This window comes from Streptomyces sp. NPDC029526 (assembly GCF_040637405.1).
Taxonomy (GTDB): Bacteria; Actinomycetota; Actinomycetes; order Streptomycetales; family Streptomycetaceae; genus Streptomyces.
The window spans coordinates 1-114,872 of sequence record NZ_JBEZWE010000016.1 but is presented as its reverse complement, the minus strand read 5'-3'; the positions used below and the strand labels follow the sequence as shown (position 1 = coordinate 114,872).

Annotated in this window: 97 protein-coding genes, 3 pseudogenes and 1 riboswitch (1 of these 101 running past the window's edge); of the genes and pseudogenes, 46 read left to right on the top strand and 54 right to left on the bottom strand. The window is 72.8% G+C overall.

Features of this window, described 5'->3' with window-relative positions; genetic code table 11:
• The 3 genes from AB0F01_RS25990 to AB0F01_RS25980 form a co-directional block, all read left to right on the top strand.
• Window positions 1-515, top strand: partial view of an endonuclease/exonuclease/phosphatase family protein gene (locus AB0F01_RS25990; RefSeq protein ID WP_362100354.1) — the 3' portion only. The gene continues 406 nt to the left of window position 1, outside the view; 515 of the gene's 921 nt are visible here — the last part of the coding sequence; its start codon lies off the left edge, out of view; its stop codon occupies window positions 513-515.
• Window positions 516-816: 301 nt separating this feature from the next.
• Complete coding sequence (locus tag AB0F01_RS25985) at window positions 817-1,044, top strand: DUF2945 domain-containing protein (RefSeq protein WP_362100352.1); 228 nt, start codon at window positions 817-819, stop codon at window positions 1,042-1,044.
• A gap of 5 nt (window positions 1,045-1,049) precedes the next feature.
• Window positions 1,050-1,382, top strand: a complete 333-nt coding sequence (locus AB0F01_RS25980; protein WP_362100349.1) for a DUF3140 domain-containing protein — start codon at window positions 1,050-1,052, stop codon at window positions 1,380-1,382.
• 445 nt (window positions 1,383-1,827) lie between these two features.
• Here the strand turns inward: AB0F01_RS25980 and AB0F01_RS25975 are convergent, their stop codons facing one another.
• The 4 genes from AB0F01_RS25975 to AB0F01_RS25960 all read right to left on the bottom strand — a co-directional run bounded on the left by AB0F01_RS25975 (window position 1,828) and on the right by AB0F01_RS25960 (window position 4,696).
• Window positions 1,828-2,316: a hypothetical protein gene (locus AB0F01_RS25975; RefSeq protein WP_362100346.1), complete on the bottom strand. Its 489-nt coding sequence runs from the start codon at window positions 2,314-2,316 to the stop codon at window positions 1,828-1,830.
• An 82-nt stretch (window positions 2,317-2,398) separates the two neighbouring features.
• Complete coding sequence (locus tag AB0F01_RS25970) at window positions 2,399-3,043, bottom strand: class F sortase (RefSeq protein WP_362100343.1); 645 nt, start codon at window positions 3,041-3,043, stop codon at window positions 2,399-2,401.
• A complete protein-coding gene (locus tag AB0F01_RS25965) occupies window positions 3,036-3,869 on the bottom strand; it encodes a DUF4397 domain-containing protein (RefSeq protein WP_362100341.1) in 834 nt (277 codons plus the stop codon). Before AB0F01_RS25965 ends, AB0F01_RS25970 begins: the two co-directional genes overlap by 8 nt.
• A gap of 212 nt (window positions 3,870-4,081) precedes the next feature.
• On the bottom strand, window positions 4,082-4,696 hold the full coding sequence (locus AB0F01_RS25960) for a sigma-70 family RNA polymerase sigma factor (protein WP_362100338.1): 615 nt from the start codon (window positions 4,694-4,696) through the stop codon (window positions 4,082-4,084).
• Between the two features lie 160 nt (window positions 4,697-4,856).
• On the opposite strand from AB0F01_RS25960, the gene AB0F01_RS25955 reads away from it, so the two are divergent.
• The 5 genes from AB0F01_RS25955 (at window position 4,857) to AB0F01_RS25935 (ending at window position 10,157) form a co-directional block, all read left to right on the top strand.
• The gene (locus tag AB0F01_RS25955) at window positions 4,857-5,894 is read left to right on the top strand and encodes a MerR family transcriptional regulator (protein ID WP_362100335.1); all 1,038 of its coding nucleotides are present in this window, start codon (window positions 4,857-4,859) and stop codon (window positions 5,892-5,894) included.
• Window positions 5,895-6,422: 528 nt separating this feature from the next.
• Window positions 6,423-6,593: a hypothetical protein gene (locus AB0F01_RS25950; protein WP_362100332.1), complete on the top strand. Its 171-nt coding sequence runs from the start codon at window positions 6,423-6,425 to the stop codon at window positions 6,591-6,593.
• A complete protein-coding gene (locus AB0F01_RS25945) occupies window positions 6,590-7,819 on the top strand; it encodes a lycopene cyclase family protein (RefSeq protein WP_362100329.1) in 1,230 nt (409 codons plus the stop codon). Before AB0F01_RS25950 ends, AB0F01_RS25945 begins: the two co-directional genes overlap by 4 nt.
• Window positions 7,816-8,586: a class I SAM-dependent methyltransferase gene (locus AB0F01_RS25940; RefSeq protein WP_362100326.1), complete on the top strand. Its 771-nt coding sequence runs from the start codon at window positions 7,816-7,818 to the stop codon at window positions 8,584-8,586. The genes AB0F01_RS25945 and AB0F01_RS25940 overlap by 4 nt, the downstream gene beginning before the upstream one ends.
• 56 nt (window positions 8,587-8,642) lie before the next feature.
• Entirely contained in the window at window positions 8,643-10,157 is a 1,515-nt protein-coding gene (locus tag AB0F01_RS25935) for an FAD-dependent oxidoreductase (protein WP_362100409.1), read from the top strand.
• Window positions 10,158-10,256: 99 nt separating this feature from the next.
• Here AB0F01_RS25935 and AB0F01_RS25930 read toward each other — a convergent pair whose 3' ends face one another.
• The 14 genes from AB0F01_RS25930 to AB0F01_RS25865 form a co-directional block, all read right to left on the bottom strand.
• Window positions 10,257-10,649, bottom strand: coding sequence for a monovalent cation/H(+) antiporter subunit G (locus AB0F01_RS25930; RefSeq protein WP_362100324.1), 393 nt, complete (start codon window positions 10,647-10,649; stop codon window positions 10,257-10,259).
• Window positions 10,646-10,912, bottom strand: a complete 267-nt coding sequence (locus tag AB0F01_RS25925) for a monovalent cation/H+ antiporter complex subunit F (RefSeq protein ID WP_362100322.1) — start codon at window positions 10,910-10,912, stop codon at window positions 10,646-10,648. The genes AB0F01_RS25930 and AB0F01_RS25925 overlap by 4 nt, the downstream gene beginning before the upstream one ends.
• The gene (locus AB0F01_RS25920; protein WP_362100319.1) at window positions 10,909-11,514 is read right to left on the bottom strand and encodes a Na+/H+ antiporter subunit E; all 606 of its coding nucleotides are present in this window, start codon (window positions 11,512-11,514) and stop codon (window positions 10,909-10,911) included. Before AB0F01_RS25920 ends, AB0F01_RS25925 begins: the two co-directional genes overlap by 4 nt.
• Window positions 11,511-13,043: a Na+/H+ antiporter subunit D gene (locus AB0F01_RS25915; RefSeq protein WP_362100316.1), complete on the bottom strand. Its 1,533-nt coding sequence runs from the start codon at window positions 13,041-13,043 to the stop codon at window positions 11,511-11,513. The genes AB0F01_RS25920 and AB0F01_RS25915 overlap by 4 nt, the downstream gene beginning before the upstream one ends.
• Entirely contained in the window at window positions 13,040-13,471 is a 432-nt protein-coding gene (locus AB0F01_RS25910) for a Na(+)/H(+) antiporter subunit C (protein WP_362100314.1), read from the bottom strand. Before AB0F01_RS25910 ends, AB0F01_RS25915 begins: the two co-directional genes overlap by 4 nt.
• Window positions 13,468-16,320: a Na+/H+ antiporter subunit A gene (locus AB0F01_RS25905; protein ID WP_362100312.1), complete on the bottom strand. Its 2,853-nt coding sequence runs from the start codon at window positions 16,318-16,320 to the stop codon at window positions 13,468-13,470. The genes AB0F01_RS25910 and AB0F01_RS25905 overlap by 4 nt, the downstream gene beginning before the upstream one ends.
• Window positions 16,321-16,558: 238 nt before the next feature.
• Window positions 16,559-17,074 (bottom strand): TspO/MBR family protein, encoded by a 516-nt coding sequence (locus AB0F01_RS25900; RefSeq protein WP_362100310.1) that lies wholly within the window; start codon window positions 17,072-17,074, stop codon window positions 16,559-16,561.
• Between the two features lie 248 nt (window positions 17,075-17,322).
• Entirely contained in the window at window positions 17,323-18,330 is a 1,008-nt protein-coding gene (locus AB0F01_RS25895) for a DUF5914 domain-containing protein (protein ID WP_362100307.1), read from the bottom strand.
• Window positions 18,327-19,379 (bottom strand): phytoene/squalene synthase family protein, encoded by a 1,053-nt coding sequence (locus tag AB0F01_RS25890; protein ID WP_362100304.1) that lies wholly within the window; start codon window positions 19,377-19,379, stop codon window positions 18,327-18,329. Before AB0F01_RS25890 ends, AB0F01_RS25895 begins: the two co-directional genes overlap by 4 nt.
• On the bottom strand, window positions 19,366-20,970 hold the full coding sequence (locus AB0F01_RS25885; protein ID WP_362100302.1) for a phytoene desaturase: 1,605 nt from the start codon (window positions 20,968-20,970) through the stop codon (window positions 19,366-19,368). Before AB0F01_RS25885 ends, AB0F01_RS25890 begins: the two co-directional genes overlap by 14 nt.
• Window positions 20,967-22,109, bottom strand: coding sequence for a polyprenyl synthetase family protein (locus AB0F01_RS25880; protein WP_362100407.1), 1,143 nt, complete (start codon window positions 22,107-22,109; stop codon window positions 20,967-20,969). Before AB0F01_RS25880 ends, AB0F01_RS25885 begins: the two co-directional genes overlap by 4 nt.
• A gap of 185 nt (window positions 22,110-22,294) precedes the next feature.
• Window positions 22,295-23,671 (bottom strand): deoxyribodipyrimidine photo-lyase, encoded by a 1,377-nt coding sequence (locus tag AB0F01_RS25875; RefSeq protein ID WP_362100300.1) that lies wholly within the window; start codon window positions 23,669-23,671, stop codon window positions 22,295-22,297.
• A gap of 122 nt (window positions 23,672-23,793) precedes the next feature.
• Window positions 23,794-25,374 carry an SDR family oxidoreductase gene (locus AB0F01_RS25870; protein ID WP_362100297.1) on the bottom strand — a complete coding sequence of 527 codons (1,581 nt, stop codon included), beginning with the start codon at window positions 25,372-25,374 and terminating at the stop codon, window positions 23,794-23,796.
• A 513-nt stretch (window positions 25,375-25,887) separates the two neighbouring features.
• The gene (locus AB0F01_RS25865) at window positions 25,888-26,328 is read right to left on the bottom strand and encodes a hypothetical protein (protein WP_362100294.1); all 441 of its coding nucleotides are present in this window, start codon (window positions 26,326-26,328) and stop codon (window positions 25,888-25,890) included.
• A gap of 265 nt (window positions 26,329-26,593) precedes the next feature.
• On the opposite strand from AB0F01_RS25865, the gene AB0F01_RS25860 reads away from it, so the two are divergent.
• Together AB0F01_RS25860 and AB0F01_RS25855 are read left to right on the top strand one after the other, a co-directional pair.
• Complete coding sequence (locus AB0F01_RS25860; protein WP_362100291.1) at window positions 26,594-27,151, top strand: helix-turn-helix transcriptional regulator; 558 nt, start codon at window positions 26,594-26,596, stop codon at window positions 27,149-27,151.
• A 107-nt stretch (window positions 27,152-27,258) separates the two neighbouring features.
• On the top strand, window positions 27,259-28,983 hold the full coding sequence (locus AB0F01_RS25855) for an acyl-CoA dehydrogenase family protein (RefSeq protein ID WP_362100288.1): 1,725 nt from the start codon (window positions 27,259-27,261) through the stop codon (window positions 28,981-28,983).
• 172 nt (window positions 28,984-29,155) lie between these two features.
• On the opposite strand, the gene AB0F01_RS25850 is transcribed toward AB0F01_RS25855, so the two are convergent.
• Window positions 29,156-30,070, bottom strand: coding sequence for an SDR family oxidoreductase (locus AB0F01_RS25850; RefSeq protein ID WP_362100285.1), 915 nt, complete (start codon window positions 30,068-30,070; stop codon window positions 29,156-29,158).
• 208 nt (window positions 30,071-30,278) lie between these two features.
• Between AB0F01_RS25850 and bla the strand changes: the two genes are divergently transcribed.
• Entirely contained in the window at window positions 30,279-31,178 is a 900-nt protein-coding gene (gene bla / locus AB0F01_RS25845; protein ID WP_362100282.1) for a class A beta-lactamase, read from the top strand.
• A gap of 339 nt (window positions 31,179-31,517) precedes the next feature.
• Here the strand turns inward: bla and AB0F01_RS25840 are convergent, their stop codons facing one another.
• The gene (locus AB0F01_RS25840) at window positions 31,518-31,934 is read right to left on the bottom strand and encodes a universal stress protein (protein WP_362100279.1); all 417 of its coding nucleotides are present in this window, start codon (window positions 31,932-31,934) and stop codon (window positions 31,518-31,520) included.
• Window position 31,935: 1 nt separating this feature from the next.
• Window positions 31,936-33,432 (bottom strand): APC family permease, encoded by a 1,497-nt coding sequence (locus AB0F01_RS25835; protein WP_362100276.1) that lies wholly within the window; start codon window positions 33,430-33,432, stop codon window positions 31,936-31,938.
• A gap of 344 nt (window positions 33,433-33,776) precedes the next feature.
• On the opposite strand from AB0F01_RS25835, the gene AB0F01_RS25830 reads away from it, so the two are divergent.
• Window positions 33,777-36,554 (top strand): glycosyl hydrolase, encoded by a 2,778-nt coding sequence (locus AB0F01_RS25830; RefSeq protein ID WP_362100274.1) that lies wholly within the window; start codon window positions 33,777-33,779, stop codon window positions 36,552-36,554.
• Between the two features lie 332 nt (window positions 36,555-36,886).
• Here the strand turns inward: AB0F01_RS25830 and AB0F01_RS25825 are convergent, their stop codons facing one another.
• Complete coding sequence (locus AB0F01_RS25825) at window positions 36,887-37,888, bottom strand: methyltransferase (RefSeq protein WP_362100271.1); 1,002 nt, start codon at window positions 37,886-37,888, stop codon at window positions 36,887-36,889.
• Between the two features lie 132 nt (window positions 37,889-38,020).
• The gene (locus AB0F01_RS25820) at window positions 38,021-38,659 is read right to left on the bottom strand and encodes an XRE family transcriptional regulator (RefSeq protein WP_362100269.1); all 639 of its coding nucleotides are present in this window, start codon (window positions 38,657-38,659) and stop codon (window positions 38,021-38,023) included.
• A gap of 199 nt (window positions 38,660-38,858) precedes the next feature.
• Between AB0F01_RS25820 and AB0F01_RS25815 the strand changes: the two genes are divergently transcribed.
• The 5 genes and pseudogenes from AB0F01_RS25815 to AB0F01_RS25795 all read left to right on the top strand — a co-directional run bounded on the left by AB0F01_RS25815 (window position 38,859) and on the right by AB0F01_RS25795 (window position 41,919).
• Window positions 38,859-39,194, top strand: a complete 336-nt coding sequence (locus AB0F01_RS25815) for a hypothetical protein (protein ID WP_362100266.1) — start codon at window positions 38,859-38,861, stop codon at window positions 39,192-39,194.
• A gap of 49 nt (window positions 39,195-39,243) precedes the next feature.
• Window positions 39,244-39,426, top strand: a pseudogene (locus tag AB0F01_RS25810) (MFS transporter); the annotation flags it as partial.
• A gap of 298 nt (window positions 39,427-39,724) precedes the next feature.
• Window positions 39,725-39,943: pseudogene (locus AB0F01_RS25805) on the top strand (pyridine nucleotide-disulfide oxidoreductase); the annotation flags it as partial.
• A 162-nt stretch (window positions 39,944-40,105) separates the two neighbouring features.
• A complete protein-coding gene (locus AB0F01_RS25800) occupies window positions 40,106-41,257 on the top strand; it encodes a sensor histidine kinase (RefSeq protein WP_362100263.1) in 1,152 nt (383 codons plus the stop codon).
• On the top strand, window positions 41,254-41,919 hold the full coding sequence (locus AB0F01_RS25795) for a response regulator transcription factor (RefSeq protein WP_362100260.1): 666 nt from the start codon (window positions 41,254-41,256) through the stop codon (window positions 41,917-41,919). The genes AB0F01_RS25800 and AB0F01_RS25795 overlap by 4 nt, the downstream gene beginning before the upstream one ends.
• Before the next feature lie 358 nt (window positions 41,920-42,277).
• Here AB0F01_RS25795 and AB0F01_RS25790 read toward each other — a convergent pair whose 3' ends face one another.
• Window positions 42,278-43,108 carry an aminoglycoside phosphotransferase family protein gene (locus AB0F01_RS25790; protein WP_362100258.1) on the bottom strand — a complete coding sequence of 277 codons (831 nt, stop codon included), beginning with the start codon at window positions 43,106-43,108 and terminating at the stop codon, window positions 42,278-42,280.
• Between the two features lie 428 nt (window positions 43,109-43,536).
• On the opposite strand from AB0F01_RS25790, the gene AB0F01_RS25785 reads away from it, so the two are divergent.
• From AB0F01_RS25785 to AB0F01_RS25775, 3 genes are all read left to right on the top strand, one after another.
• On the top strand, window positions 43,537-43,692 hold the full coding sequence (locus AB0F01_RS25785) for a hypothetical protein (protein ID WP_362100255.1): 156 nt from the start codon (window positions 43,537-43,539) through the stop codon (window positions 43,690-43,692).
• Between the two features lie 138 nt (window positions 43,693-43,830).
• Window positions 43,831-45,360 carry an FAD-dependent monooxygenase gene (locus AB0F01_RS25780; protein ID WP_362100253.1) on the top strand — a complete coding sequence of 510 codons (1,530 nt, stop codon included), beginning with the start codon at window positions 43,831-43,833 and terminating at the stop codon, window positions 45,358-45,360.
• Window positions 45,361-45,704: 344 nt separating this feature from the next.
• Entirely contained in the window at window positions 45,705-46,310 is a 606-nt protein-coding gene (locus tag AB0F01_RS25775) for a dihydrofolate reductase family protein (protein ID WP_362100250.1), read from the top strand.
• Between the two features lie 127 nt (window positions 46,311-46,437).
• On the opposite strand, the gene AB0F01_RS25770 is transcribed toward AB0F01_RS25775, so the two are convergent.
• Both AB0F01_RS25770 and AB0F01_RS25765 read right to left on the bottom strand, forming a co-directional pair.
• A complete protein-coding gene (locus tag AB0F01_RS25770; protein ID WP_362100248.1) occupies window positions 46,438-47,184 on the bottom strand; it encodes a VWA domain-containing protein in 747 nt (248 codons plus the stop codon).
• 458 nt (window positions 47,185-47,642) lie between these two features.
• Window positions 47,643-48,641, bottom strand: coding sequence for a WYL domain-containing protein (locus tag AB0F01_RS25765; protein WP_362100245.1), 999 nt, complete (start codon window positions 48,639-48,641; stop codon window positions 47,643-47,645).
• Between the two features lie 133 nt (window positions 48,642-48,774).
• Between AB0F01_RS25765 and AB0F01_RS25760 the strand changes: the two genes are divergently transcribed.
• Window positions 48,775-49,170: a RidA family protein gene (locus AB0F01_RS25760; protein ID WP_362100243.1), complete on the top strand. Its 396-nt coding sequence runs from the start codon at window positions 48,775-48,777 to the stop codon at window positions 49,168-49,170.
• A gap of 305 nt (window positions 49,171-49,475) precedes the next feature.
• On the top strand, window positions 49,476-49,856 hold the full coding sequence (locus AB0F01_RS25755) for a VOC family protein (RefSeq protein ID WP_362100240.1): 381 nt from the start codon (window positions 49,476-49,478) through the stop codon (window positions 49,854-49,856).
• Between the two features lie 111 nt (window positions 49,857-49,967).
• Here the strand turns inward: AB0F01_RS25755 and AB0F01_RS25750 are convergent, their stop codons facing one another.
• Window positions 49,968-50,423 (bottom strand): SRPBCC family protein, encoded by a 456-nt coding sequence (locus AB0F01_RS25750; RefSeq protein WP_362100237.1) that lies wholly within the window; start codon window positions 50,421-50,423, stop codon window positions 49,968-49,970.
• A 189-nt stretch (window positions 50,424-50,612) separates the two neighbouring features.
• A complete protein-coding gene (locus tag AB0F01_RS25745; protein WP_362100234.1) occupies window positions 50,613-52,142 on the bottom strand; it encodes a potassium/proton antiporter in 1,530 nt (509 codons plus the stop codon).
• A gap of 976 nt (window positions 52,143-53,118) precedes the next feature.
• Window positions 53,119-53,245, top strand: a riboswitch (cobalamin riboswitch).
• 61 nt (window positions 53,246-53,306) lie between these two features.
• Between AB0F01_RS25745 and AB0F01_RS25740 the strand changes: the two genes are divergently transcribed.
• The 8 genes from AB0F01_RS25740 to AB0F01_RS25705 all read left to right on the top strand — a co-directional run bounded on the left by AB0F01_RS25740 (window position 53,307) and on the right by AB0F01_RS25705 (window position 62,567).
• On the top strand, window positions 53,307-53,726 hold the full coding sequence (locus tag AB0F01_RS25740; protein ID WP_362100232.1) for a (2Fe-2S) ferredoxin domain-containing protein: 420 nt from the start codon (window positions 53,307-53,309) through the stop codon (window positions 53,724-53,726).
• Window positions 53,727-54,249: 523 nt separating this feature from the next.
• The gene (locus AB0F01_RS25735; RefSeq protein WP_362100229.1) at window positions 54,250-55,032 is read left to right on the top strand and encodes a CoA transferase subunit A; all 783 of its coding nucleotides are present in this window, start codon (window positions 54,250-54,252) and stop codon (window positions 55,030-55,032) included.
• Window position 55,033: 1 nt separating this feature from the next.
• Entirely contained in the window at window positions 55,034-55,693 is a 660-nt protein-coding gene (locus AB0F01_RS25730) for a CoA transferase subunit B (protein WP_362100226.1), read from the top strand.
• A gap of 231 nt (window positions 55,694-55,924) precedes the next feature.
• Complete coding sequence (locus tag AB0F01_RS25725; protein ID WP_362100223.1) at window positions 55,925-57,460, top strand: PHB depolymerase family esterase; 1,536 nt, start codon at window positions 55,925-55,927, stop codon at window positions 57,458-57,460.
• A 303-nt stretch (window positions 57,461-57,763) separates the two neighbouring features.
• A complete protein-coding gene (locus AB0F01_RS25720; protein WP_362100220.1) occupies window positions 57,764-58,975 on the top strand; it encodes a PP2C family protein-serine/threonine phosphatase in 1,212 nt (403 codons plus the stop codon).
• Between the two features lie 446 nt (window positions 58,976-59,421).
• Window positions 59,422-60,957, top strand: coding sequence for a fused MFS/spermidine synthase (locus AB0F01_RS25715; protein WP_362100219.1), 1,536 nt, complete (start codon window positions 59,422-59,424; stop codon window positions 60,955-60,957).
• A gap of 330 nt (window positions 60,958-61,287) precedes the next feature.
• The gene (locus AB0F01_RS25710) at window positions 61,288-61,764 is read left to right on the top strand and encodes an ATP-binding protein (protein ID WP_362100217.1); all 477 of its coding nucleotides are present in this window, start codon (window positions 61,288-61,290) and stop codon (window positions 61,762-61,764) included.
• A gap of 212 nt (window positions 61,765-61,976) precedes the next feature.
• On the top strand, window positions 61,977-62,567 hold the full coding sequence (locus AB0F01_RS25705; RefSeq protein WP_362100214.1) for a helix-turn-helix domain-containing protein: 591 nt from the start codon (window positions 61,977-61,979) through the stop codon (window positions 62,565-62,567).
• Between the two features lie 121 nt (window positions 62,568-62,688).
• Here AB0F01_RS25705 and AB0F01_RS25700 read toward each other — a convergent pair whose 3' ends face one another.
• The 4 genes from AB0F01_RS25700 to AB0F01_RS25685 form a co-directional block, all read right to left on the bottom strand.
• Window positions 62,689-64,941, bottom strand: a complete 2,253-nt coding sequence (locus AB0F01_RS25700) for a cytochrome P450 (protein ID WP_362100212.1) — start codon at window positions 64,939-64,941, stop codon at window positions 62,689-62,691.
• An 18-nt stretch (window positions 64,942-64,959) separates the two neighbouring features.
• Window positions 64,960-66,174: a serine hydrolase domain-containing protein gene (locus tag AB0F01_RS25695; protein WP_362100210.1), complete on the bottom strand. Its 1,215-nt coding sequence runs from the start codon at window positions 66,172-66,174 to the stop codon at window positions 64,960-64,962.
• A gap of 32 nt (window positions 66,175-66,206) precedes the next feature.
• Window positions 66,207-67,019 (bottom strand): SDR family NAD(P)-dependent oxidoreductase, encoded by an 813-nt coding sequence (locus AB0F01_RS25690; RefSeq protein ID WP_362100208.1) that lies wholly within the window; start codon window positions 67,017-67,019, stop codon window positions 66,207-66,209.
• Window positions 67,020-67,722: 703 nt separating this feature from the next.
• Window positions 67,723-68,949, bottom strand: coding sequence for an MFS transporter (locus AB0F01_RS25685; protein WP_362100205.1), 1,227 nt, complete (start codon window positions 68,947-68,949; stop codon window positions 67,723-67,725).
• Window positions 68,950-69,179: 230 nt separating this feature from the next.
• On the opposite strand from AB0F01_RS25685, the gene AB0F01_RS25680 reads away from it, so the two are divergent.
• Both AB0F01_RS25680 and AB0F01_RS25675 read left to right on the top strand, forming a co-directional pair.
• Window positions 69,180-69,503 carry an FAD-dependent oxidoreductase gene (locus AB0F01_RS25680; protein ID WP_362100202.1) on the top strand — a complete coding sequence of 108 codons (324 nt, stop codon included), beginning with the start codon at window positions 69,180-69,182 and terminating at the stop codon, window positions 69,501-69,503.
• Window positions 69,504-69,792: 289 nt separating this feature from the next.
• Window positions 69,793-70,302: a hypothetical protein gene (locus AB0F01_RS25675; RefSeq protein ID WP_362100199.1), complete on the top strand. Its 510-nt coding sequence runs from the start codon at window positions 69,793-69,795 to the stop codon at window positions 70,300-70,302.
• A 295-nt stretch (window positions 70,303-70,597) separates the two neighbouring features.
• On the opposite strand, the gene AB0F01_RS25670 is transcribed toward AB0F01_RS25675, so the two are convergent.
• Window positions 70,598-71,017 (bottom strand): DUF4259 domain-containing protein, encoded by a 420-nt coding sequence (locus AB0F01_RS25670; RefSeq protein ID WP_362100197.1) that lies wholly within the window; start codon window positions 71,015-71,017, stop codon window positions 70,598-70,600.
• A gap of 183 nt (window positions 71,018-71,200) precedes the next feature.
• A complete protein-coding gene (locus tag AB0F01_RS25665) occupies window positions 71,201-72,202 on the bottom strand; it encodes a LacI family DNA-binding transcriptional regulator (RefSeq protein WP_362100404.1) in 1,002 nt (333 codons plus the stop codon).
• A 391-nt stretch (window positions 72,203-72,593) separates the two neighbouring features.
• On the opposite strand from AB0F01_RS25665, the gene AB0F01_RS25660 reads away from it, so the two are divergent.
• Window positions 72,594-74,426 (top strand): beta-galactosidase family protein, encoded by a 1,833-nt coding sequence (locus AB0F01_RS25660; RefSeq protein ID WP_362100194.1) that lies wholly within the window; start codon window positions 72,594-72,596, stop codon window positions 74,424-74,426.
• A 256-nt stretch (window positions 74,427-74,682) separates the two neighbouring features.
• Here the strand turns inward: AB0F01_RS25660 and AB0F01_RS25655 are convergent, their stop codons facing one another.
• The 3 genes from AB0F01_RS25655 to AB0F01_RS25645 all read right to left on the bottom strand — a co-directional run bounded on the left by AB0F01_RS25655 (window position 74,683) and on the right by AB0F01_RS25645 (window position 76,938).
• Window positions 74,683-74,922 (bottom strand): hypothetical protein, encoded by a 240-nt coding sequence (locus AB0F01_RS25655; protein WP_362100191.1) that lies wholly within the window; start codon window positions 74,920-74,922, stop codon window positions 74,683-74,685.
• Window positions 74,923-75,084: 162 nt separating this feature from the next.
• Window positions 75,085-76,155: a TerC family protein gene (locus AB0F01_RS25650; RefSeq protein WP_362100188.1), complete on the bottom strand. Its 1,071-nt coding sequence runs from the start codon at window positions 76,153-76,155 to the stop codon at window positions 75,085-75,087.
• Window positions 76,156-76,719: 564 nt separating this feature from the next.
• Window positions 76,720-76,938: a hypothetical protein gene (locus tag AB0F01_RS25645; RefSeq protein ID WP_362100402.1), complete on the bottom strand. Its 219-nt coding sequence runs from the start codon at window positions 76,936-76,938 to the stop codon at window positions 76,720-76,722.
• Between the two features lie 1,029 nt (window positions 76,939-77,967).
• Here AB0F01_RS25645 and AB0F01_RS25640 point away from each other — a divergent pair.
• Both AB0F01_RS25640 and AB0F01_RS25635 read left to right on the top strand, forming a co-directional pair.
• Entirely contained in the window at window positions 77,968-79,056 is a 1,089-nt protein-coding gene (locus tag AB0F01_RS25640; RefSeq protein ID WP_362100186.1) for a GNAT family N-acetyltransferase, read from the top strand.
• A gap of 324 nt (window positions 79,057-79,380) precedes the next feature.
• Entirely contained in the window at window positions 79,381-80,004 is a 624-nt protein-coding gene (locus AB0F01_RS25635; protein WP_362100183.1) for a DoxX family protein, read from the top strand.
• 282 nt (window positions 80,005-80,286) lie between these two features.
• Here the strand turns inward: AB0F01_RS25635 and AB0F01_RS25630 are convergent, their stop codons facing one another.
• The 7 genes from AB0F01_RS25630 to AB0F01_RS25600 all read right to left on the bottom strand — a co-directional run bounded on the left by AB0F01_RS25630 (window position 80,287) and on the right by AB0F01_RS25600 (window position 87,943).
• Window positions 80,287-81,393 carry an acyltransferase gene (locus tag AB0F01_RS25630; protein WP_362100181.1) on the bottom strand — a complete coding sequence of 369 codons (1,107 nt, stop codon included), beginning with the start codon at window positions 81,391-81,393 and terminating at the stop codon, window positions 80,287-80,289.
• A 513-nt stretch (window positions 81,394-81,906) separates the two neighbouring features.
• On the bottom strand, window positions 81,907-83,025 hold the full coding sequence (locus AB0F01_RS25625; protein ID WP_362100179.1) for an alpha/beta hydrolase: 1,119 nt from the start codon (window positions 83,023-83,025) through the stop codon (window positions 81,907-81,909).
• The gene (locus tag AB0F01_RS25620; protein WP_362100177.1) at window positions 83,022-84,122 is read right to left on the bottom strand and encodes a branched-chain amino acid ABC transporter permease; all 1,101 of its coding nucleotides are present in this window, start codon (window positions 84,120-84,122) and stop codon (window positions 83,022-83,024) included. The genes AB0F01_RS25625 and AB0F01_RS25620 overlap by 4 nt, the downstream gene beginning before the upstream one ends.
• Entirely contained in the window at window positions 84,119-85,210 is a 1,092-nt protein-coding gene (locus AB0F01_RS25615; RefSeq protein ID WP_362100174.1) for a branched-chain amino acid ABC transporter permease, read from the bottom strand. The genes AB0F01_RS25620 and AB0F01_RS25615 overlap by 4 nt, the downstream gene beginning before the upstream one ends.
• Complete coding sequence (locus AB0F01_RS25610; RefSeq protein ID WP_362100399.1) at window positions 85,210-85,938, bottom strand: ABC transporter ATP-binding protein; 729 nt, start codon at window positions 85,936-85,938, stop codon at window positions 85,210-85,212. The genes AB0F01_RS25615 and AB0F01_RS25610 overlap by 1 nt, the downstream gene beginning before the upstream one ends.
• A 74-nt stretch (window positions 85,939-86,012) precedes the next feature.
• Entirely contained in the window at window positions 86,013-86,753 is a 741-nt protein-coding gene (locus tag AB0F01_RS25605) for an ATP-binding cassette domain-containing protein (RefSeq protein WP_362100171.1), read from the bottom strand.
• Between the two features lie 2 nt (window positions 86,754-86,755).
• Window positions 86,756-87,943 carry a substrate-binding domain-containing protein gene (locus AB0F01_RS25600; RefSeq protein WP_362100168.1) on the bottom strand — a complete coding sequence of 396 codons (1,188 nt, stop codon included), beginning with the start codon at window positions 87,941-87,943 and terminating at the stop codon, window positions 86,756-86,758.
• A gap of 460 nt (window positions 87,944-88,403) precedes the next feature.
• Between AB0F01_RS25600 and AB0F01_RS25595 the strand changes: the two genes are divergently transcribed.
• From AB0F01_RS25595 to AB0F01_RS25585, 3 genes are all read left to right on the top strand, one after another.
• Window positions 88,404-90,725 (top strand): helix-turn-helix transcriptional regulator, encoded by a 2,322-nt coding sequence (locus AB0F01_RS25595; RefSeq protein ID WP_362100165.1) that lies wholly within the window; start codon window positions 88,404-88,406, stop codon window positions 90,723-90,725.
• Between the two features lie 12 nt (window positions 90,726-90,737).
• Window positions 90,738-91,295, top strand: a complete 558-nt coding sequence (locus AB0F01_RS25590; RefSeq protein WP_362100162.1) for an XRE family transcriptional regulator — start codon at window positions 90,738-90,740, stop codon at window positions 91,293-91,295.
• Window positions 91,296-91,644: 349 nt separating this feature from the next.
• A complete protein-coding gene (locus AB0F01_RS25585; protein WP_362100159.1) occupies window positions 91,645-91,866 on the top strand; it encodes a hypothetical protein in 222 nt (73 codons plus the stop codon).
• Window positions 91,867-92,098: 232 nt separating this feature from the next.
• On the opposite strand, the gene AB0F01_RS25580 is transcribed toward AB0F01_RS25585, so the two are convergent.
• Complete coding sequence (locus tag AB0F01_RS25580; protein ID WP_362100156.1) at window positions 92,099-93,070, bottom strand: LLM class flavin-dependent oxidoreductase; 972 nt, start codon at window positions 93,068-93,070, stop codon at window positions 92,099-92,101.
• Window positions 93,071-94,309: 1,239 nt separating this feature from the next.
• Here AB0F01_RS25580 and AB0F01_RS25575 point away from each other — a divergent pair.
• Window positions 94,310-95,017 (top strand): restriction endonuclease, encoded by a 708-nt coding sequence (locus AB0F01_RS25575; protein ID WP_362100153.1) that lies wholly within the window; start codon window positions 94,310-94,312, stop codon window positions 95,015-95,017.
• Between the two features lie 267 nt (window positions 95,018-95,284).
• Here AB0F01_RS25575 and AB0F01_RS25570 read toward each other — a convergent pair whose 3' ends face one another.
• The 3 genes from AB0F01_RS25570 to AB0F01_RS25560 form a co-directional block, all read right to left on the bottom strand.
• Window positions 95,285-97,726, bottom strand: coding sequence for an ATP-binding protein (locus tag AB0F01_RS25570; RefSeq protein WP_362100151.1), 2,442 nt, complete (start codon window positions 97,724-97,726; stop codon window positions 95,285-95,287).
• Window positions 97,727-98,030: 304 nt separating this feature from the next.
• Entirely contained in the window at window positions 98,031-98,927 is an 897-nt protein-coding gene (locus AB0F01_RS25565; RefSeq protein WP_362100149.1) for a hypothetical protein, read from the bottom strand.
• A complete protein-coding gene (locus tag AB0F01_RS25560) occupies window positions 98,924-99,988 on the bottom strand; it encodes an SPFH domain-containing protein (protein ID WP_362100146.1) in 1,065 nt (354 codons plus the stop codon). The genes AB0F01_RS25565 and AB0F01_RS25560 overlap by 4 nt, the downstream gene beginning before the upstream one ends.
• 615 nt (window positions 99,989-100,603) lie before the next feature.
• Between AB0F01_RS25560 and AB0F01_RS25555 the strand changes: the two genes are divergently transcribed.
• Entirely contained in the window at window positions 100,604-101,050 is a 447-nt protein-coding gene (locus AB0F01_RS25555) for an SRPBCC family protein (protein ID WP_362100144.1), read from the top strand.
• Window positions 101,051-101,072: 22 nt separating this feature from the next.
• Here the strand turns inward: AB0F01_RS25555 and AB0F01_RS25550 are convergent, their stop codons facing one another.
• The 4 genes from AB0F01_RS25550 to AB0F01_RS25535 all read right to left on the bottom strand — a co-directional run bounded on the left by AB0F01_RS25550 (window position 101,073) and on the right by AB0F01_RS25535 (window position 106,315).
• Complete coding sequence (locus AB0F01_RS25550; protein ID WP_362100141.1) at window positions 101,073-101,774, bottom strand: response regulator transcription factor; 702 nt, start codon at window positions 101,772-101,774, stop codon at window positions 101,073-101,075.
• A complete protein-coding gene (locus AB0F01_RS25545; RefSeq protein ID WP_362100138.1) occupies window positions 101,771-102,907 on the bottom strand; it encodes a histidine kinase in 1,137 nt (378 codons plus the stop codon). Before AB0F01_RS25545 ends, AB0F01_RS25550 begins: the two co-directional genes overlap by 4 nt.
• Window positions 102,908-103,043: 136 nt before the next feature.
• Complete coding sequence (locus AB0F01_RS25540) at window positions 103,044-105,578, bottom strand: ABC transporter permease (RefSeq protein ID WP_362100135.1); 2,535 nt, start codon at window positions 105,576-105,578, stop codon at window positions 103,044-103,046.
• A complete protein-coding gene (locus tag AB0F01_RS25535) occupies window positions 105,575-106,315 on the bottom strand; it encodes an ABC transporter ATP-binding protein (RefSeq protein WP_362100396.1) in 741 nt (246 codons plus the stop codon). Before AB0F01_RS25535 ends, AB0F01_RS25540 begins: the two co-directional genes overlap by 4 nt.
• 740 nt (window positions 106,316-107,055) lie before the next feature.
• On the opposite strand from AB0F01_RS25535, the gene AB0F01_RS25530 reads away from it, so the two are divergent.
• Complete coding sequence (locus AB0F01_RS25530) at window positions 107,056-107,385, top strand: hypothetical protein (protein ID WP_362100133.1); 330 nt, start codon at window positions 107,056-107,058, stop codon at window positions 107,383-107,385.
• 11 nt (window positions 107,386-107,396) lie between these two features.
• Window positions 107,397-108,527 carry an NAD(P)-dependent alcohol dehydrogenase gene (locus AB0F01_RS25525; protein ID WP_362100130.1) on the top strand — a complete coding sequence of 377 codons (1,131 nt, stop codon included), beginning with the start codon at window positions 107,397-107,399 and terminating at the stop codon, window positions 108,525-108,527.
• An 805-nt stretch (window positions 108,528-109,332) separates the two neighbouring features.
• Here the strand turns inward: AB0F01_RS25525 and AB0F01_RS25520 are convergent.
• Window positions 109,333-109,866, bottom strand: a complete 534-nt coding sequence (locus AB0F01_RS25520; protein WP_362100127.1) for a hypothetical protein — start codon at window positions 109,864-109,866, stop codon at window positions 109,333-109,335.
• An 825-nt stretch (window positions 109,867-110,691) separates the two neighbouring features.
• On the bottom strand, window positions 110,692-111,288 hold the full coding sequence (locus AB0F01_RS25515; protein ID WP_362100124.1) for an SMI1/KNR4 family protein: 597 nt from the start codon (window positions 111,286-111,288) through the stop codon (window positions 110,692-110,694).
• A gap of 272 nt (window positions 111,289-111,560) precedes the next feature.
• On the opposite strand from AB0F01_RS25515, the pseudogene AB0F01_RS25510 reads away from it, so the two are divergent.
• The 4 genes and pseudogenes from AB0F01_RS25510 (at window position 111,561) to AB0F01_RS25495 (ending at window position 114,715) form a co-directional block, all read left to right on the top strand.
• Window positions 111,561-112,310 (top strand): annotated as a pseudogene (locus AB0F01_RS25510) (IS5 family transposase).
• 680 nt (window positions 112,311-112,990) lie between these two features.
• Complete coding sequence (locus tag AB0F01_RS25505; RefSeq protein WP_362100121.1) at window positions 112,991-113,443, top strand: hypothetical protein; 453 nt, start codon at window positions 112,991-112,993, stop codon at window positions 113,441-113,443.
• Between the two features lie 7 nt (window positions 113,444-113,450).
• Window positions 113,451-114,077: a hypothetical protein gene (locus AB0F01_RS25500; RefSeq protein ID WP_362100118.1), complete on the top strand. Its 627-nt coding sequence runs from the start codon at window positions 113,451-113,453 to the stop codon at window positions 114,075-114,077.
• Complete coding sequence (locus AB0F01_RS25495) at window positions 113,975-114,715, top strand: hypothetical protein (protein ID WP_362100115.1); 741 nt, start codon at window positions 113,975-113,977, stop codon at window positions 114,713-114,715. Before AB0F01_RS25500 ends, AB0F01_RS25495 begins: the two co-directional genes overlap by 103 nt.
• The last annotated feature ends 157 nt before the right edge of the window (window positions 114,716-114,872 follow it).

Below are 114,872 nucleotides of genomic sequence, written 5' to 3'. Positions count from 1 at the left end.
GGCAGTACGGGCAGGCGATCCTCTCGGCGGCGCCGATCACGGACGCCGTCACGGTGGAGTATCCCGACGGCGGCTCCGAGGACCGCGGCTACACCGCCGTGACCACCACGGTGGGCGGCCGGTCCGTCCGCGTCTTCAACACCCACCTCGCCGAACGCCGTCAGGAGGAGGTTCGGGCCGAGCAGGCGGGCGTGCTCGCCTCCGTCGTCGCCCGCCACGACCGGGCGATCGTCCTCGGTGACCTCAACGCGGTGCCGGACGCGCCCGAGCTGGCCGGGATCTGGGACCTGGCCGAGGACGTGGATCTCCACTGCCGTCCCCTGCCGGCGGGCACCTGCAAGCCGACCACCGACTGGCACAGCAAGTTCGACTACGTCTTCCTGCGGGGCCTCGCCCCGCTCGGCCACCGGGTCCAGGGGACCCCGCACTCCGACCACCACCTGCTGTACGCGGACGTCGAGGCGGCGGGCTCGGCTGACCGGGCCGACTCGGCCGGGTCCTCCCGGCCCGGCTGACCGGGCCGAGGAGCGCCGGCGCCGCCCCGTGAGCCGTCAGCGGGCGGCGGAGACCGGCCCGCAGCACCTCCACCCGCCCCGCCGAGCCCCGCCCGGCCGCCCTTCGCCGCGGAGCAAGCCCGCCTGCCCGGCGTGCGCGAGCGGTGCGCGGTGCAGCTCAGGGCCGACTCGCCGCACGTCCGCCCGGGCGGGACGGCGGACGCGCGGGGGCGGCAGCCCGCCGAGCTGCGGAGGGGGCACGCGCCCCCCACTGTGGGAGGGAGACGCAGATCGGACCCCGCACCCGGAGGGAGAGGCCGTCATGGCGAAGGGCCGCAGCAAGGGGAAGAACCTCAAGAAGGGCGACAAGGTCGCCTGGAGCAGTCACGGCAGTGAGGCCGAGGGAGAGGTCGAGAAGAAGATCACCGAGCGCACTGAGGCCGCCGGGCGGACGGTGGACGCCTCGCCCGACGATCCGCAGTACCAGGTGCGCAGCGAGAAGTCCGGCCGGTCGGCCGTGCACAAGCCGTCCGCGTTGCGGGAGAAGTGACTCCGGTGGACGAGGACGAGCGTGGCGAGACGTGGGACGCGTTCCGCGAGGCGGTCAACATGAAGCCGGCCGAGCTGGAGACGTGGCTGGCCTCGGACGAGTCCCGGGACGCCGGCCAGCACCGGGACGGCGGGGAGTCGACCGGCCACGCCTCCGGCCGCCGGATCGTGGAGATCCTTCGCGCCCGCAAGGGCGACCTCACGGACGACGACTACCGGCACATGCGCAAGGTCGTCGGTTACGTGCGCCGACACCTCGCCCAGCGGCCGGAGGGAGGCGTGCGGGAGAGCCGCTGGCGGTACTCGCTGATGAACTGGGGACATGACCCGCTGAGTTGACGACCCCGGCGGCTCGGGCGGCTCCGGCGGGCCCCTCGATCCGACGGGCTCCGGAGGCTACGGCGGCTCCTTCGATCCGACGGGCTCCGGAGGCTACGGCGCCGTGACAGATCCGGCGGGGCCGGTTGGCGGCACTCCCCGGCACGGCACCCGGTCGGTCGGCACCCGGTCGGTCCGCAGGTGCCGGCCGCGCTCGTCGACGCTCCCGGGCGTCGACGAGCCACCGTGGTGCGCGGCCACCGGGGCGCCGGGCCACCGTGGCACCGGGGCGCCGGGCCACCGGTGGGACAGGCCAGGAGGTGGGACGGGCCACCGGGGCGCCGGATCGTCGGTCGCCGGATCCCCGGCTCCCGAGAACCCTGGCGCACCCGGCCCCGGCGCGGACCCGCCCCCGCGCCCTCACACCCCCGGGGCCGTCCGCCGTGCCCGGCGCCGGCTCCCGTGATCAGCGGGGCCCTCCGGTCCGCCCGCCTCCACGCATCGCAGCGGCTTCCGCCCGTCGTCGCACGGCGGCCCTGCGGGTGGCGACGCCGACGAGCGCGCACACCGCGCCGAGCACCGCACCCCACGCGACACGGCGGGTTCGTCCGCGTCCGTCGGAGCCGCCCGCCCGGGCCCGTACCGGCACCGGGCCCCGGACCGGCACCGGATCCCGGGCGGGCGGCCCGCCGTCCCCGGGGGACGGGCCCGTCGGGGGCGGGCCGCCAGGCGTGTCGTCCAGGTCCCGCATGATCCGCAGCCAGACGCGTTCCGGGGGCGCCGTCGGCAGATCCACGACGTCGGCCGCGCGAGCCGCGGCCACCACGCGGGTCATAGAGCGCAGTTCCTCCCGGCAGCGGTCGCACTCCGCGAGGTGCCGCAGGGCACTCTCGTTCCCGTCGGCCGGGTGTCCCAGCGCCAGCTCCACCAGGCGTGCCTGCTCGACATGGGTCACCGTGCCCTCCTGTCGCTCGCTCGTGTTCGATGACGCCCCCAGGAGTGCCGCTCGCGTCCGGTCCCGATCCCCCGATACGGCGTCAGGGCTCCTCGACCGGCGTCGCGGTGACGACCAGGTTGGACTGGTAGTCGCCCTGGTCGGGAAGGAACGGCGGGGCGCAGGTGATGAGCGTGAGGACCGGGCCGCCCTCCCGCCGGAAGACGGACGGGGGGAGATCGTCCTGGGGAACGGTGCTGCGCGACACCACGCGATGCACGACCGGATCGGCCCCGGCGCGCCGCACCTCGATGCGGTCGCCCCGCCGCACGTCGTACAGCGCGGCGAACTCACCGAGGTCGCCCGTCTCGTCGTCCACGTGCCCGGCCAGTACGGCCGACCCGCGGTCGGCGCCCGGCACCGGGCCGAAGCGGTACCAGCCGGCCACGGCCGGGTCCGCGGGCAGTTCCATCGAGCCGTCCGGCGCCACACCGACCGGTTCGATCCGCGCGTCGAGCCCGATCCTCGGCACGAGGATCCGCCGGGGCCGGGCCTCCTCGCGCGGGGAGCCCTGGGGCGCCGCCGGGGCCGACGGCACGGCCGACGCGGGTTCGCGCGCGGGTGCCGTCGGACCGAAATCGGGTGGCGGCGCGGCCCGCTCCGGTGCCGCGCACGCCAGGCCGACGGTGGCGGCCAGCACGGCGGACGTCACCGCCGCGCTCACGCGCCACCGGCCGCGCTCAGCCACGCCGGCCGGCGACCTGCCGGGACACCAGCACGGTCGTGACCGTCACCGCGCCGGCCACGGCGGCCCAGGCCAGCCACGCGTCGGGGGAGTTGCCGGCCACCGCCGCGCCGCTGCCGCCCGCGTGCACACCCTTCGGCGCGGACGCCATGCCGCTCAGCGTCTGGGTCTTCAGGGCCAGGTTCTCGTCCTCGGCGCTGCCCCAGGCGTACACGATGGTGCTGGTGCCCTCCGCGAGGTCGAGGTCCGCCGGGCCGATGGCCACGGTGTCGGTGCCGGCGAGCACGACGTCGGCGTTCACGGTGCCGGCGTCGACCTCGGTGGTGTCCTCCTTCGGGTTCTCCAGGCCCGTGAAGACGGGCTCGCCGCCCGCACGGACGTCGACGGCGGGCGCGGCGGCCACGTGACGCACCGTCACGCGCGACGTGCCGGCGTCGACCTTCGAGACGTCGTTGACGAACGCCGTCAGCTCCGGGTCGCCGTCGGCGTCGAGGTGGGCGGCGACCGTGGCGTTGGCGCCCTCGGGCACCTCGATCTTCTTCTCCAGCGCGGGCTTGCCGTCGGGGCCCTGGCCGGCTTCGAAGATCTTGATGTCGTAGGTTCCGGCGTCGAGCTCCTGCGGGTCGGTCACCGTGCCCGGCTCGAAGTCGCCGAGCAGCTCGTCACCGTTGGCGTAGACGTCCACGGTCAGGCCGGGGATGCCGTGGAAGACGGACACCATCGCCTTGCCGTCGTCGCCGGGAGCCGCCAGGGCGGGCGTGGCGACACCGAGCGCGAGGGCGCACGCGCCGGCCGAAGCAGCGAGGGTGAGGGAGGTACGGGAAGTCATGTCACAGGTCCTTTCCGAGGGAGTCCCCGCATCTGCGCGGAGTCTCATGGGTGTTTCGGTCGTGGGCGCCCCCGCGGATGCGCGGACGCTTCTGTTCTCCGGGCGGTCTGTTCTCCGGGGCGGTCGCCGGTCTCCGGTCTGCGGTCTCCGGTCTGCGGTCGGAGGTCGGAGGTCCGAGGTCCGGGGTCCGGGGTCCGGGGTCCGCGCGGCGCCTACGCGTCCGGGGCCGGCGAGCGCCCCTGGTCGATCGCTCCGCGCAGCCGGTGCAGACCGCGCCGGACATGGCTCTTGACGGTGCCCAGCGGCATGCCGGTGCGTTCCGCGATCTGGGCCTGGGTGAGGTCCTCGTAGAAGGCCAGGCACAACACGTCCCGCTGGTGCCGGGGCAGCCGGGACAACGCGTCCACCAGCAGCACCCGGTCCAGCACGCTCTCCGGGGCCGCCTCCGGGGGCGGGGGAGCGTCGGCAGCACCGCGGCCCGCGGAGTCCGCGAGCGCCAGCCGCCTGGTGCGCGCGGCCAACGCGTCGACGATCTTCCGCCGGGTGATGCCGACCAGCCACGCCCCCAGCGGACCCCGCTCCGGCCGGAAGCCGTCCCGGCCGCGCCAGGCGCCGAGGAACACCTGCTGGGTCACGTCCTCGGCCTCGTGGGTGTCGCCCAGCGACCGGGTGGCCATCGTGTGGACCAGGGGCCCCCAGTGCCGGTAGATCTCGGCGAACGCGGTCTCGTCGGCGGCGCGCAGGCCGCGGGCCAGCTCGTCCTCGTACCTGGTCTCCTCGACCGGCGGGACGAGGGTGCCGGTGCATCGGGTGTTCGTGGTGCTCATGGCCCGCTTCCTCCTGTCGTGCGTCAGGTGCGCGGTGGACGGCCTCCTCCCGACGGAGCCGGACGCCCTCGGGCCGCAGTGGCCGTGCGCACGGCGTCAGTCTTCGACGCGAGAAACGACGCAGACAACATGCGTCGTTTGTGCGTCGTACAGTGGACGCATGAACGTGGAGCAGAACGCGGCCGGGGACGGCCGGTCCGAGGCCGGGGGACGGGACGGCGGCGAACCGTCGCCCGGCGGGGGACTGACGACGGGCGAGGTCGCCCGGCGGCTCGGCGTGGCACCGACCACGGTCCGCACCTGGGACCGCCGCTACGGCCTCGGCCCCGACGCGCACACCGGCGGGCGGCACCGCCGCTGGACCGCCGCCGACGTGGCGCGGCTGGAACGGATGTGCGCCCTGACGGCCACCGGCGTGCCGCCGGCCGAGGCCGCGCGGATCGCGCGCGGCGACGCGACGGGCCCGCCGCCCTTCCGCCGCGGGCTCCCGTCGGCCGCGGCCCCTGGTCCGCGGCCGACGGCGGCCCGCGACCGGGCCGGCAGCGGACTGCGCCTCGGCGGCGACGTGCGTCAGGAGTGCAAGGGGATCGCCCGCGCCGCGCTGCGCCTGGACGCCGTGGCCCTCGAGGACCTGCTGCGGACCGCGATCGCCGAGCACGGCCTGGTCCCGGCCTGGACCGAGGTGATCATGCCGACGCTCCAGGCGGTGGGACGCAAGTGGGAGAGCTCGGGCGAACGCTACGTCGAGGTCGAGCACTTCCTGTCCTGGCACGTCTCCGGTGCCCTGCGCCGCAGCGCCCGGCCGGTGGCGGCCGACCGGCCCGGTGCCACCACGGTGCTCGCCTGCGTGCCGGGGGAGAACCACACCCTGCCGCTGGAGGCCCTGGCCGCCGCCCTGACCGAACACGGCCTGCCGGTCCGCATGTTCGGGGGAGCGCTGCCCGTGGAGTCCCTCGTCGCCGCGGTGCGCCGGACCGGACCCGCCGTGGTGGGACTGTGGGCGCAGTCCCGCACCACCGCGAGCCGACCGCTGGCCCAGCACGTGGCCGCGATGGAGTGGGGCGTGCGGGGCGCCCGCCGGAGGGCGACCGTCCTGACTCTGGGCCCCGGCTGGGCAGGCCAGGACGTGTCCGGCCTCCCGCGCCCGGCGGGCCTGGCGGAGGCGGTCGAGCTCGCGCGGTCCCTCACGGAGCGCTGACCGATACCCGGGTGCGGGCGCACCCGTGGTGGCTGCTGGCCTTCACCGCCCGGGCGTGATCCGCTGGGCTCGCGGTACCCGGACCCCAACCGCCGCCCCGCGACACGACCCACGGAGGAGCCATGGACGCCGTCCCCCGCGCCACGTCGTCCCCCTCGGCACGTCGTCCGCCGCGGCACGTCGTCCCCCGCGGCGTGCCGCACGGCGTCCGGCCGGCGGCGGGGCGACGCCCGTCCCCGCGCCCGCCCACCGCCCCGCGCCACTCACGCACGCCGCTCACCGTCCGCACCGCCGCCCCGCCCTGCGCGGCCACGCCCTCAACTCACCACGCGGCACCTCCGATCGCCCGCACACGGCGACTCCGCACGCCCCCACCGGCTGTCGCCGCACGTCCACCGACCCCCGCGCATCCACCGGCCCTCCGCCCGCAGAAGAGAAGCCGAACCGTTCCGTCCGCCGCCGCCCGCCCCTGACCACCCCACCGCCACCGCCTGCCGCCCGGCCCCGCCCCCTTCGACCGGAGTGATCGTGGATCCCGAGCTCGACCCCGACCCCCAGGCCACCCCCGCCCCGCCGCCCCCGCCCACCGGCGTCCCGGCCGACGGGCGCACCGCCGCCCGGGACGACCGGGCGCTCGGACCCACCGACGGCGGACGCACCGACGGCGAATGCACCGACGGCGGACGGCGGGCCCGGTGACCCCGCCGTCCGCCCCGTCCCGCACGTCCGACGTGGTGGTCATCGGGGGCGGCGCCGCCGGGCTCAGCCTCGCGCACCGGCTCACCGCGGACGGTTCCCTGTCCGTCACCGTCCTGGAGCCGCCGGACGGCCCGGTACGTCCCCCCGAGCGGACGTGGTGCTACTGGGAGGACCGGGGTGCCGGGGACTTCGACGAGGCCGTCACCGCGTCCTGGTCCCGGCTGCGCGTCCACGGTGCCGACGGTCGCGCGTTCACCGTCGACCCCGCGCCGCTCACGTACCGCATGCTGCGCTCCGCCGCCTTCGAGCGCCTGGTCCACGAGCGGCTGGCCGCGTCCCCCGGCGGACGGGTCCTGCGCGCGACGGCCGGCACGGTGCACGAGGTGCCCGGCGGAGCCGAGGTGCGGTGCACGGACCCCGACGGCCGCGCCCTGACGCTGCGCGCCCGGCACGTGTTCGACTCCCGCCCGCTGCGCTCCCTGCCGCCCGCCCGGACCCAGTTGCTGCAGCACTTCCGGGGCTGGTTCGTGCGCACGGACCGGGAGCGGTTCGACCCCGGCGTCGCCGACCTCATGGACTTCCGGGTGCCCCAGCCGCCGCACGGCCTCGCCTTCGGCTACGTCCTGCCCCTCGCACCGGACCGGGCCCTCGTGGAGTACACGGAGTTCTCCCGCGCGCCGCTGACCACCGAGGCGTACGAGACGGCCCTGGCCCACTACACCCGTGACGTCCTGGGCCTCGGCACCCACACCGTGGAGTCGGCCGAGCAGGGCGTCATCCCCATGACCGACGCGCGCTTCCCCCGCAGGGCCGGCGCCCGGCACCACCGCATCGGCACCGCGGGCGGCGCCACCCGCCCCGCCACCGGGTACACCTTCGCCGCGGTGCAGCGGCAGAGCACGGCCATCGCCGCCGCCCTGCGCGACGGACGGGTGCGCGTCCCCGCCGCCCACGGGCGCCGCTCGCTCGCCATGGACGCCATCATGCTGCGCGCCCTGGACACCGGACGCGTCGACGGCCCCGCCTTCTTCACCGGCCTGTTCCGGCACACCCCCGCGGAACGCCTGCTGCGCTTCCTCGACGGCGCCACCACCCCCTGGGAGGAGTGGACCATCGGACTGCGCACCCCCGTCGGTCCCATGCTCCGCACCGCCGTCGAACTCCCCTTCCTGCCCCGCCGTCACCGACCCGCCCCCACAGCCCCGACCGGAGTCAGCACCTCATGACACTGCTGCACGACCACGACCTGGCCCGTGCCTTCGACCACGCCGCGCGCACCTACGACCGCCTCACCGCCGTCAACCCCGGCTACCGCACCGACCTGCTGCGTTCCGCACGCCGGCTGCGGCTGCCCGACGGCGGGGCCGGACTGCACGTCCTCGACCTCGGCTGCGGCACCGGCACCTCCACGCGGGCCCTGCTGCGGGCCGCGCCGAAGGCACGCATCACCGCCGTCGACGCCTCCTCCGGCATGCTGCGGCGCGCCCTCACCAAGCCCTGGCCCGAGAACGTGCGGTTCCTGCACCTGACTGCCGAGGAGGTGGCGACCGCGGGGGAGGGGCCCTTCGACGCCGTCTTCGCCGCCTACCTGTTCCGCAACGTCACCGACCCCGACCGGGTGCTCGGCGCCGTGCGGGGGCTGCTGCGGCCCGGCGGGCGCCTCGTCGCCCACGAGTACACCCTCAGCGGAGCACCCGCGCACCGGGTCCTGTGGACGGCCGTCTGCCAGGGTGTCGTCATCCCGGCCGGCACCCTCGTCGGCGACCGCGCCCTGTACCGCCATCTCTGGCGCAGCGTCCTGGAGTTCGACACCGCGCCCGCCTTCGCCGACCGCCTCACCCGCGCCGGCTACACGGCGGTGCGCTCCGCACCCGTCGCCGGCTGGCAGACCGGCATCGTGCACACCTTCCTCGCCCGGACCCCTCCGGGCACGGAGCCCGTCACCGGCTCCACGGACACCGCCCGGCCCGTCGTCGAGGAGGCCACCCCGTGACCGTCCCCCCGCCCCCCGTCCCCCGCAGAGGCCGCGACCGCAAGGCCGACGTCCTCATGCCCGCCCCGGGCCGCGACCGGTTCACCCGCACGGACGCCCCCCGGGTCGCCGTCGCCGGCGGCGGCATCGCCGGCCTCGCCGCGGCCACCCTGCTCGCGGAGCGGGGCGCCCGCGTCACCCTCCACGAGGCCGGAGACGCCCTCGGGGGCCGCCTGTCCGGACACCCGACCCGCCTGGCCGACGGCTCCCCGGTGACCATGAGCCGCGGCTTCCACGCCTTCTTCCGCCAGTACTACAACCTGCGCGGCCTGCTGCGCCGGACCGACCCCGGTCTCACCCGGCTCACACCGCTGCCCGACTACCCCCTCCGGCACAGCGGGGGCCTCACCGACAGCTTCGCCCGCGTCCCGCGGACGCCCCCGTTCAGCGCGCTCGGCTTCGTCGCGCTCAGCCCCACCTTCGGCTGGCGCGACCTGGCCGGGCTGGACGCCCGCGCGGCCCTGCCGCTCCTCGACGTCCGCGTGCCGGACGTCTACGAGCGCTTCGACGGCATCAGCGCCACCCGGTTCCTCGAAGGCGTCCGCTTCCCCGAGGCCGCCCACCATCTCGCGTTCGAGGTGTTCTCCCGCAGCTTCTTCGCCGACCCGCGCGAACTGTCCGCCGCGGAACTGCTGTTGATGTTCCACATCTACTTCCTCGGATCCGCCGAGGGACTGCTCTTCGACGTGCCCGACGAGCCCTTCCCGCACGCCCTGTGGGACCCGCTCGGCGACTACCTCGGCCGCCTGGGCGCCGACGTGCGCACCGCGAGCGCCGTCCACGCCGTCCGGCCCCGCGACGACGGGGGAGTGGACCTGGACACGGACACCGGTGCCGAGCGCCACGACGCCGTGGTCCTCGCCCTGGACCCCGGCGCCCTGCGCGCACTCGTCGCCGCCTCGCCCGGCCTGGGCACCACCGCCTGGCGGGACGACGTGGCCGCCCTGCGCACCGCGCCGCCGTTCCTGGTCTCCCGGCTCTGGCTGGACCGCCCGGTCCGCGCCGACCGCGCCGGGTTCCTCGGCACCAGCGGCTACGACGGGCTCGACAACATCAGCGTCCTGGAACGCTACGAGGGCGAGGCCGCGCGGTGGGCCGCCGCGAAGGGCGGATCGGTGGTGGAACTGCACGCCTACGCCGTCGACCCGGCAGCCGATCGCGAGAAGACGGAACGCACGCTCCTGGACCGGCTGCACCAGGTGTACCCGGAGACGCGCGAGGCCCGCGTGGTCGACGCACGGCACGAATGGCACGCCGACTGCCCCCTGTTCCCCGTCGGCTCCCACCACCGGCGGCCCCCCGTGCGCACCCCCCACCCCCGGGTGACGCTGGCCGGCGACGCCATCCGCTGCGACCTTCCCGTCGCCCTGATGGAACGCGCCGCCACCACCGGATTCCTCGCCACCAACGCGCTGCTCGAAGCGTGGGACGTCCGCGGGCAGGTGCTGTGGACGGTCCCCCGGGCGGGCCGTTCCCCCGCCCTGCGCGCCCTCGCCGCCCTCGGGAGGGAGCCTCGCCCCCTCAGCGGCTGAGCCGCCGGCGCGCGACGGCCGTACGGCCCGGGGCCTCCACGGCTCCGGGCCCCGTCCGGGCCGGGGCATGCGTGTGGTCCAAGCCGTCCCGGGCTCCGGTCAGCGCTCCTCGTCCGTGTCCCGTTCCGGCCGGCCGGGGCCGTCCAGGGGCGTGCCGTCCCGGGCGAGCCGGTCCGCGAGCGCGTCGGCGAGCAGCCGGTCCCGCTCGATGGCATGGGTGCGGTGGGCGGTGCGGGCGATGATCTGACTTGCGATCGGTGCGGTGAACAACTGGACCACGGCGACCACCAGCAGCACCGCGGCGTGGCGCAGGGGCATCTGCGCGGCCGCCCCCACGAGCACGAGGAACAGCCCCAGGGTCTGGGAGTTGGAAGCCGTGTGCAGCCGGGTCACCACGTTCGGGAAGCGCAGCAGCCCCAGGGCACTGAGACAGCAGAAGCCCGCGCCCGCCGTGAACAGCACGACCGTCACCGCGTCGAGCAGAACGGTCACCGCATGCCCTCCCGCTTCTCGATCAGGTGGGCGACCGTCACCGAACCGATGAAGGCCAGCAGGGCGAGGACGACGAGCAGCGGGACCATCGTGGTGTCGTCACGCGCCACGGAGCCCACGGCCGTCGCGGCGATGGTCAGGGTGACCAGCACGTCGAGCGCCAGGATCCGGTCGAGGGCCAGCGGACCGCGCACCAGACGCACCAGGGTGATGACGGCGGACACCGCGATCACGGTCAGGGTGATGGCGTGGAGCAGGCTCATGATGTCCCTCCTCGGGCGTCGTCCCGGGGTTCCTCCTCGGGCGGGGCGGACGGCCCGTCGCCGGTGTCGTGCCGGTACCGGACGGCCCGCGCCACCCGGCGCTCCAGGGCCTGGATGTCCGCCCGGCGGCGGGCGATGTCGTCCTCGCTGCCGTGCGGCAGCAGCGCGTGCACGTAGAGGCACCTGCGGCGCCGGTCGATCTCGACGACCACGGAGCCGGGCGACATGGTGATGAACTCGGCGACGGCCGCGATCAGCAGGTCGCTGTCGAGGCGCAGCGGGACCTCGACGATCGCGAACGACGCCCGTCGGCCGTGACGCACGACCTGCCAGGCGACCACGCACCCGGACTTCACCAGATCGGTGAGCACGTGGACCATCAGCCGCGCGATGCGCAGCGGGTCGGGCACGGCCCCCGGCAGGACCGCGGGCAGCGGGAAGAGCAGGACCACGCCGACGGCCACGAGGAGGCCGCCGGCCACCACCACCGCGCTCGCGGTGCCCCACAGCAGCAACCACAGCAGCCAGAGCCAGATGATCATCGGCAGGTGGCGCAGGCCGGGCCGGGCCCGGCGCCCGTGACGGTCCGCGGGGGCGCTCACCGGCCCGTGCCTTCCATGACGGCGGACCGGTACGCGTGCGGGCGCAGCAGGTCTTCGGCGGCCCGTTCGCTGACCCGGGCGAGCGGGCCCGCGCACACGGCGACCACCACTCCGGCCGCCGCCATGCCGGCCGTGGCGGCGAGCATGAGCCCCTTTCCGCGCCGGAGGCCCGACGCCGGGGCCGTGGCGGGCGCCTCGTCCGTCGGCGCACGGCCCGGCGGATGTCCCATGAAGGCCGCCGTCCACACGCGGCTCATCGTGTAGAGGGTCAGCAGACTGGTGACCAGGGCGGTCCCGGCGAGGAGGTAGGCGGTCGGCCCGGCCCGGGCGACGGCCGCCTGCAGCAGTGCCAGCTTGGCGACGAAACCCGAGAACGGCGGGATGCCCGACAGGCTCAGGGCCGGTACGAGGAACAGCGCCACCACGACCGGGCCGGGACGCGGCCACCGCCTCAGAAGGTGCAGCGCCGCCGTGTCCGTGCGGAGCACGATCAGGTCGGTGACGAGGAACAACGCCGCCTGGACCACGATGTGGTGAACGATGTAGAGGATGGTGCCGGTCAGCCCCGCGGTGTCGAACAGCGCCAGACCGAACAGCATGAAACCGATGTGGCTGACGAGCGTGAAGGACAGCAGCCGGTTCAGGTCGTCCTGGGCGAGGGCGCCGAGGATCCCCAGGATCATGGTGATGATCGCGGCACACGCCAGCAGGAGCCACACCTCCGTGCGCGGGAAGAGCAGCGTCTGGGTGCGCAGCAACGCGTACACGCCGACCTTGGTCAGCAGCGCGGCGAAGACCGCGGTGATCGGCGAGGGGGCGGTGGGATAGCTGTCGGGCAGCCAGAAGTGCAGCGGCACGATCGCCGCCTTGATGCCGAGCACGGACAGCAGCAGCAGGGCGAGCGCGGAGCGCAGGCCGTCCGGCAGCTCCGCGATCCGCGGGCCGAGCTGCGCCAGGGTGACCGTGCCGGTCGACGCGTACACCAGCGCGATCAGTGCCAGGAACAGCAGCGACGACGTCAGACTGACGATCGTGTACGTCATCCCCGCGCGGGTGCGGTTCTCGTCGCCGTCCAGGGTGATCAGCACGTAGGAGGCGGCGAGCATCACCTCGAAGGCCACGAACAGGTTGAACAGGTCGCCGGTGAGGAACGCCAGGCTCAGGCCCGTCACGAGCACCAGGTAGGCCGGGTGGAAGGCCAGGGCGGCACCGCGCCGCTTCTCCGCCGTGCCCTGGCCGATGGCGAACAGCAGCACGGCCAGGGCGACCAGCGCCGAGACGGTCAGCAGCAGGGCGGACAACCGGTCGGCCACGAGGGTGATCCCGAGCGGTGCGGGCCAGTCCCCGGCGTGCAGGGTCTGCGGCCCGTCCCGGTCGGCCAGCACCAGCAGTGCCGCACCGCAGGCGGCCACCGCCGCGAGGAGGACGACGCCGGCCGTGCGCACCACCGCACGGGGGAGGCCCAGCAGGGAGGCACCCGCGCCGAGGGTCGGCAGCAGGATGGGCAGGGCCAGCAGGACCGCGGTCATCGGTCTCCCTCCGGGGCGGTTTCCTCCACGGTCCGGGCGGGGCCCGTGTCGTCCTCGTCACGGTCGCCGAAGGTGCCGATGCGCCGGTCCTCCACGTCGTCGCGCACCTCGTCGTGCCCCGTCAGGCGCCACGACCGGTAGGCCAGGGCCATCAGGAACGCCGTCAGACCGAAGGTGATCACGATCGACGTCAGCGCCATCGCCTGGGGCAGCGGGTCGGCCATGTGCCCCGGGAGGGGGGATCCGTCCTCCAGCACCGGGGGGCGGCCGGGTGTGCCCCCGGCCACCAGGAGCAGCAGGTTCGTCCCGTGGCCCAGCAGGACGAAGCCGAGGACGATCCGCATCAGCGACCGTTGCAGCATCAGGTAGAAGCCGACGGCGAACAGACCGCCGACCACGAGCGCCAGGGTCACGTCGGCCGAACTCATCGTGCCCCCTGTGCCGTCGCGCTGTCGTCCGCGGTGTCGGCCGCGTTCGCCTCGGCGATGTCCTGGCCGAGGTGGACGCCGACGGCCGACAGCAGTTTCAGGACGACACCGATCACCAGCACATAGACGCCGATGTCGAAGAACACGCTGGTCGCCAGCTTCACCGTGCCCAGGAGCGGCGGATGCAGCGTCACCACCGTGCTCTCCAGCACGGCACCGCCGAAGAGGAGCGGGACCGCCCCCGCCACGGCGGCGAGCAGCAGCCCCGAGCCGGCCACCACGCTCGCCGGCGCCCGGACCGCGGCCCGGAGGTCGGCGCGCCCGCCCGCCAGGTACCGCAGGACGAAGGCCAGACCCGCCACCAGACCGCCGGCGAACCCGCCGCCGGGGCCGTAGTGACCGGAGAACAGCAGGAACAGCGACAGGACCAGGACGGAGGGGAACAGCAGCCGGGCCGCCACCTCCAGCAGCAACGTCCGCTCGCCGCCCGGTCGTTCGACCGCGCCGGGCAGCCAGGTCCGCGCCGGCTCGTCCCAGTGCGCCGTCGGGGCCGTGCCGCCCGGCCCGCCGGACGTCCTGCCGGGGCCGCGCCCGCCCACCCGGATCAGGCTCACCGCACCGACCGCCGCCACCATGATGACCGAGATCTCCCCGAGTGTGTCGAGCGCCCGGAAGTCGACGATGATCGTATTGACGATGTTGTCGCCCCCCGTCTCCTTCATGCGGTCCGTGTACCCCGACGAGACGGCCGGAGCCGTGCGCGCGGCGGACGCCACCAGCGTGAACCAGGTGACGAGGACCCCCACCGCGCCGGCCGCCACCGCCCGCACCAGACGCACCCGGGTCGCCGTCCGGCCGGGACTGAACCGGGCCGGCATCCGGCGCAGCACCAGGACCACCACGACCAACGTCATGGTCTCCACCAGGAACTGGGTCAGCGCCAGGTCCGGCGCACCCCGCACCAGGAACACCCCGGCCACGCCGTAGCCGACCGCACCGGTCAGCAGAAGACCGGTCAGCCGGTGCCTCGAGCCCACCACCGCGGCCGCCGCCGTCAGCACCACCACGGCCAGAATCGGCTCCACGGGGGACCACCACAGCAGCGGCGAACCCGGAGAGAGCGCGCCGGCCACCAGTGCCGTGCCGGGCACCAGCAGCACGGTCGCCAGCAGCACCGTCAGGTACAGCGGGACCGAACCCACCTGGGTGTGCCGGGTCACGGTCACGGCGAGCCGGTCGGCCGCCGCGACCGTGCGGTCGTAGGCGCGCTGCACATCGGGCAGGCGCGGCGCCTCGGGCAGGGCACGCCGTCCCAGGTGCACCAGCACGCCGAGCGTCAGCGTCAGCGCCGACAGCCCCAGCACGGGCGTGAAGCCGTGCCACAGCGACAGCTCGTACGGCCCGTCCGGGCCCGGCGGGTAGGTGTCGGCGTACGCACCCGTCAGCGCCGCGGTGCCCGTGTACCCCACGCCCAGCACCAGCCCCGCCCCGGCCAGCACGGCCACCGGCGCGACGAACCCGGCCTCGGGCCGCTCCGCCTCGGCCACCGGGCCCCGGGGGCGGCCGCCGAACGCCCCCTGCACGAACCGCGCGGCGTACGCCACGGTCAGCGCCGACCCGGCCACGAGCACCGCCGTCAGCCATCCGTGCCCGGCGAGCTGCGAACCGCCGTGCAGGAACGCCTCGACGTAGGCCTCCTTGCCGAGGTAGCCGACCAGCGGCGGGAGCCCGGCCATCGACGCGGCGGCCAGCGCCGAGACCGCGAAGAGCACCGGCATGCGACGCCCCGCGCCGGACAGTTCACGGATGTCCCGGGTCCCCGCCCGCCGGTCCAGGATCCCCACGGACAGGAAGAGGGCCGCCTTGAACGCCGCGTGCGCGAGCAGCATCACCGCCCCGGCCAGCGCGGCCGTCCGCGTACCCGCCCCCAGCAGGGCGACGAGCAGGCCCAGCTCGCTGATCGTGCCGTAGGCCAGCAGCAGCTTCAGGTCGGTCGCGCGCAGCGCCCGCCACGCGGCCGCCACCATCGTGGTCAGGCCCACCGCGAGCACCATCGGCCGCCAGGGGGCGACGTCCGACAGGGCGGGAGCCAGCCGGGCGATCAGGTAGACCCCGGCCTTGACCATCGCGGCCGCGTGCAGGTAGGCGCTCACCGGGGTCGGCGCCACCATGGCCGCGGGCAGCCAGCCGTGCAGGGGCATCTGCGCGGACTTGGCGAACGCCCCGATCAGGACGAGCACCACGGCCGCGGAGACCGCGCCCCCCTGCGGCGGGTCGGCGAGGATCGCGGAGATCCGGTACGTCCCGGCCGCCCGGCCGAGCATGATCAGACCGAGCAGCATCACCAGACCGCCCGCCGTGGTCACCAGCAGTGCCTGCCGGGCGGCGCGACGCTCGTCCCGGTCGTCCCCGCTGCCGGCGATGAGCACGAAGGAGGCGACCGTCGTCAGTTCCCAGAAGACGTACAGGACGAAGACGTTGTCGGCCAGGACGAGTCCGGTCATCACCCCGGCGAAGGCGAGCAGCACGGCGGCCAGGCGGCCGGTGTCCCGTTCGACGTAGTACCGGCAGTACAGCAGGACCAGGGCTCCCACGCCGGCGACGATCCACAGCATCAGCAGGGACAGCGCGTCCAGCCGCAGGTCGACCGTCAGCCCCAGCGAGGGGGCCCACGTCAGGCTCTCGCGGTACTCGCCGCCGTCCAGGACGTGCGGGGCGCGCGTACCCGCCCAGACCACGACCGCCAGCGGCACCAGCGCCGCCACCACCCACACCGCGCGGCCGACGCGCCGCTGCCACCAGGGGATGGTCACTGCCACTGCCGCGTGCGCAGCCAGCAGGAACAGCACCGCACCAACTCCTCCGCCTCGTTCCGGTCGCCGCCGCGCGCCCGGCCGTACCGGCCGTCCCCACAAGCCCTATCCCGATCGTCGGTCGAGGGTGCCCGACACGGCGGCAATCAATCCCCCGGGTGGTGCAGATGGGTGCAGGGCGCGGGCCGGAACGCGTCCGGTCCGGGCCCCGGACCGGACGCGTCCGTCGTTCCGCCGGGCCCGCGGGGGCGCCTCCCGCCGCCGAGCGGCCGGGTCAGCTGTTGAGCTGCCAGATGGCGAAGTTGAGGGAGGCCGCGTACAGCACCCACAGCGCGTACGGCACGAGCAGCAGTGCGGCCGCCGGACTGCGGCGCCGGAACAGGACCATGGTGACGGCGAGCGCGGCCAGCAGCAGGCAGATGTCGAGGAACGCCAGGCCGTACCGGTCGGCGCCGAAGAACAGCGGTGTCCAGGCCAGGTTCAACGCGAGCTGCAGGCTCCAGAGGACGATCTCCTTCCGGGCCGCCGCCAGGGGACGGTGGCGCAGCACGAGCCAGGCGGAGAACGCGATGGTGGCGTACAGCACCGTCCACACCGGGCCGAACAGCCAGGAGGGCGGAGCCCAGGCGGGGCGGTCGAGCGAGCGGTAGGTGCTCCCCGAGTCCGACGCCGCCAGGCCGCCCAGGGCAGCCACCGCGTAACAGACCGCGAGGAGCAGGACGAGGAGCAGAACGGACCTGCGCGAGGCGGCGCGATGCCGGCGGTCCTGGTCGGGTGGGGCCTGCGTCACCTGCGGTCTCCCATCGTCGTGACAGCGGGGTGCCGGCCGGGTGCCCCGGTACCGTCGTTCGATGCGGCCGGCAGGGGACGAGCGGCCCCGGTGCCGCACGGACCTCCGACGGGGCCGGTAGGACGACGGCCCCCCGTGCCGCACCGCGCGGACGCCCGACGAGCGGCGGCGGGCGGCGCACCGGCCGGCGGAGGAGCGGAGGACGGAGCTGGGGGCGGAGCGTGCCGCCGGCGCCCCGCCCTCCGGCCTCACCCGGGGAAACGTCCCGTACTGCGCAGCGCCCAGCGTCGCTCCGCGTAGGCCAGGTCGTCGCGCCACAGACGTCCGGCCGTGCGCCGCATCAGCGGGCGCAGCGCCGGGGCGGCGGCCCGGGCGAGCCGGAAGCCCCGCCGGTCCGAGGCGGCGACGACCGCCTCGACCACCGCGGTCCGCGGCCGGGCGTGCCCCTCGCCGGTCAGCGGCGTCGCATGGGTCTCGACCACGGACGTCGCGCCCTCGCCCTCGGTGATGCGCATGACGATGGTGCGCGGTTCGGGCGTGGTGAACTCCGCCCGCACCGGCACCACCAGACGGCCCGCCACCCGGAAGGAGACGTCGACGACGAACGCGTCGTCACCGTCGCCGTCCGGCTCCGACACCACCGACAGGTCCACGAAGGAGTACGGGTGGAACCACGAGCCGTGCCACGGGTCCAGCCGGTTGGCGATCACGTCCTGGGGCTCGCAGCGCCCGACCGCCGTGAACACGGCGTCCACCCCCTCGCCCGCGACGGGCCGGGCCGGCACCACGGGCCGCTCGGTGGGCTCCTCACCGCCGACCGCGTCCAGGCGGACCCACACGAGGATGCCGTCGTCGTGTACCGGATACGGTTCCCAGCCGGCGAACGGGCCGCCCTCCAGGGCCAGTCCGTGCCAGTGGCACACCAGCGTGCCGCACACCACCCGGCTGTCGCGCAGCGGCGCCCCCAGGTGCGGGCAGACACCGGGCCCGGCCCGCAGCTCACCCGACGGCGAGCGCCACAGCACGACCTCGGTACCGCCCACCGTCCTGCCGTAGGGCTTCGCCCCGGCCCGGATCTCCCGCGACGCGCCGACGACGAACCAGTTCCCGGACGGGCGCGCCGAGGCGCGCTTGAGTGCTCCCGCGATCAGCGCCGGGCGCGCCCGGCGCCACGTCGGCTCCTGCCCGGCCCAGTCAGGACCGCTGCGCCGCCGCAGCGGCGACGTCCAGCGGGTACCGTCCGCCCGTCCCGTCACTGTCCCGCTCCTTCCGCCTCGAAGGCCGTCGCGCCCGGCGTGCGCACCGAGCCGGGCGTGCGTGTCGTACCCGGCGTGGGTGCCGTGCCGGGCACGGTACGGACCGGCCGCCGGTTCCGTGCGCGCCACCGGGCGCCGACCACCGCGACGGCGCCGCCCGCCGCCGTGGCGGCCCGGCGCCTGCGCGAGACCACCGCCCGCCGGTGCAGCACGCCGTAGTCCTGCTCCGCGATCGCGTCGAGGATTCCGCCGTACAGGGTGAACGCCGTACGGATGCAGGGCCGCACACGCGGATCGAGCAGGGCGATGCCCGGCTCCGCCGCGCGGTACACCTGCCGTGTCAGCGCCTCCGCGGCCACGAACGCCGCCCGGATCCGCGGATCACGGCGCCCCGTGCGGCGGCTCCACTCCAGCAGCGGCCGGTCCACGCCGTGGGCGGCCAGCAGGTCCGCCGGCAGGTAGACGCGGCCCCGGTCCAGGTCCTCGCCCACGTCCCGCAGGAAGTTGGTCAGCTGGAACGCCACCCCGAGGTCCGCCGCGTGCGGCTCCGCCTCCTCGCGCGGGCCGACCGTGCCCAGCACCGGGAGCATCTGCAGCCCGATGACCGCCGCCGAGCCGTGCATGTAGCCGCGCAGATCGGCGTAGGTGGGGTAGTCGGTGACCGTCAGGTCCGCGCGCATCGCGGCCATGAAGTCGACGAAGAGCGAGGGGTCGACGGCGTACCGGTCGGCGGTGTCGGCGACCGCCCGCACCACCGGCTCGTCACCGCCGCCGCTGCGCAGCCCCCGCAGCAGGTCCGCCTCCAGGGCCTCCAGCAGCCGGTCGCGTTCCGCGGGCGTGCGGCGACGGTCCAGGTCGTCCACGATGTCGTCCGCCCAGCGGGCGAAACCGTACAGGGCGTGCACGGCCGAACGCCGCTCCAGCGGCAGCAGGCGGGTGGCCAGGAAGTACGTCCGGCCGTGGCGGGCGTTGAGCCGCCGGCAGTGGGCGTAGTCGGCACGCAGCACGGGATCGGTGATCCCGGCGGCGTCCAGTTCACGACGGGTCATCGGCACCTGCCGGGGTCGGGGCGGACGGACGGGCGGCCGGCGCGGCGGCGGGGGAGGAGACGGGGACCGCGGCGGTACGGCCGCCCGGCACCCGGCGGCCCGCGCCGGACGGTCCTCCGGTGACGCGGGCGGCGGCCAGCTTGCCGCTGATCAGCACCGTCGGCACCCCCACCCCGGGCGTCGTCCCGCAGCCGGCCAGCACGACGTTGTCCAGCCCGCGCACCATGTTGCGCGGCCGGAACGGACCCGTCTGCGCGAAGGTGTGCGACACCGAGAACGGGCTGCCCGCCGCGTGGCCCTGAGCCGTCCAGTCCAGCGGGGTCACCAGTTGCTCCTCCTCGACACTGTCCGCGAAGCCCTCCAGCCCCCGGCGTTCCAGCTCGGCGACCAGACTGTCGCGGTAGCGGGGCCCCAGGTCCCGCCAGGCGGGCGCGGACGGACCGATCGTCGTGTTGGGACACGGGGCCAGCACGTAGTGCAGATGGCGGCCCGGGGGTGCCAGCGAGGCGTCGTGCGTCGTCGGCCGGGTGATCAGCAGTGACGGGTCGCTCATCAGCTCGCCCGTGCGGGTCAGTTCGTCGAAGGTGCGCTCCCAGGCGGCCCCGAAGGACAGCGTGTGGTGCGCCAGACCGGGCCAGGTGCGGTCCGTGCCCGCGTGCAGGATCACCGCGGACGGCGAGTGCCGCAGCGCGACCGGCCGCCGCGGAGCACGCCCCAACAGGCGGTGAGCGGTGGACAGTTCACAGGTGAGGACGACCGCGTCACAGGCGATGCGCTCGCCCGACGCCAGACGCACGGCCCGCACCCGCCCCGCCCGCCGCTCCAGCGACTCCACCTCGGTCGACCACCTGAGGTCGGCGCCCGCGTCGGCGGCGGCGTCGGCCATCGCCCGGGGCAGTGCGTGCATCCCGCCTCGGGGGAACCAGACCCCGGCCACCGTGTCCATGTACGCGATCACCGCGTACGCCGCCAGCGCCCGCTCGGGCGCCACCCCGGCGTACAGCGCCTGGAAGGAGAACACCCGGCGCAGTCGCGGATCGGCCAGGAACCGGCCGATGCGCGCGTCCAGCCGGCCGAAGCCGCCCAGGGCCGCCAGCCGTGCCAGGTCCGGGTGCAGCAGCTGCAGGGGCGAGTCGAAGTTCGTGTCGATGAAGCGGCGCATCTGCGCCCGGTACAGCCGCTGCAGCCACTCCCGCAGCCGCCGGTAGCCGGCTGCCTCCGCCGGTCCGGCGAACCTCCTGACCTCCGCCTCCATCGCCTCGCCGTCGGTGTGCACGTCGAGCGAGGTGCCGTCCGCGAAGGCGGCCCGGTACGCGGGGTGCAGGGCCGTCAGCTCCACACGGTCCGCAAGACTGTCCCCGACGGCCGCGAACGCCTCGTCGGCCAGCTCGGGCATCGTCAGCACCGTCGGCCCGGTGTCCACCTCGTACCCGCCCATCCGCAGCCGGCCGGACCGGCCGCCCGGCCCGGCGTCCCGCTCGACGAGCGTCACCCGGCGTCCCGCGCCCAACAGGTGCAGGGCGCAGGCGAGTCCGGACAGTCCGGCGCCCACCACGACGACGTGGTCGGTGGGTCCGCTCACCGTTCTCATCGGACTCCCTCCGCGCGGCTCGGGGAGACGCCCGACGCCCGCTCGACCAGCACGGCGAACTCCCGCCGCACGGCGAGATCCGCGCCGGACCGCTCGAACGACCGCAGGGCGGTCCGGGCCAGCCCGGCGATCCTCGACTCCACCACCGAGCGCGCCCCGGTGCGTTCCAGCGCGGCCCGCATCCGCTCCACGGTGACCCCGGGCCGGCCGGCGGCACCCGGCGAGAGCAGGCTCACGGCCTCCTCGTCACCGGCCGCGTCGGCCAGCCCCAGGCCGACGGCGAGCAGATACGTCGGCTTGCGCGTCCACAGGTCCTCACCGACCGGCTTGCCGGTCAGCGCCGGGTCGCCGAAGGCCCCCAGCAGATCGTCACGCAACTGGAAGGCCAGCCCGGCGCACCGGCCCGCCGCCCGCAGCGCGTCGACGGTGTACGCGTCGGCCCCGGCCAGCGCCGCGCCCAGGGCCATCGGCCGCTCCACGGTGTAGAGGGCGCTCTTGAGCGTGGCGATGGTCAGCGCCTCGTCGACGCCTACGGTCCCGGTGGCCTGCGCGTGCAGGTCCCGGTACTGCCCGGCGACCATCTCCCCGCGCATCGCACGCCACTCCCGCAGCAGCCGCGTCCCGTGCGGCGACGCGAGGGCCGTCTCCGTCAGCAGGTCGTCCGCCCACGCCAGCGCCAGGTCCCCGGCGAGCACCGCGGCCGACGTCGCGAACTCCTCCGCCGAACCGGACATCCGCCGCGCCCGGTGCATGGCCGCCAGGTCCACGTGCACGGCGGGCGCCCCCCGCCGCAGCGGCGATCCGTCCATCACGTCGTCGTGTATGAGGGCGCACGCCTGGAGGAGTTCCAGCGCCGCCCCGATCCGCAGCACGTCGGTGCCGTCCCCCGCGCCGCCGGCGGCACGCCAGCCGCACCACGCGAACGCGGTCCGCAGCCGCTTGCCCCCGCGCCGCACGAGCGTGGCGACCCGGCCCGCCACGTCACGGGCGTACACCGGGTCCACGTCGTGGGCCCGGGACAGGTGCACGTCGAGGACACGCTCCAGAACCGGTTCGACCGCCCGGGCGGCGTCCGGAGCGGTGAGCGGGTCGTCCACGGTCTCTGCCGGTCCGGCCGTCGTCGGCCGCAGTCCAAGCATGCACAACCCCTTCTCGCTCTCAGTCATCTGCACACCTGTGCTTCCGCCGGGTGCCCCGGTCCGGATGCGCTGATGCCTGCCCGGTGGGGGCGGCGGCACGGGCGACCCTCACCCCATCGGCCCCGCGACGGTTCGCCCGTGGGGGTGTGTCACCTGCCGGAGGAGGCCCGCCGGCCGTCGGTGCGTCAGTCGCGGCCACGGGCCCTCCTGAAACGTGCCAGGCCGTCGGCGAGGCCGATCAGCGGATCCGGGTAGCGCAGCCGGGACCGTTCCGCCTCCGGCAGGCGCCAGGGCTCGTGCACCTTCCCGCCGGGCACGTCCGCCAGTTCGGGCACCCAGCGGCGCACGTACACACCGTCCGGGTCGTGCCGCCGGCCCTGCAGCACCGGATTGAGGACGCGGTGCGGGCGGGTGTCGGTGCCCGTGCCGGCGACCCACTGCCAGTTCAGCTGGTTGTTGACGACGTCCCCGTCCACCAGCCAGTCCAGGAAGTGCCGGGCACCGATGCGCCAGTCCACGTACAGGGTCTTGGTCAGGAAACTCGCCGTCAGCAGGCGGGCCCGGTTGTGCATCCACCCCTCGTGCCGCAGTTGGCGCATCGCCGCGTCCACCACCGGGTAGCCGGTGCGGCCCTCCCGCCAGGCGGCGATGTCCTCGGCGGCCTCGTCCTCGGTGCGCCAGCGGTCGCCGCGGGTGCGGTAGTCCCGCACGGACGCCTCGGGACGGGCGGCCAGCACCTGGTGGTGGAAGTCCCGCCAGCACAGCTGCCGCACGAACGCGTCCGCGGCCGGGCCGCCGTGCGCGCGGGCCCGCTGGACGAGTTCGGCCGGCGAGAGGGCACCGAAGTGCAGGTACGGCGAGAGCCGCGAGGTCAGGTCGCCCGCCAGGTCGTCCTGCCCCTCGGCGTAGCTGCCGGGCCCGTCGAACCCCCTGCCGGACCACCGGGAGAACCGCTCCCGGCCCGCGGACTCACCGCCCGCCGCGAGACCGGGGGAGATCCCGGACGGCCGGGACGGCAGCGGCTGACCGCGCACCGCGGACGGCACCGGCACGGAACGCGGCGCCCGGTGCGCCGGCCGCAGCCGCTCGTCCGTCCAGCGCCGGAAGTACGGGGTGAACACGGAGTAGTGGTCGGAGCCGGCGGGCGCCACCGCCCCCGGGGCCACCGCGGTGACCACGGCGTCGTGCACCCGCAGCGCCACGCCCCGTTCGCCCAGTGCGCGGCGCAGCCGCTCCTCCCGGTGGTGGGCGTAGGCCGTGACGCCCGCCGCCAGGTGCACCTCGGCCGCTCCGCACTCGGCCGCCACGGCGGCCACCTCCTCGGCCACCGGACCGGACCGCACCACCAGCCGGCCGCCCCGTTCGCGCAGCGAGGCGTCCAGGTCGGCCAGGCAGTCGGCGAGGAACGCCACCCGGTTGGGGACGTCGAAGCCCGCCGCGTGGACGCCGGGGTCCCGGACGAACAGCGGCACGACCTCGTCCGCCGCGGCCAGCGCGGCGTGCAGCGGCGGATGGTCGTGCAGACGCAGGTCCGAGGTGAAGAGGACGACGGCGACGGTCATGGCGTCCCTCCTGGTGCGGCGGTACTGCGTGACGGCGGTGCGGGCCCCGGTCGGCGCGGGCGCGCCGGCGCGCGGAGGCGGGGCGGGCGTGAGGCGTTCCGGCCGGGTGACGCGGCGCCGCCCTACTGCTCGGCCCGGCGGGGACGGGCACCCCCGCGGGGTCGGCCTCCCGGCGACGCGGCCGGCCCGCCCTTCGGTGCGCTCAGCCCTTTGGCGGCGGCCTGGGTGATGTTGCGGGCCATGCCGCCGAAGACGATCGCGTGGAAGGGCGAGACGGACCACCAGTAGGCGTGCCCCGGCAGACCGCGCGGGTGGAACACCGCCCGCTGCCGGTACCGGGTCCGGCCCTGCTCGTCCGTCACCACGCGCATCTCCAGCCAGGCCGCCCCCGGCAGCCGCATCTCCGCGCGCAGCCGCAGCAGACGGCCCGGTTCGATCTCCTCCACCCGCCAGAAGTCCAGCGAGTCGCCCACCCGCAGCCGTTCGGCGTCCCGCCGCCCGCGCCGGAGCCCCACCCCGCCGACGAACCGGTCCAGCCAGCCGCGGACCGCCCACGCCAGCGGGAAGGAGTACCAGCCGTTGTCGCCCCCGATGCCCTCGATCACCTTCCACAGGGCCTGCGGGGACGCGTCGACCGGCCGTTCCCGCTCGTCCTCATACAGGCTGCCCCCGGCCCAGGCCGGGTCGGTGGGCAGTGGGTCGCTGGGCGCTCCCGGGACGGCGGCGGACGACCAGCGCGTCGAGACCTGGGCGTCCCGGACTCGGCGCAGCGCCAGCCGCAGCGCATCGTCGAACGGCAGCGGACGGCCCGGGGCGTCGGGCATGTGACGGGCGATGTCGTGCTCGTGGCAGACGACCTCGTGCCGCAGCGATTCGGTCAGCGGACGGGCGATGGCCGCCGGCACCGGGGTGACCAGGCCCACCCAGTAGCTGGACAGCCGCGGGGAGAGCACCGGCACCGGCACGATCAGCCTTCGTCGCAGCCCGCTGACGGCGGCGTAGCGGCGCATCATGTCGCGGTAGGTGAGCACGTCCGGCCCGCCGATGTCGAACGCCCGGTCGACGTCGGCCGGCATGGTCGCCGAACCGACCAGGTAGCGCAGCACGTCGCGCACCGCGATCGGCTGCGTGCGGGTGTCCACCCAGCGGGGCGTGACCATGCCCGGCAGCCGTTCGGTCAGGTAGCGCAGCATCTCGAACGAGGCCGACCCGGAGCCGATGACGACGGCGGCCCGCAGCACGGTGGCCGGCACCGGCGAGTCCAGGAAGATCCGACCGACCTCCGCCCGTGACCGCAGGTGCGGCGAAAGAGATGCCTCGGGCACCCCCATCGGAGTGAGCCCGCCGAGGTAGACGATGCGCCGGACCCCCGCCGCATGGGCCTGCTCGGCGAAGATCCGCGCCGCCCGGCGGTCGGTGTCCTCGAACCCGGAGCCCGAACCGAGGGCGTGCACCAGGTAGTACGCCACGTCCACGCCCCGCAGCGCGGCGGCGACGGACGCGGCGTCCGTGACGTCCCCGCGCACCGTCTCCACGTCACCCGCCCACGGGTGGTCCCGCAGCTTGTCCGGGGACCGGGCCAGACAGCGGACCCCGTGGCCGGCCTCCAGCAGTTCCGGAACCAGGCGACCGCCGATGTACCCGGACGCTCCGGTGACCAGGCAGAGCAGCCGCCCGGAGTCCCGCTGCGCTTGCGTGCCCACGGTCCGACCTCCCTGTGTGCGCCTCCGGGACGTTCCCGGGCCGTCGTTCCGAGCATGGCCGCAGGAGCCGCACCGCGCCCGTCGCGGACGGGGCCGGCACCCCCTCCCGTCGGGCACCCGGGCGGAGGGCACGCACGCGGGCGCCCGCCCCCGGAACGGGACGTCGGAAGCGCCACGCCGCTCCTGCACACCCCCACTTCGCCCGCAGGGGGCCCACCGGATGCAGGGACCGCCGGATCGGCGCTCGGTGGGTCCGGACGCAGGGCACGGCCGACGGGCCGACGCCGACCGCCGGACCGGCGCCTGCCGGCGCGTCCCGCCGGTCCGGCGGCCCGCGGACTCGGCAGCTCTGGCTGTCTGTCCGACCGTCCACCACGGACCTGCCGGAGGGGGCCGCCGTCGTCGCGGGGCGCCCTGGCGCGGTCCGTTCGACGGCCCCTCGCGGGATCCGCGCGGAATTCTCGCGGGCTTGGGTGCTGCGCCCGGTGCGAGCGCCCGGCGGGGACGGGGAAATCAGTCGAGGTCGGTCTCGATCCCGCGCGCGGCGAAGACCTCCGCCGCGTCCGCCACGGCCAGCACACCGTCCTCCACGAAGGTGACCTCCCGCAGGTTGGGCAGCAGGACGAGGTCGTCCAGCGAGCGGACGTCGAACAGATCGTCCTCGCCGTCCCAGGCGGGAGCACAGTGCCGGAAGATCTCGGCCCCGGCGTCGAAGCACAGCTCCTCGACGCGGGCGAGCAGTTCGGCCGGGATGTCCAGGGCCTCGAAGTGGGCGCGGGACTCCGGCAGCACCTGCGCGTGCAGACCGTGCTCCAGGACGTAGGAGGTGGGGTCACCGATGCCCCGCCCGGCCAGCCGCTCGGACAGGTCGTACACCGGAAGGAGCGGATCGGGGCCGTACATGAGCTCCTCGAGGACGAGCAGCTTGAGGTTGAAATCGCGGAACTGGATCATCCGGCATCCCTATCACGGGGCTACGACACGCCTGGAGCGGTCCGTCCGGCCGCCGTTCCGCCTGAGCCACCGTCCCCTCCGGCCGCCGTCCCGTCCGGCCGCCGTCCCGTCCGGCCGCCGTCCCGTCCGGCCGCCGTCCCGGTCGCCCCGCCTGCCTCTCCGGCGTGCTCTCCGCGCCGCGAGGGGCGGCGCCCGCACCGCGCGTGAGCGGTGTCTCACCGCCCGGACGTTGCTATGCAACAAGGTGCATAGCAGGATCGGAGGCATGGCGCTCGAGCACGCGATCCTCGTCTCCCTGCTGGAGAAGCCGGGCTCCGGCTATGAACTGGCCCGGCGGTTCGACCGTTCCATCGGGTACTTCTGGACCTCCACCCACCAGCAGATCTACCGCGTCCTCAAGCGCATGGAGAGCGACGGCTGGGTCGAGGTCCGCGACATCGCGCAGTACGGGCGTCCGGACAAGAAGGAGTACTCCGTCACGGACCCCGGACGGCTGGCGCTCACCGCGTGGCTGGACGAACCGACCGAGCCCGAGAGCGTCCGCCACGATCTGGCCGTGAAGGTCCGCGGCGCCGCCTTCGGCGATCCGGCCGCCCTGATCAGCCAGGTCGAAGGGCACCGGCAGGCGCACGAGGAGCGCCTCGCCCACTACCTCGCCGGCGAGGCCCGCGACTTCGGCGAACCCCCGCCGGACGGCCGGCTCGACGCCGAGCGGGAACTCCAGCACGCCGTGCTGCGGGGCGGCATCGCGTACGAGCGGATGATGATCGCCTGGCTCGACGACGTCCTCGCCACCCTGGCCCGGTTCGACACCGGCCGCTGACCGGCCGGGCGGACCACCCCGGCACCCGTCCCGTGTCCCGCCCCAGGGCCGGGACACCGGCCCTCTTCCCCTCCCACCCCATCCCTACCAGCCGAAAGGCGGCACCCATGGCCGATCCGCTGCTCCTCAATCCGCGCACGTACGACCCCGCGCACTTCGACCCGGAGACCCGCAGGCTGCTGCGCGCCACCGTCGACTGGTTCGAGGAGCGGGGCAAGCGCCGGCTGATCGAGGACTACCGCACGCGCGCCTGGCTCGGCGACTTCCTCGCCTTCGCCGCGAAGGAGGGCCTCTTCGCGACCTTCCTCACCCCCGCCTCGGCGGCCGGGGACGGCGAGAGCGACAAGCGGTGGGACACCGCCCGCATCGCCGCCCTCAACGAGATCCTCGGCTTCTACGGCCTCGACTACTGGTACGCCTGGCAGGTCACCATCCTGGGCCTCGGCCCCGTCTGGCAGAGCGACAACCCGGCCGCCCGTGCCCGCGCCGCTGAACTCCTCGACCAGGGCGAGGTGTTCGCCTTCGGCCTCTCCGAGAAGGCCCACGGCGCCGACATCTACTCCACCGACATGCTCCTGGAGCCCGACGGCTCCGGCGGCTTCCGCGCCACCGGCTCCAAGTACTACATCGGCAACGGCAACGCCGCCGGCCTCGTCTCCGTCTTCGGCCGCCGCACCGACGTCGAGGGCCCGGACGGTTACGTGTTCTTCGCCGCCGACAGCCGCCACCCGGCGTACCACCTGGTCAAGAACGTCGTCGACTCCTCCAAGTACGTCAGCGAGTTCCGCCTGGAGGACTACCCGGTGGCGCCCGAGGACGTCCTGCACACCGGCCGGGCCGCGTTCGACGCCGCCCTCAACACCGTCAACGTGGGCAAGTTCAACCTGTGCACCGCGTCCATCGGCATCTGCGAGCACGCGATGTACGAGGCCGTCACCCACGCCCACAACCGCATCCTCTACGGCCGTCCCGTCACCGCCTTCCCGCACGTACGGCGCGAGTTGACCGACGCCTACGTGCGCCTGGTCGGCATGAAGCTGTTCAGCGACCGAGCCGTCGACTACTTCCGCACCGCGGGCCCCGACGACCGCCGCTACCTGCTCTTCAACCCGATGACGAAGATGAAGGTCACCACGGAGGGCGAGAAGGTCATCGACCTGATGTGGGACGTCATCGCCGCCAAGGGCTTCGAGAAGGACAACTACTTCGCCCAGGCGGCCGTCGAGATCCGCGGCCTGCCGAAGCTGGAGGGCACGGTCCACGTCAACCTGGCGCTGATCCTGAAGTTCATGCGCCACCACCTGCTCGACCCGGTCGACTACGCGCCCGTCCCCACCCGCCTCGACGCGGCCGACGACGACTTCCTCTTCCGCCAGGGCCCGGCCCGCGGGCTCGGCTCGGTCCGCTTCCACGACTGGCGCCCGGCCTACGACACCTACGCCCACCTGCCCAACGTCGCGCGCTTGCGTGAACAGGCCGACGCGCTCTGCGAGTTCGTCCGCACGGCCGCTCCCGACGAGGAGCAGAGCCGCGACCTCGACCTCCTCCTCGCCGTCGGCCGGCTCTTCGCGCTCGTCGTCCACGGGCAGCTGGTCCTGGAGCAGGCGGCCCTCACGAGCCTCGACGAGGACGTGCTCGACGAGCTGTTCGCCGTCCTCGTACGGGACTTCTCCGCCGACGCCGTCGAACTGCACGGCAAGGACTCCGCGACCGAGGCGCAGCAGCAGTGGGCGCTCGGCGCGGTCCGGCGCCCGGTGGTCGACGCGGCACGTTCCGAGCGCGTCTGGCAGCGAGTCGAGGGGCTGTCGGGGGCGTACGAGATGAAGCCCTGAGGCGGCGGCGTACGCGCCCCGGGCGGGCCGCGCCGCACGCCCGCCCGGCGAGCCGCTCACGGACCGCGGGCGGCGACGGCCACCGGGCCACCCGGCCACCGGGCCACCCGGCCGGTGTGTCGCCCCGCGCCCGGCGACGGCCTAGGAGAGGAGTACGGAACCGGGCGGCGCCCTACCGGTCGCCACCCGCGTCCTGGCCGGCGTGCCCGGCCCGGCCCGCGTGGTCGGCCCGGCCGCCGGCGCCGAGCAGGCCCGTCGCCTCGAAGCTCTCCTCGGCGGCCAGGCGCGGCAGTTCACGCCGGGACAGCAGCGTCACCACCGGCGGCATCGCGGCCCGCACGGCCTGGGTGGCGCGCAGCCAGCGGGGCACGTAGACGGTCGGGCGGCGCCGCTCGACGGCCCGGACCAGCCGGCCCGCCACGTGGTCGACGGGGAACACCGTGCGGGCCGGCGGCGGCATGTGGCCGCGCAGATGCCGCAGCACGGCGTACTGGTCGGCGTCCCGGATCATGTCGGTGTCCGTCCAGTTGATGTAGGCGATGCCCACCCCGACCCGCCGGTGGGCGACCTCCGCCCGCAGCGCGTGCGCGAACGACTCGACGCCCGCCTTGGACGCGCAGTAGGCGCTCATCATCGGCGCCGCTCCGATGGACGCGAGCGAGGCGACCTGGAGGAAGTAGCCCCGGGTCTGGAACAGGGCGGGCAGGAACACACGTGCGGTGACCGCGCTGCCGATCAGGTTCACCTCCACGACCCGGCGCCAGACCGCGGGGTCGGACGTCTCGAAGGGGCCGCCCTCGGCCACACCCGCGTTGGCGACCACGACGGACGGCGGTCCGAACGTCGCACCGATCTCGGCGGCGACCCGTGCCATGCCCCGGTCGTCGGTGACGTCCACCTCCCAGCACCGGGAGTCGCCGGGCAGGGTGTCCCGCACCCGGGCGAGTGTGCTCTCCTCCCGGCCGAGCAGGGCGATCCTCGCGCCCCGCGCGGACAGGTCCCGGGCCAGCGCCTCACCCAGTCCGCGCGCCGCACCGGTCACGACGGCGGTACGCCCGCGCAGCGGGCTGTGGTGCACAGGCGGCATGGGACGGCTCCTCTCGCGCGGCACTCGGCTCACGGTAGGCGCGTCCCGGCCGGTCGGCACCCCGGGCCGCCCGGCCCGCTCGCCCACCCGTGCGGGACGGCACGACGGCGCCGCGCTGCGCGGCGTCTCCCGCCGGGCGCAACCGCGCGCCCCCCGCCCCGCGTCGATCATGCTGAAGGCAAGCCGCCCCCCGACGAAGGAGTGCCCCATGTTCCGCCGAGGCCGGCCCCACACGACCCCCCTGACCCGGCGCACCTTACTCACCGCCGGAACGGCCACCGCCACGGCCGCCCTGCTCGCCCCGCCCGCCCACGCCTCCGAAGGCCCCACCGGGCGCTTCCGCGCGCTGGAGCGGCGGTACGGGGCCCGGCTGGGCGTCTACGCCCACGACGTCCGCTCCGGGAGGACGGTGTGCCACCGGGCCGACACGCTGTTCCCCCTCTGCTCCGTGTTCAAGCCGCTCGCCGCCGCGGCCGTCCTGCGCGACCTGGACCGTCACGGCGAGGTCCTGTCCCGCCGCATCCACTACACCGCCGGCGACCTCGTCGAGGGGTCGGACCGCACCCGCGAGAACCTGGCCACGGGCATGACGGTCGCCGAGCTGTGCGACGTCACGATCCGCTTCAGTGACAACACCGCCGCGAACCTCCTCCTGCGTGAGCTGGGCGGCCCCACCGCGGTCACCCGCTTCGCCCGCTCGACCGGCGACGCGGTGACCCGCCTGGACCGTTGGGAGACCGAACTGAACTCGGCGGAGCCCTGGCGGATCACCGACACCACCAGCCCGCGGGCCATCGGCCGCACCTACGCCCGCCTCGTCCTCGGGGACGCCCTGAACCGTCCCGACCGCGACCTGCTGACGGACTGGATGCTGCGCAACGAGACCAGTCACGCCCGGCTGCGGGCCGGCCTGCCCGACGACTGGACGGTCGCGGACAAGACCGGAGCAGGTTCCTACGGCACCAACAACAACGTGGGCATCGCCTGGACGGACGACGGAACACCGCTCGTGCTCTCCCTGATGTCCCGCATGCCCGACCGGGACGCGGTGCGGAACGACCAGCTGATCGCGGAGGCGGCCGCCGTCCTGGCGGACACCCTGGGATAGGCGGACCCGACGGGCCGGGCGGGGACCGGGAGGCCGTCCGGTCCTCGCCCGGGCCGCTCCGGGGCCGGGCGTCGGCGAGAACCCGTCGACCGGGGGAGGCGGACAACCCTCGATCGGGGCCGTTGCCGTTGCCGTTGCCGTCGCCGTGGCCACGGGGAGATGCGGGCCGACCGGTCACCGCCACCGTTGGCCCGCCCCACGGCCTCCTCCGAGGCCCGGGCGCGCGGCCCCATCCCCACGGTCTCCTCCGAGGCCCGCGCCCGCGGCCTCGCCCCCTGCCACCGCGGCGGCGCGCCCGCGGCCCCGCCCCCGCCACCGCGGCGGAGCCGCCGCCGGGACTCACGGCGCGGTGGGCACGCACAGCACCGGGGTCCGGGCCAGGTGCAGCAGCTTGTGCGGCGTCGAGCCCAGCAGGGCCCCCCGCAGCGGGCTCTCGCCCCAGCTGCCGACCACGATGACCCGGGCGGCGTGCCGTTCCGCGGAGTCGAGCAGCGCCTCGGCGGGCTTGCGGTCGATGAGCTCGACGGTGGTCCGCACACCGGCCCCGTCGGCAGCCCGCACGGCGTGGTCGAGCGCCGCGCGCCCGGCCTCGTGCAGGGCGTCGATGTGCGCGCTGTACTCCTCGCCCATCGCGCCGGGCGGTGCCGCCCCGTAGACCACGACCAGCCGTTCGTCGAACGCGGCCGAGACGTCGATGGCCACCCGCAGGGCGCTCGTCGCGCCGGGCGACTCGTCGTATCCGAGGACGACCGTCATCTCAGGGCTCCTTGCGGCCGTGGACGAGTTCGGGGTCGGCCACCCCCCGGCGCTCCGACCAGAAGGCGGGCGCCAGGAAACGCCACACGACCATCAGCACGACGCCCGCGAGCGAGATGCCGATGCCGATGACCAGGGGAGGACCGAGACCGAACCAGGAGACGCCGCTGTAGGAGTTCGTCGGGTCGGACATGTCGGCGACCGACTCCACCAGCAGCCAGGTCAGCAGCCCCGCGCCGACCACCGGACCCAGGCCGATGAACAGGAAATTGCGCAGGCTCTCGGTGAGGTGGCGGCGGTAGTAGACCGCGCAGGCGATGCCCGTGAGCGCGTAGTAGAACGCGATGAGCAGGGACAGCGCGGTGAGCGAGTCGAACAGGGCGTTGCTGCTGATCTGGTTGACGACGAGGTACCACGCGATGGCGATGCCGGCGACCCACCAGGTGCTGACGTCGGGGGTGCGGAAGCGCGGGTGGATGTGTGCGAAGGAGGCGGGCAGGGCGCGGCGCCGCGCCATGGACAACGCGGTGCGGGAGGCGGGGATGATCGTGGTCTGCGTCGAGGCGATGCCGGAGGTGGAGACCGCGAGCAGCACCACCCAGTCCCAGCCGCCCATCGCCTCGTCGGCGAGCAGGGCGAAGATGAACTCCTCCTCCTCGGCGTTCTCGGCGAGGAAGGCCGGGCCGGCGTAGGCGACCACGGCATAGGCGACCGACACGTAGGTGAGCAGCAGGATGACGGTCGACCACACGGCGGCCCGGCCGGGGGCGGAGGCGGAGTGCCTGACCTCCTCGGTGAGGTTGACCGCGGATTCCCAGCCCCAGTAGATGAACACGCCCAGCAGCAGGGCGCCGGTGAGGGAGGCACCGCCCGCCCCGAAGGGGTCGAGCCACCGCACGGCCGGCCGGGTGGACTCCAGTGAGCCGGTGCCGGCGTAGACGCGGTACAGGGCGACCACCGCGAAGGCGAGGAGGCAGGCCACCTGGGCGAGGATGAGGGCGTTCTGGACGCGGGCCGACACCTCGGTGCCGATGACGCACACGGCCGTCATCAGCAGGATGAGCAGCACGGTGAGCAACTGGCGCACGAAGTCGTTCTCGACCCAGCTGTCGAGGCCGAAGGCGAGCAGGGCGAAGGTGACCGCGACGTCGGCCAGGGATCCGACCACCAGGACACCGGTCATGGCGATGGCCCATCCGCCGAGCCAGCCGGTCCAGGGTCCCATCGCCCGGGTGACCCAGGAGAAGGTCGTGCCGCAGTCCTGGTCGACCCGGTTGAGGTAGTAGAACGCCGAGGCGATCAGCAGCATCGGCACGAAGGAGGCGAACAGCACGCCGGGGGCGTAGATGCCGACCAGGGCCACGACCGGCCCGATGACCGCCGCCAGCGAGTAGGCGGGGGAGGTCGCGTTGAGTCCGATCACCAGTGCGTCGACGAACCCGATCGCGTTGGCCTTGAGGCCCTCGGCCGGGCGGGTCTCCTGGGGTGCGCCGGTCATGCTCCCTCCCTCGCGTCGGGCGTAACCCCATCAAAACGCCGCAAGCGGATTTTCGCCCGGTGTGCCCGTCCGGGGTGTGCCGTCGGACGCGGGCGCGATCGGGGGCAGGTCCGCCCGGCCCCGGCGGCGCGGCCGGCCGGACACGTGGGAAGCGGTCCGGGCGGCCTCCCCGGGCGGCGCCGTCGGCGGTGGCGTCAGGAACCGAAGGCACGACGGCTGCGGTTTCAGGTTTCAACTAGCGGTTGTGTTCATTCTATTGACACGTGCATTACATCGGCTTTACGTTCCGGCCATCTGAGAGCGCTCTCAGACTCCCCACTCTGCAATGACTAGAGGTGCCCCGCATGCCATCCCCCCGCAGCAGACCATCCGTCGTGGTCCTCCTCGCCTCAGCCGTCGCCTTCCTCGGCCTGGGACCGGCCGCCGCCCCCGCGTCGGCCGCCACCGTGCCCGTGGGCTCCGGCAGTTACTCCGACACCCGGCCCGCCGGCACGTCCGGCCCCACCACCAACACCGGCACCCCCGTCACCCCCAAGGTGACCGCGGCCGCCCGGAACCGGCCGGTGCCCACCAACGACTGGTGGTCCTCCCTCGCCTTCCAGCGCTACGGCGACAACCCGTACTCCAACCCCATGTACGGGCACCCCCTCACCTACCAGGCCACCTCCGGCGGACTCGACGTCGGCTACCCCACCTCCCCCTCGATCGTCGGGGACGGTCGCCAGTACGAGTACGCCCACAAGCGCGACCTGACCATCGGCCTGACCGGCCTCAACTCGCCCGACACCAAGGCCGACGACTGGTCGGACTGGACCGTCACCCCGCTGTGGTCCGACGGCAGCCGCACCCTGCGCACCACGATCGGCCACGGCTCCCCGTTCGTGTACGCCGAGGGGACCGGCGGCGACGCCCGGATCACCACCGCCGGCACGCCGAACGTCTTCGCCGACCAGGGCAATGTCCTCGGCATCACCGTCGCCGGACACCACTACGCCCTGTTCGCCCCGAGCGGCAGCGACTGGAACGTCTCCGGCTCCACCGTCACCGCGGGCCTCGGCTCCAAGAACTACTTCTCCGTCGCCGTGCTGCCGTCCACCGGCGCGCTCGCCACCTTCAAGAAGTACGCCTTCAGCTTCGTCACCGGCTCCAAGGCCACCTGGAACTACAGCGGCGGCACGGTCAAGGCCACCTACACCCTCACCACCGAGGCCAAGGAGGGCTCCGAGCGCGGCACGCTGCAGGCGCTCTACCGGCACCAGTGGCTCCACACCACGGACCCGCTCACCTCGTACACCTACGTCTCACCGCGCGGCACCATGAAGGTCCGCGAGTCGGCCTCCTTCTCCACCAGCCAGAAGGCGGCGGCGGTGCTGCCCGCACTGCCCAAGTCCGACGCGGTGGACACCGCCCGGCTGCGGGGCTACCTCAACGACGTCGTAGGCGCCTCCGACCCCTTCTCCGGCGCGACCGACACCTACTGGACCGGCAAGGCCCTCGGCCGGCTCGCCCAACTCGTGCCCGTCGCCGAGCAGATCGGCGAGACCGGCACCCGTGACCGGCTCCTCGGCCTGATGAAGGGCAAGCTCCAGGAGTGGTTCACCGCGGGCGGCGCCAGCGAGTTCAGCTACGACAAGGACTGGCGGACCCTGACCGGCTACCCCGCCTCCTACGGCAGCGACACCGAGCTCAACGACCACCACTTCCACTACAGTTACTTCGTCTACGCGGCGGCCATCGTCGCCCAGTACGACCCGGCGTGGGCCGCCGAGTCCGCCTGGGGCGGCATGGTCAAGACCCTGGTCCGCGACACCGCCAACCCCAGCCGCACCGACAGCGCCTTCCCCTTCCTGCGCGGCTTCGACGTCTACGCCGGCCACAGCTGGGCCTCCGGTCACCAGGGCTTCGCCGCCGGCAACAACCAGGAGTCCTCGTCGGAGTCCACCAACCTCAGCGCCGCCCTCGTCCTGTGGGGGTCCGCCACGGGTGACACCTCGCTCCGCGACCTCGGCACCTTCCTGCTGACCACCGAGTCGGAGTCCATCGCCCAGTACTGGTTCGACGCCGACGAGGAGGTCTTCCCGTCCTCCTTCCGCCACGACACGGCCGGCATGGTCTGGGGGAGCGGCGCCGCCTACGCCACCTGGTGGACCGCCAACCCGGAGGAGATCCACGGCATCAACGTGCTGCCGGTGACCGGCGGTTCGCTGCACCTGGGCCGCGAGAAGGACGCCATCCGGCGCAACATCGCCGAGATGGAACGGGAGAACGGCGGCCCGGCCGTCGAATGGCGCGACCTGCTGTGGGAGTTCGAGTCCTTCGCCGACCCGGCCAAGGCCAAGGCGAAGTGGGACGCCGGCCATGCCGGCTACACCCCGGAGGAGGGCGAGTCGAAGGCGCACACCTACCACTGGCTCACCACCCTCGACTCCCTCGGCGCACCGGACGCCACCGTCACCGGTGACATCCCCACCTCCGCCGTCTTCACCAAGGGCTCGGCCCGCACCTACGCCGCCCACAACCACTCGGCGAGCGCCCGCACGGTGACCTTCTCCGACGGCAAGACGCTCACCGTGCCCGCCCGTTCGACCGCCACCGGAACCGGCAGCGGAACCACGGACCCCGACCCCGATCCCGACCCGACCACCGGCAACACCTTCCAGCTGCGCAGCGGCGGCACCCTCACCACGGCGACCGACGGCACGGCGGGCAGCGACACCATCGCCTCCGCCGGCGGCGCCAACCACGACGGCACCCCGAACCGCCCCCTCGTCTACGAGGTCCGCGGCGTCGACGCCACCCTGGACCCGGGCGCGAAGACCGCGTTCCGCCTCCAGGTCGACGCGGGCACCTCGGTCGGACTCGGCCAGCAGGCCCGGGTCAGCTTCGACCTCACCGGCGACGGTGACTTCGAGCGGACCGAGACCTACCACTACTTCGCGACCGACCCGGTCACCGGATGGGAGGAGTACACGCAGGCCCGCGGCCTCAAGGCGGCCACGGGGAACCTGGGCGACCTGAAGGGCGGCACCGTACGCCTGGAGGTGTGGAGCGCCATCGGCAACGGCACCGCACAGCTGCGGACGGGCACGGACAAGTCCGTGCTGGTCATCCCGTACAGCTGACCCGCCGCGGGCGGCCCCGCGCGGCCGGCGCCGCGGGGGCCGTCCCGCGCGGCCGGGACCCCGCCGGGGGAACCCGGAGGGGCTCAGGACCCGTGCGGGAGCCTCCGGACCGACCCCCGGCGGGGAGTCCGTGAGGCCGGCGCCTCACGGGACCCGTACCGGCGGCCCCGTCCGTACGACCGGTCCGACGACAGCCCGGCGGCGGGCACCGGCATCCCGGCCGGTGCCCGCCGTCCGGCGTGAACGGACAGCGGCCGGCGTGGGGCGTGAACGGACGGCGGCCGGCGTGGGGCGGGCACCGGGGGTGGGGTGCCGCCCCGGTCGGCCGGGTGTCAGCCGGTGGTGCGGCGGGCGGTCCACACCGTGCGCTCGGTACGGACGGCGAGATCGTCGCGCCGCAGGACGCTGTGCGGGCCGTCGGTGTCCAGCAGCCGGTCCAGGGCGGCCACGTCCTCGGGGTCGAGCAGCGCGTCGACGCCCTGCCGCAAGCGTCGGAGGCTGCTCAGCGCGTACGCACCGACCGAGGAGTTCCCGGCCCCGTCGACGCGCACCGTGACCGTGCGCGTCCCGGCGGGCGCGAACCCGGCGTCGGCCAGCAGGCGTCCCCAGTCGGCCCCCCGGTGCGGTGCGTGCTCGGCGTGGAAGGGCGCGCGCACCGCATGGCAGCGGTCCTCCAGGCCGGGGCGCTCGCGGGGCGCGTCCGCCGGCAGGAAACGCGGGAAGTCGGCCAACTCCACCACGGCGAACAGCCCGTCGGGGGCGAGCAGGTCGTGGACCGTGCGCAGGACGCGCCCCGGATCGGCCAGGTGGTGCATCGAGGCCGAGGCCCACACCAGATCGGGCGTCCCCAGGTCGGGCCAGTCGGGGGCGTCCAGGTCGACCCGCACGGTGCGGACGCGCCCTTCGAGACCCCGGACGCGGGCCTTCTCCGTCAGCCGGCCGAGGTGGACGGCGGAGGCGTCGACGGCGGTGACGCGGGCATCCGGGAAGCGGTCGAGGAGGGCGAAGGTACCGGCGCCCGTCCCGCAGCCGAGATCCAGGATCCGGCGGGGAGACGTGGCGAGCGGCAGCCCGCCGGTGACGTCGGCGAGGTGTCCGGCGAGGACCTCGGCCTCCAGGTCGAGGAGCTCTGCCTGGTCGTCGGCGCCGTGCCGGTGGTGGGTACCGTCCTGGTGACGGTGCCGGCCGTGCCCGCACCGGTCGTGCGGGTCGCCGTGGGTGTCGGTGCCCACGCCGGACCGGTGGTGACCGTGCGGCGGGCCGCCGTCCTGGTGCGTGCCGGGGGCGTGGCAGGGCCGGGTCGGCCCGTCGGGGTGGGCAGCTGGGTCGCTCATACCGGCAACGCTAGAGCGCTCGTGCGTGAACGGCAGGACTTCTTGCTCGATACGCAAAGAGGTGGTCGGACGGACGGCCGGGCGCGCAAGGCGGCGCCGGGTCGCCCCCACGTCGCCGCCCGGGGCGGGCCGTCAGGATTCCGAAGTCCGTGAAGTCCGGGGTGCGCCCCCCACGGTCCCGCGAGCCTCCCCGGGCTCCCGTGGATCCCGTTGGTGCCCGCGTCGGGCGTCCCGGTCGAAGATCCCGAGGATCTCGCAGGGCCCGCCCTCGGCGCCGATCGCGTGGGGCAGCATCGTGGGGAACTCGGCTGCCTGGTGGGTCTCGACGCGCAGGCGGCGCTGCCCGAGCAGCAGGATCGCCGTACCCGACAGCACCACCAGCCACTCCCGCCCGGGGTGCGCGCGCATGCGAGCGGGGTCGTCGGGCGGCGGATCGGTCATCCGCTGGCGCACCACCGTGATGCCGGGATCGCCCTTGACCGGCCAGCGCATCAGCCCGTGGGCGGCGTCGATCATCGGACTCACGACGACGTCGTCGGAGGCGGTCTCCACCAGCTGGTCGAGCGTGGTGTCCAGGGCCCGCGCGAGGGTGACGAGGCTGTCCAGCGCCAGCCGGCGCCGACCGTTCTCGATGCGGCTGAGCGTGGACTGGCTGAGCCGCGCACGGGTGGCCAGTTCCTCCAGTGACCAACCCTGGGCCACGCGCAGCGCACGGATCCGTTTGCGTACCAGGCTGTCCAGATCGTCATCGTCTTGCGTCATGAGCAACATGGTATGCCCGTTCCGCATGTCCGGCCTAGCGTCGTCGGTGACGGCCGGGCCGCCGACCGCCGGTGCGGCGGACGCACGGATGCGGACGATCCCCTGCGGCGTCGGCCCACTCCCGGCCGTCCCTCGTCCCCCGTCACCCTCAGCCGGCGTCCGGCCCTGCCCCGACGCCGGTACCGCACGCCCCCGAGGAGAGGAACCCATGACGACCCACCAGCCGGACCACACCCCGGACGGCGACGGAGCCCACGGCGCCGACGCCCCGGCCCTGGCGGACGACCCGGCGCGGGCGGACGGCCCGGCCCGGACGGGCGGCCCGGCCCGGACGGGCGGCCCGGCCCGGACGGACGGCCCGGCCATGACCGGGGACCGGGAGGCGACCACGGGCCTCGACGGCCGGAACCGGCCCGGACGCAGGGACCGGCCCGGACGCCAGGGCAGGTACCGAAGCACGGACCGGCCTGGACGCCGGGACGGGCCCGCACGGACGGACCGGCTCCGGCGCACCGACCGGCTCCGGCGGAGCGACCGCCTCTGACTCACCGACGGGCTCTGACTCACCGATCAGCCCCCACGCGCCGGGACGCGTGGCCGGGCGGACCGGCCCCGGCACGCCGGAATCCCTGGACCCACGGCGTCTGCGGGCCGTCCTGATCGCCGTCTGCACCGCCCTGATGGCCGTCATCGCCTCGGTGTCCGGCCTGAACGTCGCTCAGCCCGACCTCGCCGTCGAGTTCGGTGCCTCGCAGAGCACTATCCTGTGGATCATCACCGGCCGCACCCGCACAGGGCGCCGGCGGACATCGCCCGCCCGTGCTCGGCCTGGCGGCCCGCCCCCCGGCCCGGCCGGGGGGCGATCGGCCGGCCTGCCACCTGCCCGGCGGACGGACGTCAGGAATCGCCGGGGTGCCCGGAGACCGTCGGCCGGGCCGGTCGAACGCCCCGGTGGACACCGGTGACCACCGGGGACCGCCCCCGCGCGGCACCCCGGCTTCCCCTTGGCGGTCCGCGCCGTTCCCGTTCCGGGCACGGGGAGTGCCTCGGTGGCCGCGCATCCCACCTACCGCCGCCGAACGGTTCCTCGCCCGCTTCGTCGACCGAGCCGTGGCCACCGGGGCCCGCCACCCCCGGGCCATGTCCGCCCTGCTCGACGTCATGAGCATGGAGAAGCCGGCCACCCGCCTCTTCTCCCCGGACATGCTGACACCCATGCTCTTCGGCCCCAAGAAACCCCACCTCGACCGGGCCCCCCTCACCGACAGCGAGCGCAAGTCCGCCCCGCCGTGACCCCACGCGGCACACAAACCCCCGGAAGGCACGGCCGAAACCATCTCCCCGCCCCGGCCGCTCCGGCCGCTCCGCCCGCGGGCACGGCCCCCGCGTCTCCCACCACGGTCGTACCGCACAAGGTTGACGCCGACCCGCCCGGACCGGCGCTACGCTGCGGCGATGCGGAGCCGTCCCCTGGTCGTCGACAGCCTGATCGCGGCGGCGCTGACCGCCGTAGCCCTGCTTCTGGGCCAGGAAGCAGCGCGCCAGGGGCGGCAACCCTTCGACACCGCCGCCTACGCCCTCGTGCTGCTCGCCCACCTGCCCCTCGTGTTCCGCGTCCGGGCCCCGGCGACCGTCTGCCTGCTCGTCCACGGCGTCTGGCTGGTGTACATCACCGCCGGCTACTGGCCCGTGGTGTGCAGCCTCGCCCCCATGCTCGCCGTCCACACCGTCGCCTCGCTGCGCCCGGCGCGCGCCTCCCTGCCGTACGCGGTGCTGATGGGCGCCGTGTGGGTCTACGCCGGCGCGGCCGACCACACCGACTCCTGGCCCTCCGTCCTCGCCCAGGCCGTGGTCTACCCGGCGGTGCTGTGGCGGTTCGGTGTGCTCGCGCACCGTTCGGCCGGGCTCGCCCGGCAGTTGCGCAGGGAACAGGCCGAGCGGGCGCGTCGGGAGGTGGCCGAGGAACGCAGCCGGATCGCCCGCGAACTGCACGACGTGGTCGCCCACCACATGTCCGTCATCTCCGTGCAGACCGGCCTCGCACGGTTCGTCTTCGACACCGACCGGCGGACCGTGCGGACCGCACTGGACACCATCGACGCCGTCGGCAGGGAGGCCCTCGAGGAACTGCGCCGCATGCTGATGGTGCTGCGCACCTCCGACGACGGCGCCCTCGCCGACCCGATGCCCGGCCTCGCCCGCCTCGACGACATGGCCGACCGCATACGCGGCGGCGGCGTCCCGGTCACCCTGACCGTCGAGGGCCCGCGACGCCCCCTCGCCCCCGGCGTCGAACTGTGCGTCTACCGCGTGGTGCAGGAAGCCCTCACCAACGTCCTCAAACACGCCCCCGGTGCGCGGGCCGAGGTCCTCCTGTGCTACGAACCGCACCAGGTGACGGTTTCGGTCACGGACAACGGCGAGGGGGTGATTCCGGACAGAGTACGGACCGGCGGCGGGCACGGCTTGATCGGCATGCGGGAGCGCGCCAAGCTCTACGGCGGGCAGATCAGTACCGGCCCGCGGGACGGAGGGGGCTTCGCCGTACGGCTGACCCTGCCGACCGCCGCGCGAGCCGCCGTGCAGGGAGACGACGCCGCCACATGACCAGAGTGCTCGTCGTCGACGACCAGTTCCTCATCCGGGCCGGTCTGGCAGGGCTCCTGAGGGCCGCACCCGGCATCGAGGTCGTCGGCGAGGCGAGCAGCGGCGGGGAGGCGGTGTCCCTGGCCGCCGAGACCCGACCCGACGTGGTCCTCATGGACATCCGCATGCCCGGTATGACGGGCATCGAGGCCACCGAACGCATCCTCGCCCAGGCCGGCGGCACCCCGCCCAGGGTGCTCGTGCTCACCACCTTCGACCTCGATGAATACGTGTACGGGGCCCTGCGCGCCGGTGCCTCCGGCTTCCTGCTCAAGGACTCCGGGCCGGAACGCCTGCTCGCCGCCGTGGCCGCGGTGGGAGCCGGCGACGCGCTCTTCGCCCCCAGCGTCACCCGGCGCCTGGTCGAGGCGTACGCCCGCCGGGCCCCCGACGAACAGCCGCCCGCTCTGGAGGCGTTGACGTCCCGCGAGGTCGACGTCCTCAAACTCTGCGGGCGCGGCCTGTCCAACGTGGAGATCGCGGACCGGCTGTTCATCAGCGAGGCGACCGTCAAGACCCATCTCAACCGCACCATGACCAAACTGAACCTGGGCAGCAGGGCACAGGCCGTGGTGGTCGCCTACGAGACCGGACTCGTGACACCGGGGACGGCGGGGAGGTAGCGCGTGCCGCGCGAGGCAACGCCCGGGGGCACCGGCCGGCCTTCGGTGCCGCAGACGCTCGATCGGGTGGTGCGCGGGGCCCCTCGTCCGTGAGGAGGCTGTGCCGACGACCACCGCACCGCAAGTTCCACGGCCCGCCGATGCCTCCGCAGGACGGCATTCAGAAACGATCAGCAAGCGCGTCCCCGTCGGCGACGACACCGAGGGCTGACGTACTGACGTTCGTCCCGACGTGGCGCGTGCTCCCGCGTGAGGCAATGAAGTCCCCCAACTCCTGTGACTCGTGCGTGAGGCAGCCGTTCTCGTCGTGTCGAGGCCCTCGGACAGGAATCCACCCGGACGGGCGCTCCGCCGGCTGCTACGACACCGCCGCTCGAATGCGGTCCAGCCCCTCCACGCCCATCCGCCGTCCGTCGGGGAACTGGTCCTCCCGGTCCCAGCGCCACGTCGTGATGATGGCCAGCACCAGCAGACGGCAGGCGCGCAGAAGTTCCTCGTCGACGTCGGGACAGTGTGCGCCGACGGCCTCGGGAGCGTGGGCGAGGTCGAACGCGACGGGGCCGCGGCAGCAGGTCTCCAGGTCGATGAACAGCAGCCCGTGCCGTGTCGTCAGCAGGTTGCCCGGGTGCGGCTCACCGTGCAGCAACTGCTCCTCCGCCGCCCTGTGTCCGCGGATGAACCGGCCCACGTCGCGCAATGTGCCGTCGAGCAACACCCGGTCCGCGTCGCTGAGTTCGGGGGTACGCTCGCGGTCCGCCACAAGGGTCCGGGCCTGCTGGATCCGCTCCGAGAAGTGCGGTGCCGGGACGTCGAGGGTGCGCATGCCGGCGTGAAGCCGGGCGAGCGCTTCGGCGTAGTCGGCCGGAGCGACGCCCTGCGTGGTCACGGGCGGGTGGTAGGTCCACAGTGTGACCACGAAGCCGTCCCGTTCGTGGACGCGGGGCTCGACCCGCGGATCAGGAGCGGCCACGGGACACCCCGCCCCGACGAGCCGCTGAGCCAGCTCGAGCTCGAACTCCGCGACCTGCTGCCCCACCGGAGCCACCCGGGCCAGGACCTCGCACGGCCGCAGCCGCACGGCCAGCTTGTTCGAATTGTGCAGGACCGTCGCGTCGTCGACCGGGAGCCCGAGGGAGGACGCGATGGACACGGCCGCCTCCACCGCCCGCCGTACGTCCGCCGCCTGCATCGTCGAGGGCCCCTTCTCCCGGTGAGACGTGCCCGACCCTATAGGCCCGACGGCGCTCGGGGCGCCGCATTTTCCGGCACCCTGCCGCCCACCCCGGATGTGCGTGAGACGGCGGAGCCGGCCTCACCGCATACCGCGGAAGGTGCAGGAACAGGAGTCCTACGCCCAGGGTCTACGCCGACTTCAACCGCTGGGCGGACGTGACCGCCGCGCCGGGTCGCGTACCTTTCACGGCGGGCCGGCGTGGCGTCGACGGGGCTCACAGCAGCGCTGTCCCTCCGAAGCTCGGCGACCTGCCGACTGCGCGACGCCGGGGACCGGCGAGGAAGCCCGGCGGAGAGCCCCCTGGACGGCAGCCGGGGCGGTGGGGTCGCGAGCGGGGGGCGCGACCCCACCGCGGCCACCGTTGCCGGCCCGGGGACCGCCGGGTGCGCTCGTACTCCCGCCACCCGCCGGGACCGGTGAAGCAGTCCGACGGCCAGTTGGCCGCCGCGCCGTGTTCGATCACCGTGGACGGCGAGAAGGTCGTGCTGGACCCGGGCGGCACCGAGGGCAAGCACATCTGTCAGTACACCCTGCACTGAGACAGCAGCCCTCCGACAACCGGCGACGGCGGCCGGCCTGCCGAGGAGGCGGACCCCGAGGTGAGCGACGGCCGGCCGGGCACCCTCGGCCGGCCGGCCACCCGCGGCAGGGCGGCTCGCCCGCACTATCGTGAGCGCATGACGGAGCCGTTGGACGTGCTGGTCGTCGGGGCAGGTCCGACCGGACTGGCCCTGGCCGCGCAACTGAGTGCCCTCGGGGCCGGGTTCCGGATCGTCGACCGTTCACTCGACCGGGTTCGGGAGTCGCGCGCCCTGGTGATCCAGCCCCGCACCCTGGAGGCACTGTCCGGACTCGGGGTGACCGAGGACCTCGTGGCCCTCGGCAACCCGGCCGTCCGCCTGCACCTGCACGCGCCGGGCCGCGTCGTGGCCCTCGACCTGTTCGACACCGGCCTGGACGACACGGCCCACCCGTTCCTGCTGTTCCTGTCGCAGGCGGAGACCGAGCGCGTCCTCTCCCGTCGTCTGACCGAACGGGACGTGATCGTCGAGCGCGGCACCGAGCTCCTCGGGCTGGAGCGGACGGGCCCGTACGTCACCTGCGCCCTGCGCGATCGCGACGGGACGCGGGAGAGCGTGACGGCGCGCTACGTGGTGGGCTGCGACGGCGCGCACAGCACCGTCCGCAGCCGGGCCGGCATCCCCTTCGAGGGGCACGCCTACCCGCAGACCTTCCTGCTCGCCGACCTCGACGTGGACGGGCTGGAACCGGACACCGTGCACACGTACATGGCGCAGGAGGGCATGGTCTTCTTCTTCCCGCTCGGGTCCCCCGCCGACTGGCGCATGCTCGCGGTGCGGCCGCCCGACCGCCCCGACACGGACGTGGACCTGCCCTTGCTCCAGCACGTCGCCGACCGCGCCACCGGCGAGCGGCTGGCGCTCCGGGACCCGGTGTGGGCGACCGCCTTCCGCATCCACAACCGGGGCGCGGCCCGCTACCGTTCCGGCGCCTGCTTCCTCGCGGGGGACGCCGCCCACATCCACAGTCCGGCCGGTGGTCAGGGCATGAACACCGGCATCCAGGACGCCTTGAACCTGGGCTGGAAACTGGCCCTGGTCTGCCGGGGCGCGGCCCCCGAGAGCCTCCTGGACACCTACGAGGAGGAACGGGCCCCCGTCGGACGCAGCGTGCGCCGCCTCACCGACCGCGCGTTCGGCGCCGCCACGAGCGGCAACCCCCTTGTCCGCGCAGCCCGTACCCGACTCGCCCCGAGACTCGCGCCGTTGGTGCTGCGCCCGCGGCCGGTCCGCGCGAGTCTCTTTCGCACGGTCGCCGAACTCGACATCCACTACCGGCGCAGCTCCCTCTCCGCTACCGGTCCCCGGCCGCCACGGGGCGGGCCGAGGGCCGGGGACCGGCTGCCCGACCTGCCGCACGGACTGCAGTCCCGCACGGCCGCGGCGGGCTGGCACCTGCTGCTCTGCGGCCCGCCGCACCTCTGGCCCGATGCACGGCTCGCCCCCGTCACCGATGAGCGCGCGGCCCCGCTCTTCGTCCACCGCCTCGGCGGTCACGGCCCGTGGCGCGGCACCGCCCATGCCCTCGTCCGCCCCGACGGCCACCTGGGCTACGTCGCCCGGGGCGGCGACCTGGGCGGCCTGCGGTCCTACCTCGACCGGTGGCTGCCGACCGGACGATCCTGACCTGACCTGACCTGATCTGACCTGACCTGACCTGACCTGACCTGACCTGATCAGATCTGTTCTGAACCCTGATCCGAGACCGGTGGGCCGCCCCCGCAGGCCCGCTGCGCGGTCAGGGAGCGTGGCACACGGCCCGCTCGACGAGGCCCGGGGGAGCAGGTGGGGGGTCGCCGTGGGCGTCCGCTTTGGCGCAGCCGAGCACCCGGCAGGCGATGCCGAGGAACCGCGGACGAGCGGCGAGGAGGCCGCTGGGCGCCTTCTCCCTCGTCGTCGCACGGCGCGGCCGATGAGTTTGCCGCTCCGGACCGGTCCACACTCGTGACACCCTCGGAAAGGACAACGCCATGTCGGAGCTTCTCGTCGACTTCATCACCTCCCTCGACGGCTACGCGTCCGGAGAGGGGTGGCCCGGGTTCTGGGGGCTCGAAGGCCCGGAGTACCTCTCCTGGCTCGGTGAGCAGCCCGAGGTCACCTACCTGATGGGAGCGAAAACCTACCGCCTGATGTCGGGCTTCGCCGCGGGCGAGGTCCCGAGTGGCCAGGACGAGTTCCGGCCCGAAGAAGAAGCGTCCGTCGACGAACTCACGCAGGCGTCCAAGGTGGTGTTCTCCTCCTCGCTCGAGGAGCCGCTGACGTGGGCCAACTCCACCCTCGTCCGCGGCGACGCCGTCGAGGCGGTCCGCGCCATGAAGGCCGAGGGATCGGGGCTCCTCAGCACGATCGGCAGCCTCAGCCTGTGCCGCTCCCTGCTGCGAGCCGGACTCGTCGACCGCTTCCGGGTGGTGATGTTCCCGGTGATCACCGGGGCCACGGGCGCGGAACGCATTTACGACGGCTATCCGGACGTCGCCCTCGACATGATCGGGCACCGCACCTTCGACGGCCGCACCCAGCTGGTCGAGTACCGGCCGCGCGTGCTCGAGCACCCGCCGCTCGGTACCCCTGCCTGACGTCGCCCCGTCGCCCCGTCGCCCCGTCGGCCGGGCCGCCGACGCCCAGCGGAAGCTCACGACTCACTCAGGACCGCTCACGACCTGTCCCAACGCTCTTGTCTCTTGCGACCGACTCACGCCCCACTCACGCCAGGATCCCGGCGGCGCGCGCCGCGGCCAGCCAGTCGGGGAACTCCCGCAGCAGGTGGTCGTAGAGCCGGTGGTCCGGCACGGCACGCGGTGTGCGGCCGGCGTGGAAGAAGCCCGCATTGTCGACCAAGCGACGGGCCGGAACGGCGAGAGTGTCGAGTTTGCGCAGGAAGGAGAACTCGTTGTCGTCAGGGTCTCCGAAGCCGATGAACTGCCAGAACAGAGGCAGCCGGGCGGCCTTGCACAGGTAACGCTCGGCGGCGGCCCGGCTGGTGGGACCGCCGTCGGTCTGGAACACGACCAGAGCCGGCTGGTCGCTGCCGGAGTCCACGTAGTGGTCGATGACCGCGTCCATGGCCCAGTGATAGTTGGTCCGGCCCATGTGCCCGAGATTCTCGTGCAGTTTGTCGATCCGGCCCCGGTGCCCGCCGAGCCTCAGGTCCGTACACCCGTCGACGTCGGTGGAGAAGAACACCACCGGGACCGTGCCGTCGTCGTCGAGGTGGGCCGACAGCGACAGCACCTGCTCGGCCAGGTGCTGCATCGTGCCGTCCCGGTAGTACGGCCGCATCGAGCCGGAGCGGTCCAGCACCAGGTACACGGCGGCCCGCACGGCCTCCAGCCCGTGGCTGCGCACACTGGCACCCGCCGTCTTGTACAGACTGACGAGGTCGGGCGCCTTCTCCTGCACCTTGGTCAGGCTGATGGCCGAGGTGCGTCCCTCACCGTTGTTCGCGATCACCCCACCATGGTGGGCCATACGGCGAAGTGGGCACAGGGGTACTCCTGGGCACGGCGGCGCGGTCCGGCCGTCCGCGTCAGGCCGCCCTCCCGCCGCCGGCGGACACGAGCGGCGGACCGCCCCTCGGCGGGACTGAGCCCGGGGGCCGGGGGCCGCGGGCCGGGGGCCCGAGACCGAGGCCGGGACCGGGCGCGGTTGCGGCGCCGCCATGTGATCCTCCGGTGCGGTCTTCCGGTGCGGTCTTCGGGTGCGGTCTTCGCGGCCGAGGCGCGCCCGAGGCGCGGCCGATGTGCGCCCGAGGCGCGGCCGATGTGCGCCCGAGGCGCGGCCGATGTGCGCCCGAGGCGCGGCCGATGTGCGCCCGAGGCGCGGCCGATGTGCGGCCGGTGTCGGCGGTCGGCGGCTCGACGGTCGGCCCGCCGCCCGACAACAGGGGGTGCGGCGGCACGAGGGGCCCGTCAGTGAGGCGGTGGCTGCCCGTAACGGGCGGCGATGCCGAGGGCACGCGTGTGGAGGGCGGCACGGAGGGACGGAGGGCCGAGGGCCTCCGCGTCGGGAGCCAGACGCCACAGGACCCAATGGGCGTGCTCGGCGTCCTGGAACGTGGCCTCCAGACGCAACCAGCCGTCCGGGTCCGGAGGCTGTCGGTCGGGGAAGCGGAACCCGAGTGCGGCGTCGAGCACTTCGTCCTTGCGTTCCGCACTCACCCGGAGCAGCACGGTGAGGCGGTCGCCGTCCTCGACGAGGCTCGCCGAGCGTTGCCTCCACAGGCGGTCGAGGTCCACCTGGCCGGTACGGTCCGCGGGCCGGCTGAGTGCCTCGGCGGCCCGGATGCGGGAGAGGCGGTAGGTCCGGTCGGCGCCCGACCGGGTGGCCAGGAGGTAGCTGCGGCCGGCCGCGGTGACCAGGCCGATCGGGTCGACGGTGCGCCACGCCGCGTCCTGGCCGACGGCGGCGTAGTGGATGCGCACCTTCCGCCCGGCGAGGACCGCGTGCCGGACTTCGCGCATGGCGGCGTCGGGTATCCGCTCGGTGTCGAGCCGGCGGGCGAGCAGGTCCGTGTCCGGGTCCAGGTGGAACCGCCGGGCCGCTGCGGACGTGCCGGAGCGGTGGGAGTCGGGGAGTGCGTCGAGCACCTTGCGCAGTCCGGAGGCGAGTGCCGGGCCGAGTCCGAAGACCTGTTCGCCGCGTGTGGACCCGGCCGCGAGGAGGGCGAGGGCTTCCTCGTGGGTGAGCCCGGTCAGTCCGCTGAGCTCCGTGCGGAAGTCGTTCAGGAGCGCGAACCCGCCGTGCCGCCCGCGCTCGGAGTACACCGGCACACCCGCCGAGGACAGGGCCTCGATGTCGCGGAGCACGGTGCGGGTGGACACCTCCAGCTCACGGGCGAGTGCAGGCGCCGTCATCCGGCCGTTCCGGCGCAACAGCAGGACGAGCGAGATCAGCCGGTCGGCGCGCATCCGAGAACCGTAGCGAATACATGACCGAGGGTGTCGTGATACGCGGGGAGGCTGGTCCACATCACGCGGGGGGCGGCCGGGCCGGCTCCATGGGCGTGGAACATCACGTGTGGAAAAGGGAGTTGGTAGATCGATGGAGCGTTCGACGGTGAACCCGTGGCCGTGGTCGGTACCTCTCGGATACAGCCAGGGAGAACTCGTTTCGGGGCACACCCGGACCCTGTACTGCTCCGGTCAGGGCGCGATGGGCGACGACGGCACACCACGTCACGTGGACGACATGGCGGGGCAGTTGACGCTGGCCCTCGACAACCTGGAAGCCGTGCTGACCCAGGGAGGCATGTCGCTCACGGAACTGGTCAGGCTGAACGTGTACACCACCGACGTGGACCGGCTCTTCGAGCACTACGGAGTCCTGGCCGCCCGCCTGGGAGCCGCCCGGGTGGCACCGACCACCACGATGCTCGGGGTGACTCGACTGGCACTGCCCGAGTTGATGGTGGAACTCGAGGGGACCGCGGTCGCCTGATACCGACGCGGTCACCGATCGGTGCGGCATCGCTGAGTGACCCGGGGCGGAACGGACCCGCGCCACGGAGGTGCCGGAGGCGGCCGGGGACGGTGCGCGGTCCCGGCCCCGCCGCCCGCCCGTGTCCGGCACGAGCAACGGGGGGTTTCCGGTGCCGTCCTCCCGCGCGGGCGGGGGAGGCGACAAAAGAGCTCGCGGCGGCGTCCGTGGTCCACTAGCGTCGGTGCGGCCGTGGCCTGCGACGAGCGCCATGGCGCTTGCCGGCCGCCCGTACGGCGGCACCTCCGGACGAAAGCGGTGGGACCGTGGCGTGTCGTATCAGTGAACTGGTGTTGGGCTGCCGCGATCCCGAGGCGCTGGCACGGTTCTGGTGCGAGGTCCTGGACTTCGTCGTGCTCGACCGTGAGGGCGACGAGATGCTGGAGATCGGGCCGCGTGAGGGCTTCGGCGGCGCTCAGCCCACGATCATCCTCAGCCGCCGGGACGAGCCGGAGCCCGGCAAGCTGCGTCTCCACATCGACGTCAACCCCACCGACCGTGACCAGGACGCGGAGCTGGAGCGCCTGCTGGCGATCGGCGCGCGTCCGGCCGAGATCGGTCAGACGGGGGACGAGCAGTGGCACGTCCTGGCCGACCCCGAGGGCAACGAGTTCTGCCTGCTGAAGGCCCGCCTGAAGCCGCTGTGACCGCGCGGCCGACTGCTCGGCCGTGACGGCCTGGTTGCGACGGCCTGGTTGTGGCTGCCCGGCCGCCGGTGGAGGATAACCGGCGGCCGGGCAGTGCCGTCGCTGTGCGCGTCACGGCCTCCGCAGCGCGCCCCGGTGCTCACGGACCGCGATGCGCGCCAACTTGGTGAGCATCATGCCGTTGCGGACGGAGGCGACGTAGTCCACCGGCAGCCCGTGCATGCGCGTCCCCGGTCCCCGGAGCGGGTGCCACTCCAGCAGGAACAGGGTGTTCTCACCCCACGGGACGAGCTGCATCGCGATGCGCGCCGCCCCGAAGGGTTCCGCCCGTGCTTCCAGTTCCAGACGCCGGTGCGGTTCGCAGATCCGTACGGTGCAGATGTCGTCCAGGGTGAGCGGGCCGGCGCCGACGCGGACGCGGAGTCGCGCACCCACCTGGGGCCAGTGCGCGTCGACGCCGAGGATGCGCTGGGTCCCGGTCACCCACTCGTGGTACCGCTGACCGTCGGCCAGCAGGTCCCAGACCGTGGACGGCGGACTGAGGATCAGGCGGCGGTTGCGGGCCATGGTCACCAGGCTTCTCGGTCGGTGCGAGCTGACCGTTCTCCCGGCACGACGGTGAACGGCCGGGCCGCTTCGGGGCCCGTACCCAGGCTGGTTCGCACGCCGGTGACCTGCCCACACCTGGGCGTCCATACGGGCGGCGGCGAGGGAACGAGGCGCAGCGCGGCCCGGGCGGGGGAGAGGCGTGCGCCGCTATTCGGTCCGCGTCGGCGCGTCGTCTTCCGGATCGGGGGACCCGTGCTCGCCGAGCCAGCGGGCGAGTTTGCCACGCCGGCCGATGGCCCGCAGGCGGCGCTCCGTGGCGTCCCGGGTGTGCGGGGTGGTGATGAGCAGCAGTTCGTCGCCCTCCCGCAGCACGGTCTCCCGGTCCGGGACGAGGGTCGTGCCGTCGCGCACGATGAGGGTGACGACGGTCGGAGGCGGCAGCCTCAGCTCGAAGACGGCGACCCCGTGCAGCCGGGAACCCTCCGGGATGCCGACGGTGAGCAGGTCGGCGTCCAGGACGTCGAGGGGCGCGGTCTCCACCTGGATCTCGCGCAGCGCGCCCGTGCGGACCAGACGCAGACGCCGGGCCACCGCGGGCAGGGTGGGGCCCTGGATGAGGGTGAAGAGGATGACGAGGAGGAACACGATGTTGAGCACGTCGCGAGCCCCGTCGATCCCGGCCACGATGGGGAAGGTGGTGAGCACGATGGGCACCGCGCCCCGCAGGCCCGCCCAGGAGATGAACGTCTGCTCCCGCCAGGGGATCGGGAAGGGCAGCAGGCACAGCACCACGGAGATCGGGCGGGCGACGAACAGCAGCACCGAACCGACGACGAGCGCCGGGACGATCGCCGACGGCAGTTCGCTGGGATCGACCAGCAGGCCGAGCATGACGAACAGGCCGATCTGCGCCAGCCAGCCGGTGCCCTCGGCGAAGGAACGGGTCGCGGCACGGTGCGGCAGCTGGGCGTTGCCCAGCACCAGGCCGGACAGGTACGCGGCGATGATGCCGCTGGCGCCGACCGTGCCGGCCGCGGCGAACGCGATGATCCCGAAGCCGACCGTGGCCAGGGGGTACAGCCCCGTGGCGGGCAGGGCGATGTGCCGCAACGCGGCGGCGCCGAGCCGGCCGATCAGCACGCCGAGCAGCCCGCCGACGGCGAGCTGGTAGAACAGGTTGAGGACGAGGAGCCCGGGGCTGGACGGGTTGGTTCCCACGGTGGAGAAGACCAGGACCAGGATGATGGTCGGAGCGTCGTTGAAGCCGGACTCGGACTCCACCAGCCCGGTCAGCTTCTGCGGCAGGGGCAGGGAACGCAGCACGGCGAACACGGCGGCGGCGTCGGTGGAGGAGACGATGGCCGCCAGCAGCAGCGCCAACTGCCACTCCATGCCGAGCAGCCAGTGGGCGCCGGCCGCCGTCACGACGACCGAGATGCCCACCCCGACGGTCGCGAGCACGCCGGCGGGGGCCAACTGACGCCGGACGTCCTCCCACCGGGTGCTCAGACCGCCCTCGATGAGGATCAGTCCCAGGGCCGCGGTCCCCAGTGCCTGGGCCATCTGGGCGTTGTCGAAATCCAGGCCGATCCCGTCCTCCCCGGCGATCACGCCGACCGCGAGGAAGAGCAGCAGGCTGGGCAGGCCGATGCGGTGCGCCGTGTGGGCCGCGGCGATGCTGGCCAGCAGGACGACCCCGCCGATCAGGAGGGCGAGGTACAGCTCGGGCAGCGTCATCCGGGGGTCCTCGCGCAGTCACCCGCGACGGAACGGTTGGCGTGGCGGGGGCATCTGCGCCGCGTCACCTCGCCGCACGCGCCCGGGGGCCGTGACCCCTCCTGGTCCTCCCACCGGGTCCGGGCCCGCAGCGGTGAGCGCCCGAAGCACCCGAAGCGCGCGAAGCGCCTGAAGCGCCCGGGGTGACCGAACCGTGCCGACGGCCCGAACGGCGGCGGATGCGGAGGGCACGTCGGACGTGGCGGATGCGGCGGGCATGTCGGGTAGGGCGGATGCGGCGAGCTTGTCGGCCACGGCGGCCACGCCGGGCGCAGCGCGCGTGTCGGGTACGGAGGGAGCGGCGTGCACGCCGACCGCGGGATGCGGCGGGACCGAGGGGCGGGACATGATCGGCGGGCACCGTACGAGCGGGGCACCTCGGGCGATGGCGGGGCGCCGCCGCGCTGGCGCGGTGTCGCACGTACGCGCACGTTCCCCGCGACGCGTCGGCGCAGGCCGCTCCGCACGTGACGGGTCGACCGCCCGGCGTGGTGGCTCCGGCTGCCACGGCGGCCGTCGAGTCCGTCGCGGCCCCCGTGGTGGCCGGCGCAGCAGCCGCGGCCGTCGTGACAGCCGGAGCAGTCGTGGCCGTCGTGGCCGTCATGCCCGTCGAGGTGGCCGTCGCGGTGGTCGTCGTGGTCGGCGGTGGCGGTCATCTGATCTCCTCGCACGGTGGGACAACGATCACACCCGGGGCGAAGCAGCCTAGAACACGCATAACCGGCTGCGACAGCGGCGTGACGTGGAGGAATGCCGGCCCGCGACCGCCGCCGAAGACCAGTGTCCCTGGTGACAGGGCCTGTCGGAGGAGCCGACAGGGGTGACCGGGCGGGTGACCGGGCAGTGGTGCGTGCACCACCCACCGGAGCTGACCGGGGCACTCGGGGGCCGGGGCACACGGGTGCGATGATGACCGGTGACAGGGCGACGACGGTCCGAGGAAGCCGGTGCGAATCCGGCGCGGTCCCGCCACTGTGATCGGTGAGCGCGTCCCCAACAGGCCACTGCCCCACGGCGGGTGGGAAGGCGGGGACACCAGCTACGACCCGAGAGCCAGGAGACTCACGTCGTCGCCTCCTCGCACGGAAACCGGGGCGGATCTCCCCGGAGGAGGGGTGGTTCGGCATGCTCGTTCGCAGGGAGGACGACGATCCGGGGCAGGAACAGGTGCCTCCGCGCCCGGCCGGTGAGGTTCCGTGCCGGATCGTGGTGTGCCGGGACTGCTGCTGCGGCACGGTGAAGGTGAGCGGGGACCACGCGGCCCAGACCGCGCGTCTGCGTACCGTGGCCCCCGTGCGGGTGTCCGCCTGCCTGGACGTGTGCGACCAGGCCAACGTCGTCGTCGTACAGCCCTCCTCCGCAGGACGGGCCGCCGGAGGCCGCCCGGTGTGGCTGGGACTGGTCAACGACCCGGCCGCGACCGAGGACATCGCCGGCTGGGTGCGTGCCGGCGGCCCCGGGGTCGCCCCGCTGCCGGACATCCTGGACCTCTACACCTTCACGCCGCCGCGCCGCCGCACCCCGGGGCCACCCCGTCGACGGTGACGCACAGCCGGCAGGTCGGTCTGCCGCCTGACGCACAGTCGGCAAGACGGTCTGCCGCGTGACGCGCAGCCGCCAGGGCGGGCTCCCGTCGTGGCGGGCTCCCGTCAGGAACGTGCCCGCGAGCGCGCCCGGGGGGCATCGCACCGGACGGCGGGGGAGGAGCGGACGCCCGTTCGCGAGCGAAGGGGACCGGGCGCCCGGAGGCCGGAGGTCCCCCGACCGCCCCAGGATGCCTGTAGGTCGTCGGACCACTCCAAGTCGGTTCACCGGCACCGGATGTGGGGTCGGCACCCATGGTGAGCCGGCCCCCAGCCCTCCGCCCCGGCGGCATACAGCGCCTTCGCGCCTGGCAGGCGACCACATATCGTCCCGGCGGACGGTGTCGTAGGCGCCCATACCGGTGGGCTTCCGAGCATCCCTAGAGTCGCGTCCATCGATGACGGAGCCGCGGCGCGCGGGTCTTCGGACCCATGCCGCCCGGCTGTTCGGGGGGCGTACCGCGCCCCTGACGGAAAGGGACCGTATGGGGCTGGACAAGGCGGTCGACAGCGCGGACGAGGCCGTGGCCGACATCCACCAGGGCGCGTCGCTGGCGGTGGGCGGCTTCGGACTGTGCGGCATACCGAGCGCGCTGCTCGCCGCGCTGCTGGAGCGGGACGTGGGCGGCTTCAAGGTCGTCTCCAACAACTGCGGGGTGGACGACTGGGGGCTCGGCCTGCTGCTGAGGGCCGGGAGGATCGCCCGCATGACCAGCTCCTACGTGGGCGAGAACAAGGAGTTCGCCCGCCAGTACCTCAGCGGGGAACTGGAAGTGGAGCTGGTCCCCCAGGGAACACTGGCGGAACGCCTGCGGGCCGGCGGGGCGGGTGTCCCGGCGTTCTACACGCCCGCCGGCGCCGGCACGCAGGTCGGGCAGGGCGGGCTGCCCTGGCGGTACGGTCCGGACGGCGCGGTCGCGGTCGCGTCGCCGGCGAAGGAGACGCGCGTCTTCGACGGCCGCGAGTACCTGTTGGAGGAGGGCATCACCACCGACTTCGCCCTGGTGCGGGCGAGTGTCGCCGACCGCCACGGCAACCTGGTGTTCCATTCCTCGGCCCGTAACTTCAACCCGCTGGCCGCGATGGCGGGACGCGTCACCATCGCCGAGGTCGAGCACCTGGTGGAGCCGGGCGAACTGGACCCGGACGCGGTGCACCTGCCGGGGATCTTCGTCCAACGGGTGGTCCGCGTCTCGCCCGACGACCCCACCGCCGTCCGGCGGATCGAACGGCGCTGCGTGCGCAGCGGCCAGGAAGGCGGTGCCTGACATGGCGCTCACCCGCGAGCAGATGGCGGCCCGGGCCGCCCGTGAACTGGCCGACGGCACGTACGTGAACCTCGGCATCGGCCTGCCGACGCTCATCCCGAACCACCTGCCGCCCGGTGTGGAGGTGGTGCTGCAGTCCGAGAACGGCATCCTCGGCGTCGGTCCCTACCCGCATGAGGACGAACTCGACGCCGACCTGATCAACGCGGGCAAGGAGACGGTCACGGTCCTGCCGGGGGCCTCCTTCTTCGACTCCGCGCTGTCCTTCGGCATGATCCGCGGCGGACACATCGACGCCGCGGTGCTCGGCGCCATGCAGGTGTCCTCCCGCGGGGACCTGGCGAACTGGATGATCCCGGGGAAGATGGTCAAGGGCATGGGCGGCGCCATGGACCTGGTGCACGGTGCGCGCCGCGTCATCGTGCTCATGGAGCACACCGCCAAGGATGGCAGCCCCAAGCTGGTCGACGCGTGCGACCTCCCCCTCACCGGAACCGGCGTCGTCCAGCGGGTCATCACCGACCTGGCGGTCGTCGACATCACCCCGGACGGCTTCGTCCTGGCCGAACTCGCCCCCGGTGTCGGGGTCGAGGAGGTGCGCGCCGCCACCGGCGCCGACCTGATCGTCCCCGCCGGACTCGGGACACCGGCCGGGGTCTGACTCCGAGGGCCTGCCCGGCACGATCGTCCGACAGGCCTTCCATCCGACAGGCCTTCTAGCAGACGGCATACGGCCGCACAACCCGTCCGGGTCAGCATCGGCGACACCCGGCTGTGGGGCTCACTCCCATACCGTTGCGCGTTGAACGACCCCTACGGTGCCGACACCGGGCCGCTCCTCACCGACCCACGCCCAGGAGCGGCCCGGTGTCCCCCGTACCGAGGAGCCGCCATGCGCACACCCTTCCGGGGCCCGGACGCCCCGCCGTTCCGTGTCCCCACCGCGACGCCCGCCGGTCCGGCGCCGAGAGCGGCACGCCGCACGTGGCGGGGACTGCTGTCCCGTCTCGTGGCCGTCGTCGCCCTGGCCCTCGCGGCCTCCCTGGCCGGCCCGGCGCCCACCGCGCAGGCCGCCGTCGGCCTGACCCAGGTCACCGGCTTCGGCAGCAACCCGGGCCGACTGAACATGTACGTCTACCGGCCCGACTCCCTGCCGGCCGACCCACCGGTCGTGTTCGCCCTGCACGGCTGCAGCCAGAGCGCCCAGCTGTACGCCGACAACTCCGGCCTGCCCGAGATCGCCGACCGGCACGGCTTCCTGGTGGTGTTCGCCGAGACCACCAGTGCCAACAACCTCAGCAAGTGCTTCAACTTCTTCGAACCCGGCGACAACCGCCGGGGACAGGGCGAAGCCGCGTCGATCCGGCAGATGGCCTCCCACGCCGTCTCCGCCTACGGCGCCGACCCCGACCGCACCTACATCACCGGTCTGTCCGCCGGTGGTGGCATGACGTCGGTGATGCTCGCGACCTATCCGGACGTCTTCCGCGCGGGCGCCGTCGTCGCGGGCCTGCCCCACGGCTGCGCCGACGACGTCATGGGGGCCTACACCTGCATGAACCCCGGCGTCGACCGCACTCCCGCGCAGTGGGCCCAGAAGGTGCGTGACGCCCACCCCTCGTGGTCCGGTCCCTGGCCGCGCGTGGCCGTCTGGCACGGTGACCGGGACACCACGGTCGTCCCGCGCAACGCGGAGGAACTCCGCGACCAGTGGACGGCGCTCCACGGCCTCCCGCAGACGCCGAGCCGCACCTCGGTCATCGGCCCCGACGACACGCGGCACGACGAGTACGTGGCGGCGGACGGAACGGTGGCCGTCGAGGTCAACCGGGTCCCGGGCATGGGCCACGCCACCCCGGTCGATCCGGGCACGGGGCCGGAGCAGTGCGGCAGCACCGGCACCGTCAACTTCGAGAAGTCGATCTGCTCCAGCCACTGGATCGCCCGGTTCTTCGGGCTGGACGGCTCGGACCCCGACCCCGAGCGGCTGCCCGCCCCGACCGGCCTGGCGACGACCGGCGTCACCGACACGAGCATCGGACTGACCTGGAACGCGGTCGACAGCGCAACCGGCTACACCGTGTACCGCGACGGCGCGCCGGTCACCACGGTGGACACCCCGTCCCACACCGACACCGGCCTCGCCCCCGGCTCCTCCCACACCTACTCCGTCGCCGCCCGCGACGCCGACGGCAGGGCGGGAGACCGCTCCACCCTCCTCACCGCGCGGACCACCGGAGCGACGGCGACCTGCTGGACGGCCACCAACTACGCCCACGTCCAGGCGGGCCGCGCCACGACCTCCGGCGGATACACCTACGCCAAGGGCTCCCAGGAGAACATGGGCCTGTACAACATCTTCGTGACCCACACCCTGAAGGAGTCACCCGCCGGCCACTTCAGCGTCGCGGACGGCAACTGTTCCTGATCCACCACCCGTCACGGCCGCACGGCCGGTGCGACACCCCGTGGGCCGTGACCCACTCCACGGTCCACGGGGTGCGCGCCACGCCCGTCCGCCCCGCTCGGCCCGCCCGACACCGCCCGTCGGCCACGGCAGCGCTCGCCGACGGGCGGCCGGCCGTGCTCGTCCGTCCCGCACCCGCCCCCGCCCCGCGCGCAGCACGGGCGGCAGGGCAGGACAGGAGGACAGGACAGGCCCACCCGCCCGACGCATCCGGCCCCCGACTCCTGGGCATCCGGTGAAAGGGAGAGGGACTGGGAGGTGCCAGTGGCACGTGATGAGGACTTGGGCCTGGACGAGGTGCTGTGGGCGGCGGAGGACGCCGCGCCGGTGGAGTCCGTGGACGTGGTGGCACAGAACCTGGAGAAGCGCTTCTCGGCGACCCAGGTGTCGTTCTGGCTCGTCGACATGCTCGGGCTGGAGGCCGTACGCCTGCCTCGGGCCGGCACCGCCGATCAGGCGCGGGGTGCGTCCGAGCGGCTGCGGCTGACCGGAAGCGTGTACGACGAGGTGCTGCGCTCGCAACGCCTGCATCACCAGCGCATCGACGCCGAACAATGGCGGCTGGTCGCGCCGGTGACCAACCGGGGCGACTGCGTCGGAGTCCTGGAGATGGTGGTCCCGTACGCGGACAGAGCGGTCCGGGAGGCGGTGGCACGGACCGCGCACGCGCTCGCCTACGTCGTGGTGACGGACCGCCGCTTCACCGACCTCTACCACTGGGGCCGCCGCACCAGCACGGTGAGCCTCGCCGCGGAGATCCAGCACCAGTTGCTTCCCACGGCCCCCTGCTGCGAGGGAGCCCATTTCACCCTGGCAGGCGGACTCGTCCCGGCCGACGACATCGGCGGCGACACCTACGACTACGCCCTCGACCAGGACGTCCTCCATCTGTCCATCACCGACGCGATGGGACACGACACGGCCTCCGCGCTGCTGGCCACCCTCACCGTCAACGCCCTGCGCGGAGCCCGCCGCGCGGGACGCTGCATCCTCGACCAGGCGTACACCGCCCACCGGGCGATCACCGACCACGGGATCGGAATGACCACCGGGCAGCTGATGCGGGTGAAGCTGCAGACCGGTGAGTGCGAACTCGTCAACGCCGGGCACCCCTGGCCCCTGCGCCTGCGCGACGGACGCGTGGAGGAGCCGCCCCTCAAGGTGAACCTGCCGTTCGGCGCGCCCGTTCCGGTCGCCTACGAGGTGCAGCGGTTCCGTCTGCGGCCGGGTGACCGGACCGTCCTGGTCACCGACGGCATGCGCGACCGCGCCGCCTCCGCCGTCGACCTGCCCGCCCTGATCCACGACACCCGTGACGAGCACCCCCGTGAAGTGGTCCGGGTCCTGACCCGGGCGGTCCACGACGCCTGCGGGGGGTCACTGCCCGACGACGCCACCACCCTGGTGCTGGACTGGCACGGCAGCGACTCGGGGCAGCGCCGCACGCGGTACGGCTCCAACGCGGACGGCAGGTGACCCGGGGAAACAACCGGTCGCGGTCGGGAGGGCGTACGCAGGTCGCACCCGGGTAGTCGTCGGACGTCGGGAAGGGCTGTGACACCTGGGGAGGTCGAAGCAGCCCTTCCCTCCTTGCTTCGCCGGGGCACCGGGGTGCCGCACCGTGGAGCGGCACTCGTCATGGACTGGGGGACAGGGGGAGGGAGCGTCAACGCCGTGGAGCAGGACCGTCCACGCGTCCGCGGCGGCTGCCGTCGCCGACGCGCGCGCCGGCCGGGACGGACCGGGCCCCGGACAGCTCACGCCTCCCGGCCCCGCAACGTCCTCCGGCCGCAGGGGAGATGGACCCCGTGGTCGACTCGCCGAGAAGCCGCGCCAGGCATCCGGCGGGTGCCGGCCGGGCGGGGGTCACGAGTTGCCGCGGCGTCCCCCGGCGGACCGTGCCGCGTGCGAGGATGTGACGCGTGACCGGACCGTCTGCGCCGCCCGTTGCCGAGGCCACGTCTCGCCCCTCCGGTCCGGGTCCCGGGGCCGCCACCGCACTCGTGTTCGGTTCGTCGGCCGCGGTGCTGGTGGTCGAGGTCGTCTCCCTGCGACTGCTCGCCCCCTATCTCGGCCTCACTCTCGAGACCAGCACCCTGGTGATCGGCATCGCCCTCACGGCGATCGCCCTCGGTTCCTGGATCGGTGGCCGGATCGCGGACCGGGTCGATCCGGCGCGTCTGCTGTCCCCGGCGCTGGGCCTGTCCGGTGCGGTCGTCGCACTCACGCCGGCCGTGCTGCGGACCACGGCCGAATGGGCACCGCCGTTGCTGTTCCTCGTGGCGGCGCTCACCATCCTCGTTCCGGGCGCGCTGCTCTCCGCCGTGACACCGATCGTCACGAAGATGCGCCTGACCAGCCTCGCCGAGACCGGCACGGTCGTCGGCCGCCTGTCCGGGGCGGGCACCCTCGGCGCCATCGTCGGCACCGTCGTCACCGGGTTCGTCCTGGTGTCCCGGCTGCCGGTCAGCGCCATCCTGATCGGACTCGGAAGCGCGCTCGTGGTGGGCTCGGCGCTGGTCGAGTGGCGCACCCGCGGCTGGCGAGGCACGCCCGCCCTGGCACTCGTGGTCGTCGCCGGAGGACTCGCCACGGCGGTCGCCCCCGGCGGGTGCGACGCGGAGACCAGGTACCACTGCGTACGGGTCGTCACCGACCCCGACCGCGACAGCGGCCGCACCCTCGTCCTCGACGGGATCCGGCACTCCTACGTCGACCTCGACGACCCGACCGTCCTGAAGTTCACGTACGTACGAGCCATCGCCTCGGTGGCCGACGCCGCGTTCCCCGAGAAGAAGCCGCTCACGGCCCACCACCTCGGTGGCGGGGGCCTCACCCTTCCCCGCTACCTCGCCGCCACGCGCCCCGGGACCCGCAGCCTGGTCTCGGAGATCGACAGCGGTGTCGTACGCATCGACCGCGAGCACCTCGGCCTCGCAGCGGGATCAGGCATCGACGTGCGGACGGAGGACGGCAGGCTGGGCCTGCGGCGCCTGGCCACCGACAGCCGTGACCTGGTGATCGGCGACGCCTTCGGGGGCGTCAGCGTCCCCTGGCACCTGACCACGGCGGAGGCGATGGCCGAGGTGCGGCGGGTGCTCGACGGCGACGGCCTCTACGTCGCCAATCTCATCGACCACGGCGAGCTTGCCTTCGCACGCGCCGAGGCGGCGACGCTCGACGCCACCTTCGAGCACGTCGCACTCCTCGGTGAACCGGCCGACCTCGGGGTGGCCCCGGGCACGGACCCGGACGGCGGCAACCTGGTCCTGGTCGCCTCCGACCGCGAAGTCGACCTGAGGGCGGTCCAGAAGCAGCTGGACGCCCGCGACACCGGCTGGACGACCGTGACCGGCGACGACCTCACCTCCTGGATCGGCGACGCCCCGCTGCTCACCGACGACCACGCACCCGTGGACCAGCTCCTCCAGCCGTACGGGTGCGGAACCAGCCGCTGAGGCGGCGCAGCCCCGCCCCGCACGGCGACCCACCCCCGCCCCCACCGCCGGCGCACCGGACCGCGCCGGAAGCCTGATCCACGGACGGGACCGCACGGACGAGGAACCCTTGAGGGAGCCGGACCCGGACCGGGACCCGGAGGCGGCGCGCGACGGGCCCCTCCCCGCCGGTGGCCGCCCCCGGCGCCGTCGCTCTCTGTAACGACTCGCCTCTTCCCCGCGGTGCACCGCACAAAGAGTCACAACGGTGACCTGCCCGCTGGAGTGCCCCACGTTTTCAGGGGCACCAGCGGTGGGTGAGCAATTGCGCTTCGGAAGTGAGGCGAGTCCGTGGACTCTGCTGCCCAGAACGCGGACCGGACTCCGGGTGCCGTCGGCCCCATCGCCGTCTCCCGGCTGTTCCAGGGGCCGGCGGGGATCGCGGAGGCCCGGGACATGGCCCGTGACTTCCTGGAATCCGTCAGGGGCGCGGCGGGACCGCCCCTGACGGCCGACGCCGTGGGCCTGGTGCAGCTGGTGGTGAGCGAACTGGTCACCAACGCCCGCAAGTACGCGCCCGGCCCGTGCCTGCTGGATCTGACCCTGCGGGACGGAACCGTGCAGGTCGGCGTATGGGACAGCAGCAGCACGCTGCCGTCGGCGCGGGAACGGGACCCGAGCCGGATCGGTCAGCACGGGCTGGAAGTCGTGAAGGCTGTCTGCCGCACCCTGCACACCCGCCGCGAGGGGACGGGCAAACGCATCACCGCGTTCATCCCGCTCTCCGGAGAATCCGCCGGACCCGACGCGGACCCGGAGACGTCGTGACGCAGCGTGACGGGCGTCGTCCGCCGGCCCGGCGCGCCATCCCGCCCGGGGAGGCGTACGCCGCCTACGCCGAGGACGTCCGCCGAGGGTGCCGCGGAACGGCTGAGCCGGACCACTAAACTGCTCGGACATCCCGTAGACCCGCAGACCCGCGCTGACCGCCAGGAGTGTCCCGTGCCGTCCTGCTCCGCCTCGTGAGCCCGGAACTCCCCATGGCGACCAACCGAACGGCCAAGAGCGTGGCCACCCGGCAGCGATTCGTCGACGAGGCGCTGCGCCTGTTCAAGGAACAGGGCTACGAGCGCACTTCCATGGCCCAGATCGCGACCGCGGCCGGCAGCAGCCGGGCCAACCTGTACCTGTACTTCAACAGCAAGTCGCAGATCATCCGGGCCCGCATGGCCGAGATCGAGACCGAGGTGGCCGAGCTCTACGCCGTCCTGGACGGCATGCCCGAGCACACGCCCGCCGCCCTGCGGCAGTGGCTGGCCACCGCGCGGGAGATGTGGATGCGCTACGCCACGGAGTTCGAGGCAGTCAACCAGGCCATGGCCATCGATCCGGACGTGCTCGAGGAATGGCTGGGCCTGATCCGGCGGGTCACGTCCGCCCACGCGTCGCTCCACCTGCCCGGTGCGACCCCCGAGGAGCGGGGGGAGCGCGAGGTGCACATGACGACGCTGATGATGAGCCTGGAGCGGAACTTCTACTTCATGTACATCCGGGGCCACAAGGAACAGGAAGAACTCATCCTCACCTCCCTGGCCCGGCAGTGGGCACGGATGTTCGACGCAGAGGACTGACCGATAGCTGACCGCGAGCTGCCCCCGGGGTGACCGCGGGCCGGAACGGTCCCCCGTCCGGGGCACCCGGCGGACGGGCGCCCCGGACGGGGGAGAGGCGGACCGGGCCCGCGGCGCGGCGTCAGCCGCCCAGCACCAGGCGCGGGCAGTCGCCCGCCGCGCGGGACACGCAGATCAGCATGGTCCGGCCCGCCTCCTGTTCCGACGGGGTGAGGATCGAGTCACGGTGGTCGGCCCGGCCGGACACGATGGGCGTCTCGCACGTACCGCACGTCCCGGTCTTGCACGACGACACCACCGAGAGGCCCGCCCGCTCCGCCGCCTCCAGGATCGACTCGTCCGCGCCCACCTCGACGACCCGGCCCGACTCGGCGAACTCCACCTCGAACGGCGTGTCGGGGACCGTCCGCACCACGGGTTTCGGGGCGAACCGCTCCAGGCGCAGGGAGTTCTTCGGCCAGTGGGCGGTGTTCTCCTCCACGGCCCGCAGCAGCGGCTCCGGACCGCACGCGTAGACGAGCGTCCCCTCGCGCACCTCACCGAGCAGTCCCGGCAGGTCGATCAGCCCGTGCTCGTCCTGCGGGACGAGGGTGACCCGCCCGCCGTGGGCGGCCAGCTCGTCGCGGAAGGCCATCGACGCCTGCGTGCGTCCGCCGTAGACGAGGTCCCACTCGGCGCCGGCCCGCTCCGCCTCCCGGATCATCGGGAGGATGGGGGTGATGCCGATGCCGCCCGCGATGAACAGGTAACGGGGCGAGGGCAGGAGCCGGAAGTTGTTGCGCGGCCAGGACACCGTGACCCGCGACCCGACCGTCAGCGCGTCGTGCACCGCGGCCGAACCTCCCCGGCCGCCCGGCTCCCGCAGCACGCCGATGCGGTACGACGTGCGGTTCTCCGGGTCGGACGACAGCGAGTACTGCCGCACCCACGGTTCCCCGTCCGGACCGGGCACGTGCACGTCGACATGGGCCCCGGCCTTCCACTGCGGCAGCTCCCCTCCGTCCGGGTGGCTCAGGTCCAGCGCCACCACCCCGTCCGACGCCTCGACCCGCCCGGTCACCTCCAGATTGAGGGTGCGCACGGTCCGCGTCCGCGAACGCTCGACGTCCGCGAGATCCCAGTGCACCTGGAGGGAGCGCCGGACCGGGAGGAGCGCCATCCGCAGGAAGTCCAGCTCGTCCGTGTCGTCCGGGCGCAGCGACGGCAGCCGCTCGAACAGCACCCGCAGCCCCGTCGCGCCCTGCACCCGGGCCAGCGGGTTGCCCAGGCAGGTGTGCCGGCCCGCGGTGAAGGCCAGGTGATCGGTGGGGTCCGGACGGTGGATGTCGAACTCGAAGGGCCGGTCGACGTGATCGGGATCGGTGTTGGCGGAGGCCAGCGCCACCCACACCATGTCACCGGCGGAGATCCGCACACCGGACAGCTCCACGTCCCGCGTCACCCGGCGGGAGGTGAACGTCGAGGACGGACGCCGGCGCAGCGTCTCCTCGAACACCCGCGGCCACAGCTCCGGTTCGGCGAGCGCGTCCTGGAGCGCCTGCGGGTTCTGCGACAGGAAGATCACCGCGTTGGTCATGGCCTGCGCGGTGGTGTCCGTGCCCGCCGCGGCGAACTCCGAGACGTGCAGGGCGATCTGCGGCGTCGGCAGCGCGTACGAGCCGTCCTTCGTCCGCGCGGACGCCATCACCGAGATGATGTCGTCGGCGGTCGACTCGCGCCGCTCCTCCACGATGTCCCGCAGCTTCAGGTTGGCCGCCACGAAACGGTCCCACACCTGCGACCGAGCCGGCTCCGGCAGCGGCTCGTGCGCGGAGGACAGCACCGCGAACAGGTCGTCGCGCAACTGCCGCAGCATCGCCTCGTGTTCGTAGCCCAGCCCCAGCAGCGCCATGATGGTCTGCGTGGTCAGCTCCAGCGAGTACTCCTCGAGCAGGTTCGCCGAGCCGTTGTTCTCGAACCGGTCGATGATGCGGTGCGCCCGGGCCTCGATCTCGGGCTGGAGCCGGTCCATGCGCTCCTTGACGAAGCCGAGCTGCGCCACGGACCGCGTCTCGGTGTGCCCGGGCGGATCCTGACCGACGATCATCTTCGACACGAGGTCCGGGGGATAGATCTCCCGGTGCCGAGCCGGTACGTCCGCGGCCGAGTTGGAGGCCGAGGAGTAGGTCTGCCAGTCCGACAGGACGGTGAGACAGTCCTCCCGCCGCGTGACGATCCACGCGTTCAGGTGCGGGTACCAGAACACCGGCGAGGTGTCCCGGACCGCCGCCAGGTGTCCGGCCGGGTCGCGGTAGTAGTCGTCCCCCATCGCGTCGAAGCCGTGGGCGACGGGACAGCGGCCCATCGGACGGGCCTCTTCCTGCATGGACGTCATGGCCTGGTCCTTTCGCGGTCAGACACGGGTGGCCGCGGACGCGGCGATCGAGGACAGCTTCTGGAAGCGGGCGACGTTGTCCCCCTCGTCCATCACCCCGGAGGACAGGAAGCAGAAGGACATGCCCGAGACGGGGTCCACCCACAGCAGGGACGAACCGGCGCCGTAGGAACCGAAGGTGCGCGGCGAGACGAACGGGCCGAAGAACCGGGCGTGCGTCCCGGTGCCGGCGAGGGCCATGCCCAGGCCCATGTTGCCCGGCGGCAGGTCCCACTTGCGGGCGGCGGCGACCATCCCGTACAGGTCGTTGATCTGGTCGCCGGTCTGGTTGGTGGTGGCGAAGTCCAGCACCGGCTCGCCGATGAGCTGCTCCCCGGACGCGGTGCGCCCCTTGTTCCGCAGCATCTCCGTGAACGCGAAGACGTCGTCGATGGTGGACACCGCGCCGACCCACGGCATCTCCGCGTCCTCGCGGTCGATGACGTCGTTGAGGCACTCGATGTCCTCGGGCTTGAGCCAGGAGTCGTTGGCGACGATGACCTTCAGCGGAACGCCCCTCTCGCGCCATTCGGCGGGCATCCCGAACCTGGTGTGGTCCATCCCGACCGGGCCGAAGACCTTCTCCCGCATCAGGTCGCGGAACGAGTCGGCTCCGTAGGCGCGCCGGGCCATCTCGCCCATCAGCGCGTGGTTGATGGCGGCCGAGTAGTTCAGATCGGTGCCCGGCTCGTGCACGACGTCGACGCCGGCGAGGGCCTCGATGACGTCGGCGAGTACGGCGAACCCCTCGGGACCCAGGCCCGGGTTGGGCGTCGCGGGCATCCCGGCCCGGTGCGTGAGCAGGTGGGCGAGGTTGATCCGGTCCTTGCGGGCGGCACGGAACTGCTCGGCGCCGAAGAACTCGGGGATCAGGTCGACGACGCGGGTCGACAGCATCAGCCGGCCCTCGCTGAGGGCCCGGAGGACCAGGGCGTTGGTGAAGCCCTTCGACATGGACAGGATGCGGTAGACGTCGTCGCGCCGGGTCGGCCGGCCGGTCCCGGTGTCGGCCAGGCCGTAGGTGCCGCGCAGGGCGATCCGGCCGTGCCGGGCGACGATGACGTTGGCCCCGTGGTAGGCGCCGCCCGCGATGTCCGCGCGGATCGTGGCGTCCAGGACCTCGAGGAAGCGGCGCTCGACGCCGGGGGTGTCGGTGAGGGCGACCGTGTGCTCCGGTGCCGTGGTGTGCTGCACGGGATGTTCTCCGTCCGGGAGTCGAGGGGAGGTCAGAGCATGAGGGCGCCGCCGGAGGGCGCCAGCGTCTGACCGGTGTAGTGACCCGCCGCGTCCGAGGCGAGGAAGAGGACGGTCCGGCCGATCTCCTCGGGTTCCGCCAGGCGCTTCAGCGGCTGGAGGGCGAGCAGCGCCTGGACGTGGTCGTCACCGGACGCCGTGAGCATGGCGGTGCGGATGCCCGCCGGGGCCAGCGCGTTGACCCGGATGCCGAAGGGGGCCAGCTCGGCCGCCACCGCCTTGGTGAGACCGACCACCGCGGCCTTGGAAGCCGGGTAGTAGGCGGGCATCGGCAGGCCGATGAGTCCCGCCACGGAGGCGAAGTTGACGATGGAGCCACTGCCGCTCTCCTTCATGAGCGGCACCGCGGCGCGGATCGTGTAGAAGGTGCCGTTGAGGTTGATCGCGACGACGCGGTCGAAGTCCTCGTCGGAGATGCCGTCCAGGAATTCCGGGTGGTAGGTCTCGCCCGTCTTGAAGGACTCGGTCATCCGCTGGTTGATGCCGTCCACCCACGCCTGCTTGGCCTTGTTCGGCGTGGCGACACCGGCGGCGTTCACCAGGACGTGCAGCCGGCCGTGGTCGGCGCGCACCCGGTCGAAAACCCGCTGGACGGCGGCGGAGTCGGAGACGTCCGCGGCCAGACCCACGACCCGGTCCAGCCCGGCGAACTCGCGGTCCAGGTCCTCCTGCCGCAGATCCATTCCGTACACGGTGGCACCGGCTCCCGCCAGGGCCTTCACGGCGGCCAGGCCCATGCCCGAGGCCGCTCCGGTGACGACCGCGATCCTGCCGTCGAGTTCCATGGTCGATCCCCTCGTCGTTGAGGTGTGACGTGCCGCAGCAGGGCACGCACGTCGTGCCCGTCGGCGAAGAAGTCCGGCCAACCTAACCAGGAATTTGACACCTGTCTAGATTTGATTGCAGGGGAATTCACGCCGGGAGATCACGGGGCGGTGGGGCCGAGTCCGGCCGGAGAGCGGCACGGCTGGATGACGGAGCGTGACGACCGGCCTCTCGTCACGAGACGTCGGCGCGCACGCCGTCGCGCTTCCGCCGCAGGTCATGAGGGTGCCCGGAACCTGCGGCCGCGCATCGCCGGGAGTAGGCGCCTCACCGGGGGTGCGGGCGGGAGCGGGGGCGGAGGACGGGGTACGGCTCGTGGGCGGGGGCGGGGGCGGGGGCGGCCCGGGGTTCGGGGCCCGCGGCCACGGCTCGGGGCCGGTCGGCGGGGGAGGACGGAGGGGAGCCGCCGGCCCTGCTCCGAGGACGCGTGCTTCGCGTGGCCGCTGTCGAGACGCGGCCGGGGCCTGCGGGGCGGAGGGCCCGCCCGTCGCGCCGGCGGTGTCCGCCGGGTCCGCCCGGCGCACGGGCCCCGGTCGGGGAGGGGAGCCGGGCAGGGACGGTCCAGGGCCGGCGACAGTGCCGGGCCGGGGTCGGGCCGGGCGGGGAAGCGTGGACCGGCGGGCCACGGGGCGGGCGGCCCGCCGCGCCGGGAGGACGCCGGGGTCAGTCGGACCGCTGGGCCGACCCGACCTTCTCGGCCCCCGCCGAGGGGATCGCCCCGGACACGGTGACGACGTCCGAGCGGCTGCCGTCCCGGTTCATCAGACCGCCCACGACCGCCAGGCCGAGCCCGGCCACGGCCAGGGCGGCGCCGACCAGGGCGGGGGAGGTCCAGCCCCAGCCCGCGGAGAGGGCCAGGCCGCCGAGCCAGGCGCCACCCGCGTTGGCCAGGTTGAAGGCCGAGTGGTTGGAGGCCGCCGCCATCGTCGGGGCGTCCTTCGCCTTGGCCATCAGCAGCATCTGCACCGGCGTGGTGATGAAGGAGCCCAGCGCACCGATGAACGTGATGGTCACCAGTGCGGCCCAAGTGGTGTGCACCGTGAAGGAGAACGTCACCAGCGCGGCGGCGAGCAGGGCGAGCCCCGCGTACAGGGTGGGGCGCAGGGCGCGGTCCGTGAGCGGACCCGCGATCAGGGTGCCCAGCGTCATGCCGACGCCGTACAGCGCGAGCACCAGGGTGGTGGACGTCTCGGAGATGCCCGTCACGTTCGTCAGGATGGGCACCAGGTAGCTGTAGACGGCGAAGAACCCGCCGAATCCCACCACGGCCACGGCCAGGCCGACCGCGACGTGCCGGTTGCTCATGGCCCGCAGCTCGCGTCGGGCGCCCGACTGCCGGCCGCGCGGCTGGTGGGGCACGAAGAGGGCCAGCGCGGCGAGGGCGGCGAGACCGATCACAGCGATGGCGAGGAACGCGGACCGCCAGCCCAGCTGCTGGCCCAGGGCAGTGCCTGCCGGCACGCCGACGATGTTGGCGACGGTGAGCCCGAGGAACATGCGTGAGACGGCACGGGCGGCCCGGTCGGGCGCGACGAGCCGGGATGCCACGACGGCGCCCACGCCGAACAGTGCCCCGTGCGGCAGCCCCGTCAGGAAACGGGCACCGAAGAGCAGACCGTACGAGGGGGCGAGGGCGGAAGCGACGTTGCCCACCACGAACAGGCCGGTGAGCAGCAGCAACAGCCGCTTGTGGGGGATGCGTGCCCCGATGCCCGTCAGAACGGGAGCGCCGATGACGACGCCGATCGCGTACGCCGACACGAGGTTCCCGGCGTCGGGCACCGAGACGCCGACCCCGTCGGCGATCTGGGGCAGCAGCCCCATGGTGGCGAACTCGGTCGTGCCGAGGCCGAACGCGACGACGGCCAGAGCCAGCAGGGCCAGTGGCATGGTGCGAAGAAACCTTTCACTCACAGCGGGCCGGATCGAGGGAAGGGCGGAACGATCCCGTCCCCTCTGCTCGAGGCCGGTCGCGCTGAGCACCATTGCCCGGCGCAGTCCGTCCCGGGACAGGGCAGACCCATGGCAGGGTAAACCCCCGAGAGGGAGAGCAACCGCACCGGACCGGACATTCCAAGATCGGACCGCCGCGTCCGTGACCTGCGTCACCCGAGAACGCCATGGAACAGAACACCCACACCGGCCGTTGGTGGGGCGCCGACGACGACACCATCACCCGGGAAGCCATCACCACCACCGCAGCCGTCTTCCCGGGCATCCCCCGTACGGTCCTGACCAGTCGTGTCAGCCGGCGCGACCCGGCCCTGGTCGTCCGTCCGCCCGGTGGCTACGCGGCCCTGCGGGCCTTCAACGCCCGTCGACGCACCGCAGATCCCCGCATCCAGCTCGCCGGTGACTACTTCGGCCCTTCCAGCACCTACGGAGCCCTCCGCTCGGGCGAACACGCCGCCACGAGGCTCCTGGAACACCTGTCGCTTCTCTGACCGCCCACGCCTGGAGCAGAAGCACGAGCGGGTGGCGACGGCGGACGAGGACGGAGGGGCGTCCGGGCGTGGCGGGGTGTGGTGACCATGTCCGCGCCCATACGCCCCTATACGCCCCGGTGCGAGATCGCGCGCCTCCTGTCCACGCTGCACTCCACGACACGGTGGGCGGCCGGTGCCCCTTTCCGGTCGTGTCCGATCCGGCGTCGTTGACGGCCCACGACGAGCGTGCGAGCGTTCCCGCGGCCCGCCCCACCCGGGGCGGGCGAGGAACCGGGGAGGACACACGATGACGACCACCACCAGGCGCCCAGGCCCGTTACGCGCACGTGCCGCGCTGACCGCCGTCGCCGTCACAGCGGCGGCGGGACTGCTGGCCGGCACGGCGGGAGCGGCCACCGCCCAGGCGCAGTCGGCCACCGTCGAGCGGGCGGCGACCGAGCGTGCCGTACCGGCCGCCGCGCCCGAGACCGACCCCACGCCGGAGGAGCAGCAGCGCCTGAGGGAGATAGCGGGCGCCATCTGGTCGCCCCAGCTCGCGGCGGGCTGGAACATGAACAGTGAGGTGGAGGCAGTCCTCTCGACGGCCACGGGCGAGATCCTCAAGTGTTCCGAGGCCTTCGCCCTGGTGCCGCGCCCGCCGGCGTTCTTCCCCGGGCCGAGCTACCTGCGCCAGTACTGGAAGCAGATCCGGGACTACTTCCTCGTGGTGAAGGACAACCGCACCTATCGCGTGTGCGTGGTGGCGACGGCGGCGAACTACCGCTCGGCGATCGAGATGGCCTCGATGGGCATCTGACCTGACGTCGAGGGGTCCGGCCCCGTCGTCCCGGAGCCGCCGGGGACGGGGGGACGGGGCCGGAACAGCTGCCGGTCGGGTGCCGTGTGGTGCAGGCCGCAGACTGGCCGTACGGCGGCCGACGGCCATGACCGGACGTCGGCCAGGCCCGCCCTGACGACGGCTGCGCCCCGCACCGGCAGGGCTCCGCACCGCCACCGGGCCCACCACCGGCTCCTCCGACGTCGTTGCCCCTGCACCTTGCAGGTGAGGATCCGGCTATGTACGGGACCCGCACAGGGCCGGACCTCGTGTCTCAGCCCTGATCGCTCTGCGACGGTGACCCGAGTGCGTTCCGCAGGTCCCGCATGCGGGCGCGCCAGGCATCGCCGCCGCCCGCGTCGTCCCAGAGCCACAGCAGTTCGGACGGTTTGGTCATCGCGCGGTCGAGGGCGCGGACGGCGAGGTCGCGCATGACGGTGAGGTCGGGAAGCGGTTCCTTGGGGCCGTACGCGTATCTGACCGGTTCGCCCTGCGGACACTGTGCGGCGACGAGGGCGGCCGCGGCGACGGCTTTCTGGGCGTCGTGGGCATCGAGATAGTCGTCGGTGCCGATGACGCCCGTCAGGGTGGTGCGGACGAGGCCCGCCCGGGCGTTGGCGTCGGTGTCGTCGAGGGTGCCGCTGAAGTCCGCCGCCGCGTCGTTGTCGAAAGGTCCGGCGTCCCAAGTGCCCATCAGATCCCCCTGTGGTGTGGTCGGTGGTGGCAGGCATCCTGTCAGCTGCCACCGACAACGCCCTGCCGGGAGGGAGGACCGGAGCCGGCCCGCGCGCCGGTGAGCCGGTGGGGGCGGTCGCCCGGCCCCAGGTCCCCAGGTCCGAGGAGACCGTCCGTGCACGGGAAGGAAGGCCGGGACCGGTCAGGGAGCGCCGGTGGGAGTGCGGGGCGGGGCGGTGCTCGACCGGACCACGAGGCGCGGTTCCACCGTCGGCGGTTCCGGCAAAGTGTCGGGCGCGGTGATGGACCGCAGGAGATGCGTCACGGCCAGCGCGCCCATCTCGTCGAACGGCTGCGCCACCGTGGTGAGCGGCGGTCGGCCGTACTCGGCGAGCTCGATGTCGTCGACACCGACCACCGAGATGTCCTCGGGGACCCGGCGACCCGTCTCGTGCAATGCCTTGAGCACGCCGAACGCCATCTCGTCGCCGGCGACGAAGACGGCGGTGACGTCCGGGACGCGCCCCAGGACCAGGCCGTTGCGGTAACCGGACGCGGGGGACCAGTCGCCCTCCAGCACGGGCGGCACGGGGCGCCCGGCCGCCTCCAGGGTGAGGCGCCACCCCTCCCGCCGTTCCATGGCTTCCAGCCATTCCGCGGGACCGGCGACATGCCATACGGAGTGGTGTCCGAGGTCGAGCAGATGCCGAGTGGCCAGTCCCGCGACGCGGACCTGGTCCATGGCCACCACCTCCGTGGCCGCGGTGCGGGACCCGTCGACGGTGACGGTGGGGACCGACTCCGTGAGCTGCTCGATCCGACGGTTGGTGTGGATCAACGGCACGGCGAGGACGACACCCTCGACGTCCTGGTCGGCGAGCCGCGACAGCGCGGCTTCGACGGCGGAGGTGTCGAGGGACGGGGTGGTGGCGACGCTGACCGTGTACCCGGCCGCCAGGGCCGCGTTCTCGATCCCGGAGGTGATCCGCCCGCCGGAGGAGGAATGGTTCCGCATCGTCACGACACCGATGGTGCGGCTTCGGCCGGAGGATAGTACGCGGGCCGCGTTGTTGCGTCGGTACCCCAGCTGCTCGACGGCCGCCAGGACCCTGGCGCGTGTGCGCTCGTGGACGTTCGGGTGACCCGACAGCACCCGGGACACCGTTTGCGCGGACACCCCGGCGACGCGCGCCACGTCCGCCATTCCGGGTGGGCGCTTCGCGTCGGCAGGCCGCTTCACCGTGGCTCCTCTCTTGCCGTGCGAGAGCTGATGATAGCGCTAACACTCGGTTCCAGGACCGTCCCGCTGTATCCAGGGCGAGCGAGCCCAGGGCAAGTCCAGAGCAGGCGCACAGCAGGCCCAGAGCAAAACCCGGTAGCCGCATACTGAATAACGGCCCAGGACCATTGGCAGCGATCACAACGTCTGGGATAGTCGGGCTGTGCCGAAAGGTTTCCGATGGGGCGCCGGTTGGTTACCGATCGGTTCACGCCCGAGCGCCTGCGGCTGCTCCCACGGCGGCCGCCACGGCCCCTGCCCCGAGCCCTGGAAGAGGAGTTGTGACCAGATCACTCACCCGGTTCGGAGCCGAGTCGTGAGCACGCCAGGAGTGCCCGCCGTGCCGGACCACCCGGTCCGCCGGGCGCCGGCCGCCCTCACCCACGCGGACGGCGCACTGCTGCGCGAGGGACGGCCGCACCGTGTCCTGGCCGGCTCCCTGCACTACTTCCGCGTCCACCCCGGGCACTGGACCGACCGGCTGCGCCGGCTGGCTGCCCTCGGACTCAACACCGTCGACACCTACGTGCCCTGGAACTTCCACGAACGTACCCAGGGCGAGGTGGACTTCGAGGGCGGACGCGACCTGGAGCGCTTCCTCCGGCTCGCCCAGGACGAGGGCCTGGACGTCATCGTGCGACCGGGTCCGTACATCTGCGCGGAATGGGACAACGGCGGTCTGCCCGCCTGGCTCACCGACACCCCCGGCATGCGGCTGCGCACCTCCCACCCGCCCTTCCTGCACGCCGTGCAGCGATGGTTCGACGTGCTGATTCCCCGCGTCGCCGCCCTCCAGCACGGCGAGGGAGGCCCGGTCGTGGCCGTCCAGATCGAGAACGAGTACGGCAGTTACGGCGACGACCACGCCTACGTCCGCTGGGTGCGGGACGCGCTGATCGAGCGGGGCGTCACCGAACTGCTCTACACGGCCGACGGCCCGACCCCCCTGATGCAGGACGGCGGCTCCCTGACCGGGGAGTTGGCGACCGCCACCTTCGGTTCGAAGCCCGCCCAGGCGGCGGAGCTGCTGCGTGAGCGACGTCCGGGTGAGCCGTTCTTCTGCGCCGAGTTCTGGAACGGATGGTTCGATCACTGGGGGGAACCGCACCATGTGCGGTCCCCCGACAGCGCCGCGGACGCTCTGCAGGGCATCCTCGACGAGGGCGGCTCGGTGAGCCTCTACATGGCGCACGGCGGCACCAACTTCGGCCTGTGGTCGGGCGCCAACCACGACGGCGAGCGGATCCAGCCGACCGTCACCAGCTACGACTCGGACGCGCCGATCGCCGAACACGGGGCCCTGACCCCCAAGTTCTTCGCCATGCGGGACCGGCTGACCGCCGTCACCCCCGCCGTGGCCGCCCGTCCCGTCCCCGCCGACCCGCCACTGCTGACACCCCGGTCCCTGGAACTCACCCGGCGAGCGGCGCTGCTCGACGGACTGCGCGCGGCATCCGAAGCGGTACGCGCACCGGTGCCGCTCAGCTTCGGGGAACTGGGACAGGCGGCCGGACTCGTCCTCTACACGGCCGAACCACTCCTCCCCCCGGGCCCCGTCGAACTGTCGGTGCGGCAACTCCACGACCGCGCTCAGGTGTTCGTCGACGGAAAACCCGTGGCCGTCCTGGACGCCGACACCACCTCGGTCACCGTCCAGGGCACCGGACGCCGCATCCGGCTGGACCTGCTGGTGGAGAACCAGGGCCGGATCAACTACGGCCCCCTGCTCGGCCAGGGCAAGGGCATCCTCGGAGGCGTGCTGGTGGACCGCCGGCTGGTGCACCAGTGGACCATGCACCGGCTGCCCCTGGACGAGTGGACCCGGCTGGACCTGGCCCGAGCCGTCTCGGCAGGCTCCTCCGACGGGCAGGCGGGCTTCGCCGAGGCCGTGCTGCACGTGGACGAGCCCGCGGACACCTTCGTGGCCCTCCCCGGCTTCGGCAAGGGGTTCCTGTGGATCGACGACACCCTGCTGGGCCGCTACTGGGAGATCGGCCCGCAGCGCACGCTCTACCTCCCCGGACCGCTGCTGCGCCCCGGCCGGAACATCCTCACCGTTCTCGAGACGCAGCGCTTCGGCGACCGGATCACCCTCCACGACCGCCCCGACCTCGGCCCGCCGGAGGAGTACATCGAGACCTTCGACTGACCACGACGACGACCACGACCACGACCACGCGCACGCCCACGCCCACGCCCACGCCGTGATCGTGGCCGATTCCGCGGCGGTTTCCGTGCCCGCCCTCGACGGCGGACGTGGCGACGAGCCGACGGAGCGGTTCGGGAGTCTGCGCCCGGTCACCTGGACGCCGACGCCCGCCCGCGACGGCCGGCCCCGTTCGGCCCTGACTCCGCCCGGCGGCCGGTCCGGCACGGTGATCCGGCGGGCGCCCGTGGCCCGGAGGTCAGTGAGGTGACCAGCCGGTCGCCTTCTTCCAGACCGAACTGCGAACCGAGGTGATCGGTACCTGCTCCGGTACGTACTCGTCGCAGCGCTCGTTGTGGCAGGGGCCTGCCCTCCACGAGGGGACGAAGACCCCCATGGTCTTGTGTCGTTCCACCACGGCATCCACCGGCTGCTTGCAGGAGCGGCAGGCGAATGCGGGCGGCGCGGTCGGCTCGGACTGCTTGTTCTCATCATCCATGACGAGGTTTTACCCCGGCTTTGCCTCTTTATGGGCGTTTCGGGTAATCGCCTACCTGGCCGGGAACCGTTCCGAGGCCCGCCCCGAACGAACCCGGCACGGCCGTGCGGGCCTCGTACGAACCCGGCACGGCCGCGGTGGAGTGGTCCGTGCCGGGACGGGTCACCTGGCGTCCGGTGTGTCAGTCGGGTCCGGCGGATCGGCCGAGCGGACCGGCTCGGTCCGACTCGCACCGCTCCCGGCGGTCTTGCCTCCGTCCGCGGCCTCGTCGCCCGCCGCGCCCGCGGTTCCGGCGTCGCCGGGCGGAGGACGCAGGAGGCTGAGGGTGATGGAGGCGGCCAGGATGGTGGCGATGACGGCGAGGCTGATCAGTGAGGGAATCTCGGGGATGGCTGTGTTGATCGTCTTGTGGGACGCCTGAAGGATGAGCTTGACGCCGATGAAGGCGAGGATGAGCGCCAGGCCCTTGCTGAGGTAGTGGAAGCGGTCGAGCAGGCCGGCGAGCATGAAGTACAGGGCTCGGAGGCCGAGAATGGCGAAGGCGTTGCTGGTGTACACGATGAAGGCGTCGCTGCTCACCGCCAGAACGGCGGGCACGCTGTCGACGGCGAAGACGAGGTCGGCGGCCTCGATCGCGGCGACGACGGCCAGCAGGGGAGTGGCGACGCGTTTGCCGGCTTCCTTGACGAAGAACTTGGTGCCCGCGTAGTCGTCCCTCACCGGAACGACCTTGCGGAGCAGCCTGACGGCAAAGCTCTTGCCGGGGTCGAAGCTCTCGTCCTCGTCCTTGAGGATCTTGTAGGCGCTGTAGAAGAGGATGGCGGCGAAGACGAACAGGACGGCGGTGAACCGGCTGACCACCGCCACACCGGCGGCCAGGAAGATGCCGCGGAAGACCAGGGCGCCCAGCACACCGAGGAACAGCACCCGATGCTGGTAGGCGCGGGGCACCTTGAAATAGCCGAAGATCAGGGCGAAGACGAAGAGATTGTCGACGGACAGGCTCTTCTCCAGAAGCCAGGCGGTGGTGTACTCCACTCCCGCGGTCGTACCGACCACGAAGAACACCACGACACCGAAGATGACGGCCAGTCCGATCCATCCACAGCTCCACGCGGCGGCCTCACGGAAGCCGATCACATGGGCATGTCGGTGCGCCAGGAGATCGATCGCCAACGACACCACGATGGTGGCGGCGAACACCAACCATAGCCACAGCGGCACATCATGCATGGTCCGGCCCCTCTTGAGTGTGATCGACCGGCAGTGACCCTTAGAGTCTGGCGCACGATGCGACGGCTGTCGCCCAGGGCGTCCCTTCGGTCGGCGGTCCGTTGTCCGCCTCGAACGGGTCTCCGCGGTCCCCCCGGCGCAAACCGAGATGCTTGTGTCACCGCGAACGAGCCCCCGGCGGCGACGCCCCACACGACGGCGCCCCGACGACGCCCCGACGACGGGATCCCGACGATGGCGTCCCGCTGAGGCGTCGGGGGGACGAGAGCAGTCGGGGGACGGGTGCACCAGCGGGTGGGGCATGGCGGGCGGTGGTCGGGCGGCCTGGGCGGTCCATGGGGCGGGGCGGCGATTGGGCGGCGGACCGGACAGCCGGTGGCGACCGCGGGTCACCTCACTCCACCCCGGGCTCGGGCCCGGACCCGAGCCCGCCGATCCTCGGCGAGGAGCATTGCGGCCCGACAGCCGCGGGCGGGGTGCCGGGGCTCCGCCAGCGCGAGCGGCGCCTACGAGTGGTCCGCCGGGCGGTGCGGCGCGGGCGGCACCGCCCGGCGGATCGGCCGGCTACCTGGCCGCGTCGAGGGCGGCCAGGGCCTGAGCCCAGCGGGCGTACTTGAGGTCGGCCAGGTCGGCCACCGTCTTGACCCCGAAGGCCTCCTGCAGCAGTTCGCCGTCGCGCTCCGAGACGCCCTTCAGCGCGGCCACCGGGGCGGCGAGGATCTCGGGCAGGCTCTTGTCCGCCCAGGCCTTGTCCAGCACCGTGTCGAGGTCGATCGACGCCATGTGTGTCATCTCCGTAGAGTGTGAGGTCCGCCTGACGCAGACGTTCTACAAACGTGTAGAAGAATAGGGTGTGGCGGTCGTCGAGGGACGCTCGTCCGAGTTCTGGCACAGGGAAAGTCCGAAAACGTACTCCGACGTCGGCGCCCGCGCAGCAGTGGAGCCCTTTGGACGGCAAGGGCGAGGCCGCCCGCCAGAGAGGTGCTCCGGCTGGTCGAATCCGGCCAGGGCACCGACACCGAGCGCCCTCTCACCTCGAGCCGTACCACTGACCGTGTCCGATCGGGGCTGCACGGGACCCCGCCCCCGCCCGAGACTCGCCCGCGCCTGAGGCTCGCCTGCGCCCGGGACCCCCTGGGGCCGAACGGCGCGCACCGCACCGGACGTCTCGCTGTCCGGCCGGTCCGGTGACGGCACGAGGTGTGCGTTCACCCGTGGACGTGGCGGTTCGGCCAAAGGTTCCCCTGTCCGGCTTCCGCGTTACGGTGCCGTGTCGATCGCCGGGCGCGCACGATGGATCCGTCATGATCGCCAGCCTCCCTGCCCGGACCCTCCCCGAAGGCCCTGCCCAGGGCATGGTGCTCCACCGTGGAGCCAGGTGCGCCGTGCGCCGCCGCGCCATGGCACGGGGTGTCACATGCGGACCCCCTGCCGCCCAGCCCGCCAGGCGCCGTCCGCTCGTCGACCGCGGTGGGCTCCCGGCCGCCTCGACGTGCCGGCCCCGCCATCAGAGGCCCACCGGAGCAGTGCCGGACCGTGCTCCGGAAGCGACCCCCGTCGTCGCCCTGCGCACGGCGGGTGCGGAGCGAGGCGCCGAGGAGCTGCTGACTGCCCCGGCCCGACGCCGCGGCCCCCCGACCCGTGACGCATCGCATGCCGGCCCACCTACCTCACGGCCCGCCTGCCTGCGGGCGTCACGGTGGGCCGCCGGGTGTCGCTCGGCGACTTCCCGCGTCACCCGCGGCCGGCGTGCCCCCGGCAGTCCCGGCCCGCGACGGCCGCCCCCTTCATCCCTGTGCGATCAGGAGACCCATGAACAGCCGCATCCACGTCGTGCGTCCCCGCGAGATGACACCCGAGGATCTCGCCCGGTGGGACGCACTGCAGGCCATGGCCCCCGGGCCCGCCGCAGCCAATCCCTTCATGAGCGCGTACTTCGCCCGAGCGGTCGACGGGACACGACCCGACACCCGGGTGGCCGTCGTGCGGCGCGACGGTGAGCCGGTCGCCTACTTCCCGTATCAGCGAGGGCGCTTCGGCCACGGCACCGCGCTCGGGATGGGCGTCTCGGACCACCAGGGCGCCGTCGTCCACCCCCGGGAGACCCTGGATCCCAAGAGCCTCCTGGAGGCATGCTCGCTCAACTCCTGGGAGTTCAACCATCTCGGCGGTGAGCAGCGGCTGTTCGTCCCACATGCGACCGGCCGCTTCACGTCACCCGTCATCGACCTCACTCCCGGATTCGCGCACTACGAAGCCCAATTGCGCTCCCGCTCCCGGAGTTTCCTCAAGGGCGCCAGGGCACAGGAGCGGCGTCTGAGCCGGCACCTCGGTCCCGTGCGCCTCTTCCACGACGACCGGGACCCGGACGCGCTGGCCACCCTGCTCGCCTGGAAGTCCGCCCACTACCGCCGGACCGGACGCAGAGACCCCTTCGCGCAGCCCTGGATCGACCAGTTGGTGCGTCACCTCGCCACCAGCACCCACCCCGAATGCAGGGGAGTGCTGTCTGTGCTCCACGCCGGTGAGCGACCGGTGGCCGCGCATTTCGGACTGCGTTCACGCACCGTCTTCTGCTGCTGGTTCCCCTCCTACGACCGGGCCCTGGCGACGTACTCTCCCGGTCGCATCCTCTTCCTGCACATGATCGAGGCAGCCGCCGCCTCGGGTATCCAGCTCTTCGACTTCGGCAGAGGGGACGCCGCCTACAAGGACTCCTTCAAGACCGGCCACGTGTCCGTGCACGAGGGCGTCCTGCGGAGAGCCACCCCGGGCGCCGCCCTGCACTGGGCCCGTCGCGAACCCGCCCGTGCCGCGCACCGCGTCGTGCGACGGCACCCCGGCCTGAGGAGTGCCGTGCTGCGCACGATGTCGGCCGTGGGAGCCCTGCGCGAGCGCTGACGGCCTGCCGCCTGCCGTCTGCCGCCATCCAGTCCGCCTGTCCGTGATCGATCCGCCCTCGCCCGGCACGGCCTGGGACCTGCCGGCGGCCCGGTGGGGGCGGGGAGCAGCCCGTAGGCATCCCGTCCTCACCTCGCCGGCCGTTCCGGCCGATGGCGGGGCCGGCGTCCCCGTGGGGCCGCCGACCAGCCCGCGGACGCGGGACGTTCGGCCCTGGGAGGGAGTCGGGTGGCCCCTCCGGCAGCGCACGGGGACGCGAGACATTGAAGGCGCAACGAAGTCGTCCGGATCCAGCGCCACCTTCCCCCGAGAGGGATGAGCAGCATGGCAGTTCACGACCATCCGCACCGGCGTCCGCGATACCGCTTCCCGCACCTGGACCGTGCCGGGACCGCGTCCACCACACCCGCATCCGCCACCGGCGCGGCGAGCACCACCCGCGATCGCGTCTTCGCCGGTCTGCGCCTGCTGACCGGGTTCGTCTTCCTGTGGGCCTTCCTCGACAAGACCTTCGGTCTCAGCTACGCGACCCCGTCCGACAGGGCGTGGGTCGACGGAGGCTCACCCACCCAGGGGTACCTCAACGGTGTCGCGGCCGGACCCATGGAGTCCACCTTCCACACCTGGGCCGGGGCCGGATGGGCGGACTGGCTGTTCATGCTGGGTCTGCTCGGCATCGGTGCCGCTCTGATCGCGGGAGTCGCGCTCCGGCTCGCGGCCGTCGCGGGCACGCTGATGATGGCGCTGATGTGGATCGCGGACTGGCCGCCGGCCAGGCACCTGTCGGACGGTTCGCCGAGCATGTCGACCAATCCCTTCGTCGACTATCACCTGATCTATGCGGTCGTCCTGATCGCCCTGGCCGCCACGGGAGCCGGCGTCACGTGGGGACTGGGCAGGGCGTGGGCCCGGCTTCCCCTCGTCACCCGGAACCGCTGGCTCCAATGACCGCACACCGGCCGACCGGTCGCCTGACCGCACGCCGGCCGACCGGTCGCCCCGCCGGTGACGAGGGACAGCCTCGTCACCGGCAGCGGTGCGCGCGGCCGACCGCAGCGGGCGCGCAGGGCGCCGGTCCTCCGACGCGGGCCCTTCCCGGTGGTCCGGCATCGGAATGCGGGACATGCGGACGCTCTGCTCCGGCGACACGTCGGCTCGCCCGGACGTCGCACCCCGGCCGCGCGCTGCGGGGCGCCGGTATGCCGCGGCAGGACCCCGGTCTCGACGCGCTCAGGCACCGGCCGCGGTACGCGTCCTTTTCCGGTCTCGACCGCGGGCTCGTCGCAGGAAGGGTGCCTCGATGAGGTAGTAGGACAGAAGCGCCATGAACACGGTCAGGACGATCGTGGTGGGCAGCCGTCCCTCCTTCAGCCCGAGGGAGGCCAACAGCCGTACCACGGGGTAGTGCCACAGGTAGATCCCGTAGCTCAGGTTCCGGCCCACCCATGCCACCGGCGTGAACGACAGCAGCCGTGACATCCACCCGTCGGGCCGCAGTTCGAGCTCCGCCACGAGGGAAGCGGACAGGACCGCCATGCCCAGGAACCCGATCGTGTACCACGCGACCGTCCACACCCCGATGTCGGCGGTCACCGGCATCCGCCAGGCGGCGAGCAGCACCAGCCCGAACGCGGGCCAGGCCAACCGCCCCGCCCAGGTGCGCAGCACCGCCAGCCGGGGATCGTCCGCACGCAACCGGGCCAGCACGACGGCCACCAGGGCCCCCGCCAGCAGTTGGTCTGCGCGGGTGTCGGTGCCGTTGTAGATACGGTGGGCCGCGTCGGGACTCCACAGGACGCAGCGCCACAGAACCGGCAGGAGGCACAGGACGGCGGTGCACAGCAGCACGGTGCGCGCCCGGGTCCAGCGCAGCAGGGCCAGCATCACCAGGGGCCAGAGCAGGTAGAACTGCTCCTCCACGCCCAGCGACCAGGTGTGCGCCAGGGGTGCGGTGAGGTCGGAATAGGGCCCGGGTTCCCCGGCCCGGACGAGGTTGGTCAGGAACAGCGCCGACAGCACGGCGGCCCGCCAGCCGCCGTCGAACCCCCAGAGCGGGGTGGTCACGGACAGCACCGCGCAGACCGCGCAGAGCGCCAGCAGGGCCGGGACCAGCCGGTACCAGCGACGCCGGTAGAAGGAGAGCAGGGCGACGTCACCCGTGCGGGCGTACTCGGCGAGCAGCAGGCGGGTGATGACGAAGCCGCTGATCGTGAAGAAGAGGTCGACGGCCACCGAACCACCCGGCACGAGGTCCGGTGACACGTGGTAGACGATGACCAGCGACACGGCGAACGTGCGCAGCCCGTCCAGGCCGTCCACCCGCCCACTGCGCGCCACCGCCGACGGAAAGCCCCGGCCCGCCGACGCGGCGACGGATCTGCGGCCACCGGTAGCCGTGTCGGCAACTCTCGTGGCGACACTTCTCGCAGTCGTCTCCGACTCGCCTTTTGTCCCGGTCGTCGAGTCCGATGCCTGGGCCATCGTCGCGATCGCTTCCCATCCACGGTTGTTCCGGAGCAATCCGGTCCACCTGCCCGCGGACGACGGCCTCATGCCCAGGTTGGCCCGCATGGCCGTGCGCCCTGCCCGCGATCCGTGGTCGAGCGACCGGCCGTGTCACGGACGAGTGAGGCATGTCCACGATGAGTCCGGTCCCTCGGCCCGACCGGACCCCGGCGGGTCCCGGTCGGGACCGGCCCGGCCGGACCGAGTCCGACCGGCCTCCGGTGAACCGGGCGGGCGCGACGCGGTCGTCGCGCGCGCCCGGTTCAGCGGCCCCGCACGAGGGCCGCGGGACGAGACACTCGCCGATGGCGAGCCGACCGCCGGCTCCAGTCCCGTGACGGCCTGTCAGATACCTTTCGTTTCAGCGGAGTCGAGGGCCGAGGAAATGGCCGCGACGGTGTCCGCGGTGGGCGTGTGCAGGATGGTGTAGTGGTTGGTGTCCTTGATGCGTCGAGCGGTGACCTGTGTGGCATCGCCGAGACGGGCGGCGATCTGCTGCGAGGTGTAGAACGGCTGGGGCTGGTCGAGGGCGCCACGCTCGGCGTAGAGGAGCGTGGCACGGGTGTGCGGTTGGTGCAGGGCGGTGTGCAGGTCGGGGTCGTTGAGGATGTCGGTGGCGTCGGCGCGGACGGCTTCGGGACGGCAACTGCTGCGGAGCGCGGGTGGCCGGCCGGCGAGGTCGTGGTCGACGTATGCGACGAAGTGGTGGTCCCAGTACCGGCCCACGCCGGGATTCTCACGGAAGTGGGAGTGATAGGCGTCGCGGGAGGCGAACGTCAGGGCGAGGCGGTCGAGGGCCGGGCCGATGAGGCGGTGAAGGATCTGCTCGGCGTCCGGGCCGCCGTCGCTGTCGGAGCAGTCGGCCGGGAGCGGCAGGGGAAGCCCGCCGTCGAGCAGGATGACGTGGGGAAATCGGTCGGGATGGCGCGCGGCGGCGAGGGCGGCGATGAACGCGCCCATGGAGTGCCCGATGAGCACGGCCTGGTGTCGGCCGAGATGGTCGAGGACGGCGAGGGTGTCCTCGATGTGTGCGGTGAGGCCGTAGGGCCCGGGGAGGTGGGCGCTGGCCGCGCGACCGCGGAGGTCGAGGGCGTGCAGGTCGGTCCCGGGGAGGGCCTCGGCCAGTGCGGCGAAGGCCAGCGAGTTGGCGGTGATGCCGTGCAGGGCGATCACGGGAGTGCCGGTGCCCGGCCAGTGGGTCACGGCGAGCTCGCCCCCGCTGACCGGGACGGTGGTGTGCGTCCGGCTGCGGGTCCGGGCGACGGTCCCGTGCTCACCGCCGGCACCGCTCACGCCCGTACCCGGGACGGCATCCGTGCTGCCGGTGCCGGTGCCGGTGCCGGTGCGGGTGTGCGTGCTCGGGTCCGCGCCGGGCCCGGTGCCGGTGTCCGCGCCGGGGCCGCTGCCCGGGACGGGGGCCGTGCGGGCGTCGGGGTGCGCGGCCGGCCTGATGTGGTCGGTCATGATGTGGCCGGTCCCTCCTTCTCCGGGTGGGGCGAGCGGGGTGCCTTCCTCTTCCCCGGGGTCCGGCCGGCGCGGCCGGTCTTGAACAGGACCGCCAGGATGAAGAGGGTGCCGAGGATCAGCATCGGTTCGATGCCCAGGTTGAGCTGGGCGAGGCGCTGGTCGAGGTAGGTGAAGAGGATGCCGCCGACGAGGGGGCCGTAGCGGGTCCCGCTGCCGCCGAGGACGGCCATCACCAGCAGCGTCAGGGTGAACTCGGGGGTGGTGGTGTGGGGAGTGGCACCGGCGGTGATGAGCAGGTGGCAGATGCCACCGAGCACCGCGAGGGCCGAGGCGAGCGTGAACGCGGCGAGTTTGTGCGTGAAGGGGTTGCGGCCCAGGACCGAGACGCGGGGCTCGTTGTCGCGGATCGCCTGCCAGAGGCGGCCGGCGGGCCGGTGGGTCGCCGTCCAGACGATGGCGGTGACCAGCGTGAGGTACGCGAGAGCGAGCCAGTAGAGGTGAGCGGTGTTGGCGACCCCCTGGAGCGCGGCCGGAATGGTGTCGGTGTGGAGGGGCAGACCCTCCTCGCCGCCCGTGATGCCTCCGGGGTTGCGTTCCGTGAAGATGGCCCCTGCCTGGGCGAAGGCGAGGGTGACCATGGCGAAGCCGACACCGCCCAGGGCCAGGGTGCGCAGGGAGATGGCACCGAGGATGACGGCGGTGAGGGTGCCGAGGGCGAGGGTGAGCAGGGCGGCGGGCAGGAGCGTCAGGCCCAGCTCGCTCATGGCGAGCTGGGTGCCGTAGGCGCCGCCGGCGATGTAGAGGGCGTGCCCGAAGGACAGCAGACCCGTCCGGCCGAACATGAGGTCGTAGCCCGTGGCGAGGGCACCGAAGACCAGGCAGAGCGCGAGCAGCTGCAGGGAGCCGGGGGAGTTGACCGGACCGTCGAGGAGGAAGGGGATGCTCAGGGACGAGTAGGGGAGCAGGGCGAGGACGACCAGGAGCGCGGCGGGCAGGGCCAGCGGGCGCAGCCGTCGCAGGGGGTGGCCCGCCCGCGGTCGGCCGGCCGTGGTGGCCGGGGCTGCGGCGGCCGGGGGAGTACGAGTGGCGGTCATGAGGTGCCTCCTGCGCTGCCGTCGGGGCCGGCGCTTCCTGGGGTGCGGGCAGCGGCAGTGCCCGCGGTCTCCGAGGTCTCCACGGTCGGTGCACTGTCTGCGGCGTTCTCGGTGGGGCGGGTCGCGGCTGCCGGGCCGCCGCCCGCGGGGTCGGCGACGGGGCCCCCGGCGGTCGCCGCCACCGCAGGTGACGGGACGCTGAGGACGCGGCGCAGCCGTTGCCACGGCGTGTCGGTGTTGGGCGCGGGGCGGGTGAGGACGACCACCGCGAGGAGGATGACGGCGGCGAGGTCGCCGTACCCGCCCGCGTAGTAGTTGGCGTACTGCTGGACCAGGCCGACGGTCAGCGCGGCGACGGCGACCTTCGTGATGGAGTGCAGACCGCCGATGATGACGACGACGAAGGCGAAGACGAGCAGTGAGGTCCCCTGATGGGGGGAGAGGGACCCGAAGTAGAGCCCGCCCAGCACGCCCGCCAGTCCGGCGAGGGCTCCGCCGAGGGCGAAGACGAGGGTGAAGGCCCGGGTGACGTCGATGCCGAGGGCCGTCACCATGGCGCGGTCCTCGACACCGGCCCGCACGACGAGACCGAAGCGGGTGCGGGCGAGGAAGAGGCGGATGCCCGTCAGGACCAGCACCGCGACGGCGATCAGGAGCAGCCGGTTGACGGGGACCCGCGCCCCCAGGACGTCGAAGGTGCCGGCGAGGGCGTCCGGGACGGGGAAGGGCCGGGCGTCCGCCCCCCACACGGTCTGCACGAGCGCGGGAATGGCCAGCGAAAGGCCGACGGTGACGAGGATCTGCTCCTTCACCCGCCCGTACAGGCGCCGGATGAGGACGAGTTCGACGACGACGGCGAGGACGAGACCGGTGAGGGTACCGACGACGGTGGCCAGCAGAAGCCCCGGCACACCGCCGACGGCGTCCGCGGTGACCCAGGCGGTGTAGCAGCCCACCGTCAGGAACGCGCCGTGGGCGAAGTTCAGGACGTCCATCAGGCCGAAGATGAGGGCCAGACCGGAGGCGATGAGGAAGTACAGGGCACCCAGGCCGAGTCCGGTCAGGGTGAGCAGGACGAGGGTGTCCATCAGGCGGCTCCGTGGGTACGGCCGGTTCGGGTGCGGCTGCCGACGCCCAGGAGTGCGGTGGTGCGGTCGGTGTCGGAGAGCAGGTCGTGCGCGGTCCCCGTGTGGACGACCTGACCGGCGTCGAGGACGACGGCCCGGTCCGCCAGACGGCGGACGACGGCGAGGTTCTGTTCGACGAGAAGCATCGGCAGGTGCTGGGCGGCGCGTTCGAGGACCTCGGCCGTCTCGGTGACGACACGGGGCGCGAGACCCTTGGTGGGTTCGTCGACGATCACGAGGGTGTTGTCGTTGAGGAGGGTCCGCGCCAGCGCGACCATCTGCTGCTGGCCACCGGAGAGGGTGCCGGCGTGCTGGCTGCGCCGGGCGGCGAGCTCCGGGAAGAGGTCGTGGACGAGGTCGTAGTGGTGGCGGCTGCCCGGGCGCTCGGCGAGGGTCAGGTTCTCGGCGACGGTGAGGTGGGCGAAGACGCCCCGGTCCTCGGGGGCGTAGCCGATGCCGCGCCGGATGGTGCGGTGGGTGGGTTCGTGGGTGATGGTCTCACCGGTGAAGGTGACCTCACCGGCGGTGATCCGCCCGCCGTCGGGAAGCAGACCGAGGACGGCGCGCAGGGTCGTGGTCTTGCCGACGCCGTTGCGTCCGAGGAGCGCGGTCACCCCGGTGGCGGGGACGTCGAAGGTGATGCCCGTCAGGATGCGGGAACCGGCGATGTCGACGTCCAGTCCGCGCACGGAGAGGACCGACTCCGTCTTCGACTGCGGCGCCGGGGGCGGTGCCGCCGGTGCCGGAGGTGTGGGTGGTGGGGTCACAGTGCGTCTCCGAGATAGGCCTGCTGGACGGTGGCATCGGCCATGACGGCGTCGGGAGCGGCGGCGGCCAGCAGCCTGCCGTGGTGCATGACGGCGATGCGGTCGGCCAGACCGAGGACCACGTCCATGTGGTGCTCGACGAGGAGGACCGTGCGGCCCTCGTCGCGGTGCAGGGTGCGGATGAGGTCGGTCAGCTCGCCGGTCTCCTCCGAGGCGACCCCCGCCATGGGCTCGTCCAGGAGCATCAGCCTCGCCCGGTCCCCGCCCGTCTGCAGCGTGGGGGCCAGGAGCATGGCCAGCTCGAGCTTGCGCTTGTCGCCGTGGGACAGACCGGCCGCCAGGTCCGGGCCACGGCCGCTCAGCCGTACCCGGGCCAGCACGCCCGCCACGTCGGAGGCGCTCACCCGGCGCACGCCGGCGCAGCGGGCGGCCAGTTCGACGTGCTCGGCGACGGTCATGGTGGCGAACAGCGAGGAGGACTGGAAGGTGCGGCCGATCCCCCGGCCGGAACGGCGGTGGGGGGACAGGGCGGTGATGTCGTCGCCGTCGAGGAGGATCCTCCCGCCGGTGGCCCGGGTCAGACCACTGACGAGGTTGAACAGGGACGTCTTGCCGGCACCGTTGGGCCCGATGACGGCCAGGAGTTCACCCTCGCCGACAGCCAGGGACACGTCCTGGATGATGGCGGCCCCGCCGACGGACCAGCACAGACCGTCCAGTTGCAGAACGGGTGCCATGATCAGCCGATCTTCTTCTCGACGGGGGCGACCTGCCCGGGCTGGAAGGTCCGGGAGACCTCGGGCGAGCCGGCCGTGGTGAACTTGGCCTGGAACGTGGGCTGCAGGAGCGCGTGGTCCGACGCGCGGACGGTGTTCTTCCCCTTGACCCCGGTGAAGGTGAAGCCCTCCAGCGCCTTGACCATGGCGTCGGTGTCACCGTTCGTCCCGCCGGCGCGCACGGCCTCGACGACCATCTGGGCGGCGTTGAAGCCGTCCGGCGTGAACAGGTCCTCCTGCCACTTCTTCTTGCCGAAGTACGTCCGCATGTGCTGCGCCTGAGCGGTGCGGGTCGCTTCGGGCACGTAGTGGGCGAGCAGGGTGACCTTCTCGCGCGCCTTGCCGAAGACGGGGTAACTGGCCCGGCTGTCCAGCCCGGTGACCACGGTGGCGGCATCCAGGACGCCCTGTTGGTCGAGCGTGGACCACATCGCCTGCGCGGTGTCCCCGGCCCAGGCAACGAACACCATGTCCGGTCCGGCGGCCCTCACCTTGCGCGCCACCGGGGTCAGGTCGGTGGCACTGGGCGGGGCCAGCACCGACGTCACCTTCGTCCCGTCCGTGCCCAGCACCGACGCCACCGCCTCGGCGTTGGCCTGACCGAACGCGTTGTCCTGTGCCAGCACCACGACCTTCTTGCCCGGCGAGTCGCCCAGGATGTTCTTCGCGGTCATCACGTCCTGGTACGTCTGCCGGCCGGAGCGGAAGGTGTAGCGGTTGACACCGGTGAGGGCGTCGGTGGCCGCCGGCCCGCTGATGTAGAGCGTCTTGTTCTGCCCGGCCACCGCCGCGATCTGCGTGGCCACCCCCGAGGCCGCGGAGCCGGCGATCACCGGCACGCCCTGACCGATCCGCTGCTTGGCCAGCGAGACGCCCTTGGCCGGGTCGCCGCCGTCGTCGTCCTTCAACACCCGGATCCGGATGCCGTCGACCTCGCCCGTACCGTCGGTGGCGTGGTCGAGGCCGGCCTCGAACCCCTGCAGGTACTGCTCCCCGTAGGAGGCGAGCGGCCCGCTGGTGGAGGTGATCAGGGCGACCTTGACCTCCTTGCCCCCGTTCGACGCGTCGGCGCCCCCGGGAGCCGAGCAGGCGGCGGTGAACAGCGTGGTGACGCCGGCGAGGGCGGTGGCGAGAACAACGGATCTACGCATGACCGTGACGCTCCTTGGTGCGATGGCGGAAACGTTCGGGCAGCTGAAGAGGACAGGGAGGACCCCCGCGTGGGGTGGAGGGGATCACCGTGACGTGCCCGAGCGACATCCGGCAGTGTGGTGTGGGCCACCTGCACGCCACAATGTGGGCCGCCGCCATGTACTGGGCTCGCACTATGTAGTCGACACCTGTCCCGCGGGCCCCGACCAGAGGCGACCTCCGTCGCTGCCCGGCGCTGCCCGGCCCGCCCCGGCGTACCGGCACAGCCCGGTGGATGCCCGGGGTTCGACGGGTGGCGCGCGGCCCTGGGCCGGGTGGGGCGGGTGCGTCACCTCCGTCGGCCGCACGGGTGTTCCCTGCTCCGTGACACCGGACCCGGACCGCGGGGTCGCGATATGTATGCGCGTTGTGCGCGATCCGTACGGTGCGCTCGATAGGGTGTCGGCCGGGAGGTGCTCGATGTCCGAGTTGTTCGACGCGGTCGACGCGCTGGTCGCGTCCCGTTCGCCGCTGCCCCCGGCCGAGGAGCGCAAACGTTTGCGCACCGCCCACGGGCTGACGCTGGACGAGGTGGCCGCCGCGCTGAAGGTGCGTCGGGCCACGGTCTCCGGCTGGGAGTCGGTCAAGAAGACCACCGAGCCGCGCGGTCCCGAACGGGAAGCGTACGCACGCCTGCTGAACAGGCTCGCGGAGCTCTACCCCGCCCCGGACCCGCTGCCGAGCCCGCCCGTCGACCGACCCGCACCACCGCAGGCACGGACCTCGTCGGACCACCGGTCCGAAGGCCCGGCTACCGGGACCGACCCCACGACCCGGCCCGCCCACACGCCGACGGCCCCGACCTCCGCCCCGGCCCCCACGACCCACGGCCCCGCCTCCCCGACCTCCGGTTCCGCCGCGACCTCCGGTTCCGCCGCGACCGCCCCCGCCCGGGCCTCGGCCGCTCCCGCCCCCGCCGAGCGGGCCGCGCGACGACCGGCGCCCACCGCCGGCAGCACATCGACGTCGCGCCGCCCGGGTGCGAAGCGGAGCACCCCGGCAGGGCCGACGGAGGCACGTTTCGAGAACGGACCGCTCGCCGTCATCGACGCCGGCACGGACGGACGGGTGCTGGCGTACTGCACCGGAGGACTCGTCCTCGACGTGCCGGCCAAGTCCCTCCCCGCCCTGGTGGACTGGACGCTCACGGAGGCGAAGCTGGGGCAGCCGAAGCTGGCCGGCCCGGGCAAGGACGCCGACCCGTTGCTCGTCCTCACCGAAACCGCCCTGCGGCGCTACGGGCTTCCGACCACCCTCACCGACGTGGAGCGGCTCGCCGGGCGGATCCCGGAGGGCCACAAGGTGGTCGGGCAACTGCACCGCGGGGGCTGGAAGCTGACCAAGCGGGGCTTCGGCCCGTGGGCGCGGATCTACCGCCCCGCCACCGGTGCGGAACGGGCCTGCGTACAGCTGTGCATCCCCTCCTGGCAGGCCCTGGACGCCCGGCACTGGGGGACGGCCCATCGCCTTCCGCCCGCCGAACTCGCCCGCGTGCTGGGCGTGTACGCGTCCCGGGTGATGACACCGCGCGGCTCCACCGCGGTGACCGGCCTGGAGCTGATGACCGCCCTGCACCCGCCGACCCGGGCCTCGGAACCCGACGCCGACGGCAGGCGGCACTCCCAGCACAACCCCGGCTCGCTGGGCAAGGACCCGGTCGACCCGGCGCCGTGCGAGGCACCCGACGGCCACCCCGTCCTGAAGGACCTGCCGCGCTTCCACGTCCGCGGCCCGGCCGAGATGCTGTTCGAGGAGGCGTACGACTGGGCCCGCCCCATGACCGACGCCGAGTGCACCCTGCGGCACCTGGTCGGCCTCGACGTCAACATGGCGTTCGCCGCCGGCGCGAACGGCCTGACCGTCGGCCTCGGCGCCCCGACGCACGTCAGGAACCCGGTCTTCGACCCCAGGCTGCCCGGCTCCTGGCTGGTGGACCTCTCCCACGTCGACCTGTCCGAGGTCAGGCTCGGCAAGGAACGGGTGTCCCTGGACGGCAGCCTGCTGCCCAGCCCGTTCACGCCGAAGGGAGAGGCCCCCGAGGGCCCTGCCTGGTACGCCACACCCACCGTCGCCTACGCACAGGAACTGGGCTACGAGGTCCGCCCTGCCGAGGCATGGGTCCGGTACGAGCACGGCCGCTACCTGGACGGCTGGTACCAGCGGCTGCGCGACGCCTACCTCGCCACCATGGCCGACCTGGGCGTGTACCCGGACATGGCGCCGGCCGACTTCCTCGCGGCGATGGACGGCTACCGGGAACGCGACCCCCACCTGGCGGCCGTCGTCTCGGCCATCAAGGCGACCGTCAAGGGCGGCCTGGGCAAACTCCGCGAACGCCCCCGAGGGGAGGGATGGCGTCCCGGCCAGCCGTGGCGCGCCCTCGCCCGGCCGACGTGGCGGCCCGACATCCGGGCAGCGGTCATCTCCCGCACCCGGATCAACCTGCACCGCAAGATCCTCAAGCACGCGGCGTTCACCGGCCAGTACCCGGTCGCGATTCTCTCCGACTGCGTCGTCTACGCGGCCGACGGCCCCGGTCCGCTGGACTTCCTGCCCTACCGGGACGGCAGGCCGCTGCCCGGCGGCTTCAAGCTCGGCGTCAATCCGGGTCTGGTCAAGCACGAAGGCACGCAGACCGTCCTGTGGGGCGAGGAGGTCCGCGACCGCTTCGACGTCCCGGACCTCAACCTCGCCCGGTACATCAAGGACGGCACCGTCACCGACGTGGACGGCGGAGAGTAGGAGAGGGCCGACATGAGCCTGTTCGGCGACGGCCTGGATGCCGCGGTGCACAAGGCCTTCACCCGCCCGGCGCCCAAGAGCGCGCCCGCCCAGATGCGCTACCTGGTCAGGCAGCTCAAGGGGACCCGGCCGGTCGCCCAGATGCTGCGCATCTCCCAGCGCACCGTCGAACGGTATGTGAAGGACCAGATCAAGAAGCCCCGCCCGGACCTGGCCGCCCGTCTGGAACGCGAGGTCAAGAAGCGGTGGCAGCCGCAGATCCGCGCCAGGGCCAAGGCCAGAGCGGCGACCACCGACGGCATCGTGATCGACACCCGGGCCCGCATGGGCTACACCGCACCCGTCGGATCGACGGACCAGGACCGCGTCCGGCACCTGACCGTCGCCCTGCCCCCGCAGTACGCCGCCCGCCTCTTCGAGGCCCAGGAGGCGGGTGCGGGGGATGCCCGACTGCGCGAGATCGCGGCCGAAGGACTCAAGGAGGTCTACTTCCAGGACGGCGGCCGCCGGGCCGGAAGCCTGGAGGAAGTCCGGTTCACGGACATCGAGCACATCGAGTTCGACCTGTGAGGACAAGTAGGGCGCGGTAGACCCTCAGCCGAGGGCGGTGGGCGGTGGGCGGTGGGCCCTCAGCCGGTGGCCGGAGGGCGCGGGGGAGCAGGGGAGCAGGGGAGGGGGCGGGAGCCGTCACGCGGACCCATCCCGTTCCGGTCAGCCGGCCGGCCGACCGGGTCCGCCCTCGACGCGGCTGCCGTGCGCCCCAGCCCGTCGGGAGTGCCTGACGCATCAGCCACTGAGTCGCTCGCCCGTTCTGCCGGGCCAACCTCGACGGCGTCCGGTCCGTCTTCGAGGACGTCAGAGACCTGCGGCCCTTTCTGGACAACAAGGGCCGGTCACCCGCGCGGGAAAGGCACGGAGGATGAGCGAGGAGCGGCGCCATGAGGAGACGTGTGAACTCGACCCGATCACCTGGGACGCACTGATCGAGGCCATGCGGAAGCACGGGGTGACGCACGACGTCATGGGCAAGGTGTGCCACGACGCGCTGCGCGCGATCAATACCACCCCGGTCGCCGAGCGGAAGCGGCTCGAGGAGGAGGCCGAGACGCACTTCGCCCGACGGCAGGCGGGCCTGCCCTGACCGGTCCCCGACCCCCGGCCCCCGACCCCCGGCCCCGGCCCGACCGCCGACCAACTGGCGCTGTGCAGAACCCCTCGGAAAGCGGGCGCGGGAAGGGGCGCGGGACCACGGGGCGGGGGGCGGCGGATCTGTCCCACACCTGCGCCCGACGACTGCGGTGGCGGGTGCCGTCGCCCCGGCGACGGGGACGGCGAAGGGCCCGCCGGCCGCGCCAGGCAGTGGCACAGGTGAGTCACCCGTGGGGATGCCCGCTGGGCTGGCCGGCGCCCGATGCCGGGGCGGCCCGTCCTTCGGCCGCCACGAGCTCACGGACGGCGGGGGCGACCTCGCCGGCGAAGCGACGCAGGTCGTCGGGGTCGTCACTGGCCAGGACGAAGGTGCCGACCCCGTCGCCGAGGGCCAGTTCGGCGAGTTCCCGGGCCCACTGCTCCGGCGGCCCGTGCAACGTGCCGCGGCCCGCGGCGGTGAAGCGGCCGTTGATGTTGAGCAGTCGGCGCACGTCCGAGGGCGACCGCCCGGCCTCCTGTGCCGCTTCGTCGATGATCGCGTTGCCCGCGGCGAGGTCGCCCGGCTCGAGGTTACCGAGCGACGGCAGCCAGCCGTCGGCGCGGCGGCCGGTCAGCGCGAGCATGCGGGGCTTGTAGGCCCCGAGCCAGATGCCGACGTCGTGTGCCGGAGCCGGTCCGCGCTTGGCGCCCCGCACTCGGTGGAACTCCCCGTCGACGCGGACACCGCCGCGTTCCCCGGCATCCCAGATCTGCCGGATGACGTCGATCGCCTCCTCCAGCGCCCGCACCCCCTGCCCGCCGGTGAGCCGACGTCCGCCCATCGCCTCGATCGCGTCCCAGAACGCCCCAGCACCGAGGCCGAGTTCGACCCGGCCGCCGCTGAGGAGGTCCAGACTCGCCACGCTGCGGGCCAGCACCGCCGGCGGACGCAGCGGCAGGTTCGTGACGTTCGCCGACAGGTGGACCCTGCTGGTGCGCGCGGCGACGTAACTCAGCAGGGTCCAGGTGTCGAGGAACCTCGGCTGGTACGGATGGTCCTGGAACGTCACCAGGTCGAGGCCCACCTGCTCGGACAGGACGGCCAGGTCGACCGTCCGCGCCGGGTCCGTGTTGGCGGGCGTGATGAAGGACCCGAATCGCAACGGGTGACCGTAGGCGGAGACCGAGCGCTCGTCGGCGGCGGGGCGTGTCGTCATCGGACTCTCCTGAGGTCAGTGGGGCGACTTGGCGTCATCGGTCCTCCGGGGCCGGTCGTGGTCGTCCTCCCCGCGAACGCAGGGGCGCGACGACGCCATTCTCCACTCGGTCCGGACACTCCAGCGGAAGCTCGCCTCCGGCGCGGCAGGCGCTGGCCCCCCTTCGGTGAAGACTGCGAGACGGCGGCGGGCGGGGGTGACCGTCCGACGGACCGCCTCCCGCATAGCCGCACCGCGCACCCTGCCCGGTGCACGGACCCGCGCTGCCGACGTCGTCCCCGAACCTTCGCGCGACCGGCAGCCGACGGCCGACGGAGGGCTGGGCGACGGGTCCGCCAGGGATTCGCCTGCCGCATCCCCCGCAGCAGCAGGAGCAGGCCGCCCTTCCGGCCGCGAGGCCCGCCGTCGCGACCGGTGTCACACGCGCCGGGGCGCACCCTGACGCTGGAACCCGCCCCCGTGAGTGTGAGCGCCCCGTGTTCGGCCATGTGCTGCATGTCCGCTTTCGGATTCCCAGCCGAACGCCGAGGCCCTCAACGGCCCGAGGCAGAACAGGCAGACTTCGCGTCACCCGCCGAAGCGCCGACCCGACGGTGACCCCGACGCCGCCCGGGCAGACCCGGGACAGGCCATGGATGCCGGGCGACGGCCGGGGAGCGACCTGCTGTACGGACAGCCGGCACCGTCGCCTGTCCGCACGGCGGATGCACCTGCGTGCGAAACGGTCGTTCGAGCGAAGCCGGACACACGGTCGTGGCCTTGACCGGACGTTGCTGTCCGGAACAGGCATCCTGCCTCGCCCGGACAAGATCGTTTGTCAGTGGTCGCCCCGAGCATGGGCCCCCTCGGTCGCGACGACTTGCAGGAGGACCAGATGCCGCTCGTGTCTTCGTACGTACGCTCCGACGGGACACCCGTGCGCGCACATTCCCGGTGGGCGCCGGGCGCCCGCAGAGAAGTGATGATCCTCGTATGGGTCGCCGTTGTTGTCGTGGGCCTCGGCCACGGCAACGGGGAAGCAGGTGGTGACCCCGGTCCCCGTACGGAGCCGATGCAGGGGCCGGCGGCGGTCCACCCGATGCCCTTCGACCAGAGTGCCGGGCGGTCGGCCGCACGCATGGCTGAGCCACGGCCCACGGTGTCCTATCCGGTCGAGTTCGATGTCCCCGAACCGAGGCCGGCGCCACCGGGACCGACGGTCTCGTACCCCATCGACCTCTCCGCCCTGGGCGGTGGGCGATGAGCCGACGACCTCCTCGACGGCGCAGCACCACCCGTCCCGCTCAGCGCGGCCGTCGGCGGCGGCAGAACGATGTGAGCCTGATGGCCGTGGGGGGTGCCGCGGCAGGAGTGGTCAGTGTGACGGTGATGGTGGTCAACTGGCTGATCGCCCACTGGTGGGTCCTCGTCCTCGCCGCCCTGGTGGCTTTGCTCTGCGGCGCGGGCTGGTGGCAGCACCGCGCCCAGCGCGCCAAGTGGGAGGGCGTCCGGATGCGCGCACTGCGCCTCGGATTGGCGCAGCTGGACACGCTGGGCCACCGGCAGTTCGAGTACGCGATCAGAGATCTGATGCACCGTGACGGCTGCACGGACGCGATCCAGGTCGGTGGCCGGGGCGACCTCGGCGCGGACGTGAAGGCCACCGACCCCTACGGCCGGCGCTGGGTCATCCAGTGCAAGCACCGTAGGGACGGCGACCGGGGTGCCGCGGTGGGCACCCCCGAGCTGCAGGTGCTCAACGGCACCGGCCGCCCCGTCCATCGGGCGGACGTCGTCGTCCTGGTCACCAACGGCCGCATCACCCAGCCGGGCCGTGCCTTCGCCAGGCAGCAGCGGCTCCACCTCGTCGACCGCCGGGTGCTCGCGCAATGGGCAACGGGCTCGCGCCCTCTGTGGGAGCTACTGGGGGCGGTGCCCCCGCCTCGGCGCCCGACGGCGCGCTCGTGAGGTGTTCGAGCGTTCAGCAGGTCCGCGACGGCGGCCGGGTGGACCAGGTGGGGGGAGTGGCCGTCGCGGGGGAGGGCGATGGTTCGGGCGGGGGCAGGGCGGTGGTGGGCCACTGCGCGTACGGCGGCGGCGCGGCACGGCGCCTGCCGCGACACGGGTGTGCTCACCCCGGCGTCGCTGATCGCCCGCATCTGCCAGGTGCGCCGCCCTTCCCTGCTTCCGCCCCGAAGGCGTGACGGGGAAGGGGCCGCGTGTGTACGACGCGGGTCACACACGCCATCGGCTCGGGCCACCGGCGGCCGGCCGGTAACAGAAGGTGCGGCCGGATCGCAGGGAGGCGCGTAGATGTGCGCCGGCCAGGGGAGCTGCTCCCTCGATGCGTTTCACCGCCGCCCACAGAGCCCGTGTGGCACTGACCCGTGCCCTCTCCGCTTCCGCGCCGACGGCCCGCACCCGTCCGCCCAGGCCACTCGCCCGCCGCAGCTCGGCCGTGATCGCGTTCCGTTCCCTCTGCACGTCCCGTGCCCGGTCCACGTCGCCGACGCGGTCGGCGGTATCGAGTTCCTCGTCCAACTGCTGGATCCGCTGCCGGTACCGCACCATGGCGGTCGGGTCCAGGACGGGATCTCCGTCCGGAGCCCGCAGTCCGTGACCGCCGGCCACCAGGTCGAGGGCCGGGATGTCGTGCCCGGGGGCGGCGAGCAGGCTGCGGAGATAGCCCAGGCCGCGGATGTCGCTCAGTCGTGCGGACTCGGGACCCGCCTCCAGCAGCCATCCGCCGTCGACGCGGACCAGTCGCCACTCGTCCCCCGCGGGAGTCAGAGCGGTCAGAAGGCCCCGCATGCCGAGCCGTTCCGCGATGGAGCGGGCACGCTCCCGGTCGTCGCGGGCACGGGCGTCGTCCCCATCCCCCCGACGTGCCAGAAGTGCGTCGGCCCGGGCGGCAAGCGTCCCGGCGAGCCATGGCAGGGCCCCGTTCCTGCTCGCCCACTCCTCCGCCGCATCGAACTCGGTGACGGCCCGGTCCAGGTCGCCCAGGCGCGTCGACAGCACGGCGAGGTAGTGGTCGACCGGACCCGTGACGGTGTTCGCCCCGCCCCACACCACCAGCCGGCCGCGGTAGGGCGTGAGGGCCGCGCGCAGGCGCAGGGCCCCTTCGTCGGTGCGGGAGCGGGACGCGACCACGGCGAGGTCCGCCACGGCGCCCAGCCAACGGGGGCCGGAGCCCGTGAGCACTCTCGGCAGCAGCCGCTCCAGTTCGAGTTCCGCTTCGACGAGCCGGCCGGTCTCGGCCAGCGCGCGAGCGGCCGTAGCCGCGAAGAAGTGCCCTGGCAGGCGGCGGTCCAGCGCCTGCCAGGGCGCGACCGTGCCCTCCCAGTCGCCCCGCAGCGCGGCGATGCTGCCGCGCAGGCTCCCGGTCAGGCGCCGGGCGTCGGGCAGCCCGGCCCGGTGGCCCAGCGCCTCCACCTCGGCCGCCAGCGCAACAGCCTCGTCGAAACGACCCCGGATCGTCGCCAGCATGGACTGCCGGGCGGTGACCACCACCGTGGCCTCGGCGTCACCGGTCAGTTCCCCCGTCCGCGCGTACGAGGTGAGTGCTGCCTCCGCCGCGGTGAGGTCGCCGAGTTCCATCAGGGCGGTGAACCGCCACATGAGGCCGCGCCGCTCCGACACGATGTCTCCGGCGAGCCTGGCCCGGGCGACGATCTCGGCCCCGGTCTCCAGCCGGTGGCGGGTGGCCGCCGGGTCCCACAGGGCGTGCAGTGCGGAGTCCAGGACCTCGGCGACGACGCCGGGGCTGCCGGACGCCCGGGCCAGACCGAGGGCCTCCTCGATCAGGGCGGGCCGCCGTGTGTCCGTGGGGTCACTCAGCAGTTCCCGCGCCAGCCGGGCCAGCACCCGGGCCCGCGTCCGCGGGGGCAGCGGCCGGGCGTCGGCGGCTTCCAGGAGGCGGATCAGCCGCGTGTCCGGGTCGAGGAAGGAAGCCCGGGAGGGCGCAGCCAGCGCGAGGTACGTCAGAGGGTCCTCCTGGCCGTCGGCCGCAGCGAGCTGGTGTGCGGCTGCGAGTGCGGCCCCCGGCAGCCCGGCCGAGGCCAGCCGGACGGCGTGTACCGCCTCGGCGGGCATGTCACCGACGAGGGCGCGCAGTTCGGACTCGTCCAGGCCGCCGAGGCGCAGTTCCGGAGGCAGGCCGGTCGGCCGAGTCGTGGTGGCCAGCACGGCTGTGGCCCCGGTGGCCAGGTGCGGGGCGAGCCCGGCGAACAGGCGGACGGCTTCCGTGAGAGGCGTGCCTGGTGTGACGTGCGGGGCCGTGACCGGGAAGCGGCCCCCGGTGTCCGGCGAGCCGGCCTTTTCGTCGGCGTCCAGATCGTCGATCACCAGCAGACGGGGAGGCCCTTCGACCGTCGCCGTGAACAGTGCGTCGACCTCCTCCGGCCCGGCGCCAGCAGGCAGCGCCGGACGCTCCGCCAGAGCCGCGAGCTCGCCGAGCAGCCGGGACCCCGTGGAGCCGGCGCGGGAACCGGTGACGGCCAGGCGATGGACCCGCAGCCCACGCGCGGTGGCCGCCTGCTCGGCCCACCTCGCCAAGGTGCTCTTCCCGGACCCCGGTGGGCCGGTGAGGACCAGGTGCCCACCCGAACCGGCGAGGACGCGGTCGATGAGCTGCCGCACCGCGGCGATCTCCCTGCGCCGCCTCACTGGTTCCACCCGATCATCGTAAGCGGTTGCCCGTCACGGCGACGGTGCTCGGCGCCGGGGCCAGAGCCGACGGAGAAGGACCGGGCGGGCCCGGCCCCGCCATGGGATGCGCGGGCACGAAGCGCGTCACAAGGTCACAGGGGCACAGGCCGCTCGTCGGCGTTCTCGGCCCGTCCCTGCCGGCGGATGACGCTGCAGCGGACGTACGCCGCAGCGTCATCGCCGCCTCGGTGGCCGCCCGGCGCCACCCGGTCGGACCGGTGAACCGGGCGCCCCCTGAGGCATCGGCTTCGAGCACACGACCGCAGGGCCGTCAGATCAGCAGGCGCAGTGCCGTGTCGCTCACTCCCGCCCGCACGGTCTGGCCCCAGGTCAGTGAGAGCGCGTCCGACTCCATGCCGTCTCCGAAGGCGACGAGGCGGTCGCTCTCGACAGTGACCCGCAGCCGCTCGGCGCCGGACAGGGTGCCCGCTGCCCGGGAGGTTCCCGTCGCGGGGGAGGGCCAGGCTTCGCGGACGAACCACAGCAGACGTCGCTCGGCCGGGTCGGGCAGTGGGAGGGCGCTGCCGCGCTCCAGCCACAGTGAGCGCAGCCAGCCCGTCGCGCCGGTCCCGGTCCCGACGATGATGCCCGACGAGGCCTGTGCCTCCGCCGTGGCGTCGCGGTCGGGGCCGATGCGGTAGCGGACGGTCTGATGGCCCGGCGGTCCGAGGAAGATCTCGTTGAGGGCGACCAGCCGCTGTGTGTCGTCCGCCACGGCCTCCACCATGGTCAGTTCGTCCGCCGCCGGGGCCGGCAGAACGGCGGAGCGCAGGAGCTTGCCGGCGTCCGCGGGCCCGTGGCGCACGAGCACGCCCGGGTTGCGTCCGGGGTCGGTGTCGATGCCGATGACCGGCTGTCCCGTCAGGTACTTCGCTGTGTTGGCGACGAGGCCGTCCTGACCGACGATCACCACGACGTCCTCCGGGCCGAAGAGGAACCGGTCGAGGTCGGCCCGTTCGACGCGGGCCTGTCGCCACGTGAGCGGTATCGCGGCCGCCACGTCGGCGACGGCACGCACAGCGCGGTCATGGCGCTCGGCCACCTCGGTGATGCTCCTGCCGCGTGAGGCGAGGAAGAACTCCGCCTGCCCGCGGGTGCCGTGCCGGGCGAGCAGTTCCTCGTACTCGGTGGTCCGGTGGACCAGTACCGCGCGTGGGGCGAGGCTCACGGCTGTGCCTCCGTCACGGAACCGTCTCCGCTTCTCGGTGCCTTCGGTGCCTTCGGTGCTTTCGGTGCCGCGGCGCCGAGCCTGGACAGCAGGGTGGTGAGCACGTCGGGCGACAGGGTGAGGCTGTCGATGTTCGGCAGGTTCTCGGCGAGCCGTGTCACCGCCAGCGCGTGCAGGACGGTCGGACCGGTGTCCGCGTGGACCCGCAGCCAGGCGGCCTGCGCCTCGGCCCGTGCCACGCCGGTGCGTTCCGCTGCCTCGGCCTTCGCATGGGCGAGGCGCACCGTACGTGAGGCCTCGGCCTCCGCCCGTACGGCGTCGGCCGCCGCGTCCTCCTCCGCCCGGCGGCGTGCGTTGGTGCCGTTCTGCTCGACCAGTTGCTCCTCACGACGGGCGAGTTCGATCTTGCTCGCCAACTCGTTCTCCGCGATCGTGCGTTCGCGCTCGACCGCCACCGCGCGCCGCTCGTAGGTGGCGCGGTCCGCCTCCTGCTGGATCTGTTCCCTGGCCGGTGTGCGCAGTGCGCGTTCGACCTCGGGCTCGGGGCGGACGGCCACCACGCGCACGGCGACCACCTCGATGCCGGTGGCAGGCAGACGTGCTTCGGCAGCCAGCCCGCTGCTGACCCGCTCGCGGACCGTGGCGACACCGTCGGCGAGGGCCGAGGCCAGGGGAGTACGGGCGAGCACGTCGAGGGCGTGCTGCTGGGCGGATTCGGTGAGCAGGGTGGCGATCTGCTCGAGAGGCGCGCCGCGCCAGGCGCCGGTGTCCGGGTCGATGGAGAAGTCGATGCGGGCGGCGGCTGTCGCCGGGTCATGGATCCGGTAGGTGACGGTGGCCTGGACACCGACGTCCTGGAAGTCCGAGGTGCGGGCGCGGAAAGCGACGGCCAGCTCCCTGTCGTCCACCGGCACTTCCGACAGCGAAGCGGTCAGCGCCCGGAACCAGAAGCTCAACCCCGGCCCGTCGTGGACGAGTCGGCCGCGCCGGTGGAACCGCACATGAGCGGTGGGCGCCGAGCGCAGGTGACGCCAGCCGAGGCGTGAAGTGATGTCGGCCATGTGACCCCCTTTTTCGTCGCTATGACGATATCCGCCGCCTCCCTTTATCGTCAAGATGACGAAAGTATGGGAGTTCCTGGCGCGGTCACAGCACCTGCCCGCCGCTGCTCGTTGTCCGTGGTGCATACCGGCCTCCTGGCGCGCGAGGCGGCGAAGTCGCGACGGGAGGCGGCGCGACGAGCACGATGGGCGGGTGCGGGTGCGGGTGCGGGTGCGGGCGCGGAGGGCAGGGGACACGGGCCGTGGCGGCCGGGGGAGGGGGCGATTGCCATGCAGGCCCTGAGGCTCCGGATCCCAGCTGTGTCGCGATGTCGACCCACTCGCTGCGCTTGTCGGCGAAGGGGCGAGGGTCTCGGAGGGTGATCCTGGATTTCGCGGCGTCCAGCATGTTTCCCGGTGCATCGACCAATTCGTCGTCGTCATCGTCACGCTCGCGCAGATGCACTGCGACGTTCGTCAGTTCCGTGATGGTGTGCACCAATGGGCCTCCGCCCACCTGAAGCGCCCGAAAGGCTGGTGTGACCGAATCCCGGGGTGCTGACGCTGACCTCGTGGCGGCAGTCTGCGGAGAAGATCGTGACCCGATCATGGCGGGACACGGCTTAGCCTTGCCGGGTGTCACCCCTCGCCATGACGGCCACGTCGCACTCATCCGCACCTGCCGCTCTCGTCTACGCCGCCCTCCTGGATGCAGAATCATGGCCGGCGTGGACCTCCTCCTACGAGGTCCAGTGGGAGTTGCCCGCGGGGGTCGAGCGGCCGGCACGCATAGATGACATCCGCACCATCCGTACTCGCAGCGGGCGGGTGTGGTGCCGTGAGCGCATCGTCGAGCTGGTTCCCGACCAGCGGTTCGGCTACGAACGGGCCGCCGGGCCGCTCGAGTCTCATCGGGCATCTGTGGACCTGGCTCGGGCACCCCAGGGCGGCACCGACATCACCTGGTCCGCAACCTACCGGCACGCTTTCCCGCTTGTGGGCCCGCTCAGGAGGCGGCGCCTGGAGGTCCTGGTCCATGATCTCGCGGCATACGCCAACTCGATCGTGAGCCGGAACTCCTGACTCCTGGAAGCCTGCACCGGGTTCATTCGCCGAGGGTGACCAGTCCGGTCTCGTATCCGATGATGACGAGTTGCACGCGGTCGCGTGCGTTGAGTTTGCCGAGGATGCGGCTGACGTGGGTTTTGGCGGTCAGGGGTGACATGTGGAGCGCTTCGCCGATCTCGGTGTTGGTCTTGCCGCGTGCGACTTCGGCGAGCACCTCGCGTTCGCGTTCGCTCAGGAGGTCGAGGGGGCCCGGGGTGCCGGGACGGTAGACGGGGCGGCGCACGAAGTCGGCGACCAGCCGTTTGGCCATGGCGGGGGAGATGAGGACGTCTCCGTCGGCGGCGGCGGTGATGGCCTCGAGCAGAAGTCGTGGCGGGGTGTCCTTGAGGAGGAACCCCGAGGCGCCGGCTCTGAGTGCTTCGTAGACGTACTCGTCGAGCGCGAAGGTGGTGAGCACGAGGATCTTGGTGGCGTTGAGCCGTTGGTCGCCGCGGATCGCCCGGGTCGCGTCGAGTCCGTCCATGCGGGGCATGCGGATGTCCATCAGGATGACGTCGGGGCGTGTCCGCCGGGTCTCGGTGATGGCCTGCGCGCCGTCGCCGACTTCGCCGACGACCTCGATGCCGGGTTCGCCGGCGAGGAGTGCGGCGAAGCCGCGGCGCACCAACTCCTGGTCGTCGGCGAGCAGTACGCGGATGTCGCGCCCGGCCGTGGCGGGCGCGGCGGGCCGTGGGGTCATGCCGTCCACCCGCCGGGAATCTGGTAGGGGACGAACGCGCGCACCGTGAATCCGCCGTGGTCGGCGGGTCCGGCGTGAAGGGTGCCGCCGAGGAGTTCGGCTCGTTCGCGGACCGCGACCAGACCGATGCCGGTGCCGGGTGCCGCCACGCGTGGGGCGGTCGGGGCCTGGTTGGAGACGGTGACGTGTACGCCGTCGTCCGTGTGCCGGAGCCGTACGCGTGTGGGGACGTCGCCGGCGTGGCGGGCGACGTTGACCAGGCACTCGTGGACGATGCGGTGGACCGTCACCACGGTGCTCTCCGCCACCCCCGCGGGGTAGTGACCGTCCTCGACCACCTCGACCGTCTCGACCTGCGTGGAGTGCGTGGCGGTTGCGACGATGTCGTTGAGGGTGGCGGTGGCTGACGGGGCTGGGCGGAGCGGGAGCGATTCGTCGGACCGCAGAAGACCGAGCAGGGATCTCAGCTCGTCGAGTGATCGTCTGCCCGCGTCGTTGATCTCGACGAGCGCCGTGTGGGCGGTGGCCGGATCGCGGTCGAAGCGGTGGGCGGCGATGCCGGACTGGACGGTGATCGCCGACAGTGAATGGGCGACGATGTCGTGCAGGTCGTAGGCGATGCGGAGGCGTTCGGCCTGGAGCCGTTCGCTGACCTGGCGTTCCAGTGCGTCGGCTCGGCGCCGCAGGTTGGAGCGTCGGGCGTCGGCCGCGGCGACCGGGAGCAGGAGAACGGCCGAGTAGGTGACCCATTCGAACCAGAACGGCTCGCTGCCGGCCAGGGCCCCGAAGCCGGCGACGACGATCGCGGCGATCGATCCGAACCGGATCACGGAGCGGTCGTCGCTGCGGCGCACGAGACGGTACAGCGCCACGGCGAGCATCGGTACCAGCGCGACCGGGCTGGACGTCCAGGCGAGGGTGACGGCGGTCAACACGCCGATCGCCACGACGGTGACCCGAGCGAACCGGTCGGCGGCGAGGAGCACCGCGGCGACGGCCGTGACCGCGATGCCGGGGAGTTCCCGTCCGGCCGTGACGTCCGGATCGAGGACGAACACGCCGACCGTCACCGCCGACGCGGTGATGATCGCGGCCAAGTCGGCGCGACGGCCGCGGTGATCCGTGTGCGTCATGGCACCATCGTCGTCGCCACCGGCGGCGGGTGCATACTCCCGCCGGAGTACGCACCCGCAGCCGGTGGCCGGGTCTGTGTCCCTGGACCGGCCGCGGAGGCTGTCCGGTCCAGGGGCGCAGGTCCGGGGCGGCGCGTCAGCGGTCCCGGCTCACCAGTTCCAGCACGGGTACCCGGGAGACCCGGAACGCCGGCCACGCCGTGGCGGCCACACCGGCCGCGACGGCGACGGCCAGTGTCACCGCCAGACGGGCCCATGGGACGACGACGGACGGGATCTCCGTGCCTCCGGTGACGTCGATCAACGCCCAGCCGAAGCCGGCTCCGACGGCGATACCGGTCGCTGCCGCGACGAACGACAGGAGTGCCCCCTCGAGCCGCACGATGCGGCGCAGTTCCCGCCGGGACGCCCCGACCGCTCGCAGCAGCCCGATCTCCCCGGAGCGTTCATTGACCGCCAGCGCCGTGGTGTTGGCGACTCCGAGGAGGGCGATGAGGCTCGCCAGGATGAGCATCCCGTCGATGAAGGACCCGAACGCGGCGATCTCGCTTCCGCTGCCCGCGATGTGTTCCTCCCGGGTCGCCAGGAACGATCCGGGCGACTCCCGGACCAGGGCGCGCACGTCGTCCTCGGCGTGTGCCGCCGCGCCGTCGGCGAGGCCGACGAACACCTGCGCATCGAGCAGACGGCCCGCCGAGGTGTCGAGTGCGGCACGGTCGACGAAGTAGGCGGGGGCTTCGAAACCGCCGGTGCTCCTGTCGACCACGGCGACGATCGGCGCTTCGACGGTCGACCGCTCGAACTCGATCTTCAGGGTCGTGCCGAGCACGGCCGGGTCGTCACCGACCACCGCCACGCCTCCCGAGCTCAGATCGGCGAGGTCGCCGGCGATCGGGCCGAGGTCGTACAGCGCGGGCAGTGCCGTCGGGTCGATACCGCCGACCGCCTCGGCCTTCCCCTCCACGATCCCTTCGGCGACCGCCAGCGCGGTCACCCGGCCGACGTCCGGCAGTGCCGCCATCCGGCCGGCCAGGGTGGGGTCGATCGTCGAGAAGTCGGGGGTCGCCGAAGTGACCACCAGGTCCGCCCGCAGTCCCCTGCGCACGTCCGTTCCCACCGCGCTCGTCAGTGAGCTCGCGAAGATCGAGAACACCGTCACCATAGCGATGCCGAGCATGAGCGTGAGCGCCGTCGACGCCGAACGGCGGGGGCTCGCCGCCAGGTTGCCCGCCGCGATCGAGCCGGACACACCGGCGGCGCGGCGGGCGGCCGGAGAGCTCCAGCGTGCTGAGGCTGTCACGAACGCCGGGCCGCACAGCACGAGCGCCGGGACGATGGCAGCAGCGGGCACGAGCCATATCGGGTTCGCGCTCACCACCGCCGCGGCTCCTGCGACGACCGCCACCGCGCCGAGCACGAGCCCGCTTGCCGTCCGTACCCGGCTCACCTTCCGGGGTTCCGCCGCGCTCTCGCGCAGCGCCTCGACCGGGGCTGTCGCCGCCGCGCGGCGGGCCGGGATCCATGCCGAACAGATCGTCGCGCCGATCCCGACGCTCGCGGCGACGGCGACCGAGACCGGGCTCACGATCGTCGGCCCGGTGATCAGGCTCACCCCGGTGAGTGAGACGACCCAGCGCAGCGCGCCCACTCCCGCGATCCCGCACACGAGGCCGACGAGCGTGGCGACCGTTGCGAGGAACGCCGCCTCGGTGACCACCGTGCCGAGCACGTGACGGCGTTGCGCACCGATCGCACGCAGCAGTCCCGACTCCCGCCGCCGGCGGGCCACGGTGAGTGCGAACGTGTTGAAGATGATCGTCACGCCGATCAGGACCGCGGCCACGGCGAAGGCCAGCAGGAACACGTTCAGGAACTGCAGCGGTGACGTCGCGGTGTCCTGCGTCGTCCGGATGTGGTCGGGGCCGTCGACGACCTCGGCATCGGACAGCGCCGACAGCCGGCCGAGCACCTCGGCGCGGTCGGCGCCCTCCGCAATGTCGACGAGGACCTCGGTCGGCGCCGCCGTGTCGAGCCAGGCGGAGGCCGCTTCGTCCGCCAGCAGAACCGTCCGCTGCAGCGGCGCCGCGTCCGCCGACGCGAACGTCGCGATACCCGTGACGGTCGCGTCGTGCATCCCCGTCGCGGTCAGGACCCGTACGGCGTCACCCGGGGCCACGCCCGCGTCGTCGGCCAGCGACCGGTCGACCATGATCTCCCCGGGCTCGGCCGGTGGACGTCCGCTCGCGAGCCGGAACGGATTGAGCGCCGGGTCGGTGATCCAGTTGCGGCCGACGTCGCTCGCCGTGCCGGCTCCGACCGTCGATCCGTCGACGACCAGCTTCGCGAAGCCGACCCACTGCGAGGCGGCCTTGTCGACACCGTCGACCGCTCCGACGCGCTCGGTGATGTCGGGATCGAGTGACTGCCGGACGGACCTGTCGGGATCTCCCGGTCCTCCGCCGGGCTCGCCGAGGGAAACACCCTGCACCACGGCGTCCGTCCCGGCCAGCGCTTCAGCAATGTCGTCGGCCGCTCGGCCGCGCATCGAGTCGGTCAGCACCAGCGTCGACACGAGGAACGCCACCGACAGGGCGATCGCCGTGCCCGTGAGCCAGAACCGGCCCCGGTTCGCGATCACACTGCGGGCCGCGCTGCGCACCATCCGGCTCATCGCCCCAGGCCCTTCATCACGTCGAGCACCGCATCGGCCGACGGGCGGTCCATCACGTCGTGCACTCTGCCGTCGACGACGAACACCACGTGGTCCGCCCAGGCAGCGGCGTTGGGGTCGTGCGTGACCATCACGATCGACTGGTGATGCTCGTCGACCGCTGAGCGCAGGTATCCGAGGATCTCCTGCCCGGACCGGGTGTCGAGGTTGCCGGTGGGCTCGTCGGCGAACACCACGTGCGGGCGGGCGACCAGCGCCCGGGCGAGGGCGACACGCTGTTGCTGTCCGCCCGAGAGCTCCGTCGGCCGATGACGCATGCGATCACCGAGGCGCAGCATCGACACGACCTGGTCGAGCACTCCGTCGCCCGGCCGGCGGCCCGACAGAGTCAGCGGCAGGCAGATGTTCTCCTCGGCCGTGAGGCTTCCCACGAGATTGAACGCCTGGAACACGAACCCGATCCGTTCCCGGCGCATTAGGGTCAGTTCACGGTCGCCGAGCGCCGACAGATCGGTGTCGCCGAGGAAGGCGCGGCCCGACGTGAGCTGGTCCAGCCCGGCGGCGCAGTGCATCATCGTCGACTTCCCCGAACCCGACGGGCCCATCACGGCCGTGAACTTCCCCGCCGGGAACGCGAGGCTGACATCGTCGAGAGCGACGACGGCCGACGGGCCGGAGCCGTAGCGCTTGACCGCGCCGACGAGTCTGGCCGCAGCCTCGTCAACGCCGGATGACAGCGCGCTCCCGGACGGAACATCGACGACCGGGGGATCCGGTTGTGGGGACACGAGACCTCCGTTGAGTGGTTGGTGACCACCACGATGGATTCGGCCGACGGCCGCCGAATCCATCCGCAGGAGGTGCCGCGTACGCGCACGGGATTACCTGAGCGGGCAGCGGGCCGGCCCCGGCGGCTCCCCCGGGCGCCACGTCCTTCGGCCCCGTCGCCGTCCCGGTGAGGCGGGGGCGGCGCGATCGGCGGGCCTGCTCGGGATGCGCCTCCACCACGTCCTGACCGCCATCGGCGTCGGCATCGAACGCCTCAGGGGTCTCCCGACGACTGAGGGGGGTGACCCCTGCGCGCCGACCGACCCCGCCTTCCGGACCTGCCTCACTCAGCACGAGACTCCCGGGCCGAGCCTCCGAGCCTCCGAGCCTCCGAGCCTCCGAGCCTCCGAGCCTCCGAGCCTCCGAGCCGTCGAGCCCCGGAGCCGCCGAGCCGTCGAGCCCCGAGCCCCGGAGCCCCCGGCGCACCTGAGCACCTGGCCCGGGCAGATCCAGGCTCCCCGACAGAGTCACGGTGTGATGCTCCTGCCGGGGCGCGTGCGCTCTCTGCCAGTACTGTCTCCGCCCGGCATCGGAGGCACCCTCCCGGGGCGCTTGCGGGGACCACCTCCCGGCGTTCCACTGGGGGTGTGGCGCCTCAGCCGGGCAGCAGCCGGCTCTGGGCCGCCCGGCGCCACGTAAGGAGTCCTCCATGGCCGGACCCATCTCCGTACCGACCTCCGTACCGACCTCCGTACCGACCTCCGTACCGACCTCCGTACCGACCTCCGCACCGCCCTCCGTGGGCGCGACCCGCGTCGAACCGTCGTCAGAGGAGGTCCCGGGACCCGGTGTGAAGGTGGTCGACCTCGTCGCCCCGGCCGCCCCGGCCCACACCGCCTCCCCGCCCAACTTCTTCGGCACCGTTCCCCGCGAGGCCACGGACGAGCTGAAGCCGAGGTACGACCGGCTGAACGGACACGAGGAAGCGACCCTGCCCCATGCCGAGACGGTGGCATGGCCGATGTACGACTACCGGTGAGGAGAGCCGCCATGGCGGATGCGTCGACCGAGCGTGAGATCACCGCTGCCGTCGTACGAGAGAAAGGGTCCTTCGAACTGGGCCCGGTCCTCCTCGACCCCCCGCGCGACGACGAGATCGTCGTGCGCATCGTCGCCACCGGCCTGTGCCACACCGACCTGGTGGTGAGGGACCAGGTGTATCCCGTCCCGCTCCCCGTCGTCCTGGGCCATGAGGGCGCCGGCGTCGTGGAGGCCGTGGGCGCGGCGGTGGAGAAAGTCGTACCCGGGGACCACGTCGCGGTCAGCTTCCTGCCGTGCGGCCGCTGCCGTCCGTGCCTCGACGGATCACCGGCGAGCTGCGCCAACTTCAACGCCGTCAACTTCGCCGGCCAGCGCCCCGACGGCTCCCACGCCTTGCGCACTGCCGACGGCGACAGCGGCGGCACCCTCCACGACCGGTTCTTCGGCCAGTCGTCCTTCGCCACCCACGCCGTCACCAACGAACGCAACACCGTCAAGGTGCGCCCCGACGCCCCGCTGGAACTTCTCGGCCCGCTCGGCTGCGGCATCCAGACCGGCGCCGGAACGGTCCTGCGCGCGCTGAGCGTCGGAGTGGGCTCCACCTTCGCCGTGATGGGCGCCGGCGCGGTCGGCCTCAGCGCGGTGATGGCCGCACGGGTCGCGGGGGCAACCACCATCATCGCAGTCGACGTGCTGCCCTCCCGGCTCGAACTCGCCGCCGAGCTGGGTGCCACCCACACCGTCAACGGCCGCGAGCAGGACGCCGTGGAGGAGGTCCGGCGCATCACCGGTGAGGGCGTCGACTTCGCCCTCGACACCACCGGGCTGCCCCCGCTGATCGGCCAGATGGTCGAGTTCCTGCGCCAGCGGGGCACCGCAGCCGTACTCGGCGCCTCCGCGGAGGATGCCGTGATCAGCCTTCCGGCGAACACCTTCATGCAGAGCTGCAAGACGCTGATGGGCGTCGTGGAGGGCAACAGCGTCCCCGATGTCTTCGTCCCGCAGCTCCTCGACCTGCACATGCAGGGCCGCTTCCCCTTCGACCGCCTGGTCACCTTCTACGACTTCGACCAGATCAACGAGGCCGCCGCGGACGCCGCCGCGGGCCGCACGGTGAAGCCGATTCTCCGCATCGGCTGAGCGAACGACCGGCGGTGACGAGGCAACGTCCGAGGAGAGGCCGATTCCCCGGGCCGATCCTCCCGACGCGAGGACCGCGCGGGCGCCGGCTGCTTCGCCGACGACGACCCGGCCACACCGGGCACCGACCGAAGGGCGTCACAGTCACCCGCGCCCGTACGGACGTAGGCGAGGGATCTCACCCGCCGGGCGGTCCACCCGCTGGACCGTGGAACTGTGCCCGTACGCCGGCGGGCTTGCTCTCGTATGCGGTCGTGATAGCGCACCCCGCCTCGCGGCAGACGCTCACATCGAAGCCGTCCGCGTACTGGGCCGCGACCACCCGCTCACCTCGCACGCCGGCAACGTCCGCGCCCTCACGCTCACCGACGCCGAGCCCGCCGTGCTTACCAGGAATACGAGGAGAAAAGCCGCGGGGCGCGACCTTGTTGGCATCCAACGCGTGTCGGTCCAGCGGGTCGAACGCGCCGTACGAACGGCTTGGTAGTAGGGAACGAATTTTTTCCGGCCCCCTCGTCGGTATCAGCGTCGTGCGCTCAAAGAACCCGCCGGCCGGGTAGTAGCCGCCTATAAGCTACAGAGGCCCGGCACAACAAGATCCCCCCGAGGCGCTGAAGTCCATGGCAACGATGCCCGTCACCATCGTGGAGAACTACGCGAAAGGACGCGTCGGCCGACTTCTTGACGCGGACCGCCTCCCCCAGAACCCGGTCCCGCCGCCCCTTGTAATCAGCGTGCGGGGCCGCTCCCAAGGCCGCTTATCGGTGGCCGCCCAGCAGAGTCAAAGGAGCGCCTACACCTCGAATCAACCCGTCGCGCCCAGAAGGAATGCCGTCGTCAACGCCACGAGCGCAAAAATGTCTGACGGATGGACGTAGGGGCGCCATTTGACCTGCACTTCAGCTCTCGACGCGTGTTCCCCATCACCGTTCTTTCTGGAAGTGATCAAATGCTCCACGTATTCGTTGGTCTCGGGTCCAGCCGGCAGTGCGCCTACATATACGGTGGACCCGTTCATGAGGCGTATGGAAACATAGCTTCTCCCAACACCGGGGATCTCTATATTCCGGACTGAATCGACGTCGAACTCCGCTCGGAGGAACACGCCGATCACACGGACAGTCGTTGCCGAGACGTCAAGACTCGAAACAAAGCACAAGCGCCAGCAAAGGCTCACCGCACACCCCGTCACTGCGATGGAAATTGCAGTGCCGCTCCTCGTTGCGCCGCCCACACCCAGCCCGTCACTGCCCACAACCATGTAGAGGATCGCGAGCGAGACCGCTGGAACTGGGGAGAGTATGGCCTTCCATGGCGCATCCGAAGTTCTCAACTTCATGGTCTGCTCATCTTGCCCAATGACCGCGAGGCCCGGAGGAGGGATCATCCGCAGTACCCCGCATTATTGTTCAAGTAGATCTTGCCACCACAGGTCGGGCTGGTGAACCCGATATTTGTCACGTAATCCCTCATCACGGTACCCCAATTGGTGCGTTTGCGCGTCCTGCACATTCGGGGGCTGTTCGAGAATGATTGGCGCCAACTCGCGTTGCTGTTTCTGCCCCCTCCGAGCCATGCGGCGGTTCCACACCGGCGGCCGAAACTCCGAAAGTCAGCGCAGTCTGAGTCCGGTGTTCGGCGGAAGTTGTGTCAACGCCGCTTCCTCGGTCGAGGGCTGCGCTCATACTCAAGCCACCGACAGCCACCACCAACCAGGTCCCGGCGCCGGCAACGACGCATGTATCGAAAGCTAGCACCCCGTTACCCACCTTAATTCCACCCGCGTGCCCAGCGAAGAAGCCCGAGACCCCGTTTCATGCGTTCTCGTACCAGGGTTTGTCCCTGGGCGGGTTCCGTAGCGCTTCGAGTTCTGCTTCATGCTTGTTCATATACTATTGATGCTTGAGCTTCTCCTTCTGGCGGAGCCTTTCCGCCTCGCTGACGCCCTGCCTGCACCAGAAGGCGTTCTCGGCGCTGAACACCTCGCATTCTCCATGGCTTTCTCAAGACGCGTACCCCCTACGACGAGTCCACCGCGGGGTCACACCACGCGACTCTCTCGGCCGCCACTTGACACTGAAGCGGAATGAGCTGGCTTCTCATCATGGTTCGTGCACACAGTTCAGGCGCGTGACGGTACCGGGCGACTGTAGGCGTGGGCCTCTCACATGCCGCGGTCAGGGCCCTTCCTTCTGACCATGGGGTCCGTCGCACTCATCGGCATACTCTCGAGGACAATCGGGCCGGGGTAGAAGACGCCACTGCCCGGACCGAACATATCCTCACCGACCAGATACCGGTGGAGCCATTCGGGGAACGGCATTCGGTACTCGTAGTACAGCGCCTCATCTCCGTTGCATGCGAACAGTCGCCATTCGCCCGTACCCGCCTCGACCGACCCGAACAGATTTTCCCCGCGGTCGGTGTTGAGCAGTGGAATGAGGCCGGAGGGAGCACCGAAGGGCGGATCGGTGAACCCCTGGCGCACTACGTCCGTCAGGTCACTGTGAGACATGAATACCTGGACCGTCTCCTGCATCCATTGCCCCAGGTTCCACCGGTCAGTGGACGGATGCTTCAGGAAGAGATGATTGTTCAGCTGAACCGGCGCGTACCTGCCGATGATTTCCTTGTAGTCTTCGGGTAGACGAACGCCCAGCTCCTTTTCCAGGGCGCCCCATGTCGCAGTGGGTGCGGGAGTGTTACCGTTCTCCCCCAGCATGCGGAGCACGGATTCGTTGAAGTCACGTGACACGGTCATCCCTCTAGGTCATTTCGGGCAAATCGTGGAGCCCGTCCTCCGTCCACCACTGGCAGACTGGTGGAGCACACAGCGCTTTGCCACCCCGGTAGTCAAATCGACATAATTGTATTCAATCCTGGCAGATATTCCGCTGTTCACGCTGTCATTATGCGGGATGATGGACAGTGACACCTTGGTACCCGCTTCCAGCGACGCGCGGATATCCCCCTCCACTCCATCCCCAAGAGGTGTTCTAATAGAAGTCGCTGATAGTGTGACTGTCGACTCAGATGCTTGTTGCTCTGTTCGTGGGGAAGAGGAACTTTCGTCCGTGGATCGTGTCGGACGAACTGTGGTCGCTGATCGAGCCGTTGTTGCCGAAGCCGCGTCCGATGTTGGTCGCCGGGCGGCCGAGGGTTCCTGACCGGCAGGCTCTCTGCGGGATCCTATTCATCCTGCACACCGGCATCCAGTGGGAGTACCTGCCCCAGGAGCTCGGCTTCGGCTCTGGAATGACGTACTGGCGGCGGCTGGCCGCTTGGAACGAGGCCGGCGTGTGGGATCGCCATCACATCGTCCTGCTGCAGAAGTTGCGGGCGGCGAAGCAGCTCGACTGGTCTCGGGCGGTGATCGACTCCAGCCATGTGCGGGCCGCTCGACGAGGCCCAAGAGCGGACCCAGCCCGGTCGACCGTGCGCGTCCGGGCAGCAAGCACCACGTCCTCGTCGACGGTCAGGGCGTCCCGCTCGCGGTGTCGCTGACCGGCGGCAACCGTAACGACGTCACGCAACTGCTGCCCTCCTCGCCAAGGTCCCGTCCGTTGCGGCCTGGTCGGGCGGCCGCGTCGGCGGCCCGACATAGTGCTCGGCGACCGTGGCCACGACCACGACAAGTACCGCCGGCTAGTGTGGGCTCTGGGCATCAAGCCGGTGATCGCCCGCCGCGGCACCCCTCACGGTTCGGGGCTCGGGGTGCACCGGTGGGTCGTCGAACGCACCATCTCCTGGCTGCATGGCTTCTGGCGCCTACGCGTCCGCTGAGAACGGCGCGATCGCGACCTCCAGGTCGGTGCGCCCGGCCGCCGGACCGAACCGCAAGGATTCGACCAGCGACGTCGAGCACCCAGGGCTGCGCCCATCCGTCACCGCTGCTGAAGAACGCCGTCAGCTCCACGCCCACCCCGTTGTGATCCTTCACGACATCGTCGGCCGTCAGAGGCCGTCTCTCACGGTCTTCTCATCGCCTCCCCGCCACCGTCTGCCTGCCACCGTCTGCCTGCCACCTTCGCGGGGGCACGGCGAGCGCCGAAGCCCTCGCCGAGGTCACCGGAGCGGACCCGGACGCGCTGGCACGACTGATGCGGCATCGCTAGGGCCACCGCCCAGGCCTTCGCTGAGGAGGGCGCGGGGGTCCTGGTGGCGGGCTGCACCGCCGCCGACCCTCGCCGCCACGGCGAAGGGCACGACACCATCCGGACACCCGCCGTTGACCTTACTGCGGCCGACGCGCCCCGGCAGGTCGTGGAGACCGACCAGCGTGAACCGGGGCGGGATCGACGTCCCCGCCGAACTGGCAGCGCTCGCCGGAGCACAGGTCGCCGAGAGCGCCGGGAAGAAGGGCGGGTAAGCCCCCTCCGGATAACACCTCAGGCTGGCGCCGGATGGATGATGGAGGTCACTGCGGCGGACTCGCCGCCCAAGTGCTGGGGGACGGAGAGCTTATGGCATGGGATGAGTGGGAACAGCTGAAGGCCCAGGCGGCCGAGCGGCAACCGTCGCGGATGCAGCTCAATCAGTATCCCGCCGACACCGGAACCGGCGGGGGCGGCCAAGGCGACAAGGGGGATGAGCTCGGTGTCAACCACGACTCGCTCAACGGGAACTCGCACTCGCTGATCGAACTGGCAGGGCTCCTCCATGAGGGTCGGCCAGACGGTGACCTTTGCACAATGGCGCGTGCGCCACGCTCACACGTGGACGTCGCGGCGAAGGCCGATCGTTTCGCCCGTTTTGCGGACGACCAGTACCAGGACGTCACATCGCTGCTCGCCGCATTGTCCACACGCCTCAAGAAAGCGAACGGCACGTTCGTCGCCTATGACGGCGAAGTCGCCGGCGGCATGATGAACGCCATCCTCGAGCTCGGGCAGTACACGGCCCCGGAAGACAGGTGAGACTTCAGTGGCCTACACCTACCGGCACGACGTCAGCTTCCTGGACGACTGCAACCCTGCTCTCGTCGAACGCAATGCCCTGGAGTTCAAGAGGCTGCGTGACCTGTTGTTGGACATCGAGCCCGGTGCGAAGCGGGCGGCCACCCACACGCAATGGGTGAGCCAGAACCGCAAGCCCTACGACGACCGGCTCCGCGAGGCACGCGACCTGATCACGCACCTGGCCAACGGCTATGACATGGCACAGAGCGCGCTCCTGCACTATGCGTCGGCGCTGCGGACCGCCAAGTCCCACTACTCGGACGGCAAGTCGGCCGAGCAGACGCTCGCCGGTCTCATCTCCCGGGTCGCGGATGCCGTGACACACCAGGCGCAACAGGCCGGACCGATGCGTCAGTGGGAGGACCTGCGAGGCACAACCGGTTTTCTGGACTGGGCCGCCGAACTCACAGTGGACATCGACGACATCAAGGATGACGCAAACCGTGCCCACGATCAGGCGAGCGCGGGGCCTATCACCGCGCCAAGACCGTGGAAAGCGAGGCACGGAGGACGTGCACGGCGGCGCTCGACAGGGCCTACAACGCCCCGCCCGACTTTCGCGGTGGTGACTTCGTCGACGCGAAGGACCTGATCGACACCATTCCCGCACTCAGAGCCGAAGCCGCCGAAGCCGGCAGGGACCCGCTTGTCCATCTCCTCGGCAGCGGATCCAAAGCGGACTTCACCAAAAACGTGGGGAGGGACGACGTATCGCCGTCCCTCATGGACATCAGGATGCGCCTCACCACGCTGCCCGAGGCCACCGACGCCTACTGGACGGTGCCAAGGAACGCTGAGGAACGCCGCGAATGGATCGCGGCGAACAAGGACATCATCGTTGAAGCGGCCCAGCGATCCGGCCTGCCGCCCGACATGGTCGCGGGCATCATCTGGCAGGAAGTCGGCGGACAATGGGGCTGGATGGACGACGGCGTCGACACCATCCGCGAACTGGCCGAGGGTGGCTGGCTGAACAGCACTCCGGAGAATCTGCCCTCACGGCTGGGCGGCTCCCCGGACGAGACGAGACGTCCTTCGGCCCCATCGCCATCCAGGTGGGGCGGGCGGCGGAAGTTCTCGGATACGATCCGGCAAGCCTCACCGAGAGGCAACGGGACACCATCGAAACCTCACTCCAGGACCCCGGACAGAACATCTTCATCGCCTCCGAGTACCTGGCCATGCTCAAGGAAGAGAGCTGCTTCGCCGACGTACCGTCGGAGGAAATGACACGAGAACAACGCCAGGAACTCGCCGCCCGCTACAACGGCGGTCCCTACTGGCAGGACGAAAAGTGAACCGTTCCGGGTTCGATCGAGACTCTAGGTTATGACTGTGACCTGGGGCTTCGTGGTTGCCCGGTAGTAGTTGGTCTCGTATTCGGCGG

Excerpts from the sequence above, each read along its gene's own strand:
- AB0F01_RS25985 (WP_362100352.1), top strand. The coding sequence starts at position 817 with ATGGCGAAGGGCCGCAGCAAGGGGAAGAACCTCAAGAAGGGCGACAAG.
- AB0F01_RS25965 (WP_362100341.1), bottom strand. The coding sequence starts at position 3,869 with ATGACTTCCCGTACCTCCCTCACCCTCGCTGCTTCGGCCGGCGCGTGC.
- AB0F01_RS25960 (WP_362100338.1), bottom strand. The coding sequence starts at position 4,696 with ATGAGCACCACGAACACCCGATGCACCGGCACCCTCGTCCCGCCGGTC.
- AB0F01_RS25955 (WP_362100335.1), top strand. The coding sequence starts at position 4,857 with ATGAACGTGGAGCAGAACGCGGCCGGGGACGGCCGGTCCGAGGCCGGG.
- AB0F01_RS25940 (WP_362100326.1), top strand. The coding sequence starts at position 7,816 with ATGACACTGCTGCACGACCACGACCTGGCCCGTGCCTTCGACCACGCC.
- AB0F01_RS25935 (WP_362100409.1), top strand. The coding sequence starts at position 8,643 with ATGCCCGCCCCGGGCCGCGACCGGTTCACCCGCACGGACGCCCCCCGG.
- AB0F01_RS25925 (WP_362100322.1), bottom strand. The coding sequence starts at position 10,912 with ATGAGCCTGCTCCACGCCATCACCCTGACCGTGATCGCGGTGTCCGCC.
- AB0F01_RS25915 (WP_362100316.1), bottom strand. The coding sequence starts at position 13,043 with ATGACCGCGGTCCTGCTGGCCCTGCCCATCCTGCTGCCGACCCTCGGC.
- AB0F01_RS25910 (WP_362100314.1), bottom strand. The coding sequence starts at position 13,471 with ATGAGTTCGGCCGACGTGACCCTGGCGCTCGTGGTCGGCGGTCTGTTC.
- AB0F01_RS25890 (WP_362100304.1), bottom strand. The coding sequence starts at position 19,379 with ATGACCCGTCGTGAACTGGACGCCGCCGGGATCACCGATCCCGTGCTG.
- AB0F01_RS25885 (WP_362100302.1), bottom strand. The coding sequence starts at position 20,970 with ATGAGAACGGTGAGCGGACCCACCGACCACGTCGTCGTGGTGGGCGCC.
- AB0F01_RS25880 (WP_362100407.1), bottom strand. The coding sequence starts at position 22,109 with ATGCTTGGACTGCGGCCGACGACGGCCGGACCGGCAGAGACCGTGGAC.
- AB0F01_RS25875 (WP_362100300.1), bottom strand. The coding sequence starts at position 23,671 with ATGACCGTCGCCGTCGTCCTCTTCACCTCGGACCTGCGTCTGCACGAC.
- AB0F01_RS25865 (WP_362100294.1), bottom strand. The coding sequence starts at position 26,328 with ATGATCCAGTTCCGCGATTTCAACCTCAAGCTGCTCGTCCTCGAGGAG.
- AB0F01_RS25860 (WP_362100291.1), top strand. The coding sequence starts at position 26,594 with ATGGCGCTCGAGCACGCGATCCTCGTCTCCCTGCTGGAGAAGCCGGGC.
- AB0F01_RS25855 (WP_362100288.1), top strand. The coding sequence starts at position 27,259 with ATGGCCGATCCGCTGCTCCTCAATCCGCGCACGTACGACCCCGCGCAC.
- AB0F01_RS25850 (WP_362100285.1), bottom strand. The coding sequence starts at position 30,070 with ATGCCGCCTGTGCACCACAGCCCGCTGCGCGGGCGTACCGCCGTCGTG.
- bla (WP_362100282.1), top strand. The coding sequence starts at position 30,279 with ATGTTCCGCCGAGGCCGGCCCCACACGACCCCCCTGACCCGGCGCACC.
- AB0F01_RS25840 (WP_362100279.1), bottom strand. The coding sequence starts at position 31,934 with ATGACGGTCGTCCTCGGATACGACGAGTCGCCCGGCGCGACGAGCGCC.
- AB0F01_RS25835 (WP_362100276.1), bottom strand. The coding sequence starts at position 33,432 with ATGACCGGCGCACCCCAGGAGACCCGCCCGGCCGAGGGCCTCAAGGCC.
- AB0F01_RS25830 (WP_362100274.1), top strand. The coding sequence starts at position 33,777 with ATGCCATCCCCCCGCAGCAGACCATCCGTCGTGGTCCTCCTCGCCTCA.
- AB0F01_RS25825 (WP_362100271.1), bottom strand. The coding sequence starts at position 37,888 with ATGAGCGACCCAGCTGCCCACCCCGACGGGCCGACCCGGCCCTGCCAC.
- AB0F01_RS25820 (WP_362100269.1), bottom strand. The coding sequence starts at position 38,659 with ATGTTGCTCATGACGCAAGACGATGACGATCTGGACAGCCTGGTACGC.
- AB0F01_RS25815 (WP_362100266.1), top strand. The coding sequence starts at position 38,859 with ATGACGACCCACCAGCCGGACCACACCCCGGACGGCGACGGAGCCCAC.
- AB0F01_RS25800 (WP_362100263.1), top strand. The coding sequence starts at position 40,106 with ATGCGGAGCCGTCCCCTGGTCGTCGACAGCCTGATCGCGGCGGCGCTG.
- AB0F01_RS25795 (WP_362100260.1), top strand. The coding sequence starts at position 41,254 with ATGACCAGAGTGCTCGTCGTCGACGACCAGTTCCTCATCCGGGCCGGT.
- AB0F01_RS25790 (WP_362100258.1), bottom strand. The coding sequence starts at position 43,108 with ATGCAGGCGGCGGACGTACGGCGGGCGGTGGAGGCGGCCGTGTCCATC.
- AB0F01_RS25780 (WP_362100253.1), top strand. The coding sequence starts at position 43,831 with ATGACGGAGCCGTTGGACGTGCTGGTCGTCGGGGCAGGTCCGACCGGA.
- AB0F01_RS25775 (WP_362100250.1), top strand. The coding sequence starts at position 45,705 with ATGTCGGAGCTTCTCGTCGACTTCATCACCTCCCTCGACGGCTACGCG.
- AB0F01_RS25765 (WP_362100245.1), bottom strand. The coding sequence starts at position 48,641 with ATGCGCGCCGACCGGCTGATCTCGCTCGTCCTGCTGTTGCGCCGGAAC.
- AB0F01_RS25760 (WP_362100243.1), top strand. The coding sequence starts at position 48,775 with ATGGAGCGTTCGACGGTGAACCCGTGGCCGTGGTCGGTACCTCTCGGA.
- AB0F01_RS25750 (WP_362100237.1), bottom strand. The coding sequence starts at position 50,423 with ATGGCCCGCAACCGCCGCCTGATCCTCAGTCCGCCGTCCACGGTCTGG.
- AB0F01_RS25745 (WP_362100234.1), bottom strand. The coding sequence starts at position 52,142 with ATGACGCTGCCCGAGCTGTACCTCGCCCTCCTGATCGGCGGGGTCGTC.
- AB0F01_RS25740 (WP_362100232.1), top strand. The coding sequence starts at position 53,307 with ATGCTCGTTCGCAGGGAGGACGACGATCCGGGGCAGGAACAGGTGCCT.
- AB0F01_RS25735 (WP_362100229.1), top strand. The coding sequence starts at position 54,250 with ATGGGGCTGGACAAGGCGGTCGACAGCGCGGACGAGGCCGTGGCCGAC.
- AB0F01_RS25730 (WP_362100226.1), top strand. The coding sequence starts at position 55,034 with ATGGCGCTCACCCGCGAGCAGATGGCGGCCCGGGCCGCCCGTGAACTG.
- AB0F01_RS25725 (WP_362100223.1), top strand. The coding sequence starts at position 55,925 with ATGCGCACACCCTTCCGGGGCCCGGACGCCCCGCCGTTCCGTGTCCCC.
- AB0F01_RS25705 (WP_362100214.1), top strand. The coding sequence starts at position 61,977 with ATGGCGACCAACCGAACGGCCAAGAGCGTGGCCACCCGGCAGCGATTC.
- AB0F01_RS25700 (WP_362100212.1), bottom strand. The coding sequence starts at position 64,941 with ATGACGTCCATGCAGGAAGAGGCCCGTCCGATGGGCCGCTGTCCCGTC.
- AB0F01_RS25690 (WP_362100208.1), bottom strand. The coding sequence starts at position 67,019 with ATGGAACTCGACGGCAGGATCGCGGTCGTCACCGGAGCGGCCTCGGGC.
- AB0F01_RS25685 (WP_362100205.1), bottom strand. The coding sequence starts at position 68,949 with ATGCCACTGGCCCTGCTGGCTCTGGCCGTCGTCGCGTTCGGCCTCGGC.
- AB0F01_RS25680 (WP_362100202.1), top strand. The coding sequence starts at position 69,180 with ATGGAACAGAACACCCACACCGGCCGTTGGTGGGGCGCCGACGACGAC.
- AB0F01_RS25675 (WP_362100199.1), top strand. The coding sequence starts at position 69,793 with ATGACGACCACCACCAGGCGCCCAGGCCCGTTACGCGCACGTGCCGCG.
- AB0F01_RS25670 (WP_362100197.1), bottom strand. The coding sequence starts at position 71,017 with ATGGGCACTTGGGACGCCGGACCTTTCGACAACGACGCGGCGGCGGAC.
- AB0F01_RS25665 (WP_362100404.1), bottom strand. The coding sequence starts at position 72,202 with ATGGCGGACGTGGCGCGCGTCGCCGGGGTGTCCGCGCAAACGGTGTCC.
- AB0F01_RS25655 (WP_362100191.1), bottom strand. The coding sequence starts at position 74,922 with ATGGATGATGAGAACAAGCAGTCCGAGCCGACCGCGCCGCCCGCATTC.
- AB0F01_RS25650 (WP_362100188.1), bottom strand. The coding sequence starts at position 76,155 with ATGCATGATGTGCCGCTGTGGCTATGGTTGGTGTTCGCCGCCACCATC.
- AB0F01_RS25645 (WP_362100402.1), bottom strand. The coding sequence starts at position 76,938 with ATGGCGTCGATCGACCTCGACACGGTGCTGGACAAGGCCTGGGCGGAC.
- AB0F01_RS25640 (WP_362100186.1), top strand. The coding sequence starts at position 77,968 with ATGAACAGCCGCATCCACGTCGTGCGTCCCCGCGAGATGACACCCGAG.
- AB0F01_RS25635 (WP_362100183.1), top strand. The coding sequence starts at position 79,381 with ATGGCAGTTCACGACCATCCGCACCGGCGTCCGCGATACCGCTTCCCG.
- AB0F01_RS25625 (WP_362100179.1), bottom strand. The coding sequence starts at position 83,025 with ATGACCGACCACATCAGGCCGGCCGCGCACCCCGACGCCCGCACGGCC.
- AB0F01_RS25620 (WP_362100177.1), bottom strand. The coding sequence starts at position 84,122 with ATGACCGCCACTCGTACTCCCCCGGCCGCCGCAGCCCCGGCCACCACG.
- AB0F01_RS25615 (WP_362100174.1), bottom strand. The coding sequence starts at position 85,210 with ATGGACACCCTCGTCCTGCTCACCCTGACCGGACTCGGCCTGGGTGCC.
- AB0F01_RS25605 (WP_362100171.1), bottom strand. The coding sequence starts at position 86,753 with ATGGCACCCGTTCTGCAACTGGACGGTCTGTGCTGGTCCGTCGGCGGG.
- AB0F01_RS25600 (WP_362100168.1), bottom strand. The coding sequence starts at position 87,943 with ATGCGTAGATCCGTTGTTCTCGCCACCGCCCTCGCCGGCGTCACCACG.
- AB0F01_RS25595 (WP_362100165.1), top strand. The coding sequence starts at position 88,404 with ATGTCCGAGTTGTTCGACGCGGTCGACGCGCTGGTCGCGTCCCGTTCG.
- AB0F01_RS25590 (WP_362100162.1), top strand. The coding sequence starts at position 90,738 with ATGAGCCTGTTCGGCGACGGCCTGGATGCCGCGGTGCACAAGGCCTTC.
- AB0F01_RS25585 (WP_362100159.1), top strand. The coding sequence starts at position 91,645 with ATGAGCGAGGAGCGGCGCCATGAGGAGACGTGTGAACTCGACCCGATC.
- AB0F01_RS25580 (WP_362100156.1), bottom strand. The coding sequence starts at position 93,070 with ATGACGACACGCCCCGCCGCCGACGAGCGCTCGGTCTCCGCCTACGGT.
- AB0F01_RS25575 (WP_362100153.1), top strand. The coding sequence starts at position 94,310 with ATGAGCCGACGACCTCCTCGACGGCGCAGCACCACCCGTCCCGCTCAG.
- AB0F01_RS25560 (WP_362100146.1), bottom strand. The coding sequence starts at position 99,988 with ATGGCCGACATCACTTCACGCCTCGGCTGGCGTCACCTGCGCTCGGCG.
- AB0F01_RS25550 (WP_362100141.1), bottom strand. The coding sequence starts at position 101,774 with ATGACCCCACGGCCCGCCGCGCCCGCCACGGCCGGGCGCGACATCCGC.
- AB0F01_RS25545 (WP_362100138.1), bottom strand. The coding sequence starts at position 102,907 with ATGACGCACACGGATCACCGCGGCCGTCGCGCCGACTTGGCCGCGATC.
- AB0F01_RS25540 (WP_362100135.1), bottom strand. The coding sequence starts at position 105,578 with ATGAGCCGGATGGTGCGCAGCGCGGCCCGCAGTGTGATCGCGAACCGG.
- AB0F01_RS25530 (WP_362100133.1), top strand. The coding sequence starts at position 107,056 with ATGGCCGGACCCATCTCCGTACCGACCTCCGTACCGACCTCCGTACCG.
- AB0F01_RS25525 (WP_362100130.1), top strand. The coding sequence starts at position 107,397 with ATGGCGGATGCGTCGACCGAGCGTGAGATCACCGCTGCCGTCGTACGA.
- AB0F01_RS25520 (WP_362100127.1), bottom strand. The coding sequence starts at position 109,866 with ATGAAGTTGAGAACTTCGGATGCGCCATGGAAGGCCATACTCTCCCCA.
- AB0F01_RS25515 (WP_362100124.1), bottom strand. The coding sequence starts at position 111,288 with ATGACCGTGTCACGTGACTTCAACGAATCCGTGCTCCGCATGCTGGGG.
- AB0F01_RS25505 (WP_362100121.1), top strand. The coding sequence starts at position 112,991 with ATGGCATGGGATGAGTGGGAACAGCTGAAGGCCCAGGCGGCCGAGCGG.